Genomic DNA, 115,343 nt, shown 5'->3' with positions numbered 1-115,343 from the left:
GGATACAAATTTTCATTTCTTCTATACAATATACACTATCATAATAAATTTAAATAGGAGGAAATATGATGAGTGAAGCAATTATTCATGGTATCATTCTTGCATTTGGTCTTATCATTCCATTAGGTGTTCAAAATGTTTTCGTCTTTAACCAAGGTGGGAGCCAACCAAATATTTGGAGGGCAGCCCCTGTCGTATTAACAGCCTCTATATGTGATACGTTACTCATATTGATAGCGGTACAAGGTGTTTCCCTTGTACTCCTTACTTTTTCTTGGCTAACTAACTCGTTATATATAATTGGATTTTTCTTTCTCTTATACATGGGCTTTGTTATTTGGAGAAGTAACCCTTCCAACGATGTAAAACAAGAAAAAAGTATGCCCTTAAAAAAGCAAATCCTTTTCGCTGCATCGGTTTCGTTATTAAATCCACATGCAATTTTAGATACTATCGGTGTAATTGGAACAAATTCGATTCAATACATAGGAAGTGAAAAATGGGCTTTCACACTTGCAACTATTATCGTTTCTTGGATTTGGTTTATAAGCTTAGCTTTAGCGGGGAAATTTCTAAAAAGGTTAGACTCAACCGGAAAGACAATCATATTATTAAATAAATTTTCTGGTCTCATCATATGGAGTGTCGCACTTTATATGTTAAAACAAGTTATTTATTCCTAATGAACGAAAGAGAATTGCATGTTACTAAAAGCATCATACAATTCTCTTACAAATTATGAAGTAGGTTCTGGTTTCTTTTTTACGTTCTTTGCATCTTTTGCTGGTTTAATCCAAATGATTGCTATAGCAGCACCAATCCCAGCGAGAATACTTGTTACATAAAACACTTCATGGTCAGCACCTTTCATGAAAAAAGAGTATAGAGGTGGTCCAGCTGCTACACCGATAAATCGCATAGAACTATAAAATGACGTAACCGTCCCCCTTTGCTCCTTTTCAATTCCTTGTGTAATGAGAGCATCTAAACATGGGAGTGCCATACCAATTCCTACCCCCATAATAACGAGACAAAGAATTAGTAAATAAATTCCTTTTATAAATAAAGGAATGATGACTGATGCAGCAGCCATTAAAAAACCAATGTAAATACACTTCTTCATCACATTTTGGTTATCTCCAATTTTTTTGCCAGCCATATATGAACTAAGTGACAGTACAAGTAACGGGATTGCAAGTACACACCCTTTCCAAATACCATGAATGTCATACTTTGATTCCAATATAGTTGACAAATAAAAGAGAATTCCGAATAAAATAAGCATAATAATTGCACCTAATGCAAAAATGGCAATTAACCATCTTCCTTTTTCTCGAAACGTAGCAAGAATTGATTTTATAAACTCTTTAAGCGGTGGTACTTCTCCTTCTTGTTTCTTTGCCTTTACTAGAACAAGTAATAAAACAATTGATACTACGCATAAAACTGGAATCGCCCAAAACGGCAAGAACCATACAATGGCAGCCAGAGCAGACCCTAAAATAGGGCTCAACACTTTCCCAAATGTATTGGATGTTTCGATGATTCCTAAACCTGTACTAACTTGTTTTTCATCTTTGTATAAATCACCAACACACGGTATAACAACTGGCATTGCACCAGCAGCACCAATACCTTGAATCGCTCTACCGATCAATATCCAAGTGTAGGGATTATCAACTTTCCAAGATACCCAACCAGTTATCGCTCCTCCTATAGCCGCAATCAGCAAACTCGGAACCATTACCATCTTTCGTCCCCATCTATCTGATAAATAACCAGCAATCGGTATAAGTAGAATGGCTACGATAGAATAAATTGTAATAATCATGGATACTTGAAACGATGAAATATGTAATTTCTTTTCAATAGTAGGCAGAATTGGAATGAGCATTGAATTCCCTAATGTCATAACAAGTGGAACTGATGCAAGCGCAATCAAACAACAGTTTTCTTTTTTTAACATGTTGGCTTCGAAACCTTTCATCATATATTTCTTACCATATAATAGCCCCGCTGGAACATAACTTTTCATTCCACCAGGGCTATTACATTTTTACTACTTCCCATTCACAACAAAAGAAATTGGGGAAAATATAGTATTATTCCTATTCTTTGAATCCAGTTCACAATATATCCATACCAATTAATTGAAAAAAAAAGAAAGGAAGAATCCTTCCTTTCTCCTATAACCTTCTACAATTAGCGAGTATATCCGCCACCAAGTTGTTGTTCTGCCATCGCTACAAGGCGTTTTGTAATTTCACCGCCTACAGAACCGTTTGCACGTGAAGAAGTATCAGCGCCAAGTTGTACACCAAACTCTTGTGCAATTTCATATTTCATTTGATCTAAAGCCGCTTGTGCTCCATGTGATGCTAATTGATTAGAATTACGATTTCTAGCCATTACCAATCACCTCCTTATTTATATATAAATTGTGTTAAATTTTAATTTAAATACATGGTAATTTTTGGTTATTTATATTTTTAAAAAAGAGTCTCTACAATGAGAGACTCTTACATCATTTTATACTAAGAAGTTACTACTTCTAAATTTCTATTTGTTAGTACTTTCATTTCTTCTTTTCATATATCTTTCGCATTATGTCCAAACCATTCGAGTGAAACAAAAGAGGTATACCTTAATTGGTATACCTCTTTCAAACATGTAGTTTACATAATAATATTATTTATATCCTTCCAACAATACGCCGTCTCTTCCACCTGTACTCGCTCTAAAAATTTCGTATCCATTTTTTCTGGATTAAATTTTTCATAAAACTTTTTAGAAGGATTATTCGTAACAACCCAAACTAATAGCGATTGCATATCATTGTTTTTACAATCCGATAAGAAAGCTTGAAATAACTTTTGTCCTATTTTCATTCCTTGATACTCTTGTAAAAGGTAAATCGCATATAATTCTCCCTCACAATTGTATGTACCAGTTCTTTCTACTCCTCCATCGATGAATCCAACTATTTCTCCATTTAACGTCTCTGCTACAAATCTAAATTGATGGTTACTTTCTTTTTGAAAAATGTTTTCCCACTGTTTTTCCCGTTGCTCATATGTTATATTTTCTAAAATCTCGTTAGGGAATATGTCTTTATATGTTGTTTTCCAACTATCAGCGTGAACTTTTGCTATACATGGTATATCATCTTTTATCGCTCTTCTAATACGTACCTCCATCATTCTCTCCCCCCTTGTTTACTCATCATTATATCAATTTTCCCCCTTAAAAAAACAAACAAAAAAGAGTGAATTTACTTCACCCTTTTTTATTACAATTATCTACTTTCCACTTCAACTGAAACAACACGATCTATCTCTTTTAGTGAACTATACAGCTCAGTTGTATATAAATCTTCTGGAGCTAAAATAACCATCTCCAATTGCTGAAATGCTCCACTATCTATATCTTTAATCTTCACTCGTTTTACATGCATACCTAAATTTTTAATTTGCTTAAATATACCATCCAACTCATGATGCTCTTTTACAGTAATTTTTATAGATAAATCCTTTTGTCTTAATGAATACGGTCCTGCAATTTTCACAAGTTGCGGAAGTACATTAATTGCTAAAATAATTAAAATCATAGCAACCGTCGCTTGTAAATAAAATCCTGCTCCAATCGCAATACCTAAAGCTGAAGCAGCCCACACCATAGAGGCGGTCGTTAATCCAGAAATAACGTCATTACTTCTTCGTAAAATAACACCTGCTCCAAGAAAACCAATTCCACTCACAATTTGAGCAGCTAAACGCATGGGATCCATATTTGTATGCCCTGGAACAGAATATACATGTACGGATTCAATTGAAACCATCGTAATTAAACAACTTGCTACAGAAATAACCATACTTGTTTTCACACCAAGTGGTTTATTCTTTAGCTGCCTATCTATCCCGATGAATAATCCTAAAAAGAGTGCTAAACCTAATTTGAGTAAAAATTCATATGACATATTTCCAGTCTCCTTACTTTACAATGTTTCCCTTGGAATAATTCACTATAACTCTTTTATGATATCAATTCCAGTCTTTTCTATTCATTTAACGTAAAAAACCGAAAAAACATTTGTGACAATGTTTCTCCGGCTTTTTATTACTCTTAAAACTCTTCTTTATTTCTTATCTTTAATCTTAATCTCGGCATCTTTGTAGAATGCTAATTTACTGTCATTATACTCTTTTGTAAAATTGTTAAATTGCTCTTTTGATTTTTGTGCTTCCACAGTTAATTCATTAACAGCCTTAACTTTTTCACCAATCTCTTTTAATTTCGTTTCTTTTACTTTTAATTTTTCATACAATTCTTTTTCAGTCGCTAACGCCTTCGTATAATTTTCATTCATCTTTTGGAATGCATCATAACGATTTTTATACGACTCTTCTACTGCTTTCGCTTGTTTTTGTAACTTTTTATCTTCAAGCTTCTCTATATTTCCTTGAACGGATTTCGTTTCTTTCTGAGCTTTTTCTAGCATTTCTTTCTCATTTTTCAATACTTTTTCACGGTCATCTACATTTGCAGTAGCTTGCTCTATTTTCTTCATAACAGCGTCATTATGATCTTTACCTTCTTGCAAAATTTGAGAATATAGTTCTTGGCCTTCCTTCTCTAACTTCTCTAATTTTTTCGCTTCATCAACTAATGATTTTTCTTGTGTCGCCGCCGTTTCAAAAGCTGTATATAGGTTTTCTTCTGGTTTTTCACCGAAGCAACCTGTTAATAGTCCTACTGATAGAGCTCCAACTACTGCTACTTTTCCATACTTCAACGTTCATTCCTCCATTACATACGGTTATCATGCCAGAAATTCACTGGGAAGTGACTTTCTTCATGATAAGCTTCAAACTCATAACCCTTTTCTTTTAACCCTTTTAAAATTGCTGGCACAGCAGCAACAGATTGCGGATGAATATCATGCATTAAAATGACTTCTTGTGGTTTTGTTGCATTTGTTAATACATTTTGAGCAATTTGTGCTGCAGCTGCATCAACTTGCATTTTGTTATATTTCCAGTCTAATGAATCAATTGTCCAATCCCACACTTTAAGGCCACCTTCTACCACTTTATTTCGAAGACCTTCATTTAATCCTGGCATCGAACCGTATGGTGGACGTGTTAATTTAGGTGATTTCCCAATAATATTGGTGATTAAGCTTTGATCCTCTTTCATCTCATTTACATACTCGCCATTTTTATATAACTTTGCAAAATTATGCGTCATACTATGCATTCCTACGTAATGACCTTCTGCATTTTCTCGTTTCACTAAATCTGGAAACTCTTTTACATTCGCTCCAATTAAAAAGAATGTCGCTTTCGCATCATGTTGTTTTAACGTATTTAATAATTCAGCCGTATATTTCCCTGGGCCATCATCAAATGTAAGATAAGCAACTTTTCTTTCCTTGCCATTAAAACGACTTGGTGCCGTTTTATTCATTTCTACTTTTGGTTGTTCACTTGCGAGTTGTACTACATTTTCTTGTTTTGCAACAGCCTTTGCTGGTGAAGTAATGGATTGAAACATGAAATACCCAATAGCTACTGCTGCAATCGCTATTAAAACGAATACTACTCGTTTAATTTTAAAAGCTTTTTCCATTCTATCGAATTCCTCTCCCTATTAATCTTATATATAAATCACCCAATATAATTATACATCTATTTATTTTATTACACTATATAAACAGACTTTATATGTATTATAATGGGAGTTTTATCAAAATGGTCGTTCCTATTCCTTCTTTACTTATAATATTTATTGTACCTCCATGAAGCTCCACCATTTTTTTAACGATAGCTAAACCAAGACCAGCACCTGTAGCATGATTATTAATCTGGTAAAATGACTGTTCTATATACGGTAAATGCTCTTTAGCAATTCCAATCCCATCGTCTTTCACCTTTATGACTGCTTGTCCTTCATTTTTAGTCGCTTCAATATATACTTTACCATTTTTATGTGAATATTTAATGGCATTTTGAACAATATTCAAGAAAATTTGCTTTAGCCTATTTCGATCTCCTATCAATTCAATTCGTTCTATAGTTTTGATGAACTGCATTTTCTTCTCTTCAGCATTAGGAGTTAATTGCCAAATCGTCTCCTCTAGTATATCGTATAATTGCACCTTTTGTTTATATAAATTAAAATGATTTGATTGCAATCTTGAAAAATCTAGCAATTCTTCTACTAAGTGAATTAATCGGTCTGTCTCACCTGAAATAATCCCCATGCCTTGCTTTATTTCTTCTTCCGTTAAATGATCTACCGTTTTTAACGTTTCACTCCAACCTTTAATTCCAGTTAAAGGGGTTCGTATTTCATGAGAAATAGAAGCAATAAATTCATTTTTCATCTGTTCCGCTTTTTCTATTTTATCAGACATATGATTTAAACTATGTGCTAACTCACCTAATTCACCAGGATAATCTTCTTTAATTTTCTTCTTTAATGTACCTTCTGCAATTTGAGAAGAAGCATGAATAATAGATTCGATAGGTTTCACAAACGAATTTGCTAATCGTCTACTGATTAAGAATACAATTCCTGAAATAACAATACCTACAGAAATCGTAAACATTATAATTTCAATAATCTTAGCATATACATGTGTTAATACAGTCGTATACTTTAAAACACCGATCGTTTGTCCTTGATGAATTAGTGGACTAATTACTTCCAATTGTTTCACATTGTCTTTCGTAGTAGTGACTTGATGATACATTTCTCCTTCTAGTAATGAATACGGAATAACTACTTTACCTTCTACCCTTTGTCCACTTGAAGATTGTATAACCGAACCATGACGATCAATTAACTGTAATTCTGTTCCTTCTAATTCAAAACTACTAATGATGTCACCACTATATTCTTGCAAACGAATAAAGTATAATGAATTGTATTCAGAGAAAAATCGTGTACTTGTCTTCGCATGAGATTCTACATATTGCACAATACCGTTATAATAATATCGATAAACGGAGACTGAAAATACGACTTCAAATAATACAAGCATAAGTATAATGACCGTCATAAAATATAAAGTCACTTTTCTTTTCATCTTATACTTTCCTTCCACACATATCCTTTTCCCCACACAGTAAGAATAAATTCAGGTTCTGATGGATTACATTCTATCTTTTGACGTAACCGCCTCATATTTACATCTACTACTTTCGTCTCACCTACATAATTCGTTCCCCAAATCATATTTAAAATTTCATCACGTGAAACTGGCTTTGAAGCCTGATTCATTAAATACTGTAATATCATATACTCTGTAGGGGTTAATTCGACTAGTTGTCCGCTTTTATATAATCTTTCTTCTATTATATTTAAAGAAAACGGGCCAGATGTAATAGTATTCGCTTTTTCATCATGTACTTCTATTCTTCTTAGTAACGATTGTATACGTGCAGTTAGTTCCACTGGACTAAACGGCTTTGCAATATAATCATCTGCACCAATTCCTAACCCTTGTACCTTATCTTCATTTTGTACGCGCGCAGTTAACATAATAATTCCTATTTTTTTATTTTCTTTCCGAATCGTTTTACAAACTTGAAAACCATCCATTCCCGGTAACATTACATCAAGTAAAGCTACATCTACAGTATGTTCACATAAAATTTGTAACGCTTCTTCTCCAGTACTGGCTTCTAATACATAAAATCCAGCACGTTTCAAATTTAGGACAATAAAACTACGAATAGGTATTTCATCTTCTAAAACTAAAATTGTTGGCATCATTTCCACCTCCCTACTCTTGTTGATAATCCGCTAGCGGCTTTACATATATTTTCACTTTTTCAAAATGTGGTTGTTTCGGTACAGCATATACGTGAGAAGCCGTTTTAACTGCTGCGCTGTATCCTTTTATTCCAAACCATTCTTTCCGCTTAAACATATGAACTTCAAGCCATGTTTCATTTGTACTTGTCTCCAAAAACTTTTGAGAATTTGATTCCTTTTGCTCATCTGATATCGTAATTTTCCCTATTAACTCTTTAGGAATTTTCACATAATATCCCTTTTCTATATCGATATATCTTTCTTCAATTGGCTTAATCCCCGATTCACTCCACTGTATGTAACGTTCAAAGAGCGGACTATCACCATGTGGTTTATCTTCCCAACCTTTTGGACGCACAGTACGAACAAATTCAATAATGCCGTCTTCATTAACATCTTTACTTTCTACAACATATTCATTGAACAAATCTTCTTTCCCATCTATAGGTAATACCTCATAATGATTCTCATCAAATTTTGCTACATACGTTATACCTGAATGAGCACCAACTCCTGCATCAATTACAATCGCCTTTAGTGATTTAGAAATACGGCCCATTTGTATTCTTTGAATGCTATTTATAAATGGATCGAATGATGCTTCAGATAACGTCTTAAATTGTTCAATGAACTCAACTATCAACTTCTCATCTTTTTCATACGTAACAAGACTTAAATCTTTCAGTCCATTTTTATTTAGATCGTCTATGAATAACTTCGTATAATTCCGATTATATATTTCCCTCATATCTTCATTTTCTTCCGAAAAAACATACATAACATGTTTTAACGATTCACGGTCTACAGAGATTCCGATTAACAACTCTCGTTTCCCGTTTCCTGTAAAATCACCAACTTCAACAATATCTACATCTCCACCATTAAATTTATGTGTGGACTTCGTTTTCCAACCATTCCCGTTTTTTTCGTATACGGCTAAATATACACTATGATCTGCATTCGGCAATTTATAAAATATAATGGCTTCTTTCTTATTATCTTGTTTAAAATCCATTGACCAAATCATCTGTTTATCTTTATTAGACATTGGAGTAAGCAATCGATAATTAACAGGCAAATCTTTATCTATTTGCTCTTTTAGTTCATTAATCCATTTCTCATTGGCAGGAGCTTCCATTAAATTTGTTGGAGCTTCAGACATTTTACATCCAGTCAATATAAAAATGATTCCCATAATGCCTATCCATTTCTGCATATAATATCTTTCCTCATTACAGATTTTCATTATTTCTCTTTACTTTTTGCTTCTCCAATATTCTCATACATATGAGTATAATTTTTCTACAATAAAAAATCGTTACAGAAAAGTTACAAATCGCGATAAAAAAAGATTGGCAGAAGCCAATCTTTTTTATTATTCATTTCGAACTGATTTTAGTGTTACACCTAGATGCTGATTCAATTTATTTGAAATGTCTTTTACATTTTTTTCATTTGGAATGTAATAATAAATACCTCCGATACGTTTATCCGTACCTTCTATTTGCATTTTTTCCATTTCTAAATTAGATCCTGCCATATTTTTCGTAATAGCAAGCATATCATCGAAAGTTAAGTTCGTTTTCATATTTTTATCAACTGCATCAAGTAAAGAGCCCATTTTGCTAATTGATTGAACAGACATCGCTTTTTTGGCAATTGCTTCAATTACAAGTTGTTGTCTTTGACCACGCATTGCATCACTGTCAATTTTACGCGTTCTTGCAAGCGCAAGTGCTTGTTCTCCATTTAAATGTTGGTAGCCTTTCTCTAAATGAATCATACCTGCTTGGTCTTTACTATCTTGTTCAGTGAAAGTAACTGGTACATCGATATCAATACCACCAAGTGAATCAACAATTTGTACGAATGATTCAAAGTTAAACTTCACATAATAATCAACAGGAACATTTAAAAATCTTTCCACTGTATCGCGTGTACTTTCAACACCACCAAATACGTGTGCATGTGTAATTTTATCTAATTTCTTTCTAGATGGAATATATACACGTGAATCACGCGGAATACTTACTAATTTAACTGATTTATCATCTTTATTAATTGTTGCTAATAAAAGTGCATCTGTTCGAACAGCTTCTCCGTATTGACTTTTTCTCATTTCACTACCATCAACACCCATGATTAGAATTGAAATGTTATCCTTTAAAGGTTCAACTTCTTTATCACGCTTCGATGATTTATCAATTTGTGCATATGCATCACTTACTACTGCTTTTGCTTTATTATATATTAACGATCCATATCCTACTCCACCAAAAATAAGTAGGAAAAACGGAATTAAAATGAACCATTTTATTGACTTTCTTTTAGAACGTTTTTTACTGCTTCTCGTATTCTGTTCTAATTCAGAGCTCATATCCATTCGCCTCTCTTTCTCTTTCCCAATTATAATGCAAGTCTATTAACCTTCATATTGAATTTCCTTTCAATTACCTTACAATTTTGTAAGGTTACTACGCAAATCCAATATGTACTCCATTTCACATTATACTCTCGTGCTTATTTTTGGCAAGTCACTATTTATATAAAATTATTTTTAAATTCATATATTATAATTTCATCAGTTTGGTGTATACATAGTTTGCTTTCCATTATTAATAATGAAAGCTGATTTTGCTTTTATTTTCGTCTTTTGTATTTCTATCTCTTCATTTGAGAAATTCACAATAATTTCAATATTTTTTCCATACGAAGCTGATTGTACTAACTTATCTTCTGACAAATATGCAAAGTTCGTCATTTCTTCTTTTACTGCCTTTTCATGAACTTCATTCCAAACTTTCAGGTGCTGCGTAATTTCTTGTTTATGCTTATTCCACTCTACTTCATCTAAATGGTACAACGGAGGAACGTTATACAATAATTCGTATAACATACGGTTTCCAACCTCATCTTTTATTTTCAAACTTCCCCATTCCCAGTGGTGCGTTGTAATTACAGAATCATTGTATACTAATTTATATAATGGTACTGAATATGCAGGATTTAAATATACTTGTTTATACTCTTCTTTTAACGGTACTTGTTTCGCATATTTTTCTGGAACATTTTGATTCGGTGACCAATATCCGCCTACATAATACGGACTTGTTTTGTTTTTCCTCATATCTTCATCGTCCCATTTAATTACAGGCGTTTCAATACCATGAGCAAATGCAATCGTACTACTAGCAAAATCATTTCCGCCTTCAGAACCAACGACCATCCCCTTTTCTTGCGCAATGTAGTCCATTCGTTTTAAACGTGCTTTTAAATCTTGCTCTTGTGTCGTTATATGTTTCGCTGAATAGTCATCGTAAATTTCACCTGTCGCATCACAATCAATAAACCATGAATTATATTTAGGTCCATTTTGTAATATATCGTTCATTCGTTCTTTTACACTAGGAAGAGATAAAGTTGGATTTAATTTTCGCCCTCTACCTAAAAACCCTTGCACCTTTTCTCCATTTTTCTTCGTTACAGTAGCCTCTTCGTATAATGATGGGTCATTAAAGGATGCTGTGTTCCAATTTTTATCACTTTTTTCGTGAATGGAATGATATGAGTCATACGGACCAACTAAATACCCCATTTCCTTAGCTTCTGTCACGAAATTAGGTTGCATAAATCCTTGTTCCCAGTTTGGTAGACCAATCCACGCTTTTTCTATTCCTGCCTCTTTCATTTCCTTTAGTATATCCGTTCCATCTGCATTACCCCATTTACTTACCTCTTCAACCGCATCACCGAGTAGCGACTTTAATAAATGCTTATTTAAGCTATACAATTCTGTATTCGTTAAGTGACCTACACCTTTCTTTAATAGCACACTAGCTTCCTGATTAACGTTTTGAAAAATATCATCTTTATAAAATTCTTTCATTGATAACACTTCGTTTATATAACGTAAAATAACATTTTTTTGATACTTATCAATGAAATCTTGTTTACTTACTTGATCTAATACATTCAATTCCCCAGGCTCTGAACTATATTTTTGAATAAGCTCTTTTATATGGCTAAACAAAGGGCTATTTATTTTCTCTCTTAGCTTTGGCCAATTTACATTACTTTCTGATAAGCCATTTTGATTCCAAAAATAAAAATGAGCTGCACCGTAAAGCTTTTCTATCTCTTTATTTTTTCTAGCCTTTTCTTTTAATGTTTTAAATTCACCTTTTCGAGCAATATGTTCTTTATACAGTTTAGCAATACTGACTGCACCATTATTTGTCACATATAATTGAAATCCATATGTTTTATTTTTATTTATACGTGGGAATTCATGTATAAACTCAAATCCTATTTTCGGATCCGATTGAAATTTCAATTCATTATTAAACATATTGTTCGCAATATATACAATCGAATATTTCGAACCATTTAACGCGAAAAACTTCATAGAAAATGATTCAGCAAATGAATATGCATCATCCTTTAAAAACTTCTTCCAATTCTCATCATTGCTCGGAATTTGCTTCCCTTCCCATAACGGAAGTGTATAATTTTCAGCTTGTACTTTCGGCCACGTAAAACTTTCTGCACCAGTCGATTCCACTTCAATATTCAAATGATCTTTTTTCTTCTCTACATTCACCTTTACTTTTTGATCTGGATATTCCCAAGATATTCGATCCTTTTCTTTTTTTACATTCGACACCTTCATTTTCGGCAAGGGCTGTGACGCCTGTTCCTTTACACCATCATGTTCGACAGTTAACGTGAAAGTCTCTGGATTTACATCGTAAGTAAACTCTTTATACGTCGATTTCTTTATTTTAGACTCTTGAACAGTATTGCTACCTTTTACATCACACCCAACTAAAGTCGAAAATGACATCGTTGTAAGAAGACATATCGCTATCATTTTTTTCATCTTCTGCACCTCCACCACTGAATATACAAGGGCTTTGTTACAGGAATGTGGCAAAAAAATAAAACTAGCATAAACTAGCTCTATTTGCGTATTAAAAATAAAGTGAAACTTTAATCAGTGGGGGTTTTGTTCATCCCCCACTGATTATTAGTTGAACCAATCGGACGTTTACGGACAGTTAATCTCCCACCTAACTTCTTTGCTCCAACTGAATTTTGGGATGGGAGTTTTACTGTCCGTTAACGCGGAATAAAGGCAAATCATTCTAAGTTGTAACACTTATTTCTTAACTAAAGAAATAAGTGTATATAATATAGCCTAAAGCTAGCACTAAAATTACTAGCGCTGTACCTTTCCAATTCATACCACCTGCCATATCAACTGGACTACCTGTTTCAGCTCTGTTTAATCCATCCTTTAAAGAACCTGTAGGATTATTTTTCAATTCACTTTGCCTTATACGTTCTCTTTTTTCTTCTGGTGACTCTTGCTTCATAGGATCACCTCCAAATGAATACACACTTTACTAAATTATACATGATTACTTTTCTTTTATATGCCAACTGAAAAGCTATTTACAACAAAAAAAGCTAGCAATGCTAGCTTTTTTATAGTTCTATACGTTCTTTTTTATTTACAGTAATCCCTCTATGATCAATTTCTAGCTCACACACTTTCATAGACGTAAATACTCTCGCTAATTGCTCAGCAATTTCTTGACGTTTCTCATAAGGCGTTAATATAAAAATAGATGGTCCTGCACCGCTAAGCGCTGTACCGTATGCACCGAATTCTTTTGCACATTTACGAATAGATGGTAATAACGGTACAAGCTCTAAACGATACGGTTCGTGAAAATGATCCCTTTCCATCATTTCCCCTACAACTTCCCATTTCTTTTGACATAACGCAGCTACTAATACATTACTTATTGCACTAGCCTTAACAGCTTCATGAAACGGAAATACATCTGGTAATACAGAACGGCTTTCATCTGTATTTAGCTCTTCATTTGGAATAAGTGAAATTACGCCTAATTCCTTACTTTCAATTCTCACAACCGATACATTCTTTCCATCAAGTGCCCCGATTACAGTTCCTCCTAATATAGAAGCAGCAACATTATCAGGATGACCTTCAAAATTTGTAGCAATTTGAACTTTTTGATCAGTCGTTAAGTTCAATTTGCCTAGTTGATTTGCAAGCTCTATCCCAGCTACAATTGCTGATGCACTACTTCCTAGACCTCTTGTTAGCGGGATGTTACTAGTAACTTCTATTATATGGGGTGATAAAGAAGGACATACTTTACATGCCGTGCTAACAATTAAATTTTTATCGTCTGTCGGAATTGAATCTTCAAAGGAATGGATCACTTGCCATTTATCAGACTTCTCTTTTACTACTACATGTAAATACAATGACAAAGCTATTCCTACTGAATCAAATCCAGGTCCAACATTCGCTGTACTAGCAGGAACACGAATACTTAATGGTATCACGACATAATCACCCCTTTAATATGCTCTTTAATTTGTTCTATATTATTTGAAACACTTGCAATATCTAATGTATTAGAAGAAATTGCGATATCAGGATCTTTCAAGCCGTTTCCAGTTAAAACTGCAACAACTGTTTCTCCTTTTTTGATTTTTCCAGATTGAACATGTTTCATTACGCCCGCTAATGAAGCATTTGATCCTGGCTCAGCGAAAACCCCTTCCGATTTTGCTAATAATCTATACGCATGTAAAATTTCTTCATCTGATACCATATCTATTTCACCGTGAGATTGCTCAGCAGCCTCTACTGCATATGACCAACTTGCTGGGTTACCGATGCGAATCGCTGTTGCAATTGTTTCTGGCTCGTCAATTACATGCCCTTTTACAATAGCAGCTGCTCCTTCCGCTTCAAATCCGTGAATTCTTGGCTTTTTATAACCTTTTTCTTTCTCATATTCACAGAAACCTTTCCAGTACGCTGTAATATTTCCGGCATTCCCAACAGGGATCGCTAGAACATCTGGTGCACGTTGCAACTGATCACAAATTTCAAACGCTGCTGTTTTTTGCCCTTCAATTCGATAAGGATTCACTGAGTTTACTAACGTAATCGGCTCTTCCGCAGCAATATTTCTTACAGCCTTTAATGCATCATCAAAATTTCCTTCTATTGAAATGATTTCAGCACCATACGCAACTGCTTGCGCTAATTTCCCATGTGCAATCTTTCCTTCCGGTATTACGATAATACATTTCATTCCAAGGCGTGCCGCGTATGCGGCAGCCGATGCTGATGTATTGCCTGTCGATGCGCAAATAATGGCCTCCGAACCTTCTTCTTTTGCCTTTGCGACTGCCATTACCATACCACGATCTTTAAAGGAACCTGTCGGATTCGCTCCTTCGTACTTACCATATAACTGAATCCCTAATTGTTTTGATATATTTAATAACGGAATAAGGGGTGTATTTCCTTCCATTAAGCTCACATCAGGTGTGTTTTCATTTACCGGTAAATAAGAAGCATATTGGTTTAATAGTCCTTTATACATATTGTTTTTCCTCCTCAATAATGTAGTAACTGTTTATTTCACTTGCGACATCTTCTATCGCTCCTAAAACTCGTTCGAATTGATACTTTGAAGTTTGATGTGTCACAACAACGACTTCTGCAAGTTCACGATTTAAAGGTAATTGAATAACTTCTTTTAAACTTACAGAATAATTAACAAAACATTCTGTTATTTTTTGCAACATCCCAGGTTCATCTCGTAATGAGATACGTAAGAAATATTTCGAAACAACTTCTTCATCCCCTTGTAATTCATACGGTTCCGGTTCTTTTAACGCACTTTTATTTTTCTGAACTTGATTCATATTTTTAACGATTGAAATAATATCACTTACTACAGCAGAACCAGTCGGTAACTTCCCAGCTCCAGGTCCGTAAAACATTACTTCTCCAACTGCTTGACCGTGAACATATACCGCATTAAATTCATTATTTACATTCGACAATGGATGATGATTTGGTAATAGAGTAGGTTCTACACTTAAATGAATGGCTGATCCTTGTTTCTCCGCTTTCCCAATTAATTTCATAGTAAACCCTAACTTTTCGGCCATTTGTAAATCTTCTTTTTCAACCTTTCTAATCCCTCTTACTTGCACATCATCTAAAGAAACATTCATCGAAAAACCTAAGTTTGCAAGAATAGCTACCTTTCTCGCCGCATCTAGCCCATCTACATCCGCTGTCGGATCCGATTCTGCAAAACCTAATTTTTGCGCTTCTTGTAAAGCCTCTTCATACGACCATCCCTTTTGACTCATCTTTGTTAACATATAATTTGTTGTTCCATTTACGATTCCCATTATTTTTTCAATTTGATCTGAAGCTAATCCGTCTGTTAGTCCTCTTAACACTGGAATACCCCCGGCTACGCTTGCTTCATAACATAAATCACAATCATTATCATTCGCCAGTTGCAAAAGCTCTGCACCGTATACAGCCATTAAATCTTTATTTGCTGTTACGACATGTTTCTTATTTCGTAAAGCCTTAACAATATGATGCTTCGCTTCTTCAATTCCGCCCATTACCTCTACTACAATATCAATATTTGAATCATTTAGAACTTCATCAACATGACTTGTTACTACGATTCCATCGATACAAACATCACGTTCTTTTTCTAAGTCACGTACAACGACTGTCTTCACCTTCACTTCATACCCTGTATCAAGTGCAATTTTTTTATAATGTTCTTTCAAAATATGGACAACACCACTTCCGACCGTACCTAATCCTAACACCCCAACATTAATGACGTTATTCATCTTCTAATCTCCTCCTACAATTTTATTTTTTATCTTTATCAATCACCTTGCTCTGCTTTTCAACCATGCAGGTGGTGGTTATTTCCGTACGTACAAATCGTTTCATGTTACTGCACCTCCTTTCAAAATAATAAAAAAACACACCCATCCCTAGGAAAGGGACGAATGTGTTTTCGTGGTTCCACCCTTGTTCCAATCTAGACGTATCTCCTCCTAGATTGCTCAAGTTCAGATAACGGCTGATTCCGTCAATAATTACTAGATTACTCGTTCACTATTGAAGTTCAAAGGTGGTAAAATCATTTCTCGTGTTAGGAAGCTCACACCCTTGACTTCCCTCTCTGTAAACCGTAAAAATGATTTCATGTCCTTATCGTTACTTTTCGTTCATGTTTATTTGTTAACTCATTATACTCGCATAAAAAACAAAATCAATACTATTTTTTAATTATTTTTAATTTTCAATCTCTAAAACTATAAAAAAACACACTCATCCCTAGGAAAGGGACGAATGTGTTTTCGTGGTTCCACCCTTGTTCCAACCTAGACGTATTTCTCTCTAGATTGCTCAAGTTCAGATAACGGCTGATTCCGTCAATAATTACTAGATTACTCGTTCACTATTGAAGTTCAAAGGTGGTAAAATCATTTCTCGTGTTAGGAAGCTCACACCCTTGGCTTCCCTCTCTGTAAACCGTAAAAATGATTCCGTGTCCTTATCGTTACTTTTTCGTTCATGTCTATTTGTTAACTTATTATAGTTATCAACTTTTTAAAAAGCAAGCCTATTTTTACTAACAATTTTCAAAATCATTTTTTATTATATTTCACAATAACATTATGCAACTGTCGCTCGATTTACCTATTTTGTTATTTCTCCACTTTGTAAATCAATGCCTCATATATACATTTCCTATTCTAAACCACGTACATCTCCACCTCAGAAAACTATATTAATAAAATTTTATTAATACAATCTTTTTGTATAACTTTCTTCTAAAGAACGTGCAACATCTTCTTCTAAAGCATTCACTTTCGCATGCTCCAGCAACATTTTTGCTGCTGAAGGTAACTCTTTTTTATTTAACCAAGATTCTGGATCCCACATTTTTGAACGAATAAAAGCTTTTGCACAATGGATATAGCATTCCTCTACCTCAATCACAATTCCAAGTAGCGGATTGCGTCCATTTACCTGCATTTCTTGCAAAATTTCTTCGTCGTTTATTATATACGCTCGGCCATTTATTCTGAGTGTCTCCCCAAGGCCTGGGATAAAAAAGATTAATCCTACACGTGGATTTGAAATAATATTCAAAATGGAGTCTATACGGCGGTTGCCTGGTCTTTCTGGAATGATGATTTTATTATGGTTTAATACGTAAACAAATCCAGGTGCATCTCCTCTCGGTGAAGCATCACACTCTCCTAATTTATTTGCTGTAGATAATACTAGAAAAGGAGATTTGGATAGAAAATCTATACAATGGTGGTCTAGTGATGAAATAACTTTCTTTAACGCTCTCTCACTTGGTTGCCCCAATATTCCCCGTAATTCTTCCTCTGTTGAAATAATCGATTTTATTTTCTTACTCTCTATTCCCACTAATAACGACCCCTTTTTTTCTTTATTTTCCCAAAATTCAATACGATTATTGTATAATAAAATTTGTAGAAAGGGGAATTAAAATGACAGAGTGGTTAACGATATTTGATTCTGAAAGAAATACACTTGGGAAGAAATTACGTGATGAAGTGCACCGTGACGGTGATTGGCACGAAACATTTCATTGTTGGTTTGTAGAAAAAGATGATGAAGATATGTTCTTATATTTCCAATTACGCTCTAAAAATAAAAAAGACGCCCCATGTATATGGGATATTACTTCAGCTGGACATATTATGCATGATGAAGATGTACAAATTGGTGGCCTTCGTGAAATTGAGGAAGAATTAGGGCTTTCCTTTCAAACTACTGATCTAGCATATACAGGAATCTTTACAATAGATTATGAAATTTCAAATCTTACGGATCGCGAGTTTTGCCATATGTATTTTCACAATGTCATCGATCCACTTCCATTCGCACCAGGTGAAGAAGTAGATGATGTGATGAAAGTACATGCAACTTCTTTTCTACAACTATTAAAAAGAGAGATTTCATCTTTTACAGCTATTTCTGTTTTAAACAATAAGCCGATAACGATAACATTTGAAGATATCTATCCATATGATATTGCATACTATGAATTTGTTATAGAGCAAGGAATAGAATTACTAAAAAATAATGATTTGTAAATAGAATAGGACTCCCTACTAATATCGGTCGGGAGTCCTATTTTTCATTATTGCTCAAGTGTCTTCAACTTTTTCTCTACTCGTATGAATAAGCGAATGATTAGTACTAGCATAAAGATCATTATCGCTAACGTTGTATGGGGATATTTAAACAGTATACTAATAAAACTTCCTATCAACATCATAATGAATCCATTTTGTTTCATCACTTCTGCGCTATACCTATTCCCCGCATCCCATAGTCCCTTATTTTTCATAGATCGTTTCGTACGGTAACCATATGCTGCGTTAATATCCGTTGGTGGATTTTTTCGAAGAATAAGTGCAGCAAGTATAAATATAACACCAATCAATATGCTCATTCCTATGTTTACTAATGCATAGCTCAATTATATCCCCCCTAACTTACACTCTTATTATACGATACGACCCTATTTTTCCCAATTCATAACACATTCACTTTCTTTCTTTCGATGTCTGAAACATACTTGGAAGTGTTACAAAACGTGCTCCTTTCGTTTTTAACTGCGGAATCATTTTGTCTAGCGCCTCTACAGATCCTTGCAAATGTCCACCTGGAGTTGAATGTTGAAGTATGATACTACCAGGGAATGAGTTCCCTAACACATTATTTGTAATCGTATCAGCACTTACCCCTTTCCAATCAACCGTATCAACACTCCACTGTACAATCATAAAATTTTGCTCAGTTGCCCACTTCAATTGATTTTCAAGTATTTCACCATACGGCGGGCGTATAAATTTAGGAGCATAGCCGGCTATACGTTTTAATATTTCTTCCGTTTTTATAATTTGATTACGGTACTCATCCTCATTTACTTTCGCTAAATTAGGATGGCTATACGTATGATTACCAATTACATGCCCTTCATTCGCAATACGCTTTACTACATTTGGAAACTTTTCTGCATTTTCACCAAGCAGGAAAAAAGTCGCTTTTACATTATGTTGTTTTAACTTATCTAATATTTTTGGCGTGAATTCTAAATCCGGTCCATCATCAAATGTAAGAGCAACTTCCGCTTTATTGTACGGTCCTGAAAATGCGTACGCATATTTTTCAACCCAAGAAAATGACGTCCACGATCCACGCTCATCTGCTTTCATTTGTACTTCATAATTTTGAGGGGTATATACGTACGGCAATGAGTTTATATAGTCTCCATAATAAAATGAGTTATATGGCATATAAGCATACGAAACATTTCGTTCTAGTCCCCATTGATATGGAGTAAACATTTGTGGCGAATAAAAATAATACATGATAAAAACCTCCCTAAATTTTCATATGTGATTCCTCTGCACTTTGTTAGAGAAATTGTTATTCATAAACAAAAATAAGACTGTCCGTAATTTGGACAGTCTTACTGCTTACTATTATTAATAAATTGATGTACTACCTTTCGGCAAAGTTTTCACGTGTTTTAAATAGTTCGTCACTTTATCATCATCATCTTGCGGATATCGATACCCATATGTGTTAGCAATTTCATTCGCCACTTCCCTAAATAAATTACCCATGACAAAGAATGATTCCCATATGTTTTCATATTCCGCATTAGAAAATGTCCTTTTAAATTGCTCCCACATTTCCCCTTCAAAATATTGCTCAAAATGCTTTCCAAATTTACCTGTATTAACTGTAAAGTCTGTTTTCATACCAATATGCCATTCTAGCATTACGATGAACATATCTCGCACTGGTCCTTCAAGCATTCCTTTTGCATAAGAAAGCTCTTCTCTCCATAACCCTTTTGCCACATTCGTACTACACCACCAAAACTCATTACAGCAATCTAAAAACTCTTTTTTTGTAGGCTTTTTTATTAAGTAATCTTTATCGCTTGCTGGCGGGAATTCTTCTATACAATTATCTTTATCGAGAAGTAATTTACTTAAGCTATCTTGTCCAACGAACTTTTTTATTAAATCAACCGGAACTAATGTTAAATCAATCCGATTTCCATCCATGAACTGCATTAAATACGGAAACTTCCCGTCTCCATCTGGTGGAACTAATGACATTTCTTCTGGCATTTGTACAATCATTATTTCTCCAAACCTATGAATCCAATTATGATTAGACGTAAAAGAGCGTATATCTTTTACAACATAAATAACATCATAGTCTTGAAAACAATCTTTTTTCACATTTGGATTTACACGTGATCCATTCATGATGACAGCTCGAATTCTTTCATCCTCTTTTGCTGTATTTATAATTAAGTCTAACATTTCTTTTTCCGTTCTCATCTACTTATAGCCTCCAATTTTTTAATATATAATATAGTGCTATGTATAACTGGAGGTCCACGAGCTAATCTCGTTATACACGATACATGTTATAATTTTTCAAACATCTTTTTCATTCTATTTATCTCCTTTCGTTATTCTTTTACGACCGCCATTATAAATCCATCGTACCCTTTACTACCCACCGTTTGAAGCGCAGTAGCACTTACACGTGGCTCTGTAGCTATTAATTCATAGAAACGACGTATCCCTTGTACGCGAGGGTCATTACTCGTATTGTCAATAACTTCTCCTTCACGTACTACGTTATCTCCAATAATTACAGTCCCCGGACGTGATAGTTTCAGTGCCCATTCAAAATAAGCGGGGTTATTTTGTTTATCAGCGTCTATAAAAATAAAGTCAAAGGGTTCATACTTCTCATTTTCGATTTGCTTTAAAGAATCTAAAGCAAATCCTAATCGTATTTCAATTTTATCAGTCAAATTAGCACGCTCAATATTATTACGTGCAATTTCTGCATGTTTTTCACTCGCTTCCAATGTAACAACTCGTCCTTCAGATGACAATCCTCTTGCAAGCCATATCGTGCTATACCCGCCTAGAGTACCAATTTCTAAAATGTTACGAGCTCCTTGAATTTGTACTAATAGTTGTAAAAACATCCCTTGCGTTGGCGATACATCATGTGCTGGTAAATTAGCTATAGCATTAGTTTGAAGTACTTCTTCTAATGTAGAATCTTTCGGTATTAATATATCACTCACATATTGATCAACAGCCGTCCATTTCTCAATCGTACTCATGTAAATACCATCCCCTTCAATTTTCCAATGCATTTCTACTATTCGCTTTCAATTATACCGAAAATTCTGTCTCATATACAAAAAATAAAGAAGGGACATCTACTTCATTACAAAATAGATGTCCCTTCTTTTGTTTATACATGTATCCCTTACGGATTAGTAGACCAAAGTCCTGCTGATTTAATAAATGTACGTTTATTTAATTTCAGCTGCGCTACGATAAACTCTGCAATATCTTCTGCTTGCATAACTTTATCAGGATTTCCATCAGTTAATCCTAAATCTACAGCCATATCAGTTGCTACTGTACTTGGAGTTAAAGCAGTTACGCGAATATTATGTTTACGAACTTCCATCGCTAACGATTCTGTTAAGCCAAGAACACCAAATTTAGAAGCACTATATGCACTTGTTACAGGTGCACCTTTTTGTCCTGCTGTAGATGAAATGTTAATGATATCACCAGATTGTTGTTCAATCATGCTTGGTAAAGCTGCACGAGTTGCATAGTATACACCCATTAAGTTTACTTGAATGATTTTTTCCCAATCAGCAACGTCTAATTCTAAAAACTTACCGAACTTAGAAATACCAGCGTTATTAATTAAAATATCGATAGATCCTAAACCGTTTTTTAATGTCTCAATTGCAGTAGTCACTTCTTCGTATGAAGAAACATCAGCAGTTGCAATAACAGCTTTTACGCCTTCTGCTTCTACTTCTTTCGCTACAGCTTTTAAGTTTTCTTCTGAGCGAGCTAAAAGACCTACATTTACGCCCTCTTTCGCTAATGCGATCGCTACAGCGCGACCAATCCCTCTACCTGCTCCTGTAATTAAAGCATTTTTTCCTTGTAATAATTCTGCCAAGTATAACACTCCTTAATCATCTCAGTTATGTATTATATTAAAATTGTATCTATGTTTATGTAAAAAGGCAATGATGCACTTTCATGTGCGTAGGTTACTTGTAGGTAACTATAGTAAGAATACAAGTACCTTTAAAGAAAAAAGTAGTGCTAGAAGAACCCCTAACACTACTTTTCTTTCTAATTCGGAATACGCACACTAAATTCCGTACCCTGACCTTCTATACTTTCAACCTTTATTTCTCCTTGATGTAGATCGACTACTTTTTTTACTATCGCTAATCCTAAGCCACTTCCTCCATATGCTCGATTTCGTGAAGAATCAGCTTTAAAAAACCGTTCAAATATATGTTGTTTTTGTTCTTCTGAAATACCAATTCCCGTATCACGTATACGTACTTCTACTAATGTCTCATATTCTTTTAGCTTGATTGAAATCGTACCGCTACTTGGAGTAAATTTAATACTATTATGAATTAAATTAATCCAAACTTGACTCATACTTTCTTGGTCAGCAGTTATATGCACTTTTTCTAAATCAAGGTCTAATTCAATTTCTTTCTCACCCCAAAGCGGTTCACTATTTAATACAATTTGTTTTAACTGTTGATCTAATCGATAAGTTACTCTTTCTGGTGTATATTCTTCCGACTCTAAAAGAGTTAGTTTCAGTAAATTTTGACTTAGTTTAGATAATCTCGTCGTTTCTGTTTCAATAATGGTAAGATAATGCTCTCTTTTTTCCTCAGGAAGATTAGTATCTTGTAGTGCTCTAGCAAACCCTTTTATAGAAGTTAATGGTGACTGTATTTCATGAGAAACATTCGAAACAAATTCCTGGCGCATTTTCTCCATCGCATTCAGTTCATCTGTCATATCGTTTATACTTTTTACGAGCACACCAATTTCCCCATCATATTTCTCTTCATTTCGTATTTTTACCGAGAAGTCCCCTTTTGCAATTTTTTGTATCGGTTCAATAATAGTCCAAATCATCGCCTCTCGCTTCGGTCTCATTAATACTGCAATTAATATCCAAAGAAGAATCATAAATATAAAACTGAGTATGTCACTAATGAGGTAAGTAACAAAAGGAGATAAATGTATTGCAAGGGCATCCAATATACTAGATGATACATAAAATGCTGTAGACCAAATAATAGTAAGAAAAGAAAAGAGTGCTATTATCGCTCCTGTTACTTTCAGCATCTTGAATTTACTCATTCGTTCTCTTTTTCTCATTTACTTACCTCTAAGCGATATCCTAAACCCCTTATTGTTTTAATACTAAATTTCGACTTCTCTTCTTGAAACTTCTCACGTAACCGATTTATATGAACGTCTAGTGTGCGTTCATTCCCTTCAAAATCATATCCCCATACATCTTCAATTAATTGCTCTCTCGAACAAGTTCTCCCCGCTTTAGAGCCTAAAGTAAAGAGCAATTCGAATTCTTTTAACGGTAACGTAACCGTTTGTTCTCCAATTGTAACTTCAAATATTTTACGATTTAACAGTACAGTTCCAACTTGAATTGATTGCGACACTGTAATTTGGTAACGTTTCAATAACGCCTTAACCCTCACTACTAGTTCTATCGGATCAAATGGTTTTACAAGATAATCATCCGTACCAAGATGAAATCCTTTTACTTTTTGAGACGTTTCCCCTTTAGCAGTTAACATCAAAATTGGAATATCATAGTACTTTCTTAATTCGAAACATACATCAAATCCATCCATATTCGGCATCATGATATCAAGAATAACCATATCAACTTTCACTTCATTTATTTTTTGAAGTGCATCTAGACCATCAATTGCCTCATATGTTTGAAAACCTTCACGCTCTAAAAATACAGAAACGAGTTCTCTAATATGCGGATCATCGTCTACTATTAAAATGTTAGGTATCAAAGAAACCATTTCCTTTCTAATTAGCATCCTTAACAAAACTTTTAAAAATGAATAATCAGTGGAGTACAATCCCCACTGATTATTCATTTTATAATGCCGCCTCTTTAATTTTCAATTGTTGCGTTGCAAATTCACGATACATGTCATGTGTGCGTAATAATTCATCATGTGTACCACTTCCTGTAAGATTCCCTTTTTCAATAAAGATAATTTTATCTGCATCTACAACAGTAGACAGTCTATGTGCAATAACTAACGTTGTTCTGCCTTTCATTAAGTTATTTAATGCCTTTTGAACGACGGACTCGGACTTACTATCTAAACTTGAAGTTGCCTCATCTAACATAAGAATTTGTGGATTTCGAAGTAGAGCTCGTGCAATCGCAATTCGCTGCCTTTGTCCTCCGGAAAGCTTCACACCACGCTCTCCAACTTCTGTTGCATAAGCGTTTGGCAAATCATGAATAAATGCATCAACATATGCCATCGCTGCTACTTTTTCAATTTCTTCATCTGTTACTTCCCCCTCAACACCGTAACAAATATTATCACGAATTGTTCCATCGATTAACGGACTATCTTGTGAAACGTAACCAATTTGACGTCGCCATGACTGTAATGAATAGTTCGTAATTGCATCTTTTCCTAATTTAATGGCACCGCTAGTTGGCTCATAAAAACGTTCTAATAGTGAGAATAACGTCGTTTTCCCGCTACCACTTGGCCCTACAATTGCTGTTACTTTTCCAGATTCAATTGTGAAATCAATATTCTTTAACACTTGCTCTTCTTCGTTATACTCGAAATGTACATTTTCAAGAACGATTGGTTGCTTAGCATTTGTGACTTTCACACCAGTTTCATGATCTTCTACTTCATATTCTAAAATGGTATTAATTCTTTCCGTTGCACCAATCGCCTTTTGGAATTGTGTAAAGAACATAGATAATTGACTCATCGGCATTATAATTTGAACTAAATATAAAATAAACGCTACTAGTTCCCCAGTTGTTAATGCACCACTAGAAACTCTCATCCCACCATATCCTACGATAATAACAAGCAGTGCCATTAAAACAAACGACATAACTGGTGAAATTAACGCTTGCACTTTTCCCTCTTTCAAACCAAATTGCAATAACTTCTCGATACCTTTATTTCCAGTTTCATATTCTCTTTTTTCTGTGTTCGAAGATTTCACTAAACGAATTTCTGATAATACTTGCGTTAGCACACTTGTAAAAGAAGCTGTTTCATCTTGAAGCGCTTTTGAAATCTTATACATTTTTCTTCCTAGTGGAACTAAAATCAGTACTGATAATGGAATAACCGTTAAAAGTAAAAGTGTCATTTTCCAATCTAAAACAAATAATACAATTAATGATCCGACGATTGAAATACCACCTGTTAGTAAGTTTGACAAATGCTCAGAAATTAATGTCTTCACAACACCTGTATCATTTGTCATGCGGCTAATTGTATCGCCTGTTCTATTTTGATCATAATAAGATACTGGCAATATAAGTACCTTTTTCCACAAACGTTCTCTCAGTCCAGCTACAATCTTCTGTCCTATATAATTTAATAAATATATAGACAATCCTGCAGCTATAGTTTGCATAATAAAGAATGCAACTAATCCAACAATTTGTCCTGTACTAATTGAGGAAAGTGAAAAATTATCTACTAACCCTTTTGTTAACATCGGAATAAATAAACTTGCTCCCGTAGAAAGCAAACTCATTAATAACGCAAAAATAAGAATCCCTTTCGGAGGCTTTGTATCTTGAATAAGGCGTAAAAACTGCCTCCAATTCCCTTTTTTCTTTATTTCATCTCTAACTTCCATTCATGTTCATCTCCTCGTGTTAAACAAAACTGTTCTTTCTAAAAATAGAATACAATACAAATGTAAACTGAATGTAAACACACATTTTGTATTTTTACAAAATATACATAAAAACTCATCTTTACAACAGGTATAAACATCTGATATTATTACCTGGTACTTAATATTATTCTATGTGAATTATAAATAACTAATTTAAAATACTATATAAATCTCCAGTTATTGAAAGGAGTATCCTTTTTGCAAACAAATATACATTCCGAAAAGGAAACAATCATTTTTATTCATGGATTAGTTGGCAATCGTCGTGCCTTCAAAAAAGAGCATAAACGATTTTCGGCCTCTTACAACATTATTACATATGACTTATTAGGTCACGGCGATGATAAAGGTGAAGCTATCGAATTTTCATTACAGCGCCTCGTTGATCAATTATTGAATTTATACGAAAAAGAAGGCATTCAAAAAGCTCATATTTGCGCTTTAAGCTACGGCTGTTATATCTCTACCATTTTTGCACAAATGCATCCAGAAAAAGTTTTGAGCATTTGTCATATTGGTGGACATTATAATAACCCTTCCCTTTTATATAACGTATTTCAAAAGTTTTGGGAGAAGCGAGGAGACGATTACTCTAAATGGCTCTCTCAATACGCAAATACCATTTTTCCAAGTGGCATACTAAAGGCAAATCCGTTCGCAGTCATTTCAAAAAATATTTATTATCGGTTCGGATTGCAATTACATTCATCAATTATTGCTCAATCATTACGTCATCGGTTAGAATTCGATTTAAAATCTAAATTAAAATCACTTCCCCACCCTATACTATGGGTAATGGGTGAACATGATCATCTCTATAAATCTTGTCTTTTTGATTTAAAGTCCATTCTTCCTAACGTTTTATATAAAGAAATACCGTTAGCAGGACATGCAGCAAATTTATTTCGCCCTAACTATTTCCATGACTTATACGATCGATTTTTAAACGGGAAGTTAAAGTAAAAACTACTATACTCCCAATTTATTCAACTATAAAAAGGCTTCCCAAGTTTCCCTGGAAAGCCTTTTCTCTATACGAAAAGTATATAATCTACTTTTTCTTAGTATGCTTTTGTGTAACCTAATAGGTGCTTGCTCCAGTAAGAGTTACTTACAGAACTAATACGTACACCAGTTGCATCAGTTTCTGCACTAATGAACTGACCGTTTCCTAAGTAAACACCCATGTGAGAAGGACCTGATTTATAAGTGTTTTGGAAGTATACTAAATCACCTGGTTGTGGATTGCTAGTTTTTGTTTTAGAACTCCAGTATCCAGCAACTGTTTGACGAGCGCCTTTATGACCAGTTTGATTTAATACGTAGTGAATGAATCCACTGCAATCAAAACCAGCAGGTGTTGTACCAGCTGTTCTATATGGTGAACCATTTAATGATCTAGCGAATCCAGCGATTGAAGATGTATCTCCACCAGTTGTTGGTTTTTGTACGTCTTTACCTGGTTGTTGAACGTTATTTGTAACGTTATTGTTATTTGTAACGTTGTTTACTCCGCCTTTTACAAACTTAACGAAGTCTGCACTTACGTAACCTGTGCGGCCGTTATGGTTAATTTTGTACCAACCATTTTCAGCGCCAGTAACGTTTAATACTGTACCGTTTGTTACACCACCGATTACAGCGTTGTATGTAGCTGGGCCTGTACGTACTTTTAAAGCACCAGTGTTAACAACATAAGAACCACCAGTTTGAACTGTAGTAGTATTGTTGTTTGTAGTTGGTTGTTGTGTTTCGTTAGATACAGCAGAACCACCTTTTGTTACGAAGTCTTTACTTACGTATCCAGTTCCACCATTGAAGTTGATTTTAAACCAATCTTGTACTTCACCAACAACTTGTACTGTTTTACCTTTATTTACAGAGCCTAATACTGTATGAGATGTACTTGGGCCTGTACGTACGTTAAGTGAAGAAACGTTTACTGTGTAAGTACCAGTTCCTTGTTGAACAGTAGTTCCTGTTTTACCACCAGTCGTTACGAAGTCACCACTTACATAACCAGTTTGACCGTTTACAGTTACTTTGAACCAACCGTTTTCTTGTCCAATTACTTGTAGTACTTGACCTTGTTTTACTTTAGAAATAACGCTATGTCCTGTACCAGCACCTGAACGAACATTTAATACATCAGCAGTTACTGTGTATTTTAAGTCGGATTTTGTTTCTACAGTTTTTGTTTCAGTTACAGTCGTTTGTGTTTGTGTTTGTCCATTAATTTCTTTTAGCGCTTCGTTTGAAACTTGTGCATGAGCAGAATCCATACCTGGAACTGCAACACCTGCTACTGAAGCTGCTGCTAAACCTGCAATTACTTTTTTCATAAGTTGTCTTTACTTCCTTTCCCTACTATCCTCTTAAAAAAACTTATAAACTTAATACTTTACAATATTATCAAAGTAAAATATTCATTAAGTTCCATTTTTTAACAAGAGTTTTATTTTTCACACAGAGTTCATTTTAAATGAACAAAGTGAAATCCGTGTGAACTTCATGTGAACTTTATCATTAAACACAGTGTTTTTGCAATGCTTTTTTTATATTTCTTATGTATTTTATTGAAAATTCGACATACCATTCATTATCTTAGTATATATTTTCTATCCACTTAAAAAAATTCTATTCATCTAACACAATGCAAAGAATGTATTTCCTATTATAGTTCCTCCTATGAAGTATACTCTTATCATGACAAAAAACACTTTTTTTATCAATAGTATAATATTTTTAGAAAACTATTTTTGATACTATCTATCACTTTTAAAAGATTTGACGATTTGTAAGATTTAACTTCAAAAATTCTGTTCTAATTTGACGAAAGTACACATTCCGCTACCCATTTTTAACTGTCTATGGAATTTATAGGGTATTTATATTATCATATATATAGTAGCGTCTTAATCTATACACATTTTATTTACCCTACACGGAAAGCAATTGAATTTTAAGATGAGCGTTTTATTGCTTGCAAATAGTGGAATCAAAAGGGAGGTATATTTATGAATAACATAATAGATGATCCTATAAATAAAAATATAGAACTGTACTATGCTTTTTTTCAATTCGTTTCAATTATTACCTTACAAAAAATATCAACTATTGAAACACGTAAAAACGAATTAAAAAATCAGATGAAAAATTCCTATCAAAAAAATCCTTACTACTTATAAAAAGGTGAACAGGTTGTATCCCTGTTCACCTTTTTATAAGTAGCAAAACCCCGATTGGTTCAAATAATAATTAGTGGGGGATAAACAATTCCCCCACTCGTTCCTACATTATTTATAAATTTTTACACGGTTTTCTAAAGGCTGGTATTCTTTTTCACCTGCAGGTACAACCGGTTTACCAAACGGCATTTGCGCAATAAGCTTCCAATTTTCTGGAACTCCCCATTCTTTTCTCACTTCTTCATCAATTAATGGATTGTAATGTTGCAATGTAGCACCAAACCCTTCAATTTCCAAAGCTGTCCAAATTGCAAATTGTAACATTCCAGAGGATTGCTGAGACCAAATTGGAAAGTTCTCTTTGTATAATGCAAATTTTTCTTGCAGTTCTTCCACCACTTCACTATCTTCGAAGTATAGAACTGTTCCATAACCACTTTTAAATGCATTCATTTTTTCTTCCGTAGAAGCGAAGTTATTTTCAGGTACAATTTTTCGTAACGTTTCTTTCGTAATATCCCATAACTTATCGTGTTGTTCTCCAAGCAAGACGACAACGCGAGCACTCTGAGAGTTAAAAGCTGAAGGTGTATGTTTTACAGCATGATAAATCACTTCTTGAATTTTTTCATCAGAAACTACTTGTTCTTTACTAATTGCGTAAATAGATCTTCTGTCTTCAATCGCTGAGTAAAAATCTTTTGCCATCATAATTCCCTCCAATTTTCACTTGAGGCTTTTTCCTATGTACACATCATATGCCCCTCAAAACTTATCATTAATAAGTTTCTAACTTTATAATATAAACAAACAATAATAAACTCAAATAATAACACTCACATTTTTTACCTTTTTACTTTATTAGTGCTAAAAAATAAAAGGCAATTTGCCGTTACCAATAGTACGTAACAACAAATTGCCTTTCTTATATGATGATCCAACTCAGTATTTCACTTAATTAACTAACCCAAATGCATAAGACATTAGCTTATTCGTTTCTGTAAAACGCTTTGTTTTACCTTTTGTTCCCATAACAACTGTAATAATACGAGTATCACCTTGTTTTGCTGTACCCGTAAAACAATACCCTGCGCTATCTGTAAATCCTGTTTTTAATCCGTCTATTCCTTCTATATATAAAGCTTTATTATTTTTGTTTAACATATCATTTGTACTTATAACATTAATATTATTAAATGCTAACTGACTTTGACGTAAGTGAGTCACTTCTAATATTTCTGGGTAATCTTTTATAAGATGATACGCCAAGTTTGCTACATCACCAGCCGTCATTTTTGTTTCACTTCCATCAGGCTCTTGTAATCCAGAAGCATTTGCAAATTTAGCATGTTCCGACATTTTTAACTGTTTCGCTTTTGCATTCATAAGCTGAACGAAATCTTTCTCCGATTTTGCCATATGTTCTGCTAAAGCCACAGCTGAATTATTAGCTGACTCAATCATTAATGCATGATATAAATCTTTAACAGTTAATGTGTCATTAACTTGTACTGGGATTCTCGCTCCCTCTGTTTGTGCCGCTTTCGCACTCATTTTCACCGGATCTTCCCAGCGAACTTTCCCATTATGTACATTTTCTAATAGAAGATATGCTGTCATCATCTTAGACATACTTGCTGGCGCAAAAGCCTCATTTTCATTATGTTGATAAATAATATCTCCATTACTCGCATCAATAATCATAGCTGCTTTTGCATCAATTTCCGGTGGTATGTACTTTGGTGGGACTACTTTTTCAACTAATCCTGTTTTAGGTAGTTCTGCCACTTGTAAAGGTTGTCCCTCTATACTTGTTGCACTCTTTTGAGTTCCTTGGAATAAGAACCAACATATCCCTAAAACAATGACTAATAGGACTGTCAGCCTTCCCCATTTTAACCGCTTCATTTCAAAACTCCTTTAACAAACCTTTTATACACTCACATTTAACCATAACAACTTTCCCTTTATATCGTCAAGGTAAAAAGCATATTTATTCATCTACAGCAATTATTATTTCAATGCATGTATGTTACAATAACAATACTGAAATATAAGAATATTCAATGATAAATCCTTATGAATAAAACTATTAATAGAAGGGATTCATACAAATGCTACTTCCAAAATCATTAAAATACGGAGACACAATTGGGATTTACTCACCTTCTTCTCCAGTAACCTACACTTCTCCTAAAAGATTTGAACGAGCGAAATCTTACTTACAACAGAAAGGATTTCATATATTAGAAGGTTCACTAACAGGTCGATATGATTATTATCGTTCGGGTAGTATACAAGAGCGTGCTGAGGAACTAAATGCTTTAATAAGAAACCCTAATGTTTCTTGTATCATGTCAACAATTGGTGGCATGAATTCAAATTCCTTATTGCCTTATATTGATTATGATGCTTTTCTAAATAACCCTAAAATAATGATTGGGTATTCAGATGCAACTGCTTTATTACTAGGAATTTACGCCAAAACAGGCATCCCTACATTTTATGGACCAGCTCTCGTCCCTTCCTTTGGCGAATTTGAACCTTTTGTTGATTGCACATACAAATATTTTGCTGAAACTTTACTACATGATCATTCTCTTCCTTATCATATAAAACAACCATTATTTTGGTCAGATGAATTTATTAATTGGGAAGAAAAGACGAAGGAGAAAGAACTTCGACCAAACAATTGGATTTCAGTAATTGATGGAAAAGCTACTGGGCGTATTATTGGCGGGAATTTAAACACGATACAAGGAATTTTGGGTAGCCCCTATATGCCACATATTCAAGAAGGCGATATTCTCTTTATTGAGGACAGTTCAAAAGATGCAGCTATTATTGAAAGAAGCTTTTCATTACTTAAAATTAACGGTGTGTTCGATAAAATTTCAGGTATCATTCTTGGAAAACACGAGCAATTTGATGATTGTGGTACCAATCGAAAACCTTTTGAAATACTATTAGAAGTACTTCAAAATCAAAGAATTCCTTTTCTAGCTGACTTCGATTGTTGTCATACACATCCAATGATTACTATACCTATCGGTGTTCAAGTAGAGTTGGATGCAACAAATAAAACGATACATATTGTAGAACCTTGGAAAAAATGAATGCATAGCTTCTATTGTTTTACAATAAAAGCCATGATACTATATAATTTGGAATGTGAAAGATTAAACAAAATACGTTCCAATATCTATTATTAGGAAAAGATAGATATAAATATATATTTATATGTAAAAGAGAGTGAATAAATGAAACCAACTATTAAAAATTACTTATTTTTACATGTAGCTTTTTTGATATATTCTATCATTATGGTTTACATGAAATGGGCGGCTAAATTTCCCATTGCTTCCATCTCATTTTTTATTGCTTATTTCGGACTAGTTATACTTTTATTTGGATATGCAATTTTATGGCAACAAGTAATTAAACATTTCGAAATATCAAAAGCATATTCACATCGCGGGATTATTATACTATGGTCAATGCTTTGGTCAGTATTTCTATTTGGAGATACGATTCAGTGGAATCATTTACTTGGTGCAGCTATTATTATCGTCGGAATTGTGGTGGTGACAAAAGATGAATAGTTATATGTTATTATTTATTTTCGGGATAATTTTAGCTAATTACTCACAAATATTATTAAAAAAAGCTACTTTGCAACAATACGATTCTAGAATAAAAGAATATGTGAATCCTTATGTTATTATCGGCTACTCTTTATTTGTAATTAACGCTGGATTAAATGTTATCGCCATGAAGGGCATGGCATTAAAACAAGCATCAGCATTAGAATCCTTAAGTTATATCATCATATTAATTTTCGGTTGGTATTTCCTAGGAGAAAAAATAACGAAACGTAAACTCATCGGCAACATGATTATTATCGTTGGTGTAATCGTTTATTGTATCCAATAGTAAAAGGCTCCGTTTATCACAAACGGAGCCTTTTACTATTGACCTAAATTTTGCACCTTCTCTTTCAAATCTCGAACTTGATCTACCGTCTGCATAAGCTCCGAGTTTTTAAACTCTTCTACATTCACTTTCCCTTCTTCTATCTTTATCATCGCCGTATCAATTAACGTATTTAACTTTTCGTTATATCCGACGATTTGCTGATGAAGATCCTTTGCTACATCAGGCGGTGTTAATTCATTAAAAGCGGGTATATCTTGTTTAATTTCACTAAGCTTCGCTTCTAATTCTTTTCGAGCTTCACTATCATTAACAGCCTTTTCAGCTAATGCTGGTGCATCATTTGCAAAAGCACTTATTTCATTTACATAGTCTGTCGCTTTTTGAGCATAATCTATGGAGTTCTTTCCTTGTTCTACTAGTGAACATCCCATTAAGCCAATTGTAACTATAAATACTACTAAAGTTGATTTTATTTTCATTTTAGGCTCCCTTCGTCTTTATAATTGTCTGTAAGTTTCTCTATCCTAACTTCTAGCTACATTACTTATAACCTTTTTTCAAATAGCTATTTACCCTCTTACATGCCCGATTACCGTTACAACATCTACTTCTATATGTACGCTAATAATATCTTCAATTATATCCGTATATCCTTGTCCTATAGCTGTTCCATAGTGTAATGTAAGCCCCTTCTTTTCATACACTGACTTTGGTACTGAAAAAAAAATCTCCTCAAATTTCTTTCATCAGCCGGTTCCATAATTAAAACAATCCCATCCTCATCAAACATATACGCTCGCCCTCCAACTTTACATTCACTATGGCTCAGTATTGCCTTGGTCAGCAAAATTTAAAACATAATACATTTATATACACACTCTGCTGCACCATAAAAATAAAAAACATTCCTTCTTTTTGTTAAGAATGAATGTTTTTTAAAAAATCAATTTCTAACTCTAGCATCTTTCTTTGACGAGGTTTTATTTTTCTTACGGGAACTCCAGCATAAATATACCAATCTTCTAAACTCTTTTTCACCATACTCATCGCACCTACTGCCGTGCCTTCTCCTATAGTTACATTTGGAAAAAGAATAGAATTAGCACCAATAATCGCATGTTTTTTTAAAATAACTTTTTCTGTTTTCACATTCCTATATTGATTCGGGACGGTTGGCCCCATTAATGTATTCCCACTGAAATCATCTAGTACTGCATATACGATTGTTTTAGCTGAGATATTTGCAAAGTCATGCATTTCAATTCCAACTTCTCCTCCATATAACGCTGTATACGCTGATATATGTGAATAACTTCCAATTGTGATTTTGCCACTTAAAATGCAAAAATCATCAATTCTTACATGATTACCAACTGATATAACACCTGGATTATATATACTTACTTTTTTACTAATCAATACATTTTTCCCAACAGATAAAAATCCAATTTTCTTTAGCTCTTCTTGATTATAAAAACTATTCATCTACCGACACCACCTTCTGCTCTAAACAGATTACAATTTGCTCTACTAGTTCTTTCGTCATTCCTTCCCATAAAGGTAAACTTACGATTCGTTTTGCTATTTTATTCGTTTTTGTTAAATCTGTCGACTTATAGTTTTTAAAAAGAACTTGTTGGTGGCAAGATGGTGAAAAGTATAATCTAGCTTCTATTTTCTGTTTTTTCAGTTCTTCAATTACTTGTATGTTGCGAACTTCTTCTGGACAAATGATAGGCATAAATTGGTGAATAACTGCTTCTGTCTTTTGGAATTTCCACCCTTTTTTCATTAACCCAGTATTTTGTAACAACTGTTTATACCATTCAGAAATACGGGTACGTTCTTTTAATTTTTGATCCCACTTTTTTATAGTCGCAATCCCAATAGCTGCTGCGTATTCAGACATTTTACAATTAAACCCCATCATCGTACATTCACGATTTGTATCAAATCCGAAATTCCCCATTCTTTTAATACGTTGTATATCTTCTTCGTTTTTACTATATATGAGCCCTCCTTCACCAATTCCGAACGGCTTTGTTGCATGAAAGCTATATACGATCATTCCACTAAAATCTTGACCGTAATGCATCCCTCCATTCATTAATCCAAATCCCGGCGCCGCATCTACGACAACCGGAATCCCCTTCTTCTCTAATTCTTCATATTCTTCTAAGTTCATCCATGATCCAAAAGTGGCGTACGGGACAACAATCGCAACCTCTTCTTTTAATTCTTCTATCTTATCCAAAAGTACGGTTTTATCCATATACCAATCATCTATTGAAATATCAATAAAGTAAGGTTCCAATCCACACCAAATAGCGGCTAAGGCAGTCGCAGGGAATGTAAAGCTAGGCATGAGAGCATACTTTCCCTTTCTTCTTTTCTTTAGTTGAATAGCCGCCATTAACCCTAACGTTGCGTTTGCTACTGTTGTAACAGCTCCCCTGTTTTGAAAAAATCCCGACATAATTGTTTGTTCAAAACGTTGATTTATAGGTCCGTAATTCGTATATATGTGAGATGTATCAATTTCCTTCAATTCATCCAAATACTCAATTACAGGTACAGTTGAAGCACGTAAAAAAGGAATATTCTCCATATCTATCTATTCCTTCCTATCATTTTCGGACAATATAGAGCATATCTGTTTCAGATAATCCAAATTTCCTAGCACTTTTCATTCCTTGTTTTTCCGCTATGTTATATAATTCTACCTTAAATCCTGCATTCATTAATCGTTGAATAAATCCCGATTGATTGTAAATTCTCACATGATCTTCTTGACCAAAAGCTAATTTCCTCAATTGTGGTGTTACAATTAATTCATTCTCTATAATAAAATCTACATTCATTACGATTGGTACTTGAATAATTCCCCATCCATTTGGCTTTAACACTCTATATAACTCTCGCATTGCTTTGTCATCATCAGGAACGTGTTCTAACACATGGCTACATAATATTACATCAAAAGTATTACTATCATATGTAATTCTTGTAACATCAATTTCCTTCATTAATGGATCCTTTGGTTCTAAGTCACCACATACATACGTAATATTTTTATACTCGTTAAACCAATCTCTTAACTTTGCTTCAGGTGCAATATGAAGCATTGTATAGTTTCTATTTAACAAGTCCGTTTCCGTTTCAATGTACGCACGGTACAATCTTTCACGATCCATCGAATTACAAACTGGACATATCCCTGTATCTTTATTCCACATTTCAAATTTATATTTCGGAAAATCATAATGTGCTGGCCAAGGTGAAAATTTTTCAAATTGTTGATTGCAATATTGACAATAACAACATTCTTTCTCGAACATATGAGCAACTAACTTGTTTAAGCCTTTTTTTATCTTTTCATTATAAATTTGATCTAGTTCGCCATTTCTTACTGCATCCTTAACTATAAATCCCGCATTTTCTAAACAATAAGATAAACTCTCTTTATACTCACTTTCGGAGCTTAAAAACCCACTATTATATGCATCTATAATTAATTCAATCCACTCTTCAATTGTCATTAAAATAAAATGCATTTGTTTTTGATTTTGTCCACTATGCTGTCTAAAATAACTAAGAGGTTCATGTATATAAACTACTTTTCCTTTCCTCATCATATCTAGCCAAGTTGCAATGTCATTAATAGCAGAATAAGCCTTTCCTTTAAAATATCCAAACTTCCCGTCAAACAAATTCCGATTAAACAAAACAGTTGTCGGCTCACCAACTACATTTTTCAAGTTTTTTAACATATAATTCCCTAATTCTTTTCCTTCAAAAAGTGTAGTTTCTTTCGCGATTTTCATATTTAATGTTGAAGGTGGTAATATCTCTCCATTCTCATCAATCAGTTCACGATATGACGTCACAAATGAAATATTTTCTAACGTCAAAAAGTATTTCATCATTCTCTCGATCTTTTCATGATGAAATAAATCATCATCTAATAAAAAGTTTATATAGTCCCCATTCGCAAGTTCTACACACTTATTAAAGTTTTCGGCAACTAACGGCGTTTCATTTTTAACATATGTAATACACTCATATTCACGTAAGTACGGTTGAATCATCGCATTGACTTCATCATTTGTACTGTCGTCAGAAATAATAATTTCAATATTTTCATATGTTTGATTCAAAGCGCTGTTGAGTGCTAATTCCAAGTAATAAGGTCTATTGTATGCAGGAATAAGTATACTTACTTTCGGTAAAGAAGAATTATTATTTATATGTTGTTTTTTCTTTTCTATGTTTATTTTCTTCGCTCTAATTTTTTGGTAATAGTCTAATGTATATAATATTGATGACGGAACTATCCTTCTTGCATATTCTAGAAAATTAGTTATCGCTTCATCTAACTCTTTTTCGTTAGATAAGAAACCATATTTTTCTCCAGCTATAATACTATGTGAAAAATCTTCTAATCCATCCATCATTTTATTAGATTCATTTAACTGTTGATCTGGATGTAATCGAAAGTAACTCAGTGTCTCTGCTATATATACTGCTTTTCCTTTACTTAATAAAGATAACCATGAAGCTATATCTACGTTACAAAGATACCTCCTCTTATCAAAAATCCCATACGGTTCTTGTAAATCATTTTTACGAAATAAAACTGTTGTCGGTTCTCCAATATAATTTTTTTGATCCACAATTACCCTATTTGCTAATTCTGTTCCCTCTATAATCGTATCCTCTTCAAATAAACGGACAGTTGAATAAATATGTCGTAGTTCTTTCCCTTTTTCATCAATTACTTGACGATGAGATGTTACAAGCTTAATTTCATTATCTAAATCATTGAAAAAACACTTCATCATTTTTTCAATTTTATCCACATGAAAGATATCATCATCCATTAAAAAATTTATATACTCACCGTTCGCTTCATGAAATAACATGAGTGCATTTTCAAATTGTCCGAGAGTTGAACTGTTTTTTATATAAATAATATTTGAATGATCACATAAGTATTTTTGTAACACCTTTTCTGTTTCATCATTCGTACTATCATCTCCAACTATAATTTCTATATTAGAGTACGTTTGTTCCAGCACACTACATAACGCCTCTTCAAAGTAGCGAGGACGATTATATGTAGGAATTAATACACTTACCAACGGAAGTTGATCTACCACCTCTTCATTTCTTTCAATACGAGTTCTCATTTTACTCTCTCACCTCTTCGCATATTATTTATATACGCGACACAAAAATCACATTACTGTAACCGAATGGAGCCTATATACTTTTATGCAGACATGAAACGAAATATCATACTTTTCGTTCCTGAATAAACATATTTAATAACACGGACATTTTATTTGCACCTTTTTTATTCATATGATCACTATCATAAAAATCATCATCGCAAAATAATGGCGAATCAAATAAATCTATAATTTGAAAAGAATATTGAGCTTGAAAATCGTTTATAACTTTATAAAAATCTTCTTTTAATTTCTTACTACTACAATTGAAATAATGTGAAGTAACAGGGAATACAACAATTAGTGGTTTTATATCATGTTTTAACAGTAGTTCTAAATATTTTTCGAAAATCTTTTTATATTCAACTAAAGTATGAGGATATGATAATTTGGCATGTGAAGCTGCTCTTATTTTTCCGTGTTCTTCAAAAGGAATGTGAAGAGGAGTGATATTCCATTCAGCGTGTATCCAGGGCAGTATCAATGATTCATCTTTTAGTTCATCTAATAAAATATACTCAAAATGCAAATTAAAAATAGAAAAAAGCTGTTTCGGCGTATCTAGGTGTGAGAACCCATCAGTGGGTAGATGAGAATGCACTACAGTATGATGACCGTCTTGAAACAATGGATAATATACCTTGTGAATTCTATATGATTCAGATGATAACGACATGTCAAAATAAAACGAGAAATAAGCTATTCCTATCAAACAATATTGAAAGGAATGATTGTTTGATAGAAGTTGTGATGCTATTAAATAATCATAGTATAGATCTTGCGATGGAAGTGTTAGTTTTATTGACTTTTTTGAGAGGAGCTCTGTACTTATGCCACAATGCGGATAAGACAAGCCCGTCGCAAACAATTCATACGTCGGATCACCCTTTGCTTTTTTCATAGAAATGTATAAAGACATAAGATCCGGATTTATTTGATAGATAGAAATTAATTTATTCCTCCATTCATACATGTATTTTGTTAAATTAATAATTTTTGTACTTTGCACGCCCCTATTTATCAATTCATTTGTAAGTTTTTCTGCGTCCATTCTCCAAATGACTATATATTGAAAAGAATTTTCTATTTGAACAATAGCTGAAACGTCTACAAGATGAACGATTGTTTTACATTTATTTTTGTCTAATGTATTTTGAATCTTCTCCCTTGATAATTCATCACTTAAAACAATAATTTTATACTGCTCCTTCACGTATATCCCCTCCATTATATGTATAATATGAAATTCATTTTTCATTCGTAACGATCATATACATTTGCCATCCATCAAAAAAAGAATAGAATATTTATTTCAAAACAAAAAATAGCTCCACCATTAGGCGTAGCTATTTTTACAATTATTGCTTATTCAAATTATATTCCTTTATCTAACTCATAAAGTTTACGATACTTTTCATTTTCTTTCAGAAGTTGTTTATGACTACCTTGCATGACAATTTGGCCACGATCAAGGAATATAACTTCGTCTACATGTTCTATTCCTACAAGATGGTGCGTAATCCAAATAACCGTCTTTTCTTCCGTTGCAGAAAACATTGTTTCAATTAAAGACAATTCTGTTTTTGGATCTAAACCGATAGTCGGTTCATCAAGTACAATAATTGGTGTTTCTTGCATAAGAGTTCTAGCAAAAGCAACCCTTTGTCTTTCTCCACCAGAAAACCGCTTTCCCATTTCATGCATTTTTGTTTGTAATCCGTCTGGAAGAGAAGTAACATGTGAAGCTAATTGTGCTTTCTCTAAAGCTTTCCATATCTCTTCATCCGTCGCCTCTGGTTTGCCAATTCGTACATTATTTCCAATTGTCGTATCAAACAAATGCGGCTTTTGATTTAATACAGAAATATATTTAGATAAAAGATTCGTATGAGCTCGTTCACCATTTAGTACAACTTGGCCATTTACTGGGCTTAACGCCCCTGTTAACAATTTTAGTAAAGTAGATTTCCCTGTCCCACTTCTCCCTAAAATAGCAATTTTCTTCCCTGCTTTTATTTGTAATGATACATCTTTTAATACAATCTCATTACTATCTGGATAACTATACGATACGTGATTCAGTTCAATATCTACATGTTTTGGTTCAATATAATCTTTCTCTCCATGCAAATCCGTTTCATCATGTAAAACACTATCACTTTCTACGCCATTAAGACGATGGGTAGATTCTACATACGACGGTATTCGATCGATGGCATCTGCAATAGGAATAAGCGCGTTCGTTACAGATAAAGTCATTAATACGAAAGCTGCGATAACTGTAGGAGCAATTTGTTCACTTGCCGCTTCATTCCCAGTCCATATGATCATCGAAATAACTACAATACCTACTACTAATTGAATGATACTGTCCCGAATATGATACCAGCGTTTCACTCTCTTTTCGATTTTTAACAACTGATCATTTTGTTTTACATACTCATTAATAAATTCATCTTTACGACCACTTGCTTGCCAATCAGATAATCCAAAAACAGCATCTGTCAGTTGTTGATACAAACGGTTTCTTCCTTGCTTTAAAGTAACATGATGTTTCTTCATCAAAAGTAATGATACAAACGGAAGAAGAAAAACGATAATAGCTAACATACAACCTACAATAAGTGCAAAAACAAAATCAAATGCACCGATAACAAGTACGAAGATACTATAAACAACTAGCGCTAATATGCTAGGAAATATTGTACGTAAATATAGGTTTTGCAAATGCTCTATATCTTCGGATAACACTCCTAACATATCACCCGTTTGAAATCGAGAACGGAAAAATAACGCCTGTGGTTCTACTATTCTATATAGCCTCGTTCTCATTTTTTCTAATATACGTAGTACGACATCATGTCCGACTAAGCGCTCTATATAATGAAATACAGCTTGCCCTATACTAAACGCTCTTGTTGCAACAATAGGAACATATACAGCCATTACATTTTCTGGTCTAAGGGCAGATTTTGAGATCAAATAACCTGAAATAAAAAGTAACATCGCTCCTGAACTAACTCCAAGAAGACCAAGGAAAATAGTTAAAGTCATTCTACCTTTATTTTGTTTTATATAAGGTTTAACCCAGTTACTCATTTCTCTCCCCTCTCTTCCCTATGAAAATGTAATGTCTCATTCTCTAAAAGTTCTTCATACGTCCCACTTTCTTTCATTTCCCCTTTATTTAAAATAAGAATATGGTCCATTTGTTTCATCCAATGTAGACGGTGGGTTGCTAAAAATACTAACTTTCCATTAAATAGACGTAACATCGCTTGCTTTATTTCAAATTCGGTTTCAATATCAAGATGTGCCGTAGGCTCATCTAATAAAATGATTGGTTTTTTACTTAAAAGCGCACGCGCCATAGCAACACGCTGTTCTTGTCCGCCACTTAGCATACGTCCACCTTCTCCAATTCTTTCGTGCATCCCATTTGGAAGTGATGTAACGAGTGAACGAAGGCCGACTTCATTAATAACTCTTTCAACTTCTTCATCTGTTGCATTTGTTTCATAAAAACGAATGTTATCCTTTAATGAAAGCGGAAAAATATAAGGTTGCTGCGGAATATAAGCGATATTTTTTTGCCAATCTTCACGAGTAGATCCATCAACTTCTACACCATTTACTAACATCTTTCCACTCGAAGGAGATAAAAAACCTGCTAATACGTCGATTAACGTCGATTTGCCTGCACCACTTTCACCAATAACACCAATAGCACCGTTACCTTCCCAAGTAAAATTAATTCCTTCTAATATAGCCTTTTCAGATTCAGTATTATTAACTTTGATGTCTTGTAATTTCAAGCTACTAGAGGCATTCCATACTATATCTTCATTTAAATCTTTCTTTTGTATTCCTTTTTGTTGTTGCAAAATCCCTTCTATTTGCTCCATCGCAATTTGTCCATCTAATGTCGCATGATAATTTGCTCCCACTTGTTTAATCGGCAGAAAATATTCCGGAGCTAAAATCAAAATTGTAAGGGCTGGTAATAGTATAATCGTTCCATCTATTAAACGTATCCCTAATCCAACTGCCACAAACGCAATTGATAAACTCGTAAAGAAATCTAATGCAAAAGAAGAAAGAAAAGCAACTCGCAAAGTACGCATCGTTGCTTTTCTATACCTTTTACTTACTTTTTCAATCTTTCCTTCGTGCTGTTCACTTTTCCCTAAATACTTTAATGTTTCTAAACCTTTTAACGTATCTACAAAATGGTTCGAAAGTACACGATATATCTCGTACTGACTATCTGCCATTTTTTGCGCTGCTAATCCGAGAAGAATCATAAATATGATCACGATAGGAATCGTTACAACTAAAATGATTCCAGACTCAATATCTAGCGTAAAAACATATAGTACAATTAGTCCTGGTACGATACTACTTCTAATCATTTTAGGAATTGTTAATTCAATATATGTTTTAAATTTCTCAATACCCTCTATCGATAAGGTAACCAGATGACCTGTTCCAGCAGTTTGAACATATCGTGGACCTAATGTGAAATACGCCTCTATTAATTGTTTTCTCAGTAGCGATCCTGTTTTTTCAGCAAAACGTTCCACTAATATTTGCGATATTCGAACTAGCAAATGACGTACTGCAAACGTGATTCCGAAATAAACTGTTTCATTTAACACAGATTGCACTGCTTCTCCCTGAAATAAAAACGTAATAGCTCGCGCTAAAAACACCGTTTGTGCAATAATACTAAAAGCTTCTAACATGCTAATGATTGTTAGCACTACATATAAAACTCGGCTACCAGGATACGACGGAAGTCCTCTTTTTCTTTTCATTAGTACTCCAAATCTTTATCTGACTTAACAGGTTGTCTAAACACATAGAAACTCCATATTTGACTTCCCAAAACAAATGGCAATATAGCAATTGAAAAATACGTCATCAGTTTTAGTGCATAATCTCCCGATGCTGCATTATAAATTGTTAAATCGTATATTGACCCTAACGAACTAATTAAGACACGTGGAAACATGCCAGCAAACACACTCGCACTTAGTAAAATGATTGTTAAACTTGTCATAAAGAAAGCCCAACCATCTCTTCTTCTTTTATTTAATAATGTTGACGCACATAATGCTACAAAAGCTCCAATCGGAACCATAATCCATTCTTTACCATGCCCAGTGAAAATGTCTGTTTTCCATAATCCAACACCGGCAAAAATAAGAAGTGTGAAAATTGCAAGTGGTGCAATTTTCAGTGCAGCAATACGTGCACGTTCTCTTAACTTACCAGTTGTACGTATAGTAAGGAATTGCAATCCGTGAACAATACATAACAGAAGGAACATAACTCCTCCAAGTAATGCAAATGGATGAAGTAATTGTAAGAATCCACCTACAGCATTTTTCGTCTCATCAATTGGAATACCTACCATAAAGTTAGCAATGGCAACTCCCCAAAGGATAGGCGGTAGTAAACTCCCTAAAAACATACCCCAATCCCAAAAGCCTTTCCATTTATGATTATCTATTTTCGCACGGAATTTAAAGGAAACACCTCTAATAATTAAAGCAAGAAGCATAAATACAAACGGAATGTAAAACCCACTAAATAAAGTTGCATACCAATGCGGGAATGCCGCAAACATAGCGCCACCAGCACAAACAAGCCATACTTCATTCGCGTGCCAAAATGGACCAATTGTATTTAAATATATTCTTTTCTCTAAATCGTTTTCTCCTAAAAACCTTGAAACTATACCTACACCGAAATCGAAACCTTCAAGTACAAAGAAGCCTACGAATAAAACTGCAATAATAATAAACCACAACTCATTAAGAGATAACATACTCACCCTCCTTATCAAATGGATCATGGCTTTGAGAATCCTGTTTCGCTTTCTTATTCTCATGTCCTTTAATAATACGAACGAATAAGTAAACTGTAATTCCACCTATAATTAAATATAATGATGTGAACGAAACTAAAGAGAATAGCACTTCTCCGAACGTAACATTTGGAGATACAGCATCTTCCGTTTTCATAACACCGAAAACTACCCAAGGTTGACGTCCCATTTCAGTCATAATCCATCCTACTGTATTACCGATAAACGGTAGTGAAATTGCATACACCATTAATTTTAAATACCAAGTTTTTTCAGCTAAACGATCTTTTCTTGATAAGAACCATCCGTACGCTCCTAGAAGAAGCATAAATGTTCCACTCATTACCATCGCTCTAAAGCTCCAGAACATCGTGTGTACTGGTGGAATATAATCTCCAGGCCCATATTTTTCTTCATATTGCTTTTGAATTTGATTCATCCCTTCTACTTGACCGCTAAATTTATCATATGATAATAGACTTAGCATATACGGGATTTGAATTTCAAATGAATTTTCTTTCTTCTCCGCATCAATTTTCGCAAATACTGTAAATGGCGCTGGATCTTCACTCGTATTCCATAACGCTTCAGCTGCTGCCATTTTCATTGGGTGTGTCTTAATTAATTGTTGTGCTTGCGCATGACCGAAGAATAATACTAGCGCCGTTGTAAGTGTTCCAACAATGATAGAAATGCGGAATGATTTTTTAAACACTTCAGTTTCTTGTGCTTTCGTTATTTTCCATGCACTCACACCAGCAATAAAGAATGCACCGGTTGCAATTGCCGCTGTAATGGTATGCGGGAATTGTACCCATAATTGTGGATTTTGAATAATTGCTAAGAAATCATTCATTTGTGCACGTCCATCTGCTGCCATTTCATATCCTACTGGCGATTGCATAAATGCACTTGCAGTTAAAATCCAAAATGCTGATAACATTGTTCCAATTGAAAGGAGCCAAATACATAAAAGGTGAATGCGCTTCGGTAATTTATCCTCACCGAATACCCATAAACCTAAAAATGTAGACTCAATGAAAAATGCTAATAAACCTTCAATCGCAAGTGATGGACCAAACACATCACCTACGAAACGTGAATAGGTTGACCAGTTCATACCAAACTGGAATTCTTGTAAAATACCAGTTACTACACCTACCGCAAAGTTAACAAGGAATATTTGTGTCCAAAACTTCGTCATCTTCTTATAAATTTCTTGTCCCTTTACCACATATAACGTTTGCATTAACGCAATGATAAAAGCTAAACCAATAGACAGCGGAACAAAAAAGTAATGGAAAATCGTTGTTGATGCGAATTGTATTCGTGCCAATTCAAGCGTTTCCATACTACAATCACTTCCTTCATAGTTTTTATAATAAAAGTTAATTAAGCAATCTTATCAAGCTCAATTATTAAGAAATACGAAAAGACAAAAACATTTTGTATGTATTGTCGAAAAATATGAAGTTTCAGTTTTTCAAACTATTGTAATGCTATTTTTTACCTTTTCACTATTTCTGTAGTGTTTTATTCGTTAATCGAATTGTATAATATACCTGCATAGTAAATTCAGCTGATTTTTGACGTATTATTGACATCATTTTGTCTGAAATATGTCTTTTGGTATTTTTTTGAATTAGATTTTTCTCATCGATAAAATGTGTTTTTTTAATATGAGACTTATCTTTGCATCAATAAAATAATCGTTTCTCTCTTTATACACTTGACTTTTCTACGAAAAAATGTCCTATTAACCAATGGATAATTTCGTTATTTTTTTGTCAAGAGAAAAATGTATTTCTAAAATTCAAACATGAAATATTGTTATTCAAAAATAGGAAATAACCTCCTCTTTTCAGATTAAAAATTCACTTTTTTGTCATTTTTTCAAACTAAAATAAATTAAAAAATACCGAGAATCCATTAGACTCTCGGTATTTTTTAATTTATTTTGCTGTATGTTTTCTAATAGCCGGTAAAATTTCAGTAGCAATTAGCTCGATATTTTTCTCAATTTTATCATATGGTACGCCACCAAAATCAATTTGTGCCATAAAGCGTTGTTGCCCAAACAATTCATATTGGTAAAGCATTTTTTCAATAATTTGTTGTGGGCTACCAACCATTAACGCGTCACGATAATCTATTGCATTTGTAAATTGTTGTTTCGGATACCCACCACCGCGTAGCGTAAGCATACCAGCATTAATGTGAGGGTAGTATTCACTAAGTGCATCTTGTGAATTTTTCGCTGTATAAAATAAACTCGTTGTTGCAACTGGCAAACTCGCTGGATTAAATCCACTTTGCGCAGCCGCCTCACGGTAAGCATCTACTGATCCTTTAAAGTTAATAGCTGGACCACCTAGTGTTGTTATCATCATTGGTACACCTGCACGTCCTGCTTTAATCGCACTAGCTGGTGGGCCACCAACTGCACGCCAAATTGGTAAGTTATTATTTTTAGCTCTTGGAATAACCGATGCATGCGCAAGCGGTGCTCTGAACTGTCCATTCCATGTTACATGTTCCTCTTTATTAATTTTTAATAAAAGATCCATCTTCTCTTCAAATAACTCTTCATAATCATTCACATCATAACCAAGTAAACTATATCCCCCAATACGAGATCCACGACCAGCCACAATTTCTGCACGTCCATTAGAAATCAAATCAATTGTAGCAAAGTCCTCGTATACTCGTACCGGATCAGATGTACTTATTATCGTTGCTGAACTTGCAATTTTTATATTTTTCGTTGCTTGCGCAATCGCTCCTAAAATAACTGTATGAGCTTGCGTTGTAAAGTGTGTTTGATGACTTTCACCGACAGCAAATACATCAAGTCCAGCTTCATCCGCTAACTGTGCTGTTTTAATTAATTCATGAATTCTTTGTTCAGCACTAATTTTCTCTCCGTTATGTGGATTTAAAACATGATCCCCAATTGAATATAACCCAAACTCCATTCCTTTACTTGTATTCATACGGTATTTTTCCATCATTACTCTCTCCTTTGATGAGGTATTATTAGTTTCTCTTTTAAAAACATTTGTAAGTCAAATGTTTTTCCCTATTGCTTACAACATCACTTGATTAGTCAATTGATAGTGTAAAAAAAAATTACTCTTGCGGTAATTCTTTTTTTTCACTATGCTTATGAACCTTCGTCATTAGCTCGTATAACATTTTCTGCTCTTCTTCATTTAATACATCATCAAAAAACGATGATTGAAATGCAAGCTGCTCTGGCAGTGCTCTCTCTAAGGCCGCTTCCCCTTGCTCTGTCAGACTAATTGTTTTCGTTTTCCAATCTTGTTTTCGTACAATATATCCTTCTTTTTCAAGACGTGTTAACATTCGAGAAATACCGCCTTGTGTAACAGTTACCTTTTCAGCTAACTCCATTTGTGTTAGTGGTTGATACGTACGTATTTGCAAAAGCACATCAAATTGAGCAGTCGTTAAATCAAAGCGTTTTAAAAACTCATTTGACATCTGATTACTTTGGTTCGTAAATCGTATTAAACGTAACCATATTAATGATCCTATCGTATTATCACGCATGTTTGATCACTTCCTATCGTGAATCTTACTATCACTTTACTACGCAAGTGATAAAAAAGCAAGAGAAAAAGTGAAAAATATCTCATTAGAGTATTACATAAATAACGATAAGAAAGAATTCATGTTTAAATGAATTCTTTCTTATCGTTATTCTTAACTTTCCATATCATTCATTGCTATATGTAAAGCGCCTACTGCTTTGGGCCAACCAACATAAAAAGCCAAATGTGTTATTAATGCAATCATTTCATTTTCTTTAATTCCATTTTGTTTGGCCAGTCGCAAATGAAATGGTAATTGCTCTGTATTACCAAGACTGATTAATACCGACACTGTACATAAACTCCTTTCTCTTAATGTTAAAGTGTCATCTCGCCACACTTCCTCGAACAGTATCTCTTCACTATAATGAGCAAATGCAGGTGCCTTTTCTCTCATTTTCTCTTGAATACAATATTCAATGGATTCATTCATCATTTCACTCCCCCTTCACTTTTACCAATTGCGCCAATCCTTGACCAAACGACCAATTTTCAGCGGCTGTCTCGTTAAGTGTAATAAAAATGTCTGCACTTTTTATACTAGAACATTCAGAAACCCTCAAAGATATTGACTGATACAGATCGCGTTTCTGCTTTATCGTTCTTCCCGGTCCACATGTGATAGAAACATACATCATATTCTCTGTTCTCTTTTCTCCTCTTTCTAATAAATAATATGGATCATATAAAAAATGATTTTGTTGATAAGGTACAAACATTTCAAAAAAATCATTTTCAGGGATGTTAAAATGTTTAATTAATGAAAGATGAATACATTCACCTATCTTTTTCAATTCTTCTTCATTTAATATATTTTCATGATAATAAACGTTTACAAAAGGCATATATTTTCACCCCTTTACTTAATTTAGCATTCAACAAGATATCATTGTGAAATGTGCAAAATCTCATATACTGTAGTACCTTTATTCGTTACCATATCAGGCTTTTCTTCATAAAAATTAAACTTACTATATCCCCATTTATCTGGATTATATACTATTACATTTCCTAAACAATTTTCTACCTTTTGATCCACAATGGTAGATTGAGTCCCAATCAATGATTCACTTTGAGAAATACTTCCTTCATATTCAACAACATATCTACATTTCTTAAAATTATTTTTTAAATTAACAACTAATGGAACACCTATATTTATTTGTTGCCACCCAAACGATTGTAAAATATTATCGTAATACCCTTCAAAGATAAATTTGTTCATTCCTTCATGACCATTCCAAACATATAAAGGCGCATAACAGTTATAGAAATTCCCGTCTTTACTTGCCTCAGTAATTAAATAAGCTTTAAAATTTAAGTCTTGAAAACCATCCGTTTTATACCCATTATCCTCTACCCTTTTTCTAATAATCTCCATGTCATAATCCTTTGGCAAAATGACCTTATATTGCATTCCAATCATGTTTATCACTCACTTTCCATCTTATATACACAATGATAAACCGATGACTGGCCAGCGTAAAATAGGTATAACTTATGCTTAGTATCATTTATAATGATATCGTATAAGGAGCTGTGATAAATGGAAATAAATGATCTTATTATATTCAAAACTGTAGCTAACGAAGGTTCTATTAGTAAAGCTGCGAAAGAGTTAGGATATGTTCAACCAAACGTAACTGAGCGAATCAAAAAATTAGAACTAGAATTAGAAACACCTTTACTACATAGAGATAACAAAGGCGTTTCCTTATTACCTTCTGGTGACATTTTACTAGACTACACAAATCAAATATTAACGCTAGTAGAAGAAGCGAAAGATAAAATTAAAATGTGTGGTTCTTCTTATATAATCGCGACATCACAATCGATTTTGACTAATTATGTAAGTAAGCGCATTAAAGAAAATTTCAGGAATTATCAAATATATGTAGAAAATAGTAGTCATTTGCAAAAATTATTGCAGCAACAAAAAGTTGATATGGTCATTACTTATGAGGATTACCCGGACACAGCGTTTAAAAAAGTATTTTCTACTTCAATTTCTATCGGTTTATTAAAAGCGAAAGAAAAGTGTACTGTTGACTATTCAAAGGAACTCTTCTTCGTTAGCAATGACAAAAAGTGCCCTTTTAGAAATAAGACCATTCAATTTCTAAAAGAAAATAATTTATCTCAGCGTCAACTTCAACAACTAGATTCTTATTCGCTTATGGAAGAGTATATTCAGGACGGAAAAGGCATAGCCTTTTTACCGATTAATAATGATAAATTGGTACCAATTGAAGATGTTCAAATTGAGAAATTAACTGTCCATTTTTTCACAAATCAAAACTCTTTAAAACACATCCCTGATGAATTATTTAATTAATAAAAAATCCCTCCTTTACAAATCTAAAAGAGGGATTTTCATATTTTATACAATCGATTTTTCACACGTTTTGCTCCACTTCTGCACTTTTCTCCTTCTTATTCCGTTTCATATTCTTCAAACCCTTAACCGTGCCAACTAATCCTTTCGGGAAAACTAGCAATACGATAATGTACAATAAACCAAGAATAATTGTCCATCGTTCAAAAATCGGATACTCTGTAGCTAGTTCTGATAAATAATATTTTAGGGATTCAATAATTCCAGCTCCAGCAATTGCTCCTATTAACGTTCCAACTCCTCCAATCATTGTCATCAATAATGCATTTAATGTCATTTCAATTGAAAATACACTTGTATTAACAAAGCGCAGTGTAATAACAAATAAACCACCGCTAATCGCAGCTACTACTCCTGCAACAACACTAGCAATAATTTTATAATGAAGAACTTTATATCCTAGTGCTTCCACACGTTGCTCGTTTTGTGAAATTGCCTTTAATACTTTTCCAATAGAAGATTTTGTGAAAAGACGTAACAGAACAAAAATGATAAGTAAACATATAAGTGTTACATAATAAAACGTAAAACGATCACGGAATACGTCTGGTACACCAAATGTAAAACCATCCCCTCCGTGAGTAAGCCCACGCCATTTTTCAGCAAGTACGAAAAACAACTGTGAAATAGCAAGTGTTAACATTGCATAAAAATGACTTTTCAGCCGTAAAGAAAGCAAACCAATTATATAACTAACAATGGCTGAAATGATAATTGCAGCTACTATCCCTATAAAAAAGTTCGTTATGGATACTCCTTGTCGATCAAATAAAAGCGCTACGCCATATGCTCCTATTCCAAAGAACATACAATGACCAAACGATACAATCCCTGTATACCCAAGCAATACATCAAAACTCATTGCAAAAATAGCAAAGATGAAGATTTGAGTGAACAAAATTAACAAGCTCCGTGAATCATTTACGAATGGAAATACACTTAAACAAATGAGCATACATACTCCGAAGTATACTTTAATTCGATTTGATGTGCTGTTCACCATTTCACCCCTTTTCACCAACAAGTCCATTTGGCTTCACGATTAAGAAAAACAGTAGCATTAACATATTGATTGCAAGTGATAAATCCGGTATAAAATACGCTGTAAAAGCACCAGCTAATCCGACAATTAAAGAAGCAATTGCTGAACCTTGTACGCTTCCTAATCCTCCAATGATTACTACTATGAAAGCTAAAATCGCATACTGCATACCCATCTCAGCGAAAATAACACCTGAATACGGTGCTAATAAGAAACCTCCCAACGCTGCCATCCCTGCTCCTAATAAAAAGACGAAAGAAAATATCGCTTTTACGTTAATACCGAGCGCTTGAACCATCTCTTTATCCATTACACCTGCGCGTATCATAAGACCTATCTTTGTTTTTTTGAGCAATAATAATAATGTAATGTATATGATAACCCCAATTATGATAACGAATAGACGATATTTAATTAATATAACGCCTCCGAACGTAAAACTTCCTTGTAGCCATAACGGTAACTTTGCCCCAATTGGATTTGGTCCCCAAAATACTTTAATACATTCACTAAGTACAAGCATTCCTCCAAGCGTAACAAGAAGCTGTCGAACATGATTTCCATATACCGGTCTAATAAGGAATCTTTCTAAAATAAATCCAAGGAACATTCCCATAGCTATTGCTCCAATTAAAGCTAACACATAACTCCCTGTCATATTAAATAGCCAAACACCTGTAAACGCTCCCCACGCAAATAAACCACCATGTGCAAAGTTTAGAACACTCATTAAACCGAAAATAAGCGAAAGACCTGATGCTAATAAAAAAATGAGCATCCCTGTTGAAATCCCATTTACAAATAAATTGATTAACACATCCATCCTTCTCACCCCGGATTCATGTTAAGAGATTCCTAAATATTTGTGACACATTTCCTTATCCTCTTTTAATTCATGCATAAAACCGTTATGAACAATTTTCCCGTTATCCATAATATAAAAATAGTCACCAATTTGACTAGCCATCATAAAATTTTGTTCAACGAGTAAAACTGTTGTTTTCTCCTTCATTTTCAAAATGGCTATCATTAACTTTTCTATCATAATAGGAGACAAGCCTTTACTCGGCTCATCAATAAGTAGTAAACCATCACTATTAATAAATGCTCTTGAAATTGCTAACATTTGCTTTTGTCCCCCGCTTAAGAGTCCACTTTTTTTGTGCCAAAATTGCTTTAAATCTGGAAATAGTTCAAGCATCCATTCTATTTTTCCTTCCGCTTCCTCGCCCTTACCTCTAGCAAGAGTGAATGTTTCTTCTACTGTCAGATCGTGAAAAATACCTTGATTTTCTGGTACATACCCTATCCCTTTCCTTGAAATTAAATGTGTAGATAATCCATTTACTTGTGTACGATCATAATAAATTTCACCATGTGCGATATGGTGAAATCCCATAACCGAACGTAATGTCGTAGTCTTCCCTGCCCCATTTCTCCCAAACAGTACAGTAATCGTTCCTTTTTCAACAGCAAGAGATACCCCTTGTAAAATATGAAACTGATCTAAATACGTCTCTATATTATTCACTTGTAATAGTGCCACTATATAATCCCCCTAAATAAGCACTTTGTACACGCTCATCTTTCATAATTTCTTCGGGTAAACCTTCAGCCAATAACTCTCCATGAAATAAAACGATTAGATGGTCTGACAAACCTAGTACCATATCCATTTTGTGTTCAATAAGTACAATTGTACTCTCTGGATGTTTCTTAATATTTTCAATCACTTGTAGTATAGCTGGGACTTCCTCAACCGAAATACCTGCCGTCGGCTCATCAAGTAATAACACATCCGTTTTTAAAGCTAATAACATCGCAAGTTCTAGCTTTCTTTTCTCTCCATGTGCCAAATCTTTCGCTAATACATTCTCTTTCTCCTGAAGTAATACTGTTTTTAAGAAACGTCTCGCCTCTCCAACTTGTTGCTTTAATTTTGCTGGACTCGGGAAAAAACTATAGTAATCTTGTACGAATGATTGAACACTTAAACGGACATTTTCAAGTACCGTTAATTCTGGGAATATATTTGTAAGCTGAAAAGAGCGACCGATTCCTAAGCGTGTTCGATCTGAAATCGATAGTTTTGTAATATCTTGCCCTTTAAAATACACTTCACCTGTTGTGGGTGAAATCTGTCCACTTAGTAAATTAAATAATGTTGTCTTACCCGCACCATTTGGCCCGATAATAGAAATGAGTTTTCCTTTTTGTACAGTTAAATTTACATCTTTAATAACATGATGCTCGCCAAAAGATACACTAAGATTTTTCGTTTCTAGCAAATGTGTCACGAAATCCCTCCCTTTCAAGCTTTCAGTATGAAAGAAATACGTATAAAGAGGGTGTACCCCTCTTTATACACAAACAACAGAAAATTCAGTCTATTTATTTTGAACTGGTGGTTCTGTTTCTTTCATCGTTAATTCTCGCTCTAACACTGGCACCGGATAATCAACACCATCTTGTTTTTTCAATGTGATAGAATACAGCGTCTGCATCGCTTGATGATCCTTCTCTCTAAATTTCATCTTTCCTTTCGGTGTATCAAATTCCATTCCCTCCATTTTCTTAATTAATGTATCTACATCTGTATCACCTTTTGTTTTCTTTAAAGCTTCTACAATTGAAATTGCCGCTGACATTCCTCCTGCTGTAAATAAATCTGGCACCGCACCATTGAATCGCTTTTTATGTTCTTCCACTAACCAATCATTCACCTTATTTTTCGGGAGTGTATGATAATAAACAGAAAAACCTTGCATTCCTACTAACGCATCCATCGTTTTTAATGCTGGTATATCTGGTGCACCTGTAGAAATTTTAATACCTTGCGCTTCCACATTCATATCTTTCAACTGTTTCCAAGGTGAATTCGCCCCTGCCCAAACGATAAATAAATAATCTGGTTTTGAGCTAATGATATTTTGAATATTTGCTGTAAAATCTGTTGAATTTGTATCCGCGTATTGCTCATTCACAATGTTCGCACCTAATTTTTTCGCACCCGCTTTAAATGCAGCAATCCCTTCACGACCAAAAGCGTTATCTGGGGCAAATGTCGCAATCTTTACATCTTTTTTCGCAATTGCTGCTGCTCCTGCAATCGCATCTTGTGAGGAACTTCTTCCAGTTCTAAAAATATATTTATTCCAGTTCTTCCCCGTAATACTATCCGCAACTGCCGGTTCTACAACCATAATCTTTTCATATTCTTCAGCTAATGGTAAAACCGCTAATGTATCACTTGAACTAGACGATCCAACTAAAAAATCAACTTTCTCTTCTTCTAATAACTTCGTAGCTTTTTTAACTGCTACATCCGCTTTCGTTTCTGTATCTTCTACAACAAACTTAATCTTTTTCCCATCTACTTTCCCAGTTCCACCAGTTGCATAGTCTAACCCTAATTCAAATCCGTTCACTGTTTGTTTTCCATACGATTCTAGCGGTCCTGTTATAGAAGCAAGGACTCCTACCTTAATCGTCTTTTCATCCTCTGTACTTGTTTTCTTTCCTGAACAAGCTGCCGTTATTAATAACGAACCTAAAACACAACCAGTAGCCATCATTTTTAGCCATTTACGTTTTTTCATCGACATTGTGATCCTCCCCATACTTTTCTTTCTGATAGAATCAAACACGCCAAAATCCCCTGTTCGTAATCATGACTAACTAATTCAATAGATAATGGAAAACTCTTGTAGTACCCTCTACATTCGGCACAAATATATAATCACCTTCCTATGTAATGGAAACGGACATACAATCAATATATATTCTGCAATCCAATTGAAAATACTGTTTCATTTCAGTAATGACCATACAAAAAGACTAACTTATTTTTAAGTTAGTCTTTTCACCTTAATTAGAGTTAAGTTCTACTTTCTCTAACCCTTCAGCCAATTGTTTCTTATCTAACCCTTCCCCTATTACTACCAAGTTCGTCGGGAAACCGAAGTCTTGTTCCATTAAAGTTGGTACCCCAAATGAATATTGAAATAGGTGCGGGTATTTATCTCCATGGAATTTTACAAAACCTTTTACACGATAAATACTATCTGGTAAGCTCGAAAGCCATTCATATAATTTGTCTTGATCAATCGGTTTCGTAAATTGATACGTCATCGTTTGTATATGTAAATGCTGTTTTACATGTAGTGTCTCATGTTCCCCATCATTCGTAAATCCAGCTTCCTCTATGTCTTCTAAAGATATATTACAATATTTTGTTTCAAACAATTTTGCATGATTATTTATTGCTTTCACTTCTTCAATTACTTTGTTCTTATCCGCAAATGTTAGTAAATCTGATTTATTAATTAAAATATGGCTACCAAACTTCAATTGCTCATGCAATAATTGCTGAACATTTGCACTTAATATACTTCGATTTAACCACCTTACTGCATCTAAAACGACTACTATTGATTTCACTTCTAAGAAAGGTGCTAAAATTGGTGATACACATGCATCTAACACTTCAATTGGATGCGCAACACCTGTCGTTTCTATATAAATGACATCTGGTCTTTCTTGCTGATATAACGAATGCAACTGTATTTCAAGCTCTTCTTTTAGCGTACAACAAATACATCCTTTCAGAAGTTCTCTTAAAACATTTTCTTTTCCAATAATATCTGTATCTACCGAGTATTCACCAATTTCATTCATTAATACTGCAACTTTTCTATTCTTCTTTTTCTCCGCTAACAATAAATTTTGTAATAATGTTGATTTTCCACTACCTAAAAAGCCACCTAATATATGAATTTCTACTTTATTCATTTGATCGACCATCCATTTCTTTATTTCAAACATATTCAAAGCGTAATAATTACGATTTATATTTATTATTTTATTAAAAGAGTCGTGATTTGTAAATATATCTTCACTGTTCATTTACTTCATATGCAACTCGAATTCCAGACTCTATTGCTCCTTGCATCCATCCATGTGTTAATGTCGTATGCTCTCCTGCAAAATGTACTTTCCCAGATGGTGGCGTAATATACGGAAATAACTCGAGTTCTTGGCCCGGTTCGAACGCTGTAAATGCACCGCAAGAATACGGATTTTGACTCCAGCTAAAAGATGCCCCTGTAACAAACTCACTATAGACGATGTCACCGTATATTTCCGCTAAATTTTTTAATGCATAACGAATGCGTTCTCTATCCGGTAAACTATCCCATGTTAACGCCTCATCTGCCCACGTATAACTTGCTATAACGATAGCTGGTCCTGGAGTATGAATACTATAACTCGGATAGTATGTAAACCGTATTGGTAAATCAGTAATAGATTTACCACCACACTGTCCCGCTTTCTCCCAAAATCTACTTTTAAACTCTATCGCAATTTTCGTTGCAGCAATATAATTTAATTCACGAATTGCACGTCTTTTAAAATAAGAGAATAAATAGTATGGCTGAACTTCTACAAATCGTAACGCTGAAAATGGAATTGTGACAATAGCAATATCGCCTGTTACCATAAACGAATGTAACTTTTGTTCATTTGTTACTTGCATCATTACCTTATTATCTTCCTGTATAATTTTTTCTACTTTATACGGCATAAAAATATTATCTTTTAAATCTGGTAAAAATGAATTTGGTAATGCATCCATTCCGCCTGTTATCTCATAATATTTCGTCGTTGAAGTAAAGAAAATCATTTCACGTAATACTTCAATTAAAGACATTCCCATATAAGCTTCCATATCAAGAAGTACCCCAATCATATCTATTGCACCATCTGAATAATACTCCATTAAAAATGAACCAAGCGAATACGTTTTATACTTTTTTTCAATGATAAGCCAATTTTTATCAGGATCCTTCTTAATATAATTTAGTATTGGTTCTAATACCTCAAGCATTAGCTCTTCTGCCGTTTTTCCTCTTTCTTTATCCAAAACCGGATATTCAAGTACACTTGGATCATTTTCAAACACATTCAATCTCGTTTGAATGTTATTCGTATAAATGATATCTGCAAAAGTTTTATTTATAAAAAGGTTTAAAGGTAGTTTAAATTTATGAATATACGCTAAGGTTAACTTATGGGTATCAGGGATTCTCATCGGTCCAGCATTAAAATATAAACCCACATTAAATGGCTCCCGAATCGTATACACCCTGCCACCTATTCTGTTATTTGCTTCTATAATCGTTACTTCATGCCCAGCCTCTTTTAATAAAGAACCTGCAACTAATCCAGAAATCCCTGCACCGGCAATCGTAATTCGTTTTGGGCTATTCTTTTTAACAAGCCCTGCATGAATAATATGAAGCATTTCTTCCATTGCTAATGGGTTCCCCATGCCATTTCCCCTTTTACAAAGGATTTTACTGAATTATATTCGGTTCACTTACTTCCTATGTTTCATGCAAAGAATTGCACGGATACATTTTCAATTACTTGAATATCTTTTATAAAATGTAATAAACTAGATATGAATCTATAGAAGTAAGACGTATTATCTTACATAATAAAATCAATGAAATTGCGAGGAATTTTGAAATGAAAAAAGGGATTAACCGTGTTGTATTAGTAGGAACAGGAGCAGTTGGATGTAGTTATGCTTACTGCATGATTAACCAAGCTGTAGCTGAAGAATTTGTTTTAGTTGATGTAAACGAAGCAAAGGCTGAAGGAGAAGCAATGGATTTAAGTCATGCCGTTCCATTTGCTCCGGCTCCAACTAGAGTATGGAAAGGTAGCTACGAAGATTGTAAAGATGCTGACCTTGTAGTCATTACGGCTGGATTACCACAAAAGCCAGGTGAAACACGTTTAGATTTAGTTGAGAAAAATGCAAAAATCTTTAAACAAATCGTGCGCAGTATTATGGATAGCGGATTTGATGGTATCTTCTTAATCGCAACTAACCCTGTCGATATTTTAACTTACGTAACTTGGAAAGAATCTGGTTTACCGAAAGAACGCGTAATTGGTTCTGGCACAACACTTGATTCTGCTCGTTTCCGCTATATGTTAGGTGAGTACTTCAATATTGGTCCACACAACATTCATGCTTATATTATCGGAGAACATGGTGATACGGAACTTCCTGTTTGGAGTCACGTATCAGTTGGTATTCAAAAACTACAAACACTGCTTGAAAAAGACAATACGTATAATCAAGAAGATTTAGACAAAATCTTCATAAACGTTCGTGATGCAGCTTACCATATTATTGAACGAAAAGGCGCAACATACTATGGTATCGGTATGTCACTTCTACGCGTTACTAAGGCAATTTTAAACGACGAAAATAGTGTATTAACTGTTTCGGCATATTTAGAAGGTCAATACGGTCAAAAAGATGTGTATATCGGTGTACCTGCTGTTTTAAATCGCGGCGGTGTTCGTGAAATTTTAGAAGTAGAATTAAGTGAAGACGAAGAATTAAAATTCGATCACTCTGTTCAAGTGTTGAAAGAAACAATGGCTCCTGTTCTTTAATCATATATGTGAAAAAGCAATCCAATTTATTTTGGATTGCTTTTTGTTTATTTTCTATTTTTTAATCGATTCCTCATTATTTACATCAAGTACATCTAATAAAAAGATGAAGATTGGTATCCCGATAATAAGCCCCCATATTCCAAGGAAATGTTCTGAAAAAATGAGAATCATAAATGTATAAAAGATTGGTAAATTTGTTTTCGCAGACATAAACTTCGGGTTTAAAAAATAACTTTCAAGAGCATGGATGACTGTAATGAACACAAGTATGTACACAACGTATATAACTCCGCCTACGTTATAAGCAATGATACAAAGTGGAAATAAAGAAATAATCACACCTGCAACTGGAATCAACCCTAGTAGAAAAATCATAACAGCTAATACGAGAAGCTGCGGAAATCCTAAAACAATTAATGCAATAACAGTAAGAATACAATTTACAACCGCAATTAAAAACTGTGCTTCAATTACTTTACCGAACGATCTTGCAAACCTTTCGCCAAAATATGCAATCTCCTCATAAAAAATCTTTAGCTTACTCTCTTTAAATTTAGAAGTAAAGGTAATAATACGCTCTTTTTCTAATAAGAAAAATAAGCTTAATATGAGAGACAATAATATTTGTAAACTTACCTTCCCTATATTTGCTATTGATTGATAGATGACATCTACACCTTGTTCTATATACTTTGATACTTCCATTCCGTTAATTGTCGAAAGTGCATATTTAATGATTTCATTATCAGGCGGGTTTTGAAAAAACAATTTAAATTGATAAATCAATTGCGAAATTTGTATCGTTAACACAGGTAAATATTTATACAATGTCGTGCCAATAAAGGAAACTAATATGATATACAAACAGGCGATAACAATTTTCCGGTTCACTTTCAATTTCTTTGAAATAAAACGTTGAAATCGATCCATTAAAAATGTCAGTATAAACGTAATTAATATTAAATTGATCATACTTTTTAATCCATATAATACAAGCGCTACTATTATTAAAACGAGAAACCGTTGAAACCCTCTACTTCGAAAAAAATTTTTCACTTCATTCATTAAGATTTAACCTCCCCCTTCAATGGATGGAAATTGAATATATTACATTTTATGAACTTCTATAGACAATCTTTCTTACTAATTAGAAAGAATCCTTTTTTTCTTTTTATATTGTTAGATTCTATTTATATTAGCTCACCTACTTACTTCAGTTGAGCTCTTTTTTTCGTTTAACCTTTTACAATTTAGGTGATTTTCTATTTTTAGACTGCTGCTCATACGCATATCCAATATTGAAAAGCTCTTTTTCACCAAACTGTTTCCCTACAAACACTACACCGATTGGTTCTCCATTTTTATCATATCCAGCAGGAACCGCTAATTCCGGATAACCAGCTACAGCGGATAGAAGAACTTCATCGTTATTAATCATAACTAGAGCATCCAAACCTTTTTCTACTAAATATCTATCTAGCTCTTTTCTTGCATTTTCTTGACTCGTTTGCACTACTTTTTCAAACTCATCTTTCGTTATAGCAGATTTTTCAGATCCCTCAATTAATGTTTGTCCGTATTTTATTCGTCTATTACTATCTCTTTTATTAAACGCTATAATCTCTTTTAACGATTTTACCGGTACATTCTTTTGCTTTGAAAGAAAATCGTTAACATTATGTTTGAATTCATATTCTAATGTTTGTAGATTATCTACACCCTCAGCGTTTAACTGAATATCATCAGTCAATGTTGCACCTGCATCTTGAAGGTCTTTTCTTATCTTTTGTGCTACTTCTTTTCTATTGTCATCTTGTCGATCTATTGAAAATAGTACTCCTACTTTTTTCCCTTTCAAACCGTCTATTGATAAGTCCTTCGTATAATCCATTCTTTCTTTATCTTTCATTTTTTCTGTCATAGCATCTTTTTCATCATAACTTACCATTATGTTAAATAACGTTGCCGCATCCTTTACCGTTCTTGCCATCGGCCCTGCTGTATCAAGCGTTTCAGCTAACGGAATAATTCCTGTTCTACTTACCATACCTAAAGATGGACGTAACCCAACTACTGATTGCTGCGCTGCGGGTGCTACAATCGATCCTGTCGTTTCTGTTCCGACTGCAAGCGGTGCAAAATCTGCTGTAACTACTGTAGCAGATCCAGAGCTTGATCCTGATGTATCAAACGTAATCGGACCATACGGATTCAAATTTTGTCCTTTTTTCCCGCTATATCCGCTAGGCATTGTAAAGGATAAATAATTTGCCCACTCAGACATATTCGCTTTTCCTAAAACAAAAGCACCTTCTTCTTTCAACTTTTTCACAATCGTCGCATCCTCATCTGCAATCCAATCTTTTAACACATACGTTCCTGCACTAGTCGGCATCACTTTTGCCGTTTGTACATTATCTTTTACAACGACAGGAATACCATATAAATTCGACTTTTTGTTTCTACTTCGCTCTTGATCTAACTTTCTTGCTTCTTCCATCGCATTAGGATTTATCTCTGTAACAGAATTTAATGTTATTCCATTTTGATCATGTTCTTGTATTCTAAAGAGATAAATACTCGTTAATTCTTCATATGACAATTTTCCATCATCAATCATTTTTTGAAGCTCATCTACAGTCGCATTTACAACTTCTTTTTCTTTTATCTTTACATTTTCTATATTGATTCCTTTAAGCTGATTATGTATCGGTTGTAGCACTCTTTCTTTATCATATACAATACGCTCAGGTTCCTTTGGAAAATAATTTTTATACACGTAATATCCGCCGGCACATGCTACTAAGACTATGCCTCCAGCGATAGACAGCGTTACCTTCACCCATTTCTTCATGTTGCTTCCTCCACTCTATAAGGTGCTTCTTTATACGAAAAAGAGAGTTACCTTTTACTTAACTCTCTCCAATCAAAATGCTAAATGAAAAAATGAAAGATTTCAATCTAATTACTTCTTTTTTTGCATTTGCTTTGCTAACATTTCTTTCACTTGATTATACGTTAACCCTGAATTTTTATTTAAACGCTTTACTTCCTCAACATCAGTACCTACCACTGTATATTTTTTCTCATCATTCATTTTTCTACTTCCCTTCTCACCGGATTATTTCTTATATTTCTTCCCTAAACGCGCATAAATTAACACCACTACAAAAAAGGAAGCTGTTTTTAAGCACAACTTCCTTCTCGTTACATATTATATTTCTTAATAAAATTTCACTACATCTTCAGTAGGCAAGAACGTTCTTTCTGCTGGTTGTTCGTTTGGTTCACCAAATGGCATTTGACCTACTAAGCTCCACTCTGCTGGAATGTTCCAAGTTTCTTTCACTTCAGCATCTACGATTGGGTTGTAATGTTGTAATGATGCCCCAATTCCTTCAGCAGATAATAACATCCACACAGTATGTTGTAACATTGCATTTCCTTGATGAGACCAGAATGGGAACTGATCTTTATATAATGGTGCGTTTTCTTGCATTTTTTCTACAGTTGCTTGATCCTCAAAGAATAGTACAGTCCCTACACCTGCATGAAAACCTTTTAGTCTTTCTACAGTCGCTTCAAAGTTTTCTGCTGGTACGCGGGCTCTTAATGTTTCTTTTACAATATCCCAAAACTTTTCATGTTCTCCATCCATTAATACGACCATACGGCCACTTTGCATATTGAAAGATGTTGGTGCGTGTAAAGCTGTTTTTAGCACTTCTTCAATTCTTTCTTTCGTAATTGCATCATTTTTTGTTACTTTACGAATGGAACGGCGGTTCACGATTGCTTCTTTTAAGTTTGTTGTAGTTGTTGACATTTTAATTCCTCCAAATGTTTGTTTTATAATTTATTTTGTTATTTCATAACAAGCGAATTAGCAATATCCATCGGTATTACATTGCATACCTTCAAATGAATTTGTTTTATCCTTTTCAATTTCTTTATCAATGACCCTTTCTAGTGTTTCTTTACTAGCAAGCCCTTGAATGACTTCATCTCCAATCATGACAGTTGGAACAGCCATAATATTCGCTTCATCATATGCATGCTGAATTGCTTCTTGATGCTTTTCTTTATATTTACGAGTTACTAAAGCATCTTTAAATTCCGCCTCAGGAAGTCCTACTTCTACCGCTAATTTTGTTAACACATCAATATCTTCAATGTTTTGCTCTTCTTGGAAAAATGCTGTGAATACGCGGTGATGATACTCATTACCTAGTCCACGTTCTTTCGCAAATTGACACCCTTCGAAAGCTAAATGTGTATATGGATGCGGAGAAACACGTGGCAAACGCATATCAATTCCTAACTTCTTCGCTGTCGGAAGAATGAAAGCATCCCATGAACCTAATTTTTCTGGCTCATTCCATGGATCTATTTTTGAATATGGACTTGGACGTAATTCAAATGGCATCCATTCAATTTCTACATCTTTTTCTTTCGCTACTTCATCTAATGGACCTTTTGCTAAAAAACAAAATGGACATATAAAATCTGAGTATACTTTCATTTTTACAGTCATAACTTTTACACCTTACCTTTATAGTTGTAACCATATAAGTTACATTAATATTAAAAAAATATAAATATGATTTAAGCATTCATTTTTTCTTGCAAAGTTTCAAACAGCTGCCCCATCGTAATATTTCTCAAAACTTCTTCCATCGCGGATTGTGCTTGAATTAAAATAATTTCTAACACCGCTTGAATATTCGCCCCAATTGGACAATCTGGATTCGGTTGCTCGTGAATATGAAATAGCTTGTCTTCTTCGACTACGTTCACTGCATGATACACATCTAACAATGTGATTTCATGTAAATCCTTTAGTAATCCCGCGCCACCCGGTCCACGATTTACGTAAACAAAGCCAGCTTGTTTCAAGTACGACATCATTTTACGAATGACTACTGGATTTGTATTGACACTCTCAGCCATATAGTCTGAAGTACAAAGTGAAGATGGATTGTTTTTCAAAATAGATAAAATATGAACAGCTATGGAAAAGCGGCTACTAATTTTCATCGTAATCACCACCTCGATGTAATCATTATAGTTACAACTAAAAAATAAGTCAATCCTTTTCATAGATTTTTTATAAGTAAATTAAAAAGTGCCCCATTATGATATATGAGACACCCCTTTTTATTCTGCAAATAGCGCCTGAAATTCTTCAATAAATAGCTGTACAGCGATTGAAGAATCCTTTAATGAAGGAACAGCTAAAGCAATTTCTCTCCATACTTGCGGTTCCAATTCTCTCGTTTGCACATTCTGTGGTAAATTCATTAAAGATAATTCAGCTAATATTGCAATACCTAGCCCTTCTTGAATCATATTTAAAGCGGTAGTAACGGTCGAAATTACATACTCAGCCCGAAGTGGTACGTTGGCTTGTTTAAACATATCAATAATGGGTGGTTCGTATCCGCCCTTACATAATATGATCGGTTCATTCTCTAAATCACTAATTGTAATAGAGTCTTTCTTACAAAGAGGATGATCCTCTCTTAAGATAGCAACCATTTTTCCCTTCGTTAATGGGACTATCTCCATCTCTTTATTAGGCAAAATAACAATTCCTATATCAACAACCCTCGATATTAACCAATCTTCAACTTCTTTAATTGTTCCTTCACAAAGAACGACCTCTAAGTTCGGATACTTCTCCTTAAAATGGTTTATCATTTTCGGTAAGAAATGTGCCGAAGCACTCGGAAAACTCCCAATTCGAATCGTCCCCACTTCGTGTCCTTTCTCCATCGCAACTTCTTGTTCAATCTTCTCTACACCGTTCAAAATCTCTCTAATATGTACAAGAATTCTGTTTCCTACATCCGTAACAATTAGCCCTTTTCGTTTATCACGTATAAGAATCGTAACTCCTAACTCTAACTCAATACTTGAAATGGCATGACTGACTGCTGGCTGCGTCATGTTTAACACTCTGGCAGCCTTCGTAAAACTACCTAACTCAACAGTTTTTATTAATACTTGCAGTTGTGTAATGGTCATAACTAATCACTTATACTCCTTATAAAAAAGATTCATTTTATTTATTACAGTCGATATCATATCATAGTGAAATGAATAACAACAAGGAGGTCTTACCGTGACACAGCTTTCTCGAACTAAGACGGCCATCATCCTTACCTTTCTCGTTTTTATGTGGGGAATCAATTGGCCTTTATCTAAGTTTGCCCTGCATTATACACCACCCGTTTTATTTGCAGGCGTTCGAACTTTAATTGGAGGATTCATTTTACTCCTTTTCGCATTACCGAAATACAAAGAGTTACACTTAAAAGAAACTTGGCATTTATACGTTATTTCTTCTTTACTTAACATCATTATATTTTACGGATTACAAACTGTCGGACTTCAATATATGCCTGCTGGGCTATTTTCCGCCATCGTATTTCTACAACCAGTTTTACTCGGCATTTTCTCATGGATTTGGCTTGAAGAATCTATGTACGGGTTAAAAATTTTCGGGCTTGTTCTTGGATTTATTGGCGTAGGTGTGATTAGCTCTAGTAGTTTAACTGGACATATTTCTATTATCGGAATCCTTCTCGCGATAGGATGCGCGATTGGCTGGGCACTTGGAACAGTATTTATTAAAAAGACTGGGCACCGCGTTAATTCCATTTGGATGGTAACACTTCAGCTCATTATTGGTGGACTTTGCTTAATTGGATTTGGTTCAGAGTTTGAAAGCTGGTCTAGTATCGCTTGGAGTATACCATTTGTTAGCGTACTACTCTTTATTTCATTCTTCGTTATTGCAATGGGATGGCTGGCATACTTTACTCTTGTTGGAGCTGGTGAAGCAAGTAAAGTTGGGGCTTATACATTTCTTATTCCACTAATCGCTATTATTGTAAGTTCAATTTTCTTACATGAGGCCATTACTATTAGCTTATTCATCGGACTATTATTTATTGTGGTGAGTATTTGTTTCGTAAATATAAAGCCGAAAACACTTGCTGTAGGGCAGCGGGTTGAAGTGAAGTAAATTAACATAAGAAGGAGCCTACTGATTGTAGGCTCCTTCTTATCATTATTACTTATTTTTTACGACGTACCATAAAAACACACGTACCTACCGAAGATACAATCGCTAAAATAGATAAAACAATTGCTATCAATTGCATATTACTAGTACCTTCATTCTTTTCTACACTAGACACTTCACCATGTTCTCCTGTTAATGACGTACCTTTTGCAATTGTTGTAAGTGAATGTGGTTTTTCAGCTTTTTCATCGCCCGTCCATTCCACAATTTCTCCGTCTTTATATTGTTGATATGCATCCCAAGCTATTTTTTGCTCTTTATCCGGATTTTTAGCGACAAAAGTAAATCGCTGGAACTGACCAGGTAAAATCCCATCTCCCGTTGCTTCCCATACTACAGTTTTCACTTTTCCAGCATTATCTTTTTGCTCTTCCACTTTCCATCCTGGCACTGGTTCATACTGTTGGAACTCTACTCCAGACGGCATTTTCAGTGTAACTTTTGTTGTTGCTATATTCTTTTCAACTGGTACTTTTATCGTGTAAGTCTCCCAAGAGCCGACGTCAGAAGTTGCTGGCTTTACAGTTACGTGCGCACTAACAGGTAACGAAAAAATTCCCATTGCAATTACTGTTGCGATCATTGTTGTTCCTAATTTTTTTATACGTTTCATTTTCTATTAGCTCCTTTTTATCTATACCTACTCTTTATCCCGCTATTTGCCGGGTAGCCCAATTGATGAGAGCTGCTTAAAGTTTCACTTTATCTGCCACCTACAATAAATTTATAATCCGTATCAAAGTTATCAAGCGACTTCGTTAATCCATGTACTTGTATATTCCAGTTGCCTGTCATGTTAATATACATACCTTCTGCTTCATATTCTCCCGGTGAAACTGCCGAAACTTTAAATGATCCTTTTCCCATATTCATATCTAGCGATTGAGTCGTTAATATAATTTGTTCCATATTAGTAACAGGTTGTCCGTTCTCATCCTTTAAAGTAATATGGAATATATTTTGTCCTACTTTATTAGGACTTACATTTAGCGTCATTTCATATCCATTATCTAATTGTTTACTCTCTGTAAAAGGTCCAGTAGGAGGCATCGGTGGTGTTTGTACATTTGTCATAAAAGCTACGATTACGAAAATGATAATTCCAATGATAAACTCTACCTTCACCGTAGCACCTAATCCTTGCTCCGCTCTCATTTTCCCTTTCACATAATGAATAATTCCCAATATCCCCATGAAAACGAATAAAAGTATCTTTGCTAGTAAAGCTAATCCATACTTCGTATCAAATAACGAGTGGATTGTTGGAATAAAAAATGTACTGTTAAAAAGACCTGTTATGAAAATCACAATGACAGCACATGTTGCCCACGGTGAAAAACGCTTAATCGTATCCCAATACATATTCCACTTGTTATCCTCATTACGTAACAGAAGAATAATGGACGATAAACCACCAATCCATAATGAAGCTGCGAATAAATGTAAAAAATCCATAACAATAGCAATGTCTTTAAACTTTAAACCATATGCGTGACTATTACATGCTTTCATAACAAGTATCCCGATAAACAATACTATTGGAATACTCCACACTTTAAACGACGAAAGCTTCTCACGCTTCATCGCAAAATACGTAACGATTATAAGCGAACTAATTAGAGCCATTTGAGTAATCCATACATAACTAAAAACAGAAAGCTGTAACGTTTCTTTTAATAGTAAAGGATTGAATGCTTCTAGCCATGAAACATCCGCATTTATTTTCGCTTGCAATGGTAGATTAAATAACAAGCTAATCAATATACCAAATAAGGAGATCCATATTATGTTCTTACTCCTTGATCGGACCGAAGTTGCATTCCCTTTATACATAATAAGATTAAAGAATAGCACGCCTATAAATAATGAGAAACTTGTATATAAAATTCCACGTTCCATAATCATATCGATTTGTGGGACGTAACCCATCTCTTCCACTTGTATACCGTCTGCTTCCACTTCTGCTAATCCAATACGGAATGGAATAACCCCTTGAATTGGATGGCCATCAGCTGAAATCACTTTCCACTGAATAGAGTACAGACCGTTTTTTAAATTTTCTTTTAACCCTGCTTCTAATAACTTTTTGTTTTTCTTATCAATATGAGCATCTTTTAAATCTACTCTTGTACCTGATGTATCTCTCACGTACAATGTATTAAAACTTGAAACTTGTATGTCCTCATCGAACTCGATTTTCACAACAGACGGTGCTTTCTTCAATGTTTCATTTTCAGTAGGGTTTGATTTCACAACGTACGCATGAGCAGATGCACTTTTCGGTATCAATATAATAAGCACACATGCAAGTAATAGCCATGTCCCTACCCTTCTCATTACTTTCACAATCATTTCACTTCTTTCTTACTCATCGCTCTATTTTCATGCCTTTAACTTCCTAAGTTTAATTCTCGGGCGAAATATTAACCTAATTAAATATAAATTTCTATACAGTATAACTCTTTATTTCTCTCTCACCTCTAAACTTCTAATAAAATAGTAACTACCTGTATAGATACAACTTACATTTTTAAAGTCGATTGTTATTATATCATAAAATATATTTATGTAAGTTCCTGAAGAAGAAAAGTTATCGTGAATCATTTGTGAAGAAAATGTGAAATACATAAATAAAAAGATGTTACTTTATTACGTAACATCTTTTTAAAAATATCTTTTTTCTATTTCTCTTCCGGATAATCACAATACTCTATGATTGTTCCCTCTGTATCCGCTGGGTTAAGATAGATTAATCTTCTGCCATGTTTATTCATTCGAAGTGTATGCTCTAAGGTTCGAATACCTTGTTCTTTTAGCTCTTCTAGGGCCACATCTAAATCATCGACACGATATGCCACATGATGTACACCTTTACCTTTTTGTTTAATGAATCTGGCAATTGGTGACGTCGTATTATTCGTAGGCGCAAGTAATTCAATTCTATCTCCATCCACTTCAAGAATGGCTACTTCGCTTTCAACACCAGGTGCCTCACTTACGTAACGATCTATTAATGTTCCTAACAATACCTTTTCATAAAATCTTATCGTACTATCTATATCGCGCACTGCGATGCCGATGTGATCAATTGTTTTTTTCATTTTATTTCCCCTACTACTTTATTTTCTCTTATTATTAATAGTAACAAAAAAAGTTATAGAAACAAGTTCTATAACTTTTTTATTTAACCTATTTTCTTATCCACACTAGCTGCTGGTTGAACTTGATTTTTTGCTTTCACAATGCTAATGACGTACCCGATCAATCCGCCAATAAGTGCTGGTAAAATCCACCCTAATCCAACTTCATGCATTGGAAGTATTTTAGTAAGAAAATCATTTACTACTGCTAACTTCATACCAGCTGCATTCAATCCATCGAACACACTTACAATAAATGTAATTAATAAACTACCTTGATACACTTCTGCTCGTCCTTTAAACAATGGATGAAGGAGCGTTAGGAAAATTAAGACGATTGCTAATGGATAAATCGCGATTAATACAGGAACAGAAATTGCAATTAATTGCGTTAAACCTACATTCGCAACAACTGCACTGAACACTGATAAGATGATTGCTATCTTTTTATACGAAACATTCGGGAATAGTTTATGGAAGAATGAAGAACACGCTGAAACAAGTCCTACACTAGTCGTTAAACATGCTGCTGTAACCATAATCCCTAATATAATTCCGCCGTATGACCCAAAATAATAGTTTGAAACTTTTGCTAATACTGCACCACCATTATCTAAATGACCAAGTTTTGCGACACTTGAAGCTCCCATAAATGAAAGTGCTGAATAGATCATTGCTAAAATAGATGCAGCAATCAATGTTGCTTTTGCACAAACAATCATAATGTCTTTTTTTGTTTTTGCGCCCTTTTCTTTAATCGCATTGATGATAATAATACCGAATACGAATGATGCTAACGTATCCATTGTTAAGTAACCTTCTTGGAACCCTTTAAAGAACGCATGTGATGTATATGCCTCTGCAGGTGCTTGCATTTCTCCCATTGGATGAATAAAAGCAAATACTACTAAAATCCCAATAAACGTTAATTTAATTGGCGTTAAGATTTTTCCTACAATATCGACAATTTTCGCGGGATTTAGCGAAAAAAAACAAGTAATGCTAAAGAATATAATTGTAAAAAGAATGAGTGCTGAAGAACCCATAGCTTCTGGTACAAAAGGCTTCATACCAATTTCATAAGAAACGCTGCCTGTTCTCGGAATAGCAAATAGTGGACCAATCGCTAAATATAAAACTGTCGTAAATACAATGCCGAACACTGGATGTACACGACTTGCTAACGATTGTAAATCTTCTTTACCTGAAATTCCAAATGCTAATACCCCTAGCAACGGTAAACCTACACCTGTTACTAAAAATCCAGCGTTAGCAATCCACACATTCTCTCCTGCCGATTGACCAAGCATTGCTGGGAATATTAAATTTCCTGCCCCAAAAAATAGTGCAAATAACATTAAACCAATAACAACTATGAACGAAAACGGTACTTTATTCGTCATAATATAACCTCCATTCAAAATAACCTATATCATTTCCAATTTTAACTAATTGAATTTTCTGAATATTTAATTCGATCATCAACTATTCTTGAACTCATTATAGTTTGATATATAATATTTTGCAATACTATTTTCAAACTTTTCATTCATTTTATAAATATACATTTTTTAACATAGAAATAGACTAAAAAACCAACATGGTCATCCATGTTGGTTTTTCCATTTTTACTATCAATTAATTAAAATTTCGCCGCTACTTTCTTAACGTTCTCTAGACCTTCTTCAACAATTTGTTGTGAGCGATCTGGATATTGGTTGTGCCCTTCAATTACAACAGTCTCTGGATTTGTAATTCCCCAGAATCCAAGTACAGTTGTTACGTAATTAACTGCCATTTCCATAGGAGCCATTTGTTCTGAAGAGTAATCTGAACCACGAGCACCTAACACAACTACTTTCTTACCACCAGCTAAACCTTCTGGGCCATTAGCTGTATATTTAAACGTTTTTCCAGCTTGAGATAAGTATGAAATATATGTGATTAATGGTGCTGGTACAGTAAAGTTCCATAATGGGAATGCAAATACAACTTTATCAGCTTCTAAAAACTGATTTAAATATTGATCTACTGTAGCAACTGCCTTCTCTTCTTCTGCTGTTAATTCCATACCTTGACTACGTTTGTATCCACCTGAAATAGCAATATTTCCGTAATAAGGAAGATCTAATGCAAATAAATCTAACTCTGTAATTTCTGTATTCGGATTTGCTTCTTTATAAGTACTTACAAATGTTTCATACATTTTTGAACTAACTGCTTGCTCCGCTGGGCGATCGTTTGCTTTTACAAATAATACTTTTGACATTGTTTTATTCTCCTCTACTTTTTGATTTTCTTCTTTTTTACCAAATAACGAGCTAAATAATCCCATTTTCTTCACCTAAACTTTCTTATCATATTCATTATTCATCATCATAAAAATTCTTATTCTAATAAAGTGAAACTTTAATCAGTGGGGGTTTTCTTCATCCCCCACTGATTATTAGTTGAACCAATCGGACTTTTATAGGCAGTTGATCCCCCACCCAACTTCTTTGCTTTCGCTGAATTTTGAGGCGGGGGTCTTACTGCCCATTAAAGTCGGATAAAAAGTTCCAATTGATACCTTAAGGAAAGTTAATTAAAACTTTTTGTTATTTAATTACCTTATGTAAGTGATTGTAATATAGTAACTTACTTTAGTCAAGTAACTTTTAATAAAAAAATAAATCTCAAATTAAAAACATTTACTAAAATACAATTGAACACCAAATTACAGCCTTATTACTTGTATAATAAAATTAGAGAGGAAAATTCATATTTAGAAAGGATTCATTCATGAGCACGATAGAAAAGATTCAAACTTTTATTATTCTTTTTGCTGTTACATGCGGCATCATACTCGGGCAATTTAATTTCATACATATGTATTCAGAGCGATTTATTGTCCCCTTCTTATTTTTCATGCTATATGGATTATTCCTCAGCATCCCATTAAAAGAAATAAAAAATGGATTTCGCAATTTAAAATTTGCTGGAACAAGTCTTACTATTAACTTCTTATGGACACCTTTACTCGCTTGGGGATTAGGAGCACTATTTCTTTCAGATCACCCTGCGCTTTGGGTTGGATTTATTATGCTAATGGTTACTCCGTGTACAGATTGGTACTTAATCTTTACTGAAATAGCAAAAGGTAATGTAGCACTTTCTACAGCGATTTTACCAGTAAATTTAATTTTGCAAGTACTACTACTTCCCATTTATTTATTTTTATTCGCTGGTGTTATGAAGACTGTTGCGGTTTCTGTTTTAGTAGAAAGTATTGTTATCGTAATCGTCTTACCATTTTTACTTGCACACGCTACAAAATTCATTATGAATAAACTGAAAAAAGCTGAAACGCTCGAGAATAAACTCATTCCGTTTTTCAGCTCTGCCCAAATTGTATTTTTAAGTTTAGCAATCGTAGCGATGTTTGCATCACAAGGTAAATATTTACTACAAAATATGAATGTCGTTTTATTATTACTCATTCCTGTTCTATTGTTCTTCATCATTAATTTTGTACTAGGACAATTTATCGGGCACGTTATGCGTTTATCTTATAAAGATACAGTAAGTCTAAACTTAACAACGTTAGCAAGAAACTCACCTGTTGCTCTTGCTATTGCTGTGACAGCTTTCCCTGACGAGCCTCTTATTGCACTTGCACTCGTTATTGGACCGTTAATTGAACTGCCAGTACTTGCTTGTGTTTCACAAGTGTTGTTACTTATTAAGAAGAAGCAGCAATATACATAATAAAAAACGTCCTGCTATAGGACGTTTTTTATTGTCGAGAAATTATATAATGAACGATCATTATCGGCTCTAAGCATTTTATACGTTATAGAAGAATTAATTTGTCGTTACATTAACAGTTCCTTTCTAATTAAAAATTAAAGGAAACGTAAATATAACGAAAGCTGCCCAAAGTCCGTAAATTGGCAAATACTTCGTAACGGCATCTTGGATAGCTGTCGGTCCTGATTTGTTTTGCAAGAAACACATATAGGAAAACATAATCCAAATTAAATTTGCCCAGATCAGTATGTTTACCCCTAAAACAGCAAGTCTATTAGGTGTAATCCCGTAAGAAGAAAGTCTGAATACAATGGCTGATAATGCGACAGTGTCAATAATAAGCGCCAAAACAATTAAGGCAAAATTTATATAGTCTGAAATGTTCTTTTTCTCATCTGAATCACTCTCAACGATAGAAAATATAGTAACAGCCAATACACCAAGGAGTATTCCGTTAAAGGCCATTAGGAAATTTCGGTCCAAGAATGGATTTTTCCCGACCCAAACTACCGTTATTAGATAGATAAACAATGTAATCAAGACAAGCGGACTAAAAATTTTAGATATGTATGGTGTAATATTTTTAGCAAGTTTAAGATTCAATGATACTAAGTATGCAGCCACTACAGCGAGAGCGGCAGCTCCAAATAAAACAACATTACTAAAATAGAACTCTCCTATATCCAAGTCAACAAAGCTAAATAATCGCATGGTGAATACTGCTAGAATCATTCCGCTAACTGCCATGCTAGCGTAGAGAAGGGCATATTCCAAATTAAATTTAATATAAGCTAATCTTGTATTACCTTTTGAATATTCATTTCCTGTAAATGCCAGTCCCAATAAGACCCATAACAATATAGGAAGATGTAAATACGCAAGGATACTGCTGTCTTTATAATTTAATGGCAACATATTAAGATACAACCCAGCAATTAGGAACAACGCTGCAAGGAAATAAATAATACTTTTTTTCGGGGTATTATTGTAAACAAAATAAGCAGCGATAAAGGGAATTACACCAAAAGCTAGGTTAATTGGAGCAATTGCTTCCTGCTCAACAAAGTGGAAAATGATCCTGGTGCTTATGCCGGCCAGAATAGCTAAAAGGCCCATGAATAAGAAACCTTTTTGAAACAAAGATGTTTTTTCTTTATTTACTTTCTCCTTGAAATGCAACCTTTCATACCAAGCACCTAGAACTTGAGAATCAGGGTTTTGGTCCCATGCTTGTGAGAATGCTTTTTTAAAAGCTTTCGGATCTTTTCTATACATCTTCTCCAACTCATGGGGGTTATCCATATTTTTAACAATCAAATTGTTAATGTTCATAGTTATACCTCCTCTAATTTTAAAAATAAGGTTGTTACCTTTTAACAAAAGCACCTCACTCATTTATTATGATTTTGATTTTAATACAAATTTTATCGTTTTACAATAAAAAATTATTATTTAAAGATTTTTTTTTATCGTTAAATTTTATATAAAAGAAAAACAAAAGAGCATGACAGTTTTATGTCATGCTCTTTTAACAAATTAATTCTCAAACACAAAATTAATCTTATTATCTTTCCACTCTAACTTCGCATCAAATGTTTTCTCGCCCTTTTTAAAACCTTTAATTAAATCGGTCTTTTCACCTTTTAAGAGCTTTGTCATATTCTTTTGTGAAATTGTTTTACTTAATATTTTCTTTGAGATGGTAAAGTCACATTGCGTTGTGTTGTAGTTAGAACAACCGTAAAACGTTGACTTATCAATTACGTCGCCGTCACATTTTTTACAGCTTCCAACCTTTTTACCTGTTGTAAATTTCGATCCTTTTCGCTCAATCGATTCAACATGTAATCCGGTGAAATCCCACTTCTCAGACATTTCCACTGCATCTTCAATAATTTTAGCTGATAGCTTTTTCGTTTGTTCCATAAATGTAGCTGGTGAAGCCGTGCCTTCACCAATTTCTGCAAGGCGCTGCTCCCATTTCGCTGTCATTTCTGGTGAAGCTAGTATTTTATCACCGATTGCGGTAATTAATACTTTCCCTTTATCGGTCGCATACACTTGGTTCTTCTTCACATCTATATATTTACGGTCTTTTAGCATCGTAATAATACCTGCACGGGTCGCTTCTGTACCTAAACCTTCTGTTTTCTTTAATACTTTCTCAAGCTCTTCATTCTCTAAATACTTACCAGCTGTTTTCATTAACGTAATAAGTTGTCCTTCTGTATAACGCTTCGGTGGTTGTGTTTTTCCCTCTTTCACTTTTACCTTTACAACTTTTCCTTCTTCACCTTCAGCTACAATTGGAAGAATGGTTTCGTCATCTTTATCGTCTTGGAAAATAACTTTACGCCAGCCTTCTTGAATTTGCTGTTTTCCTTTTGAAATAAATTCAGCACGTTCATCTACAAGCGTTACAATTGTTGTATAGTCAAAGATTGCAACTTCATAATGAGCTGCTATAAGTCTTCTTACGATCATATCGTAAATTTTCTTTTCATCACCTGATAATCTGCTTGGGTTTGTAACTTGCTCTGTCGGAATAATGGCGTAGTGATCTGTTACTTTCTTTTCATTCACATAACGCTTATTATTCATAATCGATTCAACCGGAGCTGGTAATAAACCTTTATATTCATCAAACTGACTTAACTTCTGTAAAATATCAGGGAATGTTGCCGCTTCACCTTGTGTAACATAGTTGGAATCTGAACGTGGATAAGAAACAATTCCTTTTTGATATAGTGCTTGCGTTATATCAAGCGTCTTTTTCGGTGAGAATTTAAATGCTTTATTTGCCGTTGCTTGCAATGATGATAAGTTAAATAAAAGCGGCGGCTGAAATTCTTTACGCTCCGTTTTCATTTCCTTCACTACTGCCGGTTTACCTTGGCAAAATGCCGCAATTTTATTCGCCATATCAGGGTCTTTTAAGCGGGATTCACTATCCTTCTCCCATTTCCCCTCATACTTCTTTCCTTCTATATTAAAGGTTGCGAACACTTCCCAGAACGGCTCTGACTTAAAGTTTTCTATTTCCTTTTCACGCTTTACGATTAACGCGAGTGTCGGTGTTTGTACACGACCAGCTGAAAATACATCATTCATTCCTTTTTTCTTTAACAAAATACTAAACACACGCGATGCATTCATACCAACAACCCAATCCGCACATGACCTTGTATACGCCTCATAGTACGTATTGATTGTATCTGATTCGTCAAGCAAATTTTTAAATCCTTGGTAAATAGCTTGCTTCGTTAAAGAGGAAATCCAAAGACGCTTCATCGGCTTTTGTACGTTACAAAGATTAATAATGTTTCGTACAATTAATTCCCCTTCGCGCCCAGCATCGCCCGCATGAATAATTTCTGTTACCTGAGGATTATGTAACAGCTGTTTCACAACGTTAAATTGTTTATACTTCGACTTTGTTACTTCAAATTGAAATCGTTCAGGAATCATCGGTAACGTATCAAGTGACCATTTTTTCCACTCTGCGTGATAATGTTCTGGATTACATAACTGCGTCAAATGACCAATTGCCCATGTACAGTACGCTCCATTTGGAAATAACTCATTCGCTTCTACTTCTAAATATCCATCTTTCCGGCGATATTTAAACTGTGAAACAAGAGCCAAACCTTGATCTGGTTTCTCGGCAATAATTAATTTCATTTTATAACTCCCTATCTGTATTCCACTGTTACTTTCATTGTCTATCTGTTTAGAAGCGATGATAAAACAACAATCTTATTTATCATTCGCGGGTTGTCCCGAGTAATGGGATAACTATAATATTATACGCTTATTCTTTATGTGTTCACAATAGAGATACTCACATATTATTTCTCCTATAATTAAAACAACATAAATGTGAATTCAATTGTACAAAAGTTAAACTCTACAACCATATCACTTTTTTTCTATTAACATAAGCTATTATAAACTTGAAAAGGATGATGATAATATGAAAAACCTTGTAAGTATACACGACTTATTAGCAATTATAGAGCATACCGAAGGCTGGTTATCGCCGCATGAGCAAGTTGCACTATTGCATTTGCCTTCAATGGTAGATCATTTAAACGGCGATATAGTTGAAATTGGTTCCTATAAAGGAAAAAGTACCATTGCATTGGCACTTGGAAGCTCTCTAATGAGCAAAAAGAAACGTCCAATCTACGCTATTGATCCATTCCTTGATTATTATTATCCTTCATTTCAGTTCAATATAAATTACCATAGTCTACAAGATTTCGTTATTCCAATAAAAAAGTTTAGTACACAAGCTTACGATGATTGTCCTAAATCTATTGCTGCATTATTTATTGATGGTGATCATGAATATTCTAGTGTAAAACACGACATCACTCATTATGTATCACGCGTTATAAATGACGGACTCATTCTTTTCCATGATTATACTGAGCAATTCCCAGGAGTCATCAAAGCTGTAAATGAACTTTGCAATAACACTGAATACAACATTGTTTTAACTTATGACCACCTTATTATTGTTCGAAAAACCAATAATTAAGCTCCGCTTCATTCCCCTGCTTGCTATCTTATTTCGTTTTTATTCACAAAAAAAGACGTTCAAAAGCCGAACATCTTTTCTATTCATTTTTTACTATATATATTTCTCTCAGAGTAACATTACTTTTCCCTCTGTAACTAATATGACCTATGGTTATTGAAATGTACTGTTTTTTATAGATCCTCTCCTACTAAAAACACACATCAATATTTGAACATTATATCGAACTCCCCTCTATTAAATTGTGCAGATAATATGCAGATATAAATAAGCATAAGTACTCTCCATATGAACATATGATGAAATGAATGATTGGACAGGGAGGTATCATGATGTTTACTTATACGTTAACTGCCTTAACGCTTTGTTGTATCTCGATTCTTATTACATCATATATGTCTAAACGAAAGGGTACCCTAATGGAGTATATGGTATTTATTATGTCTTTTAGTATGAGTATCGGTTTAAGTATAGGTTTTTATTTAGGTATTCTATTTAAAGGAGAATTGCTATATTCTACTTTGCTTGCGATTTTAATTAGTGGTTGTATCGGCTTTTTAGTTGGTCTACGTTTTCATCTATATACTGCTTTAGAAGGAATGTTCTCTGGGGTAATGGCAAGTATGATGGGAGCAATGATTACAGAAATGCTAAATGCGCAACAAGCTCATAGTATACTGTTTATCAGCCTTTTATTTACTATAACGATTACTATGTCATTTATAATTCAAATTTTATCAGAAAGGTTTTCTACTGTGATCCACCGATGCTTTTTGTTAGTGCTTTCAATTAGTGTTGTAATTATTGTTTCGGTATTCATAACATTCCCCGATTTTACTCCTTCAACTTCACACGAGTATAAACAACATATGCACTAACACTTAAAACAAAATTATTAAATCAGAAACCTTAGAAGAAGCGATACTTTTAGGTATGCAAGAGGATTTCTCTGTAACGAATGTATTAGCAGTTCTCCTATTTATTAGGGCTTTATTTCTTAAGAAACAATAACACTGTGATTATTAAATTAGAAAAAGGTAACCAAAATCCTCTTCACAAAAAAACGTATGATTGTGTATAATAAGAACTAATGTTCCTTTCGGGGATTCACTAAACCTAAATTACACTTATATATCAAATAGAAGAGGATTGATATACCATGAAAATTGATAGACCCAAAATTTCACCAGAGTTATCTTCAAAAAATTTTCAAGATATTTTTTATGAAGAAGATCCTACACTAGAAATGTGTGAAATTATCGATTCCACTTTCGAAAATGAATCTGTGGATAGAGTACGATTATATGATGCCGTGATAAAGAATTGTAAGTTCACGAATACAGACTTTAGCAATATTGATATTACAGATGTTTGTTTTGAAAACTGTGATTTATCAAATGTTAATTTAAGCAATTCTTCTGTTCACAGAGTCGAATTTAAAAACAGTAAATTAATCGGGGTTAATTTTACAGAATCTAGCTTAGGAAATGTTAAATTTGAGAATTCTATTTTGAACTTAGCTGCATTTGGAAATTCTAAACTAGAAAAGATTGTATTTAATGAAACTTCATTAAATAGTGCAGATTTTTTTGACTGTAAACTAAAAAAAGTTGAATTCCAATTATGTAGCCTTGACGAAGCTAATTTTGACCAGACATCACTGAAGGGGATCGATATTAGCTCTTCTAATTTTAATACTCTGACAGTTTCAGTGAGCGATTTAAGGGGATGTAAAGTATCTACATATCAAGCTGTTCAGTTTGCGACTTTATTAGGATTAATAATTAAAGATTAGTATTTCGAAGATAAAAAGAACCCTATCCCGAATCATGGATTTTTTAATTGTCCACGATTCGAGATAAAGTTCAAATAAATTAGTGATGACTTTCTTATTATTTAACTACAGCTTGTTTTCCTTTGACATGTTCATTATTTACACTCATAAACGCTTCAATTTCTTCCACTTCTCTAATGATATCTTTTGACAAGTTTTCGTATCCGTCTTTTGTTACAAGAATATCATCTTCAATACGAATTCCAATCGATTCTTCTTCAATATAAAGACCCGGTTCAATTGTTATAACCATACCTTCTTCTAAAACTCTATCTTTATATGTCCCTACATCATGCGTATCTAAACCAAGGAAATGGCTGACACCATGATAATAATATTTAGACAATTCTTCGTCTTCTTGAATTAAACCAATTGCTTTACACCCTTCTGCGAGTACTTTTTTAGCATGCTCATTTAATGCAGCGAACTTTAAGCCTGGCTTAATAATCTCTGTTGTTTCTTTCAATGCTTTTAATACGATATTATAAATTTGTTTTTGGCGACTAGAGAATGTTCCATTTGCCGGGAATGTATAACTAATATCAGCGTTATAGTAGTCTTTTTGAGCACCTAAATCTAGTAGTACTAAATCACCATTTTGAATTTGTGCATCATTATCTTCATAATGAAGAACTGTAGCATTTTTCCCGCTTGCCAAAATTGTATGAAACGCATGATGCTTAATGCCAGATGACTTCAGTGTGAAGTCAAACTGAGCTTCTAATTCATACTCCATCATGTCTGCTTTTGCATGCTTAAGTACATTGTAAATACCGTCTTTCGTTACAGCAATCGCTTCTTTAATCACTTCAATTTCTTCTTCTGTTTTAAATACTCGCAATTCACAAATATTCGGATATACATTACCAATTGTTACGTGTGGGTATTGTTCTCTTACATGTTTAGCAAATGCTAATGTTTTTGTCTCTGTACCATTCCATTCACGACGCTCTAAATCCAAATATAGATGCTTCACATTTTCTGTGAAGAGTATATTTGACATCGTCTTTTCAAAGCTATCTAAATATACAACTTTCTTTATACCTGAAATCTTCTCTGCTTCTTTGTTAGAAACAGTTTTCCCAACCCATTTTTCCATTACTGGATCTGATTTTTCAATGAAAAGTGTCTCTTCTACACTATTCCCAAACTTTTTCAGCATAAAAATAACATTTGGTTCATTGATTCCTGTTACATAGTAAAAATTCCGATTCGGCACAAATTTATAATGTGCATCCGCTGACATATGTGGTGCTTGTCCGGCAAATAAAACAGTAATAGATTCATCTGGTAATGTTTTTACTAATCGTTCTCTATTTTGAGCAAAAAATGTTGATTTCATAATAATCCCCCTAGCGTTCTATGTATGATTAAAAAATAATTATCTAATCAATTCATTTTATTATTGTTACAATTTTTCGTCAATTTTTAACCTTTTTTGATGGTGTTGACATAATTAAAATTACACGTTACAATAACTATACATTAGTAAGCAACTAATGTATTTAAATCAAACTAGAGGTGAAACAAATGAAAAACATTTTATTCCGTATTAATGAATTATCAAAAAAAGAAAAAGCAACTGGATTAACAGTTGATGAAAAACAAGAACAACAAATGCTACGTCAAAACTATACACAAACATTTCGTGGAAGCTTAGATTCCATTTTATTAAACACAAAAATTGTTGATCAAAATGGTCTTAACGTTACACCAGCCGCATTACAAGATGCTCAAATACGTTTAAAATTAAGCAAATGAGTTCCGCGCAAAAGAATTTCAATAAAACATAAAAAGAGCTGGATTTCCTATTTAGAAATTCCAGCTCTTTTTATTGTTTTTTCTAATTTATCATACGAACGATACATAGCAATTCTCCACGATACAATCATCGCAAAAGCGAGTAAGAAAAACATTCCACTTAACTCTGCTAAGTCAATCGATTGACTTAAATACGATTTCATTACTACTCGCACTGCTAATAATCCAACTAAAATAAATATAAATGCTTTTGACGGTTTCATATATATTTGTTCATTTCTTATTTCAAACTTCGTTGTTTTAATAAGGAATATAGAGAAAATAAGTCCTACAGTAATTGCTTCTACTATTTCTAATGACGTTAACCGAAACGCTGGTAAGAAGTACATCAGAGCACCAGTACTCATAAAAAATGGGGGCAATATAATTTTCTTTTTCGTTACCGGTTTTTTCGCTGCTTTAAAGCGAAGAAACATGACACCAACAGCCATACAGACTGCTACAATACTTGATAAAAGTGCTATCATACTTTCCACTCCTATCTATTCAAATGACTTTTTGAGCAAAATCATAAATTAATAAGTAACTACAAGCACCATTATAGAATTTCTTCATTCTATCCCTCCTGCTGTAAACTTTCCATATTCGCTACACTTATTTTACGCAAAGTTTATGAACGGAATATGAACAAAATATTACATTCAATTTTCAAACAAAAAAGCCATTTTGCAATTAATATTGCAAAATGGCTTTTAACTTATTTTAAATCGTCATTTGTAAATGCACCTGGAAGTAATTGCTCAACAGTCACTTCTTTTTCATCGCCTTTTACATTCGTTAATAATACAGGCATTTTCGGATCACAGAATTCAGCAATTACTTGTCTACAAGCACCACATGGTGAAATTGGTCCGTCCGTTTCTCCTGTAATAACTAAGTAACTAAAGTCGCGCTCACCTTCTGATACTGCTTTAAAGATTGCTGTTCTTTCTGCACAGTTACATAAACCATAAGAAGCATTTTCTATATTACAACCAGTATAAATTTTACCTTCTTTCGTAACTAACGCCGCCCCAACAGGAAATTTTGAATACGGAATATATGCTTTTGCTAACATCTTATTTGCTTCTTCAATATATTTTTTCTTATCCATATTATTTCCCCCTCAAAGTAAGTGTAATGATGATTAGTCAGTAATAACTGTATGAACTAATTTAGGAGCCACTGCTGTTTCAGCGATAGAAATGTTCTCATAAATTTTAGCTTTTACATCTTCTACATTTTCGCGATTTGCATAAATCGTTACGAATGGCTCTCCTTCTTTTACTGCATCGCCCACTTTTTTACGTAACATTAATCCTACTGCTAAATCGATTTCATCTTCTTTTGTTGCACGACCAGCACCAAGTAGCATAGCTGCGATACCGATTTCATCAGCAACAATGTTAGAAATAACACCTGAAGTTTTAGCAGGTACATCAATTACATATTTCGCTTGTGGCATTTTTTCTGGATTGTCTACAATCGAGCTATCTCCACCTTGATTGCTTAAGAACTCTTTAAACTTCTCAGTTGCTTTTCCGTTCTTCATCACTTCAATTAACATTTCACGCGCTTCTTCTAATGTATTAGCTTTTTTCGCAAGTACAACCATCTGACTTCCTAATACGAGTACTAATTCTGTTAAATCCTCTGGACCTTCACCTTTTAACGTATCAATTGCTTCTTTCACTTCTAGTGCGTTACCGATTGCAAAACCAAGTGGTTGTGACATGTTTGAAATAACAGCCATAGTTTGACGTCCTACATTATTTCCGATACGTACCATTGCATGTGCTAATTCTTTTGCATCTTCTTCTGTTTTCATAAACGCGCCAGCACCTGTTTTTACATCAAGTACGATTGCGTCAGCTCCAGCTGCAATTTTTTTACTCATAATTGAACTTGCAATTAGAGGAATTGAGTTAACAGTTCCTGTTACATCGCGTAATGCATAAATCTTTTTATCTGCAGGTGTTAAGTTTCCTGTTTGTCCGATAACAGCTACTTTGTCACGGTTTACAATATCAATGAACTGCTCTTTCGTAATTTCAACGTGGAATCCTTCTACTGCTTCTAATTTATCAATTGTTCCGCCCGTATGTCCTAAACCACGACCAGACATTTTTGCTACTGGTACATCTAAAGCAGCTACTAATGGCCCTAATACTAATGTTGTTGTATCACCAACACCACCAGTTGAATGTTTGTCTACTTTAATTCCTTCAATTGCAGATAAGTCGATTGTTTCTCCAGACTCCACCATTGCCATCGTTAAATCTGCACGTTCGCGATCTGTCATATCTTTAAAGAAGATTGCCATTGCAAGTGCACTTACTTGATAATCAGGTATACTTCCGTCTGTATAACCATTAATAAAGAATTTGATTTCTTCAGTTGTTAATTCTTTGCCGTCACGTTTTTTCGCAATAATATCTACCATTCTCATTACAATCACCATTCCTTTTTATATGATATGAATCTATTAAAATAATAAGCCTACGATTGTTGCTGATAAGAAACTTACTAATGTTGCACCGAAAAGTAATTTCAAACCAAATCTTGCGACTACATTCCCTTGCTTTTCATTTAAGCTCTTAACTGCCCCTGCAATAATTCCAATTGAAGAGAAGTTTGCAAATGAAACTAAGAATACAGATATAATCGCTGTCGTTCTATCTGAGAAATTAAAGTTTCCTTGTGCTAAATCTGTCATAGCGACAAATTCATTTGATACTAATTTTGTTGCCATAATATTTCCGGCATTAACTGCTTCATGCCAAGGTACACCCATAATAAATGCAAATGGTGCAAATGCATAACCAAGAATTTCTTGGAATGAAATACCGATTACACCTTTAAATACTGCATTAATGAATGCGATAAGAGCAACGAAACCAATTAACATAGCTGCTACTGTAATCGCAACTTTAAATCCATCAATAATGTATTCCCCTAATACTTCAAAGAAAGTCTTTTTTTCTTCTTCTTGTACTTCTAACATATCTTCTTCATCAGTAACTTCATAAGGATTAATAATAGAAGCAATAATAAAGCCCCCGAATAAGTTAAGCACTAAAGCGGTTACAACATATTGCGGTTTTAATAACACCATATACGATCCAACGATAGACATGGAAACGGTAGACATTGCAGATGCACATAATGTGTACATTCTTTTCTCTGGCAATAATCCTAATTGTTTCTTAACTGAAATAAACACTTCAGATTGCCCTAAAATCGCGGAAGCAACAGCATTATATGATTCTAGTTTCCCCATTCCATTTACTTTACTTAATGCTAGACCGATAGATTTCACAATAATAGGTAACACTTTAATGTGCTGCAAAATACCGATTAAAGCTGATATAAATACGATTGGCATTAATACACTTAAAAAGAATGAAAACTCTTTTTGATTTACTAATCCACCAAATACGAAATTTACACCGTCAGCGGCATATTTTAATAGCTCTCCAAAACCATCTGCTATTCCGCTAATTAATATATTCCCTACACTTGTATTTAATAATAGAAACCCCAAAATGAATTGTAATATAACCATCGTTATGATTGGGCGATATTTGACTTTCTTTCTATCATTACTAGCAAGCCAAGCGATACCTAAAATCAATACGAGGCCAAAAACACCGATTAAGTATTTCATAAGCCGTCTCCTCCCGTGTTCGTATCCGCTTACATTTCTTTCAATTGTTAAAGCAATAGATACACTTTACTTTGTGTATCTATTGCCCTTGACTTCACTAATGATTAGTAGTTATCTGTAGCACCTTTTGCATCATTTAATACGATTGCAACACTAGCACTTGCTCCAATACGAGAAGCTCCAGCAGCTACCATTTTGTCTGCATCTTCACGTGTACGAACACCACCAGATGCTTTTACACCAACGTTTGGTCCTACTGTTTTACGCATTAATGCGATATCTTCAGCAGTTGCTCCGCCAGTTGAGAATCCAGTTGAAGTTTTTACGAAGTCAGCACCAGCTTTTACTGATAATTCACAAGCGCGTACTTTCTCTTCATCTGTTAATAGACAAGTTTCAATGATTACTTTTACAAGAGCTTTTCCTTTTGCTGCTTGTACTACTTCATAAATGTCTTTTTCAACAAGTTCGTCGTCGCCATCTTTTAAAGCGCCTACGTTGATTACCATGTCAACTTCAGTTGCACCTTTTGCGATAGCATCTTTTGTTTCAAATGCTTTTGTTTCAGTCGTGCTTGCTCCTAATGGGAAACCGATTACAGTACAAACATCTACATCATGTCCAGCTAGTTCTTCAGCAGCTAGCTTTACCCATGTTGGGTTAATACAAACAGAAGCGAATTTATATTCCTTTGCTTCTTCGATTACTTTCATAACATCTTCTTTAGTAGTATTAGCTTTTAAAATTGTATGGTCAATTAACTTTGCAATGTTCATTATCTTCACTCCTCATATCTTTTAACAACTTCATTCTAACTCTTAGTTGAACAAATGTAAATATACTTTTGAAATTTTGTTCATTCTTTTCAAAAAGGAATTTCCTTCTAGTAAATAAAGCGCATTCTAACTAAGAAATACTTCATATATAAATTCAAATTTTTTATATTAACAATGGTAGTATGTATCTCAATATCCATAATTATTTTAAAAAAGGCAATTTGTATTCAAAAATAATCCCATAATTCATACATAACAAAATAAAAGGCTTTCTCAAAATGAATATCTTGAGAAAGCCTTTTATTTCTAATCTTCTTTTTGATAATGTAACAATTCTTTCGCCGTATGCTGATCGATAATTAATACATTTGCATATCCGCCACGTAACGCACCATCAATTGCTTTTATTTTTCTATTACCACCAGCAACTAAAATAGAGCGTTTCTTTAATTTCAGTTCCTCTAACTCAATTCCAATGGTCCGCTTATTAATTTCTTCACTACTAATATTTCCGTCCCCATCAAAGAATCGTGAACAAATGTCACCGACCGATTGTTTTTTGAGTAAACTTGTTTCATCCTTATCGAAATAACCTAATCGGAATAATAGCGCTTCGTCTCGCACTGTTCCTACAGTGAAAATTGCAATATTCGCTTGTTTCCCCATTTCGATAATGTGATGAATATGTCGATCCTGCTCTACTAATTCTTTTGTCACTGCATTATCAAATATAACTGGAAGAGGCAGATTTCTTGGCGTCGTTTGAAAAGCATCTGCAAATAATGCAATGGTTTCATTTGCATATGTATTTACACTCGAATGGCTAATACCACCTTTTAGCTGGACAACTTCTACACCTTTTACATGTTGTGGTACGATTTTTCTAGCGATTTCATACATCGTCATTCCCCAGCTTACACCAACGATATCACCGTTTTTAACCGTCTTTTCCATATACTCAGCTGCATATTTACTTATATACTCTGTAATCGTTGCATATTCTGGCACTGGGGAAAATACAACATGTGCTTCTAACAAGTTATATTTTTCTTTCAGTAAATTGCCGACATTATCTAAATCAGCGAATGGATCGGCTATACTAATTTGAACAAATCCTTTTTCTTTCGCGTACTTTAATAGTCTAGAAATTGTCGGTCTTGAAATATTTAATTTGTTAGCAATTTCTTGCTGACTATAATCTGATTGATAATATAATCTTGCAACTTCAACGCTTAATTGTTGTTTATCTTTATCCATAGTAACTCAATACAAATCCTTTCCTGTATTTCCCTTTCGTTACAAGCATTATACAGCTTTATGCAAGAAATTTCGACTACTGAATTTTATATACCTGAACTTCTACTCCGCTTAGTATATACAATGAAATTTAATCAATAGGGAGTTTGTCCCTCCCCTACTGATTATCATCCCTCACAAATTGGGCGTTTACGGGCGACTTGTCCTCCCATAATATAGAATCTTTTTATTAAGCAAACAGGTCGGATTATTGAGAAACTCATTTTTAAAACTCAAATTAGTATATAGGTGTGAAATAGTATTAGAATAAATAAGAGAAATAACCACTATTGATTATTTCTCTTTTTCATATACATATTTATTTTTGGAAAAATAATCTAACCCCAAATACTAATAATACTGCGCCCGTAATACCCTCCATTATACGGTTCACTCTTTCTTTCCTTAAAAAAGTTCTTAATTGGCGTATTAGCGAGATATAAAGCAAATACCATATTGCAGTCAAAGTCGTAAATGTGAGTCCTAATAAAAGAAATTGGAGGAAATGATTTTGATTACTTACAATAAATTGAGGTAAAAAACTAAGGAAGAACACAGCAGTTTTTGGATTTAAAATTGCCGTAGTAAATCCTTGTCTAAAGCTTTTAATTGCCCCAATATTCTTAGAGTCCATTTCTATTGGACCTGACATATCTTCTTTTTTATGTAAGGCACTTTTAATTGACTTTACAGCTAAGTAAATTAAATAAAAAGCCCCAGCACATTTTATAAATGTAAATAACATAGCAAATTTCATTAGAATAGCAGAGAGTCCTAACGTAGCCATTATTGTATGAATCATCATTCCAGATATCGTTCCTAAAACTGTCTTTATCCCACCACTTTTACCATGCGAGATAGTATTTTTTGTAACTAGTGCAAAACCAGGACCAGGCATCATTATGATTAACATTGCTGTAAGGATAAATAATAGATAATTTTCCATGTTCTAGTATTTCCTTTCCAATTTTTAGTTTTGCTTACAGTATAGCTTTTTTCATTAAAACATTAAATATAAAAGACTTGATCAGAAATTTATATATCAAATTACAAGTCCACCTCTCACAAAAACAGGATAAAAAAATAAACAGCAGAACTAGTCCACTGTTTACTTCGCTACGCCTTCATGTAATTTTTCTGTATAATCTTTTACGTCTTTCCAGCTATCTTTTGCTGTATGTAAATCTTCTTTTATAAACGTAAATTCTTCTGGGCTAATTTCTTTTACGTTTTGTAGTAAATTATTATACTTTGCCCCTACTGTATACCATTGATTTGATATGTTTTGCAGTGCTGTAATTGCTGCATCAATCGTTTCAGTCATATTTGTTGTTTTATTTTTTACATCTGTCAAAATTGCGACTTCTGCTTGCGCTCCAGAAATTCTATCTTTTAAATTAGCGATTTCTCGTTCTGCATTTGCGATATCTTTTTTCGCGACGGCAATCATCGGTCCGCCAGCAAGACATGTTATTAGAGCTACGCAAAGTACGCCACCAGCAATAACCATATCATTACTCTTTTTAATCGAATCGTTATATGTATTGATTTGTTGCTCTAGAGCTGGAATACCTGCATTCGTACTTGCCAATATCGCTGTTAACTGATTTGTATCCTCTTTGAAACTATTTGTATCTTTCGCCATTCTATCGCGAAAAGCTTTCAAATTTCCTAATAATCCATCTACCTCATTTTGATTCTTTACAATATCCGCATACAACTTTTCTAAATCCGCTTTTAATTTTCCGCTATCCTTTTGATCAATCGCTATTAACATGTCATTATAATACGATTGAAAAGTATTATTGTAATTAATAATATTTTGATCCGTTTTCATAATTTGAGGCTTCATATTATTTAACCAATATGCCGCATTCATTTTTGCATCTCTTTGATGCTGAATCATATTCCCTTTAAATTCACTATTAATCGAACTTATTTTACTTAAATCCGTCTCTTGTTGATTTTGAATTAATTTTGAATATGAATCCATTGCAAACATGCTTGATGTCGTTTGTGCCATTACATCTTGGAATCCAGCTGGTCCAAGAGAATAGTTTTTCACATTTTCTTGTAGCACCTTTACATTTTGTTCTGCTGCAAAAGGATGTAAAGGAAATGCATTACTCGTTGCCACCCCAGCAATCATTAACGTTAAAAGACATTTTTTATAAAATCGTTTCTGCATATTTTCCACCTATTCTCTTTATAAGGATATCAAAAGCTCCTGCTCACAACTGAACAGGAGCTTCAAATCTTTCATCAATACGTAACGCTCTAACGATTCGTATTTAATTAAGCTTTTTTCATATCTACTACTTTAATATCTTCAGCATAAATTTTTTCTGCATAGTCTTTAATGTTTTTCCAGCTATCTTTCGCAATGTTTAAATCTTCTTTAATGAAAACAAGGTCGTTTGGACTAATTGAATCTACATTTTGAAGTAGAGAATTGTATTTTGATCCCATTGTGTACCATTGATTTGAAATATTTTGCAACGCTGTAATTGCAGTATCAATTGTATTTGTTAAATACTCAGTTTGTGTTTTAATGTTTGTTAATCCTGCTACCTCTAATTGAGCAGTTGTAATTTGTCCAGTTATTTTTTGAATTTCAGCTTGTGCATTATCAAGCTCTTTCTTCGCTAATACGATTCCAGCTGTACCACCGCCTACAGCCGCTGCGCCTCCTGCAATTAACGCCACTCCTAACGGCGTTCCTGCACCTGTAGCAATAACTACTGCACCACCGATAATTGCAATTGGCCCTAGAGCTGTCGCAACTGATGAACCGATAATAATTGCATTATATTTACTAATCGCTTCATTGTACGTTGTAATTTGATTTTGCAGAAGTGGGATTCCAGCGTCTTGACTAGCTAAAATAGATGTAATTTGATTTGCATCACCCTTAAAGTTTTGCGTATCCGACGTCATTTTATTTCGGAATTTCTTCAAGTCTTCTACTAACTGATCTACTTGCGCTTTATTTTCATTAATACTACTTGATAATCTAGTTAACCCTTTCGTAAGTGTCGCTTTATCTTTTGCATCAACCGCAGCAACTAAAGTATCATAATAGTTTTGGAATTTCGTATTATAGTTAATGATATTTTGATTCGTTGAAATAAGCTGTGGCTTTAATACATCTAACCATTGCTTCGCATTTCCTCTAGCTGTATCCTGGTGCTGAATCACTTTTCCTTTTAAAGCAGCATCAACAGTCGATACATTTCCAAAGTTAACATTACCTTGTTTAATAATTGTTAAAGCGTACAGATCCATTACTAAAGCGTTTGAACCTGTTCTTTCCATTGCATCTTTTAGGCCTTCTGGTCCTAATGAGTATTCTTCATAGTCATTATAAGCTTTTGCGACCGCATGTACGGGAGCTTGTTTCACTGTACTTTCAGCTGCATACGTATGGGCCGGCATAATATTCCCTGCTGCAAATACTGCCATAAGTGCTGATAGAGCCATTACTTTATAAGGTTTTTTTGTCATTTTTCTTCTCTCCCTATATCGTTACTTATTTTTAATGTACTTCAACGTTTGTAACATAATCTTCAAATTGATTTGTTTGTTTATTCATTTCATCACTTACTTTTTTAATTTGATTAAAATGTTTTTGAAGTAAACTACTATCTGTATACGTGCCTTCTTCAACATTCTTTTGAATTTGGATCATATTATTGTTTAAAACTTTCCAATCCGTTAATAACGTTTCTAATGTTGTAATTTGACGATCAATTAGTTCTGTAAAACTATTTACCTGATCTTCAACGAATGTAATTTGAGTCGCTTCTGCTTCAGTTTGTGATAATTTTTGAATAAGTGGTAATAGCTCTTTTTGCTTTTGCTGAATGCGAAGAGCTGCTTCTCTCGTTTGGCTATCTGCAGCATTTACAATTTCATTACTTAAAGTACCGATAGAAACGAAATCAATCGTTTTCGTTTGTGCAGTTTGATTTGTAATTGTAAATACTTGTTTACCGATATTAATAGAACCTTTAATAATTTCTTGAGGTCTATTCAATATAGTAGTTAATTCAGCTTGAATTTCCCCTTGAATTCTTTTAATATCTTCTCTTAATTTCACAATATCTCCACTTGATCCTTGCAGTGTTTTTATTGCTTCATCAGCTTTAATTGATAAGTTATTACTATCTTTATCTAATACCGATTTAAATCGATTTAACTCTAATAAATCTTGCTCCATACTCTCTTGGATGCTTTGTACTTGCAATTGTAATTTTCCATATGCATTTGTAAAATCTGCTTTTGCTTGTTCATCTTCATTGACTTTTCCTGCTAGTTCATAGAGCTTACTATAATAGCTATTAAATCTAGTACTATACCTCATCATCTCTTGATTTAAGTCGATTAACTTCGGATTATATTCATCAATCCACTCTCTTACATTTGCCTTTGCAAATTTTTGATGATTCGTCAAACTACTCATCGCATTTACCTTAATGTCTGGCTGTTGTAAAATAACTAATCCATATGCTTGTATAAGTGGTGATTGTGATCCTAACATTCTAATTGAATTCGATAATGTATTTGGAGCAATTACATTTTGTGCATATACTGTTTTCACTTCTGTTTGCCCTTCCTCTGCGTAAGCGCTTACAGGAACAAAACAACTCGTAGATACTGCTGTAACCAATAACCCTGTAATTAAAGTCTTTTTCACTTTAACTCCTCCTATGTATTAGCAACTATTACTATCGCATTTTATTATTCTATTTTCTTACACATAATTTGAGATGGTTAAAATAGAGAACGTTCTCATCGCGATCCATGTACGAACCACCTCTCCAAAATTTTATTGCTACAGTACTTACTTATTGTTATAAAACTTTTCATATATACTTAGTATGAATAACATTGCATAATTTTTCTATTCCATCTTATTTTCCACATTGATACAGTGAATATATTACACAAAAATATTATTCATTTTAAACTAAATAACGTATGTAAATATGAAATTACGTTTTCTTTTCATATAAGTTTTGTACTGTAAGGTCATTTAAACACAGCTATTTATCTATCGTAAAGAAGTATTTTCATTCCCTTTATTTTCAAGCTTTTATGTCCTTATTTCAAAATATAATCCGCTTCACTTTTTCAATTGAAATATCCATATATCACAACGAAAACCTCTACTTTTTCCGAGGCGAAAAAATTATATCAATATACTTTTATAACCGATATGCAATTATGCATAGAATATACACAAAAAGGATAGCTTTACTTACGTAAAGCTATCCTTAAAAAACCTTCTTACTTTTTCAAATGATATGGAACTGTCGTAATAACAACATTTCTTTTATAAAGTAAATACGCACGAATAAGTAAACTAGATTGATTATGAAGAATGTTATGCCAACCTTTTTTCGGAATGAACTGTGGTATAACGACAGTAACTCGGTAATTTGATTCACTCGCTTTATATTGTACTGTATCAATAAACTTTGTTAGCGGTTGAATAATACTTCTATAATAAGAATGTAATGTAACAAGCCTTACTTCAGGTTGCCACTTCTTCCATTTTTCTTCAAATTTCTTTTCCTCTTCTCTGTCAAAAGCGACATATACAGCAATAACTTGATCTGCCGAAAGAGACTTCGCATAGTTTAATGAATTTTCTACTACATGCGTCATACCAGCTACTGGAACGACAATTACATTTCCTTCAATCGGTACAATCCGTTCACAAGTTTTTAAACTTAGTTGGTCACCTACTGCATCATAATGCTTCTTAATTCTGTGGAACAAGAAGATAATAACAGGTAAGAAAATAAGGATTGACCAAACTTGTGCGAACTTAGTTAAAAAGAACATACTCATTACGATAAAACTAATGACTGCACCAATTAAATTGACCGTTAATCTCAAAGCCCATCCTTCAGGTTTTTCACGAAGCCATTTTAATACCATACCCGTTTGAGAAAGTGTAAATGGAATAAATACACCTACTGCATATAACGGAATTAAATGCTCTGTTTGCCCTTGGAAAGCTACAATTAAAATAATCGATGCGATTCCAAGTATAATAATTCCGTTTGAGTAACCTAGGCGATCTCCTCTAATCATAAACATTCTCGGTATAAACTTATCTTTTGCAAGGTTTACTGCTAATAACGGAAACGCAGAATATCCTGTGTTAGCAGCAAGAATTAATATTAAAGCCGTTGTACCTTGTATGAAATAGTACATGAAATTACGTCCAAATGTTTGTTCAGCAATTTGTGAAACAACTGTTACTTCTTTACTTGGAGAAATTCCGTAATAATAAGCTAAGAACACAATTCCTGAAAATAAAACTGCAAGTAATGCACCCATTGCAAGCAATGTTTTCGCTGCATTGTTAGGTGCAGGATCTTTAAAATTTGGAATTGCATTAGATATCGCCTCAACACCTGTTAAAGCAGAGCTTCCTGAAGCAAATGCTCTTAGCAGTAAAAACAAACTAATTCCCGCAACCGGTGTTCCAATCGGCGTGTGTAGAGCCTGCGAAACGTGACCCGTTAAAATATTATATATCCCTACACCAATTAATATAAATAGTGCTAAAACGAATAAATAAACAGGATATGCTAAAACAGAAGCTGATTCTGTTACGCCTCTTAAATTTAAGATGGTAATAAATATAACAAATATAATCGCAATGATTACATTATGTGCATGTAAACTAGGAAAAGCTGATGTGAGTGCGTCTGTACCTGCAGACACACTTACTGCAACAGTTAAAATATAGTCAACTAATAAAGATCCCCCAGCTATTAACCCTGGATTCATCCCTAAATTTTCTTTTGATACAACATATGCGCCCCCGCCATGCGGATAAGCAAAAATAATTTGTCGATAAGATAAAATAAGGGCTGTCAATAATACTAATACCCCAATAGCTATCGGAATGGAATACCAATAAGCGATCGCTCCAACGCCTGCTAATGCAATTAAAATTTGCTCTGGACCGTAAGCAACCGATGATAAAGCGTCAGAAGATAAAATTGCTAGTGCCTTCGTTTTATTAAGCTTTTGTTCTCCTAACTCAGTTGATTTTAACGGTCTTCCAATTAAAAATCTTTTAATAGATGAAACCAATGCTGTCCACTCTCCAATAATTTTGTACGAACTTTTCTGCTAGTTACAGCGGATAAACGATTTCTTCAGAAAACAAAAAATGTCTACAAGCCATAACGAAATAGACTTGTAGACATTATTTTTTTTGTCGCACAAGCTCCACCTTCCTTCTCAATATAACGCTTACGAGGTTAGCTGTCGGATTCGGGCCTATGAGTAGCCCTACCTTTTTCAAGGATTCACCCCATTGGATTAAGAACTAATCCATAAGAACGGGTCCCCCGCACCATGCGGTTTCAGCGATTTAGAAAATTGAAACTGTGGATTATAATACTCCTTTATTTTCAAAATGTAAACAAAAATTTTGAAAAAGAAAAAATTAAAATGATTGCGCATAATCCGCTGGTAAATATACATAATGAATACTAAAAAATCGATAAAGGAGACCCATATGTCTAAAGAAAAGAAACCTATTTTTTCCGATTCCTATTTAGATGCATTAGCAAATGAAATTAATCAATTATACGGTAAACGTGAACAGGAAATAAATTTGACAGATAGAACAAAAAGAAACAAATAATTTGTCGTAAAAAAGAAAGCAATACACTTATATATTGCTTTCTTTTTTATTTTTTCATACATCCAATTCTATTGCAGATCTATTCAAGATCATTTTTTCATACACTTTCAAATTTTGATATACTGCTCCTAATAATGGTGCTTCTATAGAAAATTGTTTTGCTACATCTAGTAAGTATCCTTGCAAGTGCTCGCCTTCAATAGACGAATCTTTTTCCATATCACGCTGCATCGATGACTTCATATTATACGAAATTTTATCAATTGTTTTCATATGTTCTTGGACAATATTATCTTGAATTGGAGCTCCTATACATCTCATAATTTGCATACATTCTTCAAATAAGTTTTGGATAAAATCGTGTCCACCTTCGCTTTCACGGATTGGTCCTATTGGTGCACGCATTAATGTTGTCACACCTGACATTACAGTAATAAATAAATATTTATGCCACATATCTTGCGTAATATTTTCACTTAAAACAAAACTAGATTTTGTACCTGCAAATGCTTTAGAAATATGCTTTATTTTCTCTGCATGTTGAGACTTCATTTCTCCAAACACAAGTCTATTTGCAGCGCTAGTTTGTACAATTTCTCCTTCATCGTTTAACGTCGTCTCGATAAAGCATAAACCGCCAATTACTTTTTCCTCACCGAATTCCTTTTGTAATAGCGATACATGAGCAATACCATTTAGCAACGGAATGATTACAGTACTTTCACCTACGAACGGCTTCAAATCTTGAATTGCCTCGTTTAAGTGATACGCTTTTGTTGAAAATAAAATAACATCAAATGGAGCAGTTCGATCTTCTTTCGTTATTAATTTCGGTTGAAAGGAAAAATCTCCGTTAACACTTCGGATTACAAGCCCTCTTTCCTCCAATTGTTTTTTCCGTTTACTACGAACAAGAAAAGTAACATCTTCTCCTTTTTCTACTAAGCGTCCCCCAAAAAATCCTCCAACGCCTCCCGCTCCTAATACTAAAATACGCATACAACATCCCCCTTTTCAAAATACAATTTTATAACATTCAGTATACATAACATTATACATGTCCCCTACTAAATAAGCTGAATTTTCATTCTTAATCAAGTATAAAACAGGGGTTATTTTCAAATGAATTTGGGCATGTTGTTTTTATAGCATATTTGGAAAGGAAACAATGTAAATGGAGGCAATACATACAATCGAGGAAAAAGATGTAACAACAGCTATATTTCAATTTATATTCCCGTTTTCTTTTAAAACTGGATATGAACAAAATATGTTCCCTTTCTTACAGAAAAATGATTTTCACCCTTTTCGACTCGATCATCTTGAAAATGAAAATACATACTACGGAAAGTTTCAAGTTTCACATCAAAATATGGAAGCATATTATCTTTCATTTACAAATAAAATACTCTTTCCTCACTCAGAGCATCAAAAAGGATTGCAGCGCTATTCTAAAGATCTTAACTTAACTGGACATTTAACAACAAATCTTATTTCCGTTCCATTCAACATTCATTCTATTGACGTAACACTTTGTCCTTATGAGCTTGGCTTCTTAACAATTCGGACAGAAGTAGAAACCGCTCCAAACATGACATTATCAGAAGCAATTGAATTTGCGGCCCGTTTCCGTGTACTTGAAACTAAAAATGATACAAACGAGACTATTTGTATTGAATGTAATGGAAAAAAGTATTCCCAAGTGGAAAGATTCATTTTTGGTTATTTATTTCATGGCATAACAGATTTCTTTGAGAAGAAGAGATTAAGAAGTTCTTACTTTCAAACCTTTCCTTTCTTTGAAGATCAGCGAATGTACGTACAAACTTTATTATCTATAAAAGAAGATATGGAACTGAATGAAGTGGATGTTTATCGTACTTCTAGTCTTTCCGGGTTAACAAGTGATGGCAAGGCATATGTGAGTGCAAATAATCTGCCTTATATTCATGATTATTTAAAACAACACGCTTACCAAAGATGGGCTCCGAATCGCTATTTCATAATGGAAGAACATATATTCACATGTGTAACAAATGAAGGAGAACGCGAATTTACTAAACTTGCGAGTCAAATGTATGGGGAGTTTTATTACGCTTTATTATTAAATCTATTTCATAAAATTGTTTTATTGAAAATGGCAAACGCTTATGCTGAATTAAACATTGAACAAGATACAAATGAAATAGAAAAATTAATTTATTCAATCAATTCGTTTACGGCGAATTACTTTTCTTTAGAGCTAGTATCCCAATCACAGAGTGAAGATATTTTCTTCCGCTTAAGAAAGCTTTTTAACATTGAGATACTATACTCGAATGCAAAACAAAATCTTGATAGTTTGTTTAAATATCAAGAAAATGTTGCTTCAAAAAAAGATAGCCTTTTACTATTAATTTTAACGCTCTACTCTGTAGTAGGCCAAATGTTAGGGTTTACTATGATTGATCTGTTAAGAAACACCGATTCAAACAAAATTTCGTCGCCACTTGAATTTTTCGCGCTGTTAATAGCAATTAGCGGCATAGTCATTTCACTTATTTTAGGTGCGCAAAGTTTATACCAATGGAGTCTACAACATAAACGAAGAAAAGCATGGGTAAAACAAACTGTACTTTCTGCTGTGAGAGAGAAAGATGATGAGAAGTAGGTTATTTTCACATTACAAATACGTAGTACACGTTTCAGTAAATTAAATTTTTATCGACGATTTTCCGATTATATCAGCGCAACTCGAAATATATCAGAGATTTTTAAGATATATCGACTTACCGACAAAAACCGACAAAAAACACACGTAAAAAAGTACTCCAAATTTTAGTTTGAAGTACTTTTTTACATTATTCTAGCTTACTTCCCTGCTTCGATTTGCTCTAATGCAGCAGCTACTTGTTCTTCTGTTAATTCATGTTGTATTACATAGCGGTTACGTGGGCTTACACGGCATTCATGAGAACATGCACGTAAATATTTCGCTTCGTTTTCTTCAGAACATAAAATTTTCTTGTTACATTCTGGATTTGCACAGTTTACATAGCGCTCACAAGGTTCACCTGTAAAGTGGTCTTTACCAACGATAACATGTTCTTTTTGATTTACTGGTACAGCGATACGCTCATCGAACACGTAACATTGTCCATCCCAAAGCTCACCTTGTACTTCTGGGTCTTTTCCGTACGTTACAATACCGCCGTGAAGCTGACTTACATCTTCATAGCCTTCACGAACTAACCAACCAGAAAACTTCTCGCAACGAATTCCACCTGTACAATAAGTTAAAATCTTTTTACCTTCAAGTACTTCTTTATTTTCTCGAATCCAATCTGGTAATTCACGGAATGATTCGATATCAGGTTTAATCGCACCTTTAAAGTGACCTAAATCAAACTCATAATCATTTCGTGCATCAATGATAACTGTATCTTCTTGTTTCATTGCTTCATAAAAATCTTTTGGCTCTAAATACTTCCCAGTTATTTCGTGTGGGTTAATGTCATCTTCTAGACGAAGTGTAACTAACTCTGGACGAGGACGCACGTGCATTTTCTTGAATGCATGACCATCAGCTTCATCTATTTTAAATACGATACCGTCAAAACGTGGATCGTTGTTCATTGCTTCCATGTATTTCTCTGTTTGCTCTACAGTACCAGAACAAGTTCCGTTAATACCTTCTTTAGCTACAAGGATTCTTCCTTTTAACTCAAGTGAATTACAAAATTCTAAATGCTCTGCCGCGAATTCTTCTGGGTTTTCAATTGTTGTGTACATGTAATATAGTAATACTCTGTATGGTTTTGTAGTTGCCAATGTATTTCTACCACCTATCTAATTTTTAAAATCATGTATAAGTTAACGTTCATATCAAAACATATATAATAAGAAAATGAATCCCATTTCCTTCTCTTTATACTATTTTCTATCAGTTAACAAAAATAAAAAACAAGATTACACACCAAAACACTGTGGTTATGTTGTAATCCCAATATATTATATATCATACAAATGCAATTCCATCAATTAATATGCTGTATTATCGGCTTTATGTTCACATAAATTTCAAAAACAGCCCTTTAATTCATTATGTTTCCCCGCCTCATCACACCATAAACTCCCAATTTTTAATAACACCACACCATTCATTGTATAAAGGCATATAATTTGCACTAAGGAAACATTTGTGTTCAAATAAAAAATATAACCTAGTACATTTAAATGTATTGAAATAAAGAATAAGAATACTTACAATAATTTCATCAAGTTAACATTTCAAAGGGGAAAACGACTATGAATAAAGATATATCAAAAGATGAACATGTCCCTTCTCAAAGTACAACTGTTCAATCAGCGCATTTAGCATTAAGCGGACAAACGAAAGGCTTAAAAAGGCTATTACCATTCTTAGGTCCTGCTTTCATCGCTTCAGTCGCTTATATTGATCCTGGCAATTTCGCGACAAATATTGCCGCTGGATCACAATATGGATATTTATTACTCTGGGTAATTCTCGCTTCTAATTTAATGGCTGTATTAATCCAAACTTTATCAGCTAAATTAGGAATCGCTACAGGTAGAAACCTTCCTGAAATTGCTCGAGAAAACTTCCCAAAACCTGTTTCCATCGGCTTATGGATACAAGGTGAACTCGTTATTATGGCGACTGATTTAGCTGAATTTATCGGGGCAGCACTCGGATTGTATTTATTATTTGGAATTCCAATGTTACCAGCTGCTTTAATTACAGCTGCTGGATCATTTATTATTCTTGAATTTCAACGTAGAGGCTTCCGTCCATTAGAAGCGATTATAACAGGAATGATTTTTATTGTTGTTATCGCTTTTGGTGTACAAGTCTTTTATGCAAAACCGGAATTAAGTCCTCTACTTTCAGGACTTTTCATCCCGCAATTCCAAGGTGTAGACAGTATATTACTTGCAGCTGGAATTTTAGGTGCGACAGTTATGCCGCACGCAATCTATTTACATTCCGCCTTAACACAACGCCGCGTAGTCGGAACAAATGATGAACAAAAGAAAAAGATTTTCCGCTTCGAGTTTATTGATATCATTATCGCAATGATTATCGCTGGAGCAATTAATGCAAGTATGTTAATTGTTGCTGCTGCACTATTCTTTAAAAACGGCTTGCATGTCGAAGATCTTGATGTCGCTTTTAACCAGTTTAGCAACTTAGTCGGTCCTGTATCAGCTGCTTTATTTGGAATTGGTCTCTTATCAGCAGGACTATCTAGCTCTTCTGTCGGTACAATGTCAGGTGATATTATTATGCAAGGTTTCATTCGAATGCATATTCCGTTATACTTACGCCGATTTATTACAATGATTCCACCATTAGTTATTATCGCTTTAGGTGTAAATCCAACTTACGCTCTAGTCATGAGTCAAGTCGTCTTATCATTCGGTATTGCCTTTGCATTAGTACCACTTATTATGTTTACAAGTAGTAAAAAAATTATGGGTGCACTCGTTAATCACCGCATAACCACCTTTATCGCTTGGATCATTGCTATACTTGTTATCATTTTAAATATTTTCTTACTGTATCAAACATTTGTAGGGTAATGAAAAAAGGGTATTCCAATTTTAATTTGGAATACCTTTTTTGAATGAAATGATTTTCTTCTAGTTACCACTTATGTATGTCCCTCTTTCTGGCATCATGACACCATTTTCAGTTCGAAAGTAAAGTGGCAATCCTTCCGCAAAAAACATACTTACCTTGGACGGATCTTGCCTTTGATGATGAATATGTAAATGCGGCTCACTTGAACTTCCTGAGTTACCGACTTGAGCAAGAAATTCTCCTTCATTTACACGTTGTCCTTCTCTAACTTTAATGGACCCTTTCTTTAAGTGGGCAAGAATCAAAAATGTCTCTGTTTCATCTATCCGTAAATATATGTAATTCCCTGCCATTGACTGAAAATCATCCAATCCGGGAATTAAATCTTTTTCATCATTATTGATTGATACAACCGTCCCAGAAGCTGGTGCCCTTACTTTCGCTCCATATATACCGTAATCCTCTAACTTACTACTTTTCACTTCAGCAGGTGGAATGAGAATATCATATGCCCATCGTTCATTCGGTTTTATAACGTGATAGTTCATTTCTAACCAATCACCACCCCAGCCTATTAATGCTCGTTCATTCAAAGGAAAACGAACTACTGCTTTAGGACTCATAGATTGTATATCTGCTGGGTAAGCAATTCTACCTATATTAGCAAACCAACCGACAGGCCAAGCTCCAATGATAGAAAACAGAATGATTAAAAATAGCGTTCTATCTATCCGCTTTCTAAAAATGCCTTTCCAAAAAAATATTATTACTGATCCTACCAAGAGGAAAACTGAAATAAAACTAAAAGCCTGAATACTCCACCAAACAAAAACTGATGTAACACCATTAGCTACATAAACTAAGATCCAACTTATAATTAAAAAAGAAACTATAATCACTAATAAAAATTTCTTCCACATGTCGCATCCCTACTCTCATATCCTTTTTCTCAATGATACAAAGTAAAAATTACGACATATAAAAGAAATACTTACGACTTTCTTACTTTTTTATACTGCGGTAATTTCACAGTGAAAACTGTTTCTTTATCGTTACTACGTACAGTTAGATCCCCTTGATGGAGCTCGGCTATACTTTTTGAAATTGCAAGCCCCATTCCTTTCCCACCAGTATAAGAACTACGTGATTTTTCACTACGATAAAATTTCTCAAAAACGTAAGGAAGGTCCTCTTCCGGAATACATTGTCCAAAATTTTTAATTTCTACTTCAACATTCATTGTTTTATTGGAAATTTCAATTGCAATTTCCTTTCCATCTTTTCCATACATAATACTATTACCTATTACATTTTCAAATAGTCTCACTATAAGTGCTACATCAACTTCTACATGCAGCACTTCATCACTTTTAATATAAAAGCTCATATTAGCATCATCTAATTGTGGTACAAAGTCAATCATGATTTGTTCAATTAATGCTTTCATATCTACTTCATCTTTATGTAATTCAATCTCTCTATAATTTATTTGACAGTATTCTAATAAATCATCTACTTGATTTTTTAATTCATAACTTTTTCGCTTTAATATACTTACATACTGTTCACATTCTTCTCCATTCGAATGAAGTTTATTTCCTAACAGATCTGCATAACCGATTAAAGATGTTACTGGCGTTCGTAAATCATGAGAAATATTACTAATCATTTCATTTTTCATTTCCTGTGATTTTTTTTCATTCTCGATAGACTCTTTTAAGCTTTTCGCCATTCTATTAACATTTGCCGCTAGTTCACCAATCTCATCGCTTTTCGAAATAGGTATATGTATTTCAAAATTGCCTTCACTTATTTCTTTCACGTTCTTGTTAATTTGAGACAACCTTTTCATCAGCGTTTTTGTCATGAATGCAAAGTATGTTGTAGTAAAAATCAAAAAAACTATAAAATATAAAAATGAATATTTTTCCTCTAAAACATTAACCTGACTATATATATTTCCAACCAAAATTTGAAACACTATTATACTTACAGTCGCTAACAAGATGCTACATATGAATGCGATAAAAAACTTAGCTCTAATGCCTTGTAATGATTTAATCTTCAATTTTATATCCGACTCCCCAAACATTTTGAATAAACTTCGGTTCTTTTGGATTCTCTTCAATTTTATTTCTTAATCTTGCGATATGAACCATGACTGTATTATTGCTTTCATAGGCCCTTTCTTTCCAAACGCTCTCATATATTTCTTCAATTGTAAATACACGATTCTTTGCAGCTGCCATTAAGAACAAAATTTCATATTCCGTTTTTGTAAGATTGATTGTTTCTCCATATAACATTACTGTTCTCGACACTTCATCTATTTCTAAACCTCTAATGTTTATTTTCTTTTCTATTACTTGGACAGCATTTTGATTGAAATATGTATACCTTCTTAATTGGGCTTTCACTCTTGCGATAAATTCAATTGTACTGAACGGCTTCACAATATAATCATCTGCTCCCGTACTAAATCCAATAACTTTATCTACATCCGATGATTTGGCGCTTAAAAATATAATTGGTAAACTATGTTTCTCTCTAATCCGTCTACACAATTCTATCCCATCCATTTGTGGCATCATAATATCCAAAATAGCAAGTTGAATGCTATTATTATTTATAATTTCTAAAGCCTCTTCTCCGTTATGAGCACTAAAAACTTTAAAACCTTCTTGCATTAAATTCACGTTCATAAATCGAATAATATCTTGATCGTCATCTACAATTAAAATTGAATTTTTCTCCATATACAAACCTCTTTTTGAAATATATTCCACAATCCATTTTATCATAAATTAAAACCATACTCCCCCTTGAATAATCTTTATTTTCAGACTAGATTATATAATAACAACACATTCTAGTTTCAAAAGAAATGGAGTGAAAGCATGTTTCCTATTTTGAAAACTGATCGACTCATTTTACGAGAACTTACTGAAGAAGATGCACCGGGTATACTACAATGCTTCTCTAATACTGACGTACTGCGCTATTATGGCCAAAAACCGTTACAAGATATTGATCAAGTGAAACAAATCATTCATAACTTTAAGTTGAGTTACAATGCAAGAAGCGGTATAAAATGGGGAATCGAATTAAAAGACAAGAAAGAACTCATCGGTACCATTGGTTTTCACGATTGGTCTTCTGAGCATAAACGAGCCAATATAAGTTATGCCTTTTTGCCTGAACACTGGGGAAAAGGATATGCGACTGAAGCTGTTTCTGAGGTTATATCATACGGTTTCCATACGATTCATTTAAAACGGATCGGGGCAATTGTATTTCTTGAAAATGAAGCTTCCAATAAAGTACTATTAAAATTAGGCTTTAAAAAAGAAGGCGTTCTAAAAAATTATATGTATCAAGATGATATCCCATATGATACGAATTTTTACGCTTTATTAAAATCGGTTTAATAGAATTCATGTGTAAAAAACCTTACTTCTAAAAAGTAAGGTTTTTTGTATTTATTCATTAGCGATATAAGCATTCTTATAAGTATAAACACCACCAAATTGATGCTTTTCAATTCCCTTTACGTAATCCTTTTGTACATATGCTGAACCAATATGATACAGCGGTGCTACAGCTGCATCTTCTAATAATACCTGCTCAGCTTCTAGCAATGCTCCCCATCGCTTCTCTGGTTCTAGTACAAAATCAGTTTTCGCTTTCTTTATTAATTCATCGAAACGAGAATTAGAGTAATTCATTTTATTATTCTGATTACCCATCGTAAATAGCTCTAAATAACTAATTGGGTCTTTATAGTCAGGTCCCCAATTTGCCATAGTTATATCGTAATCACCTGTTTGTTCTAACTGTAATTTTTGCTTAAATGGCTGTTGTTTAATTTGTATCGTTAATCCATGTAAATTCTTTTCTAAATCACCTTTTATATATTCTGCCATACGTTTTGCATTATCTTGTTCAAATGTTAAAAACTCGAAGTTTACTTGGTCTACTCCAAGCTCTTTTTTCGCTTCTTCCCAAATCTTTTTCGCATTTTGCAAATCATATGAAGAAAGATTTCCGTTTTCTTTTCTAAAATCCTTACCAGTCTCTTTATTTACATGACCAACTGGTACCATTCCACTGGCAGGTTTTGCCCCGTTATTAATAAAGTGAGCAACGAAGTCCTCTTTATTTAACGCTAATGAAATAGATTGACGTACCTTTTTATTTGCTAATGCATTATTTTTTTCATTAAAACGTAGCATAGCAATTCCAGAATCACTCGACATATGTAATTCCTTATTCCCTTTATACTTGTCTACAAATTGAGAATTAATAGGTACCCTATCTAAATTACCAGCTTCGTATAAATTAACAGCCGTCATTGTGTCTTTTACAATATGAAAGTTTATTTCGTCTAACTTCACTTTCTTTTCATCCCAATATGTATCATTTTTCTTTAATTGAAACTCTTGTTCATGCTTCCATTTCTCTAATACAAATGGCCCATTATATATGAGATTACTAGGTTCCAATGCATAATTCTTTCCTTGTTCTTTCAAAAATGATTCATGCTGTGGTAAGTAAATAGGTAGCGCTAACAACTGTAAAAAATACGGGATTGGCTGTTCAAGTTCCACTTCCAATTTATAATCATTTATAACTTTAACCCCAAGTTCAGCAAGAGGCACTGTTCCCTTATTTATCTCTTTTGCATTTTTCACGTAAAAAAGCATATACGCATATTGAGACGCTGTTTCAGGATTAATTGCACGTTTCCATGCAAACATAAAATCATTTGCTGTCACACTGTCTCCATTTGACCATTTTGCATCTTTACGCAAATCAAATGTATATTTTTTACCATCTTCACTTCTTTTAAACGATTTTGCTACTGCTGGAATCGGCTGATCTTGATCATCTAATACATACAACCCTTCAAATATGTTCTGCATAACGTGCGCTGACGTACCATCCATCGTTTTCGCTGTATCAAGAGAAGGAATTTCTTCTGATACTGTTACATTTAATACTTGTTTTTTTGCCTCTTTATCACTTTTATTTTCCTTATTATTACAAGCTGTTAATAATAAGGATGTAACAAGTGCCATTACCATTAAATGGCTCTTTTTTCGCTTCATGAGTTGTTCTCCTTAAATATAAAATATTATAAAGCGTTATATATTATAGCAGAAATATGAACAGAAAGATGCGACATTCTTTTGAATATTTATTCGTTCAAGAAAAAAGTGACCCTTTTAAAAAGGATCACTAAAGATTGATTGTATAATCTACGCTGTTCGCTCAAGTTTAAAAAACATCTCCTATTGTATACCTCCCTTTTTGCTTTAACTTTTCTTCTGTTTCATATAAATCCCCCCATAATTAACTTAATAGACATATAGGTACAGTTTGGTTGGGATATTTTTTTATCTCCATTAAGAAATGCCGCTTTTTTTTGAAATTCAGGTCAATTAGCAAGTGATATTTTACAAATCTTATACACTTAAGGATTTTGTAAGGATCAAGTAAGAAAAACGAGAACTTTGTTTCGTATAGTCAAAATATAAAGTGAAGAAAGAGAGGTTAGGAGTTACTAGAGCGATTACGACAAAACCAGAACTGTTGGTTTTAGATGAACATATCAATGGTTTAGACGTTGTTACAACAGAACCTTAATTTATCATACCTGTTTTTTCCCATCACATATTGGAGGTTAAAACATGAATAAAAAAAAGAAAATACAAAAATCAGTACTTTCCTTTACCCTGCTCTTTTCTTTAGGCATTTCATCTTTTCCGCTTACAACAGCTATTCACGCAGATACACGTGAGGAACAATCTGTAGAAAAGAAACGAGGCTCTTTAACGGAGCGTACATCATTATTTTTTGAATATCTCCAGCAAGATAAGTATGCAGAGGCACTTCAGTTAACGTCTGCTGCTTTTCAATCCAAGTTTACAGCAAACACATTACAAAACTGGTGGACACAAAGTGGCTGGAGCGCGATAAAAAGCATGGGAATCCCCGTAATAAAAGAACGAAACTTAGTCCATCAGACGGTGGAAATTTCAGGAACTACCATACCGTTACTCCTTAAATTCACACCTGGCGGGAAAGTAGATGAAATTGGGGTAAGGACGCCTCCGGAATCTTATATTATCCCGCAGCCTACATATGATCAACCTGCTTCCTATCAAGAACGTGAAATCGTCATTGGAAATTCTACCTATCCGTTACCAGCCACATTAACCATTCCGAAACATAAGCCTGGTGAAAAGGTACCCGTAGTTGTTCTTGTTCATGGTGCTGGCATCCATGATCGCGATAGTACATATCTGGGAACAAAAATCTTACGAGATCTTGCGGTAGGTCTTTCGTCCAACGGAATTGCAGTGTTACGCTATGAAAAACGCACCTTAGAACACGCATTAAAGATGAGTGCAGAACCTGTTACGTTAGACCGTGATACTACAGATGATGCCATATATGCGGCAAAATCAGCAGCGCAGCAGGAAGGCATTGATCCAAATAATATTTTCATTCTTGGACATAGTCTAGGAGCTGGCGCAATGCCGCGTATACTAAGCAAATCACCTTCCTCACTTGTTAGAGGAAGTATCTTACTCGCACCACCTGCACGCCCATTGACTGACATTGCTATTGATCAGAATCAATACCTAGGAGCACCAAAGGAAGTAATCGATGAGCTAAAAAGACAAGTCGCTTTTATCCAGGATCCTACTTTCAATCCTGACCACCCTCCAGCTGGCTACAATTTTGCGTCACCTCATTTTATGTATGACGTTTCTAGGTGGCGTCCAGTTGAAGAGGCAAGATTACGAACAGAGCCTTTACTGATTCTACAAGGAGCACGCGATCATCAAGTAACAGTAAAAAATGAATATACAAAATGGCAGGAAGGGCTCTCAAACCGTAGGAATGTTCAGTTCAATAAATACCCAAAATTGAATCATTTCTTCACGGAGGGTGATGGGGAATTAAGTCTCCCTAGTGAATATGAAATCCCTGCTAATGTTCCTGAGTACGTTATCCAGGACATTATTAAATGGGTCAACGAGACAAAAAAATAAGAAACATTCAAATCCTTCATATAATCATTATTACGTGAAGGATTTTTGAAACTAGTGATTTTATCTAAATCATTCTCTTCTGTTTTATTAATAAAAAAGGTTCAGACACAAAAACAGGCTGTGGAGAAGTCTTTCTCCACAGCCTAAAAATACCTATCTTTGCAAACCTCGTTTATATCGACTTGCTTCAAATATAATACGCTCTTCATCTAACGTTTTACATTCGCCATTCCAAACGACACGTTTTCCGTTAATAATTACATCGCTTATATCTTTTCCACTAGCAGCATATATAAGATGCGATAATACTTCATCTGCTGGTTGTAAATGAGGCTTATTAGACGGATCAATTGTAATGAAATCAGCGCACTTTCCAACCTCAAGTGATCCTGTTTGTTTCATGCCGATTACTTCAGCCGCTCCTTTAGTTGCAAGTGTAAGAGCTGTTTCAACCGGTAACGCTGTTGCATCTTGGTGAATACCTTTTTGTAGTAAAGTCGCTATGCGCATTTCTTCAAACATATCTAAATTATTGTTAGATGCAACACTATCTGTTGCAATTCCTACTTTCATTCCTGCTTCTAACATCGCTTTTACATTCGCTATACCAGACCCTAGTTTTAAATTACTATTCGGATTATGAGCTACTCGAACGTCATGTTCCGCTAAAAATGCACGCTCATTGTCATCTAATACTACACCGTGTGCAATCACTGTTGGTCGTTTAAACAATCCGCAACTTGCCGCATATTCTACTGGACGTTTTCCGTACTGCGCTTCAATATCACGTACTTCACGCTCTGTTTCGGAAAGGTGAATATGAACCATCGTTTGATTTTCTACTGCAATACGTGCACACTCTTCTAACAGTTCTGTACTGCATGTATATGGACTATGCGGTGCAACCATCGTAGTTAACATACCACTTTCGTTATAGTAACGCTTCACATATTTCTCAGCTTCTTCAATTGCTTTCTTTTCATCCTCTTTCGTTCCGAAGCTAAATAAAGTTCTTGAAACAGCAGCTCGCATCCCGCTCCTTGATACCGTTTCCATAATTGCATCTTGATCTACTCCAATTGGATTAAACATATCAGAGAAAGATGTTGTACCACTTTTCACCATTTCAAGTAATCCTAATTCCGTACTAGCAACCGCAAGTTCTGGAGTAAATTGACTTTCAAGTGGCCAAATTCTTGTCTCAAGCCACGGCTGTAATAACATATCATCACCAATACCTCTTAAGAGACTCATTACAACGTGTGTATGTGTATTGACAAGCCCTGGTAAAACCCATTTTCCTTTCATGTCAATTACTTCATCTACTTCAAAATCATTAGCGAATTCTCCGCTCTTCACATCTATAATTTGAGCATTTTCTACAATGATATATCCATTTTCTATCACTTCATTTTGTTCATTCATCGTTACGATTGTAGCGTTTACATAAGTTGTTTTCAAAAGTATTTCCCCTTTCAACTCTATGAAGATCCCTTTAATAAGTTACCACCATTATAGTAACTTATTAAAGATTAAGAGTCAAAAGATAATTTCAATTCTTTCGTTATCTTTTTCTTCAACATGCAATATTGTTTTTCATTTGTATCTGCAAATGCTTCTTCTCGATTTGATTCTATATCCATATAATTCAGTTTTTCATTAAATTGAGCCTCTGTAAAATCAAACCTCTGTCCATCTATAAAGTTATAAAAGTGCCACGCCTCTCTTACTTTTGTCTTTTTAATCTCTCCTCCGTATATGTCTTGAACGACCAAAGCCGTTACACCACACTGTCCCTTTGCTGGATTCTCAGTCGTCCACTTTGAACTTGTTTCAATCGACCACGATCTTATTAATGCTTCATATATTCTTTTTTCCTTTACATCATCCACTCTAATCTTCCCCTACTATTAATAGTTTTACACATCATATTTCAAAAGAGGCAGTAAACGATCCTTAAAGACCGTTGATGGTGTCTCTCCGATTAACTGTGCGCCCATTTTCAAGTAATATCCTTTTGCATTCGGATCACTATCAATCGTAAAACTTTTTAAGCCTAGTTCATTTGCTTTTCTATTACATACTTCCAAATTATTTTCCCGTAGCCTTTCCCTTTGTAACGAGGATGAATGTACAGGAAATCGAGAGCTTTATCATTACGTAAAAATGAGAAAAATCCAATCTTCGTATTATCGTTTTCAAAAACATATACAAAATTATTATTTATATACTCTTCTGTAATAGTTAAATCTTCCTTACAGGCAATTATGAATTCTTCACTATAATCCCACGTCGCTTTTGATTGTAGTGCGAGTTCACTTAATTCATTTGCTTCACTTAATAACGCTTCTCTTATCTTCATGATTCTTTCTCCTCACCTTCGATATGTAAACTATTAAAATGATTCGAAAAGTAATTAAAAAACCCTCTTATTTTCATAAATCTTTATTATAATCAGTACGGCCTGTAGCAATGTATTTAAAGAAAAAAACGCCATCTTTGAAAGTTGGCGTTTTCTTCTTCTAAAATTTTTTTCAAACTCAATCTTTCGTTTTACTATTTCTAACGATACACACCTATACAGTTTCTACTACCGCTTCAAGCATTGTTCCATTTTTAGCATAATTCGTATGCCAAGAAAAAGCTTTTTCTAAAACATGAGGAGTTTGTCCACCTCTCGTTTTAGCTTCTTCGTAATAAGCTCTTAGCTGATCACGATACATTGGATGTGCGCAATTCTCGATAATTAATTCCACTCTTTCTCTTGGGGCCAGTCCTCTTAGATCAACATACCCTTGTTCAGTGACGATAACATCTACATCGTGTTCCGTATGGTCCACATGTGAAACAAAAGGAACGATACTTGAAATATTGCCACCTTTCGCAATCGATTTCGTAACAAAGATAGCTAGGCGAGCATTTCTCGCAAAATCACCAGAACCACCGATACCATTCATCATTTTTGTGCCTAAAACGTGAGTAGAGTTCACATTTCCGTATATATCTAATTCTAAAGCAGTATTAATCGAGATTAATCCGAGGCGACGAATGATTTCAGGATGATTAGAAATCTCTTGCGGGCGCATCATTAATTTGTCACGATATTTTTCAAAATTGGAAAATACTTTTTGCATTTTCTCCTCAGAGAGTGTGATTGAACAGCATGAAGCAAAATTGACTTTTCCAGCATCCATAAGATCAAAGACCGCATCTTGTAAAACTTCAGAATACACTTCTAAATCTTCAAACTCCGAATCTAACATTCCATGAAGAACAGCATTAGCCACTGAGCCAATTCCTGATTGTAACGGTGCTAAACGATTTGTTAATCGGCCTACTTCGACTTCTTTTCGAAGGAACTCTATTAAATGCTGTGCCATAATAACAGTTTCTTCATCCGGAGGAACAATTGTCGAAGGTGAGTCTAATTGGTTCGTAAACACAATCCCTTTCACCTTTTCAACATCGATTGGAATGCCAATCGTTCCAATTCGATCATCCGTTTTCACAATCGGAATTGGAAGTCTTTCTCCTTGTTTACCTGGTTCATATAAATCATGCAGTCCTTCTAACTGCGTGGATTGAGCCATATTCATTTCAATAATAATGGACTTAGCATTTAAAGAAAACGCTAAAGAATTTCCTATTGAAGTTGTTGGAATAATCATGCCATCTTCAGTAATCGCAACCGCTTCCAAAATAGCAAAATCTACATCCATAACGTCAGCGCGAAGTAACTCTGATGTATGAGATAAGTGCTGGTCCACAAATAAAAAATCTCCGTTATTAATTCCTTTTCGCATAGTCGCATCAGCTTGGAAAGGCAATCTTTTCCCTAAAATTCCTGCTTCCGCAAATAATTTATCTACATCAGAACCTAAAGAGGCACCAGTATAAACATTTACTTTAAAAGATGTATCATTCTTAACTCGGTTTACAAGCGCAAATGGGACTGCTTTTACATCACCTGCACGTGTAAACCCACTTAAGCCTAAAGTCATTCCACTTTCAATCCATGAAGCTGCTTCTTCAGGTGTAACTACGCGATCTTTCAGACGTTCATCCCTAATTCTATCCAAATTATTCTCCATATGTAATCCCTCTCCCTATGAATATTCATAATTATTTTACACTTTAACAGTATCTAAATAGGGATTTCAGTATACAATGGCAAAAATTCAGACAAAACAGCAAATCTAGTCTCTAAAGCAGAATAATTTAGAATCCTAGAAGTTTACGAAAATAACTAGCGTATGATTGACTAACTGGAACCCTCTCTCCATTATCCATAGAAAGTAAAAAAGTAGAATGCGTATCAGGATAAATCGCTTGAATATGATTCACATTTACAATAAAGGAACGGTGGCATCTAATAAATGAATCTTTCGGAAGTAAGTATTCGAATTCTTGTAACGAGTATTTATGTGTCCCTGTTAACTCTTCTGCATTTACATACGTCTTTTTATCTTTCGCCTCTAAATACATGACTTTTGAAAAAGGAACCGGAATCCAGCCGTCCGTTGTTTTTAAAGTAACGACTGATTTTCCGTCCGTTAAAGCTGGATAAATGGCTGTCACGCAACCTTCAAGCTTTCCATTGTTTGAGAATGGTACGGCCATACCATGATAAGGAATACCAAAAATATCCCGATTCATAAACTCAGAGGTTTTTTGGTTTGTCACCATTGCTTTATGAGCAATCGTTCCTTCCTTTATAGGATCACCGACACTAATCTTTAAATCAATTCGTTTACTTGGCCGATAGTATATATATTCTTTCGTATTCGATACAGCAATTGAAATTTCATCTGAAAATAATTCCCCCACAACATCTAATAGTAAACCTAATGTTTTATCTTCCATTCTATTAACACCTCATTCACTATTATACTACTATTATGAATGGCCTCTGTTGCTTTATAAAAAATTTGATTATTAATTTTATACATTTATCTCCTCATTTGCACAAGGCTTTCTATCTATTTAATTATATAGAATATAACCTACCTTCAAATATGTAAAAATGATATGAACACTACATCAGTAAATACTTGCAACACCTACAAACAAAAAGTCCAAACTATAAACAGTCTGGACTTAGCTTTCATTCTCATTTATTATGTTCTTCTAACCACGAAATCAAATCTTGAAATACTTCATCTCGATTTACTTCATGGAACATTTCATGTCTTCCATTTTCATATAAACGCAGTGTTACATCTTTCACGCCACATTTTTTATAATTCTCATATACTTCCTTTACACCTTTCCCCATATCCCCCACAGGATCACGATCTCCTGAAAAAATATGTATTGGAAGGTTTTGCGGTGTTTTCTTGAACTCTTCTAGTTTATTTACTTCTAATACACCAGAAAATAATTCTCGATAAAAACTAGTCGTACAAATGAATCCACATAATGGATCCGCAATATATTTATCTACTTGATTATTATCTGAAGATAACCAATCAAATTTTGTACGATTTGGTTTAAAGTGTGAATTGAAGTTTCCGAAAGATAAAAAGTTTAGCATCGGACTTTTCGTTTTTTCCCCGCGTAATTTCATCTCAATTGTCGCTACTTTATGACCGATACTTCCTAAAAGCCCTGGATTTCCACCAGTTCCTGAAATAAGAAATCCATCATACAATTCACCCTTCAATTGTACAGCACGTCTTGATAAAAAAGAACCCATACTATGTCCAAGTAAAAATAACGGGCATGTCTGCTCTTTTCTTATCGTTTCAGATACAAAGATAACATCAGATACAGCCTCATTCCAACCTACATTGGGTTTAAAATGACCATAATCTTCTTCTCTCTTCACCGTTTTCCCATGACCTTTATGATCATGCGCATAAACACCATATCCCGCTTCTAATAACGCATCAATAAAGTCTGTATAAACACCTGCATGTTCTGTCATACCATGTGCAATTTGAATAATCCCTTTCGGTTCACCTTCTGGTAACCACTTACGTAAATAAATTTCCGATCCATCCATTGCCGTAACGAAACTTTCCTGTACGTTCATTTCGTCAGCTCCCAACTCTATTATGTATCTCAAAAAATGAATATTCATTATTCTTATTATGTATTATATGCAATTGCCTTCATTATGACAAATGACTCACTTTTCTAATTAGCTCTTAAATTAATATGTTGACGAACTATAGATAAAATTATATAGTTACTTACATAAAGTAACTATTATATTTTTAGGAGGTTTCTACTATGATGCCATCATTATTTTTAGCACACGGCTCACCGATGCTCGCTATTCAAGATACAGAATATACAAGGTTTTTAAAAACGCTTGGAGAAACATATAAACCGAAAGCAATTGTTATTTTCACTGCTCACTGGGAAAGTGAAGTATTAACAATTTCCTCATCAGATAACGAATATGAAACAATTTATGATTTTGGAGGCTTCCCTCCTGAGCTATACGAAATTAAATATCGTGCGAAAGGCTCTTCTAGCATTGCATCTATGTTAGAAACAAAATTTAAAAATAAAGGTATTCCAGTCCATCATAATATGACGAGAGGTTTAGATCATGGCTCATGGACACTATTGCACCGTATGTATCCAGAAGCAAATATTCCTGTCGTACAAATATCAGTAAATCCATTCCTTTCTGCAAAAGAACAATTTAAGATTGGAGAAGCATTGAAAGGACTTGGACAAGAAGATATTTTAGTAATCGGTAGCGGTGTTACCGTTCATAACTTACGAGCACTGAAATGGAATCAAAGTACACCCGAACAATGGGCAATTGAATTTGATGATTGGATTATAAAACATATGCAGACTAACAATAAAGATGCATTATTTCATTGGGAGAAAAATGCCCCTCATGCTCAATTAGCTGTACCAAGAGCAGAGCATTTTGTTCCTTTATTTATCGCTATGGGAAGTGGTGAAAATAGTGGTGAAGTCATTCACCGCAGTTACGAGCTTGGTACGTTAAGTTATCTTTGCCTCCAATTTTAAATAAAAAGGATGAAGTAATCATTGCTTCATCCTTTTCTTTTTCATTCACCTAGTTAACTAACTTCCAAATGTTGTTTCTCTGATACCTCTTCGTTCTTATTATGAAAATAAACCCAAATGCACGCAATAAATAATAGTGATGATGTAGAGAAGAAAACATATTGGAAGCCTGCATGTGCTGCAATTTGTCCACCAAGTACTGGTCCAATCATATTTCCTAAAAACTGAAACGATTGATTATACCCAAATATTCGTCCCGTTACATGAGTTGGTGTATGTTGTTTTAGTAGAGTTTGTACGGAAGGTAATAATCCTGCTTGTGCGATACCTAATAAAAATCGAAGAATTAATAGTTGCCAAGCTGAGGTTACAAATGCTTGCGGGATAAAAATAATTCCTGCAGCAAACAACGCTACAACTAACGTTTTTTGAGGACCGATATGATCTGATAATCGTCCTAATCTTGGTGCTGCCAAAATAACAGCTAATCCTGTCGCTGACATAACGGCGCCTGCAATTGTTTCAATATGCGCTGTTTGAGGACCAACTAAATTTTTCACGTACAATGTAACAATTGGCTGAACAGACATATTAGCAAGTTGAATAATAAATGTTGTGACAAACAAACTAATAATCAAATGTTTAGCTGGAACCATCGTCCATACTTTTTTCGTTTGTACTTTTTTTGCTTGAGCAGAGTGATTTTCTTCATGTAGAAAGAAAAAAACGATGAGAAA

Annotated in this window: 107 protein-coding genes, 2 pseudogenes, 1 riboswitch and 2 other annotated features (1 of these 112 only partly in view); of the genes and pseudogenes, 21 read left to right on the top strand and 88 right to left on the bottom strand. The window is 34.0% G+C overall.

What is annotated here, in order from left to right:
• The first annotated feature begins 68 nt into the window (after positions 1–68).
• Positions 69–683, top strand: a complete 615-nt coding sequence (locus tag RCJ96_RS11885; protein ID WP_242303585.1) for a LysE/ArgO family amino acid transporter — start codon at positions 69–71, stop codon at positions 681–683.
• Between the two features lie 53 nt (positions 684–736).
• On the opposite strand, the gene RCJ96_RS11880 is transcribed toward RCJ96_RS11885, so the two are convergent.
• The 16 genes from RCJ96_RS11880 to RCJ96_RS11805 all read right to left on the bottom strand — a co-directional run bounded on the left by RCJ96_RS11880 (position 737) and on the right by RCJ96_RS11805 (position 18,151).
• Positions 737–1,966, bottom strand: a complete 1,230-nt coding sequence (locus tag RCJ96_RS11880; RefSeq protein ID WP_046197775.1) for an MFS transporter — start codon at positions 1,964–1,966, stop codon at positions 737–739.
• Positions 1,967–2,202: 236 nt separating this feature from the next.
• Complete coding sequence (locus RCJ96_RS11875; protein WP_000113545.1) at positions 2,203–2,409, bottom strand: alpha/beta-type small acid-soluble spore protein; 207 nt, start codon at positions 2,407–2,409, stop codon at positions 2,203–2,205.
• Positions 2,410–2,675: 266 nt separating this feature from the next.
• Entirely contained in the window at positions 2,676–3,197 is a 522-nt protein-coding gene (locus RCJ96_RS11870) for a GNAT family N-acetyltransferase (protein ID WP_139302745.1), read from the bottom strand.
• A 98-nt stretch (positions 3,198–3,295) separates the two neighbouring features.
• On the bottom strand, positions 3,296–3,976 hold the full coding sequence (locus RCJ96_RS11865) for an MgtC/SapB family protein (RefSeq protein WP_000119508.1): 681 nt from the start codon (positions 3,974–3,976) through the stop codon (positions 3,296–3,298).
• A 159-nt stretch (positions 3,977–4,135) separates the two neighbouring features.
• Entirely contained in the window at positions 4,136–4,792 is a 657-nt protein-coding gene (locus RCJ96_RS11860; protein ID WP_000873555.1) for a YkyA family protein, read from the bottom strand.
• Positions 4,793–4,806: 14 nt separating this feature from the next.
• Positions 4,807–5,628, bottom strand: a complete 822-nt coding sequence (locus tag RCJ96_RS11855; RefSeq protein ID WP_074607191.1) for a peptidoglycan-N-acetylglucosamine deacetylase — start codon at positions 5,626–5,628, stop codon at positions 4,807–4,809.
• 100 nt (positions 5,629–5,728) lie between these two features.
• Positions 5,729–7,090 (bottom strand): sensor histidine kinase, encoded by a 1,362-nt coding sequence (locus tag RCJ96_RS11850; RefSeq protein ID WP_074607189.1) that lies wholly within the window; start codon positions 7,088–7,090, stop codon positions 5,729–5,731.
• Positions 7,087–7,776 (bottom strand): response regulator transcription factor, encoded by a 690-nt coding sequence (locus tag RCJ96_RS11845; RefSeq protein WP_074607187.1) that lies wholly within the window; start codon positions 7,774–7,776, stop codon positions 7,087–7,089. Before RCJ96_RS11845 ends, RCJ96_RS11850 begins: the two co-directional genes overlap by 4 nt.
• A 13-nt stretch (positions 7,777–7,789) precedes the next feature.
• A complete protein-coding gene (locus tag RCJ96_RS11840) occupies positions 7,790–9,037 on the bottom strand; it encodes a hypothetical protein (RefSeq protein ID WP_001174805.1) in 1,248 nt (415 codons plus the stop codon).
• A gap of 159 nt (positions 9,038–9,196) precedes the next feature.
• Positions 9,197–10,198 (bottom strand): LCP family protein, encoded by a 1,002-nt coding sequence (locus tag RCJ96_RS11835; RefSeq protein ID WP_242303584.1) that lies wholly within the window; start codon positions 10,196–10,198, stop codon positions 9,197–9,199.
• Positions 10,199–10,402: 204 nt separating this feature from the next.
• A complete protein-coding gene (locus RCJ96_RS11830) occupies positions 10,403–12,700 on the bottom strand; it encodes a glycoside hydrolase (RefSeq protein WP_074607185.1) in 2,298 nt (765 codons plus the stop codon).
• A gap of 286 nt (positions 12,701–12,986) precedes the next feature.
• Positions 12,987–13,196 carry a DUF6366 family protein gene (locus RCJ96_RS11825; RefSeq protein ID WP_000808278.1) on the bottom strand — a complete coding sequence of 70 codons (210 nt, stop codon included), beginning with the start codon at positions 13,194–13,196 and terminating at the stop codon, positions 12,987–12,989.
• A gap of 112 nt (positions 13,197–13,308) precedes the next feature.
• Positions 13,309–14,202: a homoserine kinase gene (gene thrB, locus RCJ96_RS11820; RefSeq protein WP_416503719.1), complete on the bottom strand. Its 894-nt coding sequence runs from the start codon at positions 14,200–14,202 to the stop codon at positions 13,309–13,311.
• Complete coding sequence (thrC, locus tag RCJ96_RS11815) at positions 14,199–15,257, bottom strand: threonine synthase (RefSeq protein ID WP_000276450.1); 1,059 nt, start codon at positions 15,255–15,257, stop codon at positions 14,199–14,201. The genes thrB and thrC overlap by 4 nt, the downstream gene beginning before the upstream one ends.
• Positions 15,250–16,545 carry a homoserine dehydrogenase gene (locus RCJ96_RS11810; RefSeq protein WP_074607183.1) on the bottom strand — a complete coding sequence of 432 codons (1,296 nt, stop codon included), beginning with the start codon at positions 16,543–16,545 and terminating at the stop codon, positions 15,250–15,252. Before RCJ96_RS11810 ends, thrC begins: the two co-directional genes overlap by 8 nt.
• Positions 16,546–16,699: 154 nt before the next feature.
• Positions 16,700–16,931 (bottom strand) — a binding site (T-box leader).
• Between the two features lie 114 nt (positions 16,932–17,045).
• Positions 17,046–17,277, bottom strand: a binding site (T-box leader).
• Between the two features lie 235 nt (positions 17,278–17,512).
• Entirely contained in the window at positions 17,513–18,151 is a 639-nt protein-coding gene (locus RCJ96_RS11805) for a pyridoxamine 5'-phosphate oxidase family protein (protein WP_074607179.1), read from the bottom strand.
• 83 nt (positions 18,152–18,234) lie between these two features.
• On the opposite strand from RCJ96_RS11805, the gene RCJ96_RS11800 reads away from it, so the two are divergent.
• Positions 18,235–18,843 (top strand): NUDIX hydrolase, encoded by a 609-nt coding sequence (locus tag RCJ96_RS11800; RefSeq protein WP_270795671.1) that lies wholly within the window; start codon positions 18,235–18,237, stop codon positions 18,841–18,843.
• Positions 18,844–18,890: 47 nt separating this feature from the next.
• Here RCJ96_RS11800 and RCJ96_RS11795 read toward each other — a convergent pair whose 3' ends face one another.
• The 8 genes from RCJ96_RS11795 to RCJ96_RS11760 all read right to left on the bottom strand — a co-directional run bounded on the left by RCJ96_RS11795 (position 18,891) and on the right by RCJ96_RS11760 (position 26,556).
• Positions 18,891–19,205, bottom strand: coding sequence for an SdpI family protein (locus RCJ96_RS11795; protein ID WP_070807291.1), 315 nt, complete (start codon positions 19,203–19,205; stop codon positions 18,891–18,893).
• Positions 19,206–19,299: 94 nt separating this feature from the next.
• Entirely contained in the window at positions 19,300–20,127 is an 828-nt protein-coding gene (locus RCJ96_RS11790) for a peptidoglycan-N-acetylglucosamine deacetylase (RefSeq protein WP_074607173.1), read from the bottom strand.
• A 117-nt stretch (positions 20,128–20,244) separates the two neighbouring features.
• Positions 20,245–21,117: an aminoglycoside 6-adenylyltransferase gene (locus RCJ96_RS11785; RefSeq protein WP_416503717.1), complete on the bottom strand. Its 873-nt coding sequence runs from the start codon at positions 21,115–21,117 to the stop codon at positions 20,245–20,247.
• Between the two features lie 134 nt (positions 21,118–21,251).
• On the bottom strand, positions 21,252–21,923 hold the full coding sequence (locus tag RCJ96_RS11780) for an O-methyltransferase (protein WP_139302744.1): 672 nt from the start codon (positions 21,921–21,923) through the stop codon (positions 21,252–21,254).
• 149 nt (positions 21,924–22,072) lie between these two features.
• Positions 22,073–22,792 carry a 3-ketoacyl-ACP reductase gene (locus RCJ96_RS11775; protein WP_000818985.1) on the bottom strand — a complete coding sequence of 240 codons (720 nt, stop codon included), beginning with the start codon at positions 22,790–22,792 and terminating at the stop codon, positions 22,073–22,075.
• 179 nt (positions 22,793–22,971) lie between these two features.
• Complete coding sequence (gene hitS / locus RCJ96_RS11770) at positions 22,972–24,033, bottom strand: envelope stress sensor histidine kinase HitS (protein ID WP_416503716.1); 1,062 nt, start codon at positions 24,031–24,033, stop codon at positions 22,972–22,974.
• Entirely contained in the window at positions 24,030–24,707 is a 678-nt protein-coding gene (gene hitR, locus RCJ96_RS11765; RefSeq protein WP_416503842.1) for an envelope stress response regulator transcription factor HitR, read from the bottom strand. The genes hitS and hitR overlap by 4 nt, the downstream gene beginning before the upstream one ends.
• A gap of 88 nt (positions 24,708–24,795) precedes the next feature.
• Positions 24,796–26,556: an ABC transporter ATP-binding protein gene (locus RCJ96_RS11760; protein ID WP_000453754.1), complete on the bottom strand. Its 1,761-nt coding sequence runs from the start codon at positions 26,554–26,556 to the stop codon at positions 24,796–24,798.
• A 240-nt stretch (positions 26,557–26,796) separates the two neighbouring features.
• On the opposite strand from RCJ96_RS11760, the gene RCJ96_RS11755 reads away from it, so the two are divergent.
• Positions 26,797–27,561: an alpha/beta fold hydrolase gene (locus RCJ96_RS11755; RefSeq protein ID WP_074607167.1), complete on the top strand. Its 765-nt coding sequence runs from the start codon at positions 26,797–26,799 to the stop codon at positions 27,559–27,561.
• Between the two features lie 98 nt (positions 27,562–27,659).
• Here the strand turns inward: RCJ96_RS11755 and entFM are convergent, their stop codons facing one another.
• On the bottom strand, positions 27,660–28,940 hold the full coding sequence (entFM, locus tag RCJ96_RS11750) for an enterotoxin EntFM (protein WP_262725464.1): 1,281 nt from the start codon (positions 28,938–28,940) through the stop codon (positions 27,660–27,662).
• A 675-nt stretch (positions 28,941–29,615) separates the two neighbouring features.
• Here entFM and RCJ96_RS11745 point away from each other — a divergent pair.
• Positions 29,616–29,786, top strand: coding sequence for a hypothetical protein (locus RCJ96_RS11745; protein WP_001059583.1), 171 nt, complete (start codon positions 29,616–29,618; stop codon positions 29,784–29,786).
• A 108-nt stretch (positions 29,787–29,894) separates the two neighbouring features.
• Here the strand turns inward: RCJ96_RS11745 and RCJ96_RS11740 are convergent, their stop codons facing one another.
• Together RCJ96_RS11740 and RCJ96_RS11735 are read right to left on the bottom strand one after the other, a co-directional pair.
• Positions 29,895–30,497 (bottom strand): nitroreductase family protein, encoded by a 603-nt coding sequence (locus tag RCJ96_RS11740; RefSeq protein WP_001993708.1) that lies wholly within the window; start codon positions 30,495–30,497, stop codon positions 29,895–29,897.
• Positions 30,498–30,740: 243 nt separating this feature from the next.
• Positions 30,741–31,694 (bottom strand): D-alanyl-D-alanine carboxypeptidase family protein, encoded by a 954-nt coding sequence (locus tag RCJ96_RS11735; protein ID WP_000825886.1) that lies wholly within the window; start codon positions 31,692–31,694, stop codon positions 30,741–30,743.
• Between the two features lie 206 nt (positions 31,695–31,900).
• Here RCJ96_RS11735 and RCJ96_RS11730 point away from each other — a divergent pair, with 206 nt between their 5' ends.
• From RCJ96_RS11730 to RCJ96_RS11720, 3 genes are all read left to right on the top strand, one after another.
• The gene (locus RCJ96_RS11730) at positions 31,901–32,902 is read left to right on the top strand and encodes a S66 family peptidase (RefSeq protein ID WP_270795677.1); all 1,002 of its coding nucleotides are present in this window, start codon (positions 31,901–31,903) and stop codon (positions 32,900–32,902) included.
• A gap of 144 nt (positions 32,903–33,046) precedes the next feature.
• Complete coding sequence (locus RCJ96_RS11725) at positions 33,047–33,388, top strand: EamA family transporter (RefSeq protein WP_000805122.1); 342 nt, start codon at positions 33,047–33,049, stop codon at positions 33,386–33,388.
• Entirely contained in the window at positions 33,381–33,719 is a 339-nt protein-coding gene (locus tag RCJ96_RS11720; protein ID WP_001089868.1) for an EamA family transporter, read from the top strand. Before RCJ96_RS11725 ends, RCJ96_RS11720 begins: the two co-directional genes overlap by 8 nt.
• 35 nt (positions 33,720–33,754) lie before the next feature.
• Here RCJ96_RS11720 and RCJ96_RS11715 read toward each other — a convergent pair whose 3' ends face one another.
• From RCJ96_RS11715 to RCJ96_RS11645, 15 genes and pseudogenes are all read right to left on the bottom strand, one after another.
• Entirely contained in the window at positions 33,755–34,201 is a 447-nt protein-coding gene (locus RCJ96_RS11715) for a DUF6376 family protein (RefSeq protein WP_074540484.1), read from the bottom strand.
• Positions 34,202–34,291: 90 nt separating this feature from the next.
• Positions 34,292–34,512: pseudogene (locus RCJ96_RS11710) on the bottom strand (hypothetical protein).
• A gap of 128 nt (positions 34,513–34,640) precedes the next feature.
• Positions 34,641–35,207 carry an acyltransferase gene (locus tag RCJ96_RS11705; RefSeq protein ID WP_074607736.1) on the bottom strand — a complete coding sequence of 189 codons (567 nt, stop codon included), beginning with the start codon at positions 35,205–35,207 and terminating at the stop codon, positions 34,641–34,643.
• A complete protein-coding gene (locus RCJ96_RS11700) occupies positions 35,200–36,330 on the bottom strand; it encodes a DegT/DnrJ/EryC1/StrS aminotransferase family protein (protein ID WP_242303576.1) in 1,131 nt (376 codons plus the stop codon). The genes RCJ96_RS11705 and RCJ96_RS11700 overlap by 8 nt, the downstream gene beginning before the upstream one ends.
• Positions 36,331–36,349: 19 nt before the next feature.
• Positions 36,350–38,911 carry a glycosyltransferase gene (locus RCJ96_RS11695; RefSeq protein WP_416503714.1) on the bottom strand — a complete coding sequence of 854 codons (2,562 nt, stop codon included), beginning with the start codon at positions 38,909–38,911 and terminating at the stop codon, positions 36,350–36,352.
• 106 nt (positions 38,912–39,017) lie between these two features.
• Positions 39,018–40,166, bottom strand: a complete 1,149-nt coding sequence (locus RCJ96_RS11690) for a hypothetical protein (protein WP_139302771.1) — start codon at positions 40,164–40,166, stop codon at positions 39,018–39,020.
• A 161-nt stretch (positions 40,167–40,327) separates the two neighbouring features.
• Complete coding sequence (gene cydC / locus RCJ96_RS11685; protein WP_000073645.1) at positions 40,328–42,052, bottom strand: thiol reductant ABC exporter subunit CydC; 1,725 nt, start codon at positions 42,050–42,052, stop codon at positions 40,328–40,330.
• Positions 42,049–43,770 carry a thiol reductant ABC exporter subunit CydD gene (cydD, locus tag RCJ96_RS11680; RefSeq protein WP_416503711.1) on the bottom strand — a complete coding sequence of 574 codons (1,722 nt, stop codon included), beginning with the start codon at positions 43,768–43,770 and terminating at the stop codon, positions 42,049–42,051. The genes cydC and cydD overlap by 4 nt, the downstream gene beginning before the upstream one ends.
• The gene (gene cydB / locus RCJ96_RS11675) at positions 43,770–44,786 is read right to left on the bottom strand and encodes a cytochrome d ubiquinol oxidase subunit II (RefSeq protein WP_074607728.1); all 1,017 of its coding nucleotides are present in this window, start codon (positions 44,784–44,786) and stop codon (positions 43,770–43,772) included. The genes cydD and cydB overlap by 1 nt, the downstream gene beginning before the upstream one ends.
• A complete protein-coding gene (gene cydA, locus RCJ96_RS11670) occupies positions 44,773–46,176 on the bottom strand; it encodes a cytochrome ubiquinol oxidase subunit I (protein WP_074607726.1) in 1,404 nt (467 codons plus the stop codon). The genes cydB and cydA overlap by 14 nt, the downstream gene beginning before the upstream one ends.
• A gap of 601 nt (positions 46,177–46,777) precedes the next feature.
• Entirely contained in the window at positions 46,778–47,833 is a 1,056-nt protein-coding gene (locus RCJ96_RS11665; RefSeq protein WP_257811351.1) for an LLM class flavin-dependent oxidoreductase, read from the bottom strand.
• Between the two features lie 121 nt (positions 47,834–47,954).
• Positions 47,955–48,398, bottom strand: a complete 444-nt coding sequence (locus tag RCJ96_RS11660; RefSeq protein ID WP_001205526.1) for a MarR family winged helix-turn-helix transcriptional regulator — start codon at positions 48,396–48,398, stop codon at positions 47,955–47,957.
• Positions 48,399–48,551: 153 nt separating this feature from the next.
• A complete protein-coding gene (locus tag RCJ96_RS11655) occupies positions 48,552–48,875 on the bottom strand; it encodes a carboxymuconolactone decarboxylase family protein (RefSeq protein WP_074610435.1) in 324 nt (107 codons plus the stop codon).
• A 1-nt stretch (position 48,876) separates the two neighbouring features.
• Positions 48,877–49,284 carry a tautomerase family protein gene (locus RCJ96_RS11650; protein WP_001117246.1) on the bottom strand — a complete coding sequence of 136 codons (408 nt, stop codon included), beginning with the start codon at positions 49,282–49,284 and terminating at the stop codon, positions 48,877–48,879.
• Positions 49,285–49,325: 41 nt separating this feature from the next.
• Positions 49,326–49,865: a DUF4865 family protein gene (locus RCJ96_RS11645; protein WP_416503708.1), complete on the bottom strand. Its 540-nt coding sequence runs from the start codon at positions 49,863–49,865 to the stop codon at positions 49,326–49,328.
• Between the two features lie 120 nt (positions 49,866–49,985).
• On the opposite strand from RCJ96_RS11645, the gene RCJ96_RS11640 reads away from it, so the two are divergent.
• Positions 49,986–50,774, top strand: a complete 789-nt coding sequence (locus tag RCJ96_RS11640; RefSeq protein WP_416503707.1) for a LysR family transcriptional regulator — start codon at positions 49,986–49,988, stop codon at positions 50,772–50,774.
• A gap of 61 nt (positions 50,775–50,835) precedes the next feature.
• On the opposite strand, the gene RCJ96_RS11635 is transcribed toward RCJ96_RS11640, so the two are convergent.
• The 7 genes from RCJ96_RS11635 to RCJ96_RS11605 form a co-directional block, all read right to left on the bottom strand.
• On the bottom strand, positions 50,836–51,789 hold the full coding sequence (locus tag RCJ96_RS11635; RefSeq protein ID WP_416503841.1) for a branched-chain amino acid ABC transporter permease: 954 nt from the start codon (positions 51,787–51,789) through the stop codon (positions 50,836–50,838).
• 49 nt (positions 51,790–51,838) lie between these two features.
• Complete coding sequence (locus RCJ96_RS11630) at positions 51,839–52,699, bottom strand: branched-chain amino acid ABC transporter permease (RefSeq protein WP_416503706.1); 861 nt, start codon at positions 52,697–52,699, stop codon at positions 51,839–51,841.
• A 21-nt stretch (positions 52,700–52,720) separates the two neighbouring features.
• Complete coding sequence (locus RCJ96_RS11625) at positions 52,721–53,422, bottom strand: branched-chain amino acid ABC transporter ATP-binding protein (protein ID WP_416503705.1); 702 nt, start codon at positions 53,420–53,422, stop codon at positions 52,721–52,723.
• Entirely contained in the window at positions 53,400–54,173 is a 774-nt protein-coding gene (locus RCJ96_RS11620; RefSeq protein ID WP_000149327.1) for an ABC transporter ATP-binding protein, read from the bottom strand. The genes RCJ96_RS11625 and RCJ96_RS11620 overlap by 23 nt, the downstream gene beginning before the upstream one ends.
• 90 nt (positions 54,174–54,263) lie before the next feature.
• On the bottom strand, positions 54,264–55,481 hold the full coding sequence (locus tag RCJ96_RS11615; protein WP_416503704.1) for a substrate-binding domain-containing protein: 1,218 nt from the start codon (positions 55,479–55,481) through the stop codon (positions 54,264–54,266).
• A 262-nt stretch (positions 55,482–55,743) separates the two neighbouring features.
• Positions 55,744–56,667: a CobW family GTP-binding protein gene (locus RCJ96_RS11610; protein ID WP_074610447.1), complete on the bottom strand. Its 924-nt coding sequence runs from the start codon at positions 56,665–56,667 to the stop codon at positions 55,744–55,746.
• A 103-nt stretch (positions 56,668–56,770) separates the two neighbouring features.
• Positions 56,771–58,207, bottom strand: a complete 1,437-nt coding sequence (locus tag RCJ96_RS11605) for a flavin monoamine oxidase family protein (protein ID WP_416503702.1) — start codon at positions 58,205–58,207, stop codon at positions 56,771–56,773.
• A 200-nt stretch (positions 58,208–58,407) separates the two neighbouring features.
• Here RCJ96_RS11605 and RCJ96_RS11600 point away from each other — a divergent pair, with 200 nt between their 5' ends.
• Positions 58,408–59,352, top strand: coding sequence for an L-lactate dehydrogenase (locus RCJ96_RS11600; RefSeq protein ID WP_000715326.1), 945 nt, complete (start codon positions 58,408–58,410; stop codon positions 59,350–59,352).
• Positions 59,353–59,406: 54 nt separating this feature from the next.
• On the opposite strand, the gene RCJ96_RS11595 is transcribed toward RCJ96_RS11600, so the two are convergent.
• From RCJ96_RS11595 to RCJ96_RS11565, 7 genes are all read right to left on the bottom strand, one after another.
• Positions 59,407–60,420: an AI-2E family transporter gene (locus RCJ96_RS11595; protein WP_001006583.1), complete on the bottom strand. Its 1,014-nt coding sequence runs from the start codon at positions 60,418–60,420 to the stop codon at positions 59,407–59,409.
• Between the two features lie 178 nt (positions 60,421–60,598).
• Positions 60,599–62,209: an amidase family protein gene (locus RCJ96_RS11590; RefSeq protein WP_416503701.1), complete on the bottom strand. Its 1,611-nt coding sequence runs from the start codon at positions 62,207–62,209 to the stop codon at positions 60,599–60,601.
• A 111-nt stretch (positions 62,210–62,320) separates the two neighbouring features.
• Positions 62,321–62,452 carry a hypothetical protein gene (locus RCJ96_RS11585; protein WP_000997344.1) on the bottom strand — a complete coding sequence of 44 codons (132 nt, stop codon included), beginning with the start codon at positions 62,450–62,452 and terminating at the stop codon, positions 62,321–62,323.
• A gap of 126 nt (positions 62,453–62,578) precedes the next feature.
• A complete protein-coding gene (locus RCJ96_RS11580) occupies positions 62,579–63,181 on the bottom strand; it encodes a nitroreductase family protein (RefSeq protein WP_070805779.1) in 603 nt (200 codons plus the stop codon).
• Positions 63,182–63,238: 57 nt separating this feature from the next.
• Positions 63,239–63,889 carry a DsbA family oxidoreductase gene (locus tag RCJ96_RS11575; RefSeq protein ID WP_000216673.1) on the bottom strand — a complete coding sequence of 217 codons (651 nt, stop codon included), beginning with the start codon at positions 63,887–63,889 and terminating at the stop codon, positions 63,239–63,241.
• Positions 63,890–63,960: 71 nt separating this feature from the next.
• Positions 63,961–64,392, bottom strand: a complete 432-nt coding sequence (locus RCJ96_RS11570) for an Rrf2 family transcriptional regulator (protein WP_000704088.1) — start codon at positions 64,390–64,392, stop codon at positions 63,961–63,963.
• A gap of 120 nt (positions 64,393–64,512) precedes the next feature.
• Positions 64,513–65,382 (bottom strand): LysR family transcriptional regulator, encoded by an 870-nt coding sequence (locus RCJ96_RS11565; protein WP_416503698.1) that lies wholly within the window; start codon positions 65,380–65,382, stop codon positions 64,513–64,515.
• Positions 65,383–65,479: 97 nt separating this feature from the next.
• Between RCJ96_RS11565 and RCJ96_RS11560 the strand changes: the two genes are divergently transcribed.
• Positions 65,480–66,385, top strand: coding sequence for a DMT family transporter (locus RCJ96_RS11560; RefSeq protein WP_270795686.1), 906 nt, complete (start codon positions 65,480–65,482; stop codon positions 66,383–66,385).
• 52 nt (positions 66,386–66,437) lie between these two features.
• Here RCJ96_RS11560 and RCJ96_RS11555 read toward each other — a convergent pair whose 3' ends face one another.
• The 5 genes from RCJ96_RS11555 to RCJ96_RS11535 all read right to left on the bottom strand — a co-directional run bounded on the left by RCJ96_RS11555 (position 66,438) and on the right by RCJ96_RS11535 (position 71,920).
• A complete protein-coding gene (locus RCJ96_RS11555) occupies positions 66,438–67,058 on the bottom strand; it encodes a YcnI family copper-binding membrane protein (protein ID WP_416503697.1) in 621 nt (206 codons plus the stop codon).
• 89 nt (positions 67,059–67,147) lie between these two features.
• Entirely contained in the window at positions 67,148–68,797 is a 1,650-nt protein-coding gene (locus RCJ96_RS11550; protein WP_416503696.1) for a copper resistance CopC/CopD family protein, read from the bottom strand.
• A gap of 329 nt (positions 68,798–69,126) precedes the next feature.
• Positions 69,127–69,546 (bottom strand): VOC family protein, encoded by a 420-nt coding sequence (locus RCJ96_RS11545; protein WP_000750834.1) that lies wholly within the window; start codon positions 69,544–69,546, stop codon positions 69,127–69,129.
• Between the two features lie 83 nt (positions 69,547–69,629).
• The gene (gene brnQ, locus RCJ96_RS11540) at positions 69,630–70,988 is read right to left on the bottom strand and encodes a branched-chain amino acid transport system II carrier protein (RefSeq protein WP_000182722.1); all 1,359 of its coding nucleotides are present in this window, start codon (positions 70,986–70,988) and stop codon (positions 69,630–69,632) included.
• A gap of 239 nt (positions 70,989–71,227) precedes the next feature.
• On the bottom strand, positions 71,228–71,920 hold the full coding sequence (locus RCJ96_RS11535; RefSeq protein WP_000522508.1) for an FMN-dependent NADH-azoreductase: 693 nt from the start codon (positions 71,918–71,920) through the stop codon (positions 71,228–71,230).
• 446 nt (positions 71,921–72,366) lie between these two features.
• Here RCJ96_RS11535 and RCJ96_RS11530 point away from each other — a divergent pair, with 446 nt between their 5' ends.
• On the top strand, positions 72,367–73,332 hold the full coding sequence (locus RCJ96_RS11530) for an arsenic resistance protein (RefSeq protein ID WP_074610467.1): 966 nt from the start codon (positions 72,367–72,369) through the stop codon (positions 73,330–73,332).
• 126 nt (positions 73,333–73,458) lie between these two features.
• On the opposite strand, the gene RCJ96_RS11525 is transcribed toward RCJ96_RS11530, so the two are convergent.
• Both RCJ96_RS11525 and topB read right to left on the bottom strand, forming a co-directional pair.
• A complete protein-coding gene (locus RCJ96_RS11525; protein WP_416503694.1) occupies positions 73,459–74,706 on the bottom strand; it encodes a DUF4153 domain-containing protein in 1,248 nt (415 codons plus the stop codon).
• A 204-nt stretch (positions 74,707–74,910) separates the two neighbouring features.
• Positions 74,911–77,055, bottom strand: a complete 2,145-nt coding sequence (topB, locus tag RCJ96_RS11520; protein WP_000766744.1) for a DNA topoisomerase III — start codon at positions 77,053–77,055, stop codon at positions 74,911–74,913.
• A 292-nt stretch (positions 77,056–77,347) separates the two neighbouring features.
• Between topB and RCJ96_RS11515 the strand changes: the two genes are divergently transcribed.
• The 3 genes from RCJ96_RS11515 to RCJ96_RS11505 all read left to right on the top strand — a co-directional run bounded on the left by RCJ96_RS11515 (position 77,348) and on the right by RCJ96_RS11505 (position 79,712).
• Positions 77,348–77,917 carry a class I SAM-dependent methyltransferase gene (locus tag RCJ96_RS11515; protein ID WP_074610965.1) on the top strand — a complete coding sequence of 190 codons (570 nt, stop codon included), beginning with the start codon at positions 77,348–77,350 and terminating at the stop codon, positions 77,915–77,917.
• Positions 77,918–78,249: 332 nt separating this feature from the next.
• Positions 78,250–78,795, top strand: coding sequence for a hypothetical protein (locus RCJ96_RS11510; RefSeq protein ID WP_074610964.1), 546 nt, complete (start codon positions 78,250–78,252; stop codon positions 78,793–78,795).
• 281 nt (positions 78,796–79,076) lie between these two features.
• Positions 79,077–79,712: a pentapeptide repeat-containing protein gene (locus tag RCJ96_RS11505; protein WP_000687264.1), complete on the top strand. Its 636-nt coding sequence runs from the start codon at positions 79,077–79,079 to the stop codon at positions 79,710–79,712.
• A 97-nt stretch (positions 79,713–79,809) separates the two neighbouring features.
• On the opposite strand, the gene RCJ96_RS11500 is transcribed toward RCJ96_RS11505, so the two are convergent.
• Entirely contained in the window at positions 79,810–81,093 is a 1,284-nt protein-coding gene (locus RCJ96_RS11500; protein ID WP_074610962.1) for an aminopeptidase P family protein, read from the bottom strand.
• 188 nt (positions 81,094–81,281) lie between these two features.
• On the opposite strand from RCJ96_RS11500, the gene RCJ96_RS11495 reads away from it, so the two are divergent.
• Positions 81,282–81,512: a DUF896 domain-containing protein gene (locus tag RCJ96_RS11495; RefSeq protein ID WP_000789783.1), complete on the top strand. Its 231-nt coding sequence runs from the start codon at positions 81,282–81,284 to the stop codon at positions 81,510–81,512.
• Between the two features lie 47 nt (positions 81,513–81,559).
• Here the strand turns inward: RCJ96_RS11495 and RCJ96_RS11490 are convergent, their stop codons facing one another.
• The 11 genes from RCJ96_RS11490 to RCJ96_RS11440 all read right to left on the bottom strand — a co-directional run bounded on the left by RCJ96_RS11490 (position 81,560) and on the right by RCJ96_RS11440 (position 94,406).
• The gene (locus RCJ96_RS11490; RefSeq protein WP_416503690.1) at positions 81,560–82,039 is read right to left on the bottom strand and encodes a CcdC family protein; all 480 of its coding nucleotides are present in this window, start codon (positions 82,037–82,039) and stop codon (positions 81,560–81,562) included.
• Between the two features lie 230 nt (positions 82,040–82,269).
• Positions 82,270–82,665, bottom strand: coding sequence for a cytidine deaminase (locus RCJ96_RS11485; RefSeq protein ID WP_070805768.1), 396 nt, complete (start codon positions 82,663–82,665; stop codon positions 82,270–82,272).
• A 33-nt stretch (positions 82,666–82,698) separates the two neighbouring features.
• Complete coding sequence (locus tag RCJ96_RS11480) at positions 82,699–84,000, bottom strand: pyrimidine-nucleoside phosphorylase (RefSeq protein ID WP_097796759.1); 1,302 nt, start codon at positions 83,998–84,000, stop codon at positions 82,699–82,701.
• Between the two features lie 36 nt (positions 84,001–84,036).
• Positions 84,037–85,218 carry a NupC/NupG family nucleoside CNT transporter gene (locus tag RCJ96_RS11475; RefSeq protein ID WP_000876184.1) on the bottom strand — a complete coding sequence of 394 codons (1,182 nt, stop codon included), beginning with the start codon at positions 85,216–85,218 and terminating at the stop codon, positions 84,037–84,039.
• A gap of 104 nt (positions 85,219–85,322) precedes the next feature.
• Positions 85,323–85,994, bottom strand: coding sequence for a deoxyribose-phosphate aldolase (deoC, locus tag RCJ96_RS11470; RefSeq protein ID WP_270822557.1), 672 nt, complete (start codon positions 85,992–85,994; stop codon positions 85,323–85,325).
• Between the two features lie 306 nt (positions 85,995–86,300).
• Positions 86,301–87,251 carry a sugar-binding transcriptional regulator gene (locus tag RCJ96_RS11465; protein WP_000356563.1) on the bottom strand — a complete coding sequence of 317 codons (951 nt, stop codon included), beginning with the start codon at positions 87,249–87,251 and terminating at the stop codon, positions 86,301–86,303.
• A 358-nt stretch (positions 87,252–87,609) separates the two neighbouring features.
• Positions 87,610–88,236, bottom strand: a complete 627-nt coding sequence (locus RCJ96_RS11460) for a LysE family translocator (RefSeq protein WP_416503688.1) — start codon at positions 88,234–88,236, stop codon at positions 87,610–87,612.
• Between the two features lie 162 nt (positions 88,237–88,398).
• Positions 88,399–89,478, bottom strand: a complete 1,080-nt coding sequence (gene nheC, locus RCJ96_RS11455; RefSeq protein ID WP_074610953.1) for a non-hemolytic enterotoxin NHE subunit C — start codon at positions 89,476–89,478, stop codon at positions 88,399–88,401.
• A 107-nt stretch (positions 89,479–89,585) separates the two neighbouring features.
• Positions 89,586–90,794, bottom strand: a complete 1,209-nt coding sequence (nheB, locus tag RCJ96_RS11450; RefSeq protein WP_416503686.1) for a non-hemolytic enterotoxin NHE subunit B — start codon at positions 90,792–90,794, stop codon at positions 89,586–89,588.
• Between the two features lie 31 nt (positions 90,795–90,825).
• Positions 90,826–91,986, bottom strand: a complete 1,161-nt coding sequence (gene nheA, locus RCJ96_RS11445; protein WP_416503684.1) for a non-hemolytic enterotoxin NHE subunit A — start codon at positions 91,984–91,986, stop codon at positions 90,826–90,828.
• 593 nt (positions 91,987–92,579) lie between these two features.
• Complete coding sequence (locus RCJ96_RS11440; protein WP_416503683.1) at positions 92,580–94,406, bottom strand: APC family permease; 1,827 nt, start codon at positions 94,404–94,406, stop codon at positions 92,580–92,582.
• A gap of 144 nt (positions 94,407–94,550) precedes the next feature.
• A riboswitch (cyclic di-AMP (ydaO/yuaA leader) is annotated at positions 94,551–94,697 on the bottom strand.
• Positions 94,698–94,836: 139 nt separating this feature from the next.
• On the opposite strand from RCJ96_RS11440, the gene RCJ96_RS11435 reads away from it, so the two are divergent.
• Positions 94,837–94,965, top strand: a complete 129-nt coding sequence (locus RCJ96_RS11435; RefSeq protein WP_000031869.1) for a hypothetical protein — start codon at positions 94,837–94,839, stop codon at positions 94,963–94,965.
• Positions 94,966–95,019: 54 nt separating this feature from the next.
• On the opposite strand, the gene panE is transcribed toward RCJ96_RS11435, so the two are convergent.
• Positions 95,020–95,964: a 2-dehydropantoate 2-reductase gene (panE, locus tag RCJ96_RS11430; protein ID WP_416503681.1), complete on the bottom strand. Its 945-nt coding sequence runs from the start codon at positions 95,962–95,964 to the stop codon at positions 95,020–95,022.
• A 175-nt stretch (positions 95,965–96,139) separates the two neighbouring features.
• Between panE and RCJ96_RS11425 the strand changes: the two genes are divergently transcribed.
• The gene (locus tag RCJ96_RS11425; protein ID WP_416503679.1) at positions 96,140–97,615 is read left to right on the top strand and encodes a hypothetical protein; all 1,476 of its coding nucleotides are present in this window, start codon (positions 96,140–96,142) and stop codon (positions 97,613–97,615) included.
• 200 nt (positions 97,616–97,815) lie between these two features.
• On the opposite strand, the gene trhO is transcribed toward RCJ96_RS11425, so the two are convergent.
• The gene (gene trhO, locus RCJ96_RS11420) at positions 97,816–98,775 is read right to left on the bottom strand and encodes an oxygen-dependent tRNA uridine(34) hydroxylase TrhO (protein ID WP_000246230.1); all 960 of its coding nucleotides are present in this window, start codon (positions 98,773–98,775) and stop codon (positions 97,816–97,818) included.
• 477 nt (positions 98,776–99,252) lie between these two features.
• On the opposite strand from trhO, the gene RCJ96_RS11415 reads away from it, so the two are divergent.
• Positions 99,253–100,548, top strand: coding sequence for an Nramp family divalent metal transporter (locus RCJ96_RS11415; protein ID WP_416503678.1), 1,296 nt, complete (start codon positions 99,253–99,255; stop codon positions 100,546–100,548).
• A gap of 60 nt (positions 100,549–100,608) precedes the next feature.
• Here RCJ96_RS11415 and RCJ96_RS11410 read toward each other — a convergent pair whose 3' ends face one another.
• The 3 genes from RCJ96_RS11410 to RCJ96_RS11400 all read right to left on the bottom strand — a co-directional run bounded on the left by RCJ96_RS11410 (position 100,609) and on the right by RCJ96_RS11400 (position 103,305).
• The gene (locus RCJ96_RS11410; protein ID WP_074608434.1) at positions 100,609–101,469 is read right to left on the bottom strand and encodes a M23 family metallopeptidase; all 861 of its coding nucleotides are present in this window, start codon (positions 101,467–101,469) and stop codon (positions 100,609–100,611) included.
• Positions 101,470–101,540: 71 nt separating this feature from the next.
• On the bottom strand, positions 101,541–102,641 hold the full coding sequence (locus RCJ96_RS11405; protein WP_175574531.1) for a sensor histidine kinase: 1,101 nt from the start codon (positions 102,639–102,641) through the stop codon (positions 101,541–101,543).
• Positions 102,607–103,305 carry a response regulator transcription factor gene (locus RCJ96_RS11400; RefSeq protein WP_416503677.1) on the bottom strand — a complete coding sequence of 233 codons (699 nt, stop codon included), beginning with the start codon at positions 103,303–103,305 and terminating at the stop codon, positions 102,607–102,609. The genes RCJ96_RS11405 and RCJ96_RS11400 overlap by 35 nt, the downstream gene beginning before the upstream one ends.
• A 141-nt stretch (positions 103,306–103,446) precedes the next feature.
• Between RCJ96_RS11400 and RCJ96_RS11395 the strand changes: the two genes are divergently transcribed.
• Positions 103,447–103,977 (top strand): GNAT family N-acetyltransferase, encoded by a 531-nt coding sequence (locus tag RCJ96_RS11395; protein WP_029440879.1) that lies wholly within the window; start codon positions 103,447–103,449, stop codon positions 103,975–103,977.
• A gap of 51 nt (positions 103,978–104,028) precedes the next feature.
• Here RCJ96_RS11395 and RCJ96_RS11390 read toward each other — a convergent pair whose 3' ends face one another.
• Positions 104,029–105,657 (bottom strand): peptide ABC transporter substrate-binding protein, encoded by a 1,629-nt coding sequence (locus RCJ96_RS11390; RefSeq protein ID WP_270795698.1) that lies wholly within the window; start codon positions 105,655–105,657, stop codon positions 104,029–104,031.
• Positions 105,658–106,239: 582 nt separating this feature from the next.
• Between RCJ96_RS11390 and RCJ96_RS11385 the strand changes: the two genes are divergently transcribed.
• Complete coding sequence (locus RCJ96_RS11385; protein ID WP_416503675.1) at positions 106,240–107,610, top strand: alpha/beta hydrolase family protein; 1,371 nt, start codon at positions 106,240–106,242, stop codon at positions 107,608–107,610.
• A 153-nt stretch (positions 107,611–107,763) separates the two neighbouring features.
• Here the strand turns inward: RCJ96_RS11385 and RCJ96_RS11380 are convergent, their stop codons facing one another.
• The 6 genes and pseudogenes from RCJ96_RS11380 to RCJ96_RS11355 form a co-directional block, all read right to left on the bottom strand.
• Entirely contained in the window at positions 107,764–109,089 is a 1,326-nt protein-coding gene (locus RCJ96_RS11380) for a bifunctional S-methyl-5'-thioadenosine deaminase/S-adenosylhomocysteine deaminase (protein ID WP_270795702.1), read from the bottom strand.
• 53 nt (positions 109,090–109,142) lie between these two features.
• Positions 109,143–109,502 (bottom strand): YunG family protein, encoded by a 360-nt coding sequence (locus RCJ96_RS11375; protein ID WP_000342916.1) that lies wholly within the window; start codon positions 109,500–109,502, stop codon positions 109,143–109,145.
• 27 nt (positions 109,503–109,529) lie between these two features.
• A pseudogene (locus RCJ96_RS11370) lies at positions 109,530–109,972 on the bottom strand (GNAT family N-acetyltransferase).
• Positions 109,973–110,186: 214 nt separating this feature from the next.
• A complete protein-coding gene (locus tag RCJ96_RS11365; protein ID WP_000429782.1) occupies positions 110,187–111,701 on the bottom strand; it encodes an acetyl-CoA hydrolase/transferase family protein in 1,515 nt (504 codons plus the stop codon).
• Positions 111,702–111,828: 127 nt separating this feature from the next.
• Positions 111,829–112,473: a LytTR family DNA-binding domain-containing protein gene (locus RCJ96_RS11360; protein WP_270795706.1), complete on the bottom strand. Its 645-nt coding sequence runs from the start codon at positions 112,471–112,473 to the stop codon at positions 111,829–111,831.
• Positions 112,474–112,720: 247 nt separating this feature from the next.
• Positions 112,721–113,644 carry an alpha/beta hydrolase gene (locus RCJ96_RS11355; RefSeq protein WP_074608427.1) on the bottom strand — a complete coding sequence of 308 codons (924 nt, stop codon included), beginning with the start codon at positions 113,642–113,644 and terminating at the stop codon, positions 112,721–112,723.
• A 200-nt stretch (positions 113,645–113,844) separates the two neighbouring features.
• Between RCJ96_RS11355 and RCJ96_RS11350 the strand changes: the two genes are divergently transcribed.
• Positions 113,845–114,606, top strand: a complete 762-nt coding sequence (locus RCJ96_RS11350) for a DODA-type extradiol aromatic ring-opening family dioxygenase (RefSeq protein ID WP_270795708.1) — start codon at positions 113,845–113,847, stop codon at positions 114,604–114,606.
• 53 nt (positions 114,607–114,659) lie between these two features.
• Here RCJ96_RS11350 and RCJ96_RS11345 read toward each other — a convergent pair whose 3' ends face one another.
• Positions 114,660–115,343 carry the 3' portion of a multidrug efflux MFS transporter gene (locus tag RCJ96_RS11345; protein WP_270795710.1) on the bottom strand. The gene runs 531 nt beyond the window's last position, so only the last 684 of its 1,215 coding nucleotides appear in the window; its start codon lies off the right edge, out of view; it ends in the stop codon at positions 114,660–114,662.

The sequence above is a fragment of the Bacillus sp. BSL6 genome, from assembly GCF_052928345.1.
Note: the sequence above shows the minus strand (reverse complement) of the source record. Positions and strands in the feature narration are given on the sequence as shown.

Bases quoted from the DNA above. Each gene is read 5' to 3' on its own strand.
- RCJ96_RS11575 (WP_000216673.1), bottom strand. From the start codon at position 63,889: ATGACTGTAAAAATGAAAGTATACTCAGATTTTATATGTCCATTTTGT.
- RCJ96_RS11630 (WP_416503706.1), bottom strand. From the start codon at position 52,699: ATGGATGTGTTAATCAATTTATTTGTAAATGGGATTTCAACAGGGATG.
- RCJ96_RS11645 (WP_416503708.1), bottom strand. From the start codon at position 49,865: ATGATTGGAATGCAATATAAGGTCATTTTGCCAAAGGATTATGACATG.
- RCJ96_RS11555 (WP_416503697.1), bottom strand. From the start codon at position 67,058: ATGAAACGTATAAAAAAATTAGGAACAACAATGATCGCAACAGTAATT.
- RCJ96_RS11790 (WP_074607173.1), bottom strand. From the start codon at position 20,127: ATGTATTATTTTTATTCGCCACAAATGTTTACTCCATATCAATGGGGA.
- RCJ96_RS11665 (WP_257811351.1), bottom strand. From the start codon at position 47,833: ATGGAAAAATACCGTATGAATACAAGTAAAGGAATGGAGTTTGGGTTA.
- RCJ96_RS11410 (WP_074608434.1), bottom strand. From the start codon at position 101,469: ATGTGGAAGAAATTTTTATTAGTGATTATAGTTTCTTTTTTAATTATA.
- RCJ96_RS11510 (WP_074610964.1), top strand. From the start codon at position 78,250: ATGTTTACTTATACGTTAACTGCCTTAACGCTTTGTTGTATCTCGATT.
- RCJ96_RS11735 (WP_000825886.1), bottom strand. From the start codon at position 31,694: ATGAAGCGGTTAAAATGGGGAAGGCTGACAGTCCTATTAGTCATTGTT.
- RCJ96_RS11600 (WP_000715326.1), top strand. From the start codon at position 58,408: ATGAAAAAAGGGATTAACCGTGTTGTATTAGTAGGAACAGGAGCAGTT.
- nheB (WP_416503686.1), bottom strand. From the start codon at position 90,794: ATGACAAAAAAACCTTATAAAGTAATGGCTCTATCAGCACTTATGGCA.
- RCJ96_RS11395 (WP_029440879.1), top strand. From the start codon at position 103,447: ATGTTTCCTATTTTGAAAACTGATCGACTCATTTTACGAGAACTTACT.
- RCJ96_RS11460 (WP_416503688.1), bottom strand. From the start codon at position 88,236: ATGGAAAATTATCTATTATTTATCCTTACAGCAATGTTAATCATAATG.
- RCJ96_RS11385 (WP_416503675.1), top strand. From the start codon at position 106,240: ATGAATAAAAAAAAGAAAATACAAAAATCAGTACTTTCCTTTACCCTG.
- RCJ96_RS11850 (WP_074607189.1), bottom strand. From the start codon at position 7,090: ATGAAAAGAAAAGTGACTTTATATTTTATGACGGTCATTATACTTATG.
- RCJ96_RS11465 (WP_000356563.1), bottom strand. From the start codon at position 87,251: ATGGATAAAGATAAACAACAATTAAGCGTTGAAGTTGCAAGATTATAT.
- RCJ96_RS11590 (WP_416503701.1), bottom strand. From the start codon at position 62,209: ATGAAGAAATGGGTGAAGGTAACGCTGTCTATCGCTGGAGGCATAGTC.
- RCJ96_RS11795 (WP_070807291.1), bottom strand. From the start codon at position 19,205: ATGAGCATATTGATTGGTGTTATATTTATACTTGCTGCACTTATTCTT.
- RCJ96_RS11595 (WP_001006583.1), bottom strand. From the start codon at position 60,420: ATGAATGAAGTGAAAAATTTTTTTCGAAGTAGAGGGTTTCAACGGTTT.
- RCJ96_RS11725 (WP_000805122.1), top strand. From the start codon at position 33,047: ATGAAACCAACTATTAAAAATTACTTATTTTTACATGTAGCTTTTTTG.
- thrC (WP_000276450.1), bottom strand. From the start codon at position 15,257: ATGTATAAAGGACTATTAAACCAATATGCTTCTTATTTACCGGTAAAT.
- RCJ96_RS11415 (WP_416503678.1), top strand. From the start codon at position 99,253: ATGAATAAAGATATATCAAAAGATGAACATGTCCCTTCTCAAAGTACA.
- RCJ96_RS11545 (WP_000750834.1), bottom strand. From the start codon at position 69,546: ATGAAAAAAACAATTGATCACATCGGCATCGCAGTGCGCGATATAGAT.
- RCJ96_RS11550 (WP_416503696.1), bottom strand. From the start codon at position 68,797: ATGATTGTGAAAGTAATGAGAAGGGTAGGGACATGGCTATTACTTGCA.
- RCJ96_RS11365 (WP_000429782.1), bottom strand. From the start codon at position 111,701: ATGGAGAATAATTTGGATAGAATTAGGGATGAACGTCTGAAAGATCGC.
- RCJ96_RS11405 (WP_175574531.1), bottom strand. From the start codon at position 102,641: ATGTTTGGGGAGTCGGATATAAAATTGAAGATTAAATCATTACAAGGC.
- RCJ96_RS11425 (WP_416503679.1), top strand. From the start codon at position 96,140: ATGGAGGCAATACATACAATCGAGGAAAAAGATGTAACAACAGCTATA.
- RCJ96_RS11580 (WP_070805779.1), bottom strand. From the start codon at position 63,181: ATGTCAACAACTACAACAAACTTAAAAGAAGCAATCGTGAACCGCCGT.
- RCJ96_RS11800 (WP_270795671.1), top strand. From the start codon at position 18,235: ATGACAGAGTGGTTAACGATATTTGATTCTGAAAGAAATACACTTGGG.
- RCJ96_RS11660 (WP_001205526.1), bottom strand. From the start codon at position 48,398: ATGCGTGATAATACGATAGGATCATTAATATGGTTACGTTTAATACGA.
- RCJ96_RS11825 (WP_000808278.1), bottom strand. From the start codon at position 13,196: ATGAAGCAAGAGTCACCAGAAGAAAAAAGAGAACGTATAAGGCAAAGT.
- RCJ96_RS11695 (WP_416503714.1), bottom strand. From the start codon at position 38,911: ATGAGAACTCGTATTGAAAGAAATGAAGAGGTGGTAGATCAACTTCCG.
- cydC (WP_000073645.1), bottom strand. From the start codon at position 42,052: ATGAGTAACTGGGTTAAACCTTATATAAAACAAAATAAAGGTAGAATG.
- RCJ96_RS11500 (WP_074610962.1), bottom strand. From the start codon at position 81,093: ATGAAATCAACATTTTTTGCTCAAAATAGAGAACGATTAGTAAAAACA.
- RCJ96_RS11650 (WP_001117246.1), bottom strand. From the start codon at position 49,284: ATGCCTTTTGTAAACGTTTATTATCATGAAAATATATTAAATGAAGAA.
- RCJ96_RS11350 (WP_270795708.1), top strand. From the start codon at position 113,845: ATGATGCCATCATTATTTTTAGCACACGGCTCACCGATGCTCGCTATT.
- cydA (WP_074607726.1), bottom strand. From the start codon at position 46,176: ATGGAAACGCTTGAATTGGCACGAATACAATTCGCATCAACAACGATT.
- RCJ96_RS11640 (WP_416503707.1), top strand. From the start codon at position 49,986: ATGGAAATAAATGATCTTATTATATTCAAAACTGTAGCTAACGAAGGT.
- RCJ96_RS11475 (WP_000876184.1), bottom strand. From the start codon at position 85,218: ATGAAATACTTAATCGGTGTTTTTGGCCTCGTATTGATTTTAGGTATC.
- brnQ (WP_000182722.1), bottom strand. From the start codon at position 70,988: ATGACGAATAAAGTACCGTTTTCGTTCATAGTTGTTATTGGTTTAATG.
- RCJ96_RS11655 (WP_074610435.1), bottom strand. From the start codon at position 48,875: ATGATGAATGAATCCATTGAATATTGTATTCAAGAGAAAATGAGAGAA.
- RCJ96_RS11840 (WP_001174805.1), bottom strand. From the start codon at position 9,037: ATGCAGAAATGGATAGGCATTATGGGAATCATTTTTATATTGACTGGA.
- RCJ96_RS11880 (WP_046197775.1), bottom strand. From the start codon at position 1,966: ATGTTAAAAAAAGAAAACTGTTGTTTGATTGCGCTTGCATCAGTTCCA.
- RCJ96_RS11585 (WP_000997344.1), bottom strand. From the start codon at position 62,452: ATGAATGATGAGAAAAAATATACAGTGGTAGGTACTGATGTTGAGGAA.
- cydB (WP_074607728.1), bottom strand. From the start codon at position 44,786: ATGTTATCTCTTAATGAGTTGTGGTTTATTATTATTGCAGTTTTATTC.
- panE (WP_416503681.1), bottom strand. From the start codon at position 95,964: ATGCGTATTTTAGTATTAGGAGCGGGAGGCGTTGGAGGATTTTTTGGG.
- RCJ96_RS11745 (WP_001059583.1), top strand. From the start codon at position 29,616: ATGAATAACATAATAGATGATCCTATAAATAAAAATATAGAACTGTAC.
- deoC (WP_270822557.1), bottom strand. From the start codon at position 85,994: ATGAACATTGCAAAGTTAATTGACCATACAATTTTAAAAGCTAATACT.
- RCJ96_RS11480 (WP_097796759.1), bottom strand. From the start codon at position 84,000: ATGAGAATGGTAGATATTATTGCGAAAAAACGTGACGGCAAAGAATTA.
- RCJ96_RS11535 (WP_000522508.1), bottom strand. From the start codon at position 71,920: ATGGGATTATTTAGCTCGTTATTTGGTAAAAAAGAAGAAAATCAAAAA.
- RCJ96_RS11845 (WP_074607187.1), bottom strand. From the start codon at position 7,776: ATGCCAACAATTTTAGTTTTAGAAGATGAAATACCTATTCGTAGTTTT.
- RCJ96_RS11435 (WP_000031869.1), top strand. From the start codon at position 94,837: ATGTCTAAAGAAAAGAAACCTATTTTTTCCGATTCCTATTTAGATGCA.
- RCJ96_RS11730 (WP_270795677.1), top strand. From the start codon at position 31,901: ATGCTACTTCCAAAATCATTAAAATACGGAGACACAATTGGGATTTAC.
- RCJ96_RS11515 (WP_074610965.1), top strand. From the start codon at position 77,348: ATGAAAAACCTTGTAAGTATACACGACTTATTAGCAATTATAGAGCAT.
- RCJ96_RS11835 (WP_242303584.1), bottom strand. From the start codon at position 10,198: ATGAGCTCTGAATTAGAACAGAATACGAGAAGCAGTAAAAAACGTTCT.
- RCJ96_RS11635 (WP_416503841.1), bottom strand. From the start codon at position 51,789: ATGCTCATTTGTTTAAGTGTATTTCCATTCGTAAATGATTCACGGAGC.
- RCJ96_RS11605 (WP_416503702.1), bottom strand. From the start codon at position 58,207: ATGGGGAACCCATTAGCAATGGAAGAAATGCTTCATATTATTCATGCA.
- RCJ96_RS11530 (WP_074610467.1), top strand. From the start codon at position 72,367: ATGAGCACGATAGAAAAGATTCAAACTTTTATTATTCTTTTTGCTGTT.
- RCJ96_RS11615 (WP_416503704.1), bottom strand. From the start codon at position 55,481: ATGTCGATGAAAAAACGTAAATGGCTAAAAATGATGGCTACTGGTTGT.
- RCJ96_RS11610 (WP_074610447.1), bottom strand. From the start codon at position 56,667: ATGAATAAAGTAGAAATTCATATATTAGGTGGCTTTTTAGGTAGTGGA.
- RCJ96_RS11525 (WP_416503694.1), bottom strand. From the start codon at position 74,706: ATGAACATTAACAATTTGATTGTTAAAAATATGGATAACCCCCATGAG.
- RCJ96_RS11830 (WP_074607185.1), bottom strand. From the start codon at position 12,700: ATGAAAAAAATGATAGCGATATGTCTTCTTACAACGATGTCATTTTCG.
- RCJ96_RS11785 (WP_416503717.1), bottom strand. From the start codon at position 21,117: ATGAGAACGGAAAAAGAAATGTTAGACTTAATTATAAATACAGCAAAA.
- RCJ96_RS11705 (WP_074607736.1), bottom strand. From the start codon at position 35,207: ATGAATAGTTTTTATAATCAAGAAGAGCTAAAGAAAATTGGATTTTTA.
- RCJ96_RS11400 (WP_416503677.1), bottom strand. From the start codon at position 103,305: ATGGAGAAAAATTCAATTTTAATTGTAGATGACGATCAAGATATTATT.
- cydD (WP_416503711.1), bottom strand. From the start codon at position 43,770: ATGAAAAGAAAAAGAGGACTTCCGTCGTATCCTGGTAGCCGAGTTTTA.
- RCJ96_RS11715 (WP_074540484.1), bottom strand. From the start codon at position 34,201: ATGAAAATAAAATCAACTTTAGTAGTATTTATAGTTACAATTGGCTTA.
- RCJ96_RS11490 (WP_416503690.1), bottom strand. From the start codon at position 82,039: ATGATAGCACTTTTATCAAGTATTGTAGCAGTCTGTATGGCTGTTGGT.
- nheC (WP_074610953.1), bottom strand. From the start codon at position 89,478: ATGCAGAAACGATTTTATAAAAAATGTCTTTTAACGTTAATGATTGCT.
- RCJ96_RS11700 (WP_242303576.1), bottom strand. From the start codon at position 36,330: ATGGAGAATATTCCTTTTTTACGTGCTTCAACTGTACCTGTAATTGAG.
- RCJ96_RS11565 (WP_416503698.1), bottom strand. From the start codon at position 65,382: ATGACCATTACACAACTGCAAGTATTAATAAAAACTGTTGAGTTAGGT.
- RCJ96_RS11865 (WP_000119508.1), bottom strand. From the start codon at position 3,976: ATGTCATATGAATTTTTACTCAAATTAGGTTTAGCACTCTTTTTAGGA.
- RCJ96_RS11855 (WP_074607191.1), bottom strand. From the start codon at position 5,628: ATGGAAAAAGCTTTTAAAATTAAACGAGTAGTATTCGTTTTAATAGCG.
- RCJ96_RS11875 (WP_000113545.1), bottom strand. From the start codon at position 2,409: ATGGCTAGAAATCGTAATTCTAATCAATTAGCATCACATGGAGCACAA.
- entFM (WP_262725464.1), bottom strand. From the start codon at position 28,940: ATGAAAAAAGTAATTGCAGGTTTAGCAGCAGCTTCAGTAGCAGGTGTT.
- RCJ96_RS11390 (WP_270795698.1), bottom strand. From the start codon at position 105,657: ATGAAGCGAAAAAAGAGCCATTTAATGGTAATGGCACTTGTTACATCC.
- RCJ96_RS11495 (WP_000789783.1), top strand. From the start codon at position 81,282: ATGAAAAACATTTTATTCCGTATTAATGAATTATCAAAAAAAGAAAAA.
- hitS (WP_416503716.1), bottom strand. From the start codon at position 24,033: ATGAGAAAAAGAGAACGAATGAGTAAATTCAAGATGCTGAAAGTAACA.
- RCJ96_RS11355 (WP_074608427.1), bottom strand. From the start codon at position 113,644: ATGAACGTACAGGAAAGTTTCGTTACGGCAATGGATGGATCGGAAATT.
- RCJ96_RS11485 (WP_070805768.1), bottom strand. From the start codon at position 82,665: ATGGATAAGAAAAAATATATTGAAGAAGCAAATAAGATGTTAGCAAAA.
- RCJ96_RS11885 (WP_242303585.1), top strand. From the start codon at position 69: ATGAGTGAAGCAATTATTCATGGTATCATTCTTGCATTTGGTCTTATC.
- RCJ96_RS11570 (WP_000704088.1), bottom strand. From the start codon at position 64,392: ATGAAAATTAGTAGCCGCTTTTCCATAGCTGTTCATATTTTATCTATT.
- RCJ96_RS11760 (WP_000453754.1), bottom strand. From the start codon at position 26,556: ATGGAAGTTAGAGATGAAATAAAGAAAAAAGGGAATTGGAGGCAGTTT.
- RCJ96_RS11720 (WP_001089868.1), top strand. From the start codon at position 33,381: ATGAATAGTTATATGTTATTATTTATTTTCGGGATAATTTTAGCTAAT.
- RCJ96_RS11360 (WP_270795706.1), bottom strand. From the start codon at position 112,473: ATGGAAGATAAAACATTAGGTTTACTATTAGATGTTGTGGGGGAATTA.
- RCJ96_RS11870 (WP_139302745.1), bottom strand. From the start codon at position 3,197: ATGGAGGTACGTATTAGAAGAGCGATAAAAGATGATATACCATGTATA.
- RCJ96_RS11740 (WP_001993708.1), bottom strand. From the start codon at position 30,497: ATGATGGCAAAAGATTTTTACTCAGCGATTGAAGACAGAAGATCTATT.
- topB (WP_000766744.1), bottom strand. From the start codon at position 77,055: ATGAAATTAATTATTGCCGAGAAACCAGATCAAGGTTTGGCTCTTGTT.
- RCJ96_RS11810 (WP_074607183.1), bottom strand. From the start codon at position 16,545: ATGAATAACGTCATTAATGTTGGGGTGTTAGGATTAGGTACGGTCGGA.
- RCJ96_RS11780 (WP_139302744.1), bottom strand. From the start codon at position 21,923: ATGAGTACGATTGAGAAATGGACGGCTGTTGATCAATATGTGAGTGAT.
- RCJ96_RS11505 (WP_000687264.1), top strand. From the start codon at position 79,077: ATGAAAATTGATAGACCCAAAATTTCACCAGAGTTATCTTCAAAAAAT.